94 protein-coding genes, 1 tRNA gene and 1 pseudogene (2 of these 96 cut by a window edge) are annotated in these 115,343 nt (G+C 64.5%); 61 read left to right on the top strand and 35 right to left on the bottom strand.

What is annotated here, in order from left to right; translation table 11 throughout:
- Positions 1-1,374, top strand: the 3' portion of a protein-coding gene (gene cls, locus art_RS08430) for a cardiolipin synthase (protein WP_253901527.1). It extends 132 nt beyond the left edge of the window; only the last 1,374 of its 1,506 coding nucleotides appear in the window; its start codon lies off the left edge, out of view; the stop codon is at positions 1,372-1,374.
- 253 nt (positions 1,375-1,627) lie between these two features.
- Here cls and art_RS08425 read toward each other — a convergent pair whose 3' ends face one another.
- Together art_RS08425 and art_RS08420 are read right to left on the bottom strand one after the other, a co-directional pair.
- Entirely contained in the window at positions 1,628-2,761 is a 1,134-nt protein-coding gene (locus art_RS08425; protein WP_052136142.1) for an AI-2E family transporter, read from the bottom strand.
- Between the two features lie 126 nt (positions 2,762-2,887).
- Positions 2,888-3,505 carry a TetR/AcrR family transcriptional regulator gene (locus art_RS08420; RefSeq protein WP_216699591.1) on the bottom strand — a complete coding sequence of 206 codons (618 nt, stop codon included), beginning with the start codon at positions 3,503-3,505 and terminating at the stop codon, positions 2,888-2,890.
- A 112-nt stretch (positions 3,506-3,617) separates the two neighbouring features.
- Between art_RS08420 and art_RS08415 the strand changes: the two genes are divergently transcribed.
- The 9 genes from art_RS08415 to art_RS08375 all read left to right on the top strand — a co-directional run bounded on the left by art_RS08415 (position 3,618) and on the right by art_RS08375 (position 15,504).
- On the top strand, positions 3,618-4,505 hold the full coding sequence (locus art_RS08415) for a TIGR03084 family metal-binding protein (protein WP_082000192.1): 888 nt from the start codon (positions 3,618-3,620) through the stop codon (positions 4,503-4,505).
- Positions 4,502-6,208 carry an acyclic terpene utilization AtuA family protein gene (locus tag art_RS08410; RefSeq protein ID WP_038463980.1) on the top strand — a complete coding sequence of 569 codons (1,707 nt, stop codon included), beginning with the start codon at positions 4,502-4,504 and terminating at the stop codon, positions 6,206-6,208. The genes art_RS08415 and art_RS08410 overlap by 4 nt, the downstream gene beginning before the upstream one ends.
- Before the next feature lie 59 nt (positions 6,209-6,267).
- Entirely contained in the window at positions 6,268-7,800 is a 1,533-nt protein-coding gene (locus art_RS08405; RefSeq protein WP_157875422.1) for a carboxyl transferase domain-containing protein, read from the top strand.
- Positions 7,801-7,816: 16 nt separating this feature from the next.
- The gene (locus art_RS08400) at positions 7,817-9,844 is read left to right on the top strand and encodes a biotin carboxylase N-terminal domain-containing protein (protein WP_038463974.1); all 2,028 of its coding nucleotides are present in this window, start codon (positions 7,817-7,819) and stop codon (positions 9,842-9,844) included.
- Between the two features lie 34 nt (positions 9,845-9,878).
- Positions 9,879-11,051, top strand: a complete 1,173-nt coding sequence (locus art_RS08395) for an acyl-CoA dehydrogenase family protein (RefSeq protein ID WP_038463971.1) — start codon at positions 9,879-9,881, stop codon at positions 11,049-11,051.
- A gap of 3 nt (positions 11,052-11,054) precedes the next feature.
- A complete protein-coding gene (locus tag art_RS08390) occupies positions 11,055-11,843 on the top strand; it encodes an enoyl-CoA hydratase family protein (protein ID WP_038463968.1) in 789 nt (262 codons plus the stop codon).
- A 130-nt stretch (positions 11,844-11,973) separates the two neighbouring features.
- Positions 11,974-13,599, top strand: coding sequence for an AMP-binding protein (locus tag art_RS08385; protein ID WP_038463966.1), 1,626 nt, complete (start codon positions 11,974-11,976; stop codon positions 13,597-13,599).
- Positions 13,583-14,554, top strand: a complete 972-nt coding sequence (locus art_RS08380) for an NAD(P)-dependent oxidoreductase (RefSeq protein WP_082000191.1) — start codon at positions 13,583-13,585, stop codon at positions 14,552-14,554. Before art_RS08385 ends, art_RS08380 begins: the two co-directional genes overlap by 17 nt.
- A gap of 545 nt (positions 14,555-15,099) precedes the next feature.
- Positions 15,100-15,504: a hypothetical protein gene (locus art_RS08375; RefSeq protein WP_052136010.1), complete on the top strand. Its 405-nt coding sequence runs from the start codon at positions 15,100-15,102 to the stop codon at positions 15,502-15,504.
- Here the strand turns inward: art_RS08375 and art_RS21605 are convergent.
- A complete protein-coding gene (locus art_RS21605) occupies positions 15,489-15,743 on the bottom strand; it encodes a hypothetical protein (RefSeq protein ID WP_157875147.1) in 255 nt (84 codons plus the stop codon). The genes art_RS08375 and art_RS21605 overlap by 16 nt on opposite strands.
- On the opposite strand from art_RS21605, the gene art_RS08370 reads away from it, so the two are divergent.
- The gene (locus art_RS08370; RefSeq protein WP_082000108.1) at positions 15,735-16,532 is read left to right on the top strand and encodes a DDE-type integrase/transposase/recombinase; all 798 of its coding nucleotides are present in this window, start codon (positions 15,735-15,737) and stop codon (positions 16,530-16,532) included. The two genes, art_RS21605 and art_RS08370, sit on opposite strands and share 9 nt — an antisense overlap.
- An 83-nt stretch (positions 16,533-16,615) precedes the next feature.
- On the opposite strand, the gene art_RS08365 is transcribed toward art_RS08370, so the two are convergent.
- A complete protein-coding gene (locus art_RS08365; protein WP_038463963.1) occupies positions 16,616-17,224 on the bottom strand; it encodes a TetR/AcrR family transcriptional regulator in 609 nt (202 codons plus the stop codon).
- Positions 17,221-18,114 carry an enoyl-CoA hydratase-related protein gene (locus art_RS08360; protein ID WP_253901526.1) on the bottom strand — a complete coding sequence of 298 codons (894 nt, stop codon included), beginning with the start codon at positions 18,112-18,114 and terminating at the stop codon, positions 17,221-17,223. Before art_RS08360 ends, art_RS08365 begins: the two co-directional genes overlap by 4 nt.
- Before the next feature lie 65 nt (positions 18,115-18,179).
- Between art_RS08360 and art_RS08355 the strand changes: the two genes are divergently transcribed.
- From art_RS08355 to art_RS08325, 7 genes are all read left to right on the top strand, one after another.
- Positions 18,180-19,337: an acyl-CoA dehydrogenase family protein gene (locus tag art_RS08355; protein ID WP_082000190.1), complete on the top strand. Its 1,158-nt coding sequence runs from the start codon at positions 18,180-18,182 to the stop codon at positions 19,335-19,337.
- Positions 19,338-19,494: 157 nt separating this feature from the next.
- Positions 19,495-20,703 carry an acetyl-CoA C-acetyltransferase gene (locus tag art_RS08350; protein ID WP_038469333.1) on the top strand — a complete coding sequence of 403 codons (1,209 nt, stop codon included), beginning with the start codon at positions 19,495-19,497 and terminating at the stop codon, positions 20,701-20,703.
- 4 nt (positions 20,704-20,707) lie between these two features.
- The gene (locus tag art_RS08345) at positions 20,708-22,888 is read left to right on the top strand and encodes a 3-hydroxyacyl-CoA dehydrogenase NAD-binding domain-containing protein (protein WP_038463960.1); all 2,181 of its coding nucleotides are present in this window, start codon (positions 20,708-20,710) and stop codon (positions 22,886-22,888) included.
- A complete protein-coding gene (locus art_RS08340; RefSeq protein WP_216699590.1) occupies positions 22,888-23,799 on the top strand; it encodes a crotonase/enoyl-CoA hydratase family protein in 912 nt (303 codons plus the stop codon). The genes art_RS08345 and art_RS08340 overlap by 1 nt, the downstream gene beginning before the upstream one ends.
- Before the next feature lie 74 nt (positions 23,800-23,873).
- Positions 23,874-25,406, top strand: a complete 1,533-nt coding sequence (locus art_RS08335) for a long-chain fatty acid--CoA ligase (RefSeq protein ID WP_038463958.1) — start codon at positions 23,874-23,876, stop codon at positions 25,404-25,406.
- Between the two features lie 29 nt (positions 25,407-25,435).
- Positions 25,436-26,521, top strand: a complete 1,086-nt coding sequence (locus art_RS08330) for a CaiB/BaiF CoA-transferase family protein (protein WP_038463955.1) — start codon at positions 25,436-25,438, stop codon at positions 26,519-26,521.
- Positions 26,506-27,591: an MBL fold metallo-hydrolase gene (locus tag art_RS08325; protein WP_216699589.1), complete on the top strand. Its 1,086-nt coding sequence runs from the start codon at positions 26,506-26,508 to the stop codon at positions 27,589-27,591. Before art_RS08330 ends, art_RS08325 begins: the two co-directional genes overlap by 16 nt.
- A gap of 66 nt (positions 27,592-27,657) precedes the next feature.
- Here the strand turns inward: art_RS08325 and art_RS08320 are convergent, their stop codons facing one another.
- Positions 27,658-28,170: a MarR family winged helix-turn-helix transcriptional regulator gene (locus tag art_RS08320; protein ID WP_038463949.1), complete on the bottom strand. Its 513-nt coding sequence runs from the start codon at positions 28,168-28,170 to the stop codon at positions 27,658-27,660.
- A gap of 149 nt (positions 28,171-28,319) precedes the next feature.
- Here art_RS08320 and art_RS08315 point away from each other — a divergent pair, with 149 nt between their 5' ends.
- The 9 genes from art_RS08315 (at position 28,320) to art_RS08275 (ending at position 36,497) form a co-directional block, all read left to right on the top strand.
- Entirely contained in the window at positions 28,320-29,087 is a 768-nt protein-coding gene (locus art_RS08315) for an electron transfer flavoprotein subunit beta/FixA family protein (protein WP_038463946.1), read from the top strand.
- 12 nt (positions 29,088-29,099) lie between these two features.
- Positions 29,100-30,077: an electron transfer flavoprotein subunit alpha/FixB family protein gene (locus art_RS08310; RefSeq protein ID WP_038463943.1), complete on the top strand. Its 978-nt coding sequence runs from the start codon at positions 29,100-29,102 to the stop codon at positions 30,075-30,077.
- A gap of 211 nt (positions 30,078-30,288) precedes the next feature.
- Entirely contained in the window at positions 30,289-31,242 is a 954-nt protein-coding gene (locus art_RS08305) for a cytochrome b/b6 domain-containing protein (RefSeq protein WP_038463940.1), read from the top strand.
- A 102-nt stretch (positions 31,243-31,344) separates the two neighbouring features.
- Positions 31,345-32,481, top strand: a complete 1,137-nt coding sequence (locus art_RS08300; protein WP_038463937.1) for an acyl-CoA dehydrogenase family protein — start codon at positions 31,345-31,347, stop codon at positions 32,479-32,481.
- Between the two features lie 18 nt (positions 32,482-32,499).
- The gene (locus tag art_RS08295; RefSeq protein WP_038463935.1) at positions 32,500-33,558 is read left to right on the top strand and encodes an enoyl-CoA hydratase/isomerase family protein; all 1,059 of its coding nucleotides are present in this window, start codon (positions 32,500-32,502) and stop codon (positions 33,556-33,558) included.
- A 35-nt stretch (positions 33,559-33,593) separates the two neighbouring features.
- Entirely contained in the window at positions 33,594-34,562 is a 969-nt protein-coding gene (gene mmsB / locus art_RS08290) for a 3-hydroxyisobutyrate dehydrogenase (protein ID WP_082000536.1), read from the top strand.
- 97 nt (positions 34,563-34,659) lie between these two features.
- Positions 34,660-35,436 carry an enoyl-CoA hydratase gene (locus tag art_RS08285; protein WP_038463932.1) on the top strand — a complete coding sequence of 259 codons (777 nt, stop codon included), beginning with the start codon at positions 34,660-34,662 and terminating at the stop codon, positions 35,434-35,436.
- A 162-nt stretch (positions 35,437-35,598) separates the two neighbouring features.
- A tRNA-Met gene (locus art_RS08280) sits at positions 35,599-35,675 on the top strand.
- A gap of 243 nt (positions 35,676-35,918) precedes the next feature.
- Positions 35,919-36,497, top strand: coding sequence for a DUF6434 domain-containing protein (locus tag art_RS08275; RefSeq protein WP_253901524.1), 579 nt, complete (start codon positions 35,919-35,921; stop codon positions 36,495-36,497).
- A 126-nt stretch (positions 36,498-36,623) separates the two neighbouring features.
- Here the strand turns inward: art_RS08275 and art_RS08270 are convergent, their stop codons facing one another.
- The 4 genes from art_RS08270 to art_RS08255 all read right to left on the bottom strand — a co-directional run bounded on the left by art_RS08270 (position 36,624) and on the right by art_RS08255 (position 39,898).
- Entirely contained in the window at positions 36,624-37,697 is a 1,074-nt protein-coding gene (locus art_RS08270; RefSeq protein WP_038463926.1) for a sulfate/molybdate ABC transporter ATP-binding protein, read from the bottom strand.
- A complete protein-coding gene (locus art_RS08265) occupies positions 37,694-38,542 on the bottom strand; it encodes an ABC transporter permease (protein WP_052136141.1) in 849 nt (282 codons plus the stop codon). The genes art_RS08270 and art_RS08265 overlap by 4 nt, the downstream gene beginning before the upstream one ends.
- A 103-nt stretch (positions 38,543-38,645) precedes the next feature.
- Complete coding sequence (gene modA / locus art_RS08260) at positions 38,646-39,491, bottom strand: molybdate ABC transporter substrate-binding protein (protein ID WP_082000189.1); 846 nt, start codon at positions 39,489-39,491, stop codon at positions 38,646-38,648.
- Complete coding sequence (locus art_RS08255; RefSeq protein WP_038463923.1) at positions 39,488-39,898, bottom strand: molybdopterin-binding protein; 411 nt, start codon at positions 39,896-39,898, stop codon at positions 39,488-39,490. Before art_RS08255 ends, modA begins: the two co-directional genes overlap by 4 nt.
- Positions 39,899-40,150: 252 nt before the next feature.
- Here art_RS08255 and art_RS08250 point away from each other — a divergent pair, with 252 nt between their 5' ends.
- On the top strand, positions 40,151-41,002 hold the full coding sequence (locus tag art_RS08250) for an aldo/keto reductase (protein WP_038463920.1): 852 nt from the start codon (positions 40,151-40,153) through the stop codon (positions 41,000-41,002).
- 176 nt (positions 41,003-41,178) lie between these two features.
- On the opposite strand, the gene art_RS08245 is transcribed toward art_RS08250, so the two are convergent.
- Both art_RS08245 and art_RS08240 read right to left on the bottom strand, forming a co-directional pair.
- Complete coding sequence (locus tag art_RS08245; RefSeq protein ID WP_038463917.1) at positions 41,179-41,955, bottom strand: PspA/IM30 family protein; 777 nt, start codon at positions 41,953-41,955, stop codon at positions 41,179-41,181.
- A gap of 196 nt (positions 41,956-42,151) precedes the next feature.
- Complete coding sequence (locus tag art_RS08240) at positions 42,152-44,182, bottom strand: TPM domain-containing protein (RefSeq protein ID WP_038463914.1); 2,031 nt, start codon at positions 44,180-44,182, stop codon at positions 42,152-42,154.
- 270 nt (positions 44,183-44,452) lie between these two features.
- On the opposite strand from art_RS08240, the gene art_RS08235 reads away from it, so the two are divergent.
- Positions 44,453-46,243 carry a S1C family serine protease gene (locus art_RS08235; RefSeq protein ID WP_082000535.1) on the top strand — a complete coding sequence of 597 codons (1,791 nt, stop codon included), beginning with the start codon at positions 44,453-44,455 and terminating at the stop codon, positions 46,241-46,243.
- 77 nt (positions 46,244-46,320) lie between these two features.
- Here art_RS08235 and art_RS08230 read toward each other — a convergent pair whose 3' ends face one another.
- The 4 genes from art_RS08230 to art_RS08215 form a co-directional block, all read right to left on the bottom strand.
- The gene (locus tag art_RS08230; protein ID WP_253901523.1) at positions 46,321-47,670 is read right to left on the bottom strand and encodes a permease; all 1,350 of its coding nucleotides are present in this window, start codon (positions 47,668-47,670) and stop codon (positions 46,321-46,323) included.
- Positions 47,667-48,467 carry an ABC transporter ATP-binding protein gene (locus tag art_RS08225; protein ID WP_038463911.1) on the bottom strand — a complete coding sequence of 267 codons (801 nt, stop codon included), beginning with the start codon at positions 48,465-48,467 and terminating at the stop codon, positions 47,667-47,669. The genes art_RS08230 and art_RS08225 overlap by 4 nt, the downstream gene beginning before the upstream one ends.
- A 108-nt stretch (positions 48,468-48,575) precedes the next feature.
- Complete coding sequence (locus art_RS08220) at positions 48,576-49,661, bottom strand: FUSC family protein (protein WP_253901521.1); 1,086 nt, start codon at positions 49,659-49,661, stop codon at positions 48,576-48,578.
- A 182-nt stretch (positions 49,662-49,843) separates the two neighbouring features.
- Positions 49,844-50,761, bottom strand: coding sequence for a LysR family transcriptional regulator (locus art_RS08215; protein WP_038463908.1), 918 nt, complete (start codon positions 50,759-50,761; stop codon positions 49,844-49,846).
- 254 nt (positions 50,762-51,015) lie between these two features.
- On the opposite strand from art_RS08215, the gene art_RS08210 reads away from it, so the two are divergent.
- Positions 51,016-51,840, top strand: a complete 825-nt coding sequence (locus art_RS08210; RefSeq protein ID WP_173425228.1) for an electron transfer flavoprotein subunit beta/FixA family protein — start codon at positions 51,016-51,018, stop codon at positions 51,838-51,840.
- 12 nt (positions 51,841-51,852) lie between these two features.
- The gene (locus art_RS08205; RefSeq protein WP_038463905.1) at positions 51,853-52,821 is read left to right on the top strand and encodes an electron transfer flavoprotein subunit alpha/FixB family protein; all 969 of its coding nucleotides are present in this window, start codon (positions 51,853-51,855) and stop codon (positions 52,819-52,821) included.
- A 127-nt stretch (positions 52,822-52,948) separates the two neighbouring features.
- Here art_RS08205 and art_RS20965 read toward each other — a convergent pair whose 3' ends face one another.
- From art_RS20965 to folE, 8 genes are all read right to left on the bottom strand, one after another.
- On the bottom strand, positions 52,949-53,974 hold the full coding sequence (locus tag art_RS20965; RefSeq protein ID WP_157875214.1) for a hypothetical protein: 1,026 nt from the start codon (positions 53,972-53,974) through the stop codon (positions 52,949-52,951).
- Positions 53,975-54,191: 217 nt separating this feature from the next.
- On the bottom strand, positions 54,192-55,004 hold the full coding sequence (locus tag art_RS08195; protein ID WP_038463902.1) for a class I SAM-dependent methyltransferase: 813 nt from the start codon (positions 55,002-55,004) through the stop codon (positions 54,192-54,194).
- Positions 55,005-55,076: 72 nt separating this feature from the next.
- Positions 55,077-55,550 carry a tRNA (cytidine(34)-2'-O)-methyltransferase gene (locus tag art_RS08190; RefSeq protein WP_038463899.1) on the bottom strand — a complete coding sequence of 158 codons (474 nt, stop codon included), beginning with the start codon at positions 55,548-55,550 and terminating at the stop codon, positions 55,077-55,079.
- Positions 55,551-55,574: 24 nt separating this feature from the next.
- Positions 55,575-56,579 carry a J domain-containing protein gene (locus art_RS08185; RefSeq protein ID WP_038463896.1) on the bottom strand — a complete coding sequence of 335 codons (1,005 nt, stop codon included), beginning with the start codon at positions 56,577-56,579 and terminating at the stop codon, positions 55,575-55,577.
- Positions 56,580-56,756: 177 nt separating this feature from the next.
- Complete coding sequence (locus art_RS08180) at positions 56,757-57,548, bottom strand: pyrimidine reductase family protein (RefSeq protein WP_052136139.1); 792 nt, start codon at positions 57,546-57,548, stop codon at positions 56,757-56,759.
- A 54-nt stretch (positions 57,549-57,602) separates the two neighbouring features.
- Positions 57,603-58,553 (bottom strand): dihydropteroate synthase, encoded by a 951-nt coding sequence (gene folP, locus art_RS08175; protein WP_038463893.1) that lies wholly within the window; start codon positions 58,551-58,553, stop codon positions 57,603-57,605.
- Positions 58,553-59,821 carry an NAD(P)/FAD-dependent oxidoreductase gene (locus art_RS08170; protein ID WP_253901519.1) on the bottom strand — a complete coding sequence of 423 codons (1,269 nt, stop codon included), beginning with the start codon at positions 59,819-59,821 and terminating at the stop codon, positions 58,553-58,555. Before art_RS08170 ends, folP begins: the two co-directional genes overlap by 1 nt.
- Positions 59,822-59,902: 81 nt before the next feature.
- Entirely contained in the window at positions 59,903-60,505 is a 603-nt protein-coding gene (folE, locus tag art_RS08165; RefSeq protein WP_082000188.1) for a GTP cyclohydrolase I, read from the bottom strand.
- Positions 60,506-60,626: 121 nt separating this feature from the next.
- Between folE and art_RS08160 the strand changes: the two genes are divergently transcribed.
- The gene (locus art_RS08160) at positions 60,627-61,415 is read left to right on the top strand and encodes a metalloregulator ArsR/SmtB family transcription factor (protein WP_157875213.1); all 789 of its coding nucleotides are present in this window, start codon (positions 60,627-60,629) and stop codon (positions 61,413-61,415) included.
- Here the strand turns inward: art_RS08160 and art_RS23155 are convergent.
- Positions 61,412-61,534: a hypothetical protein gene (locus art_RS23155; protein WP_301537958.1), complete on the bottom strand. Its 123-nt coding sequence runs from the start codon at positions 61,532-61,534 to the stop codon at positions 61,412-61,414. The genes art_RS08160 and art_RS23155 overlap by 4 nt on opposite strands.
- On the opposite strand from art_RS23155, the gene art_RS08155 reads away from it, so the two are divergent.
- The 11 genes and pseudogenes from art_RS08155 to art_RS08105 all read left to right on the top strand — a co-directional run bounded on the left by art_RS08155 (position 61,533) and on the right by art_RS08105 (position 74,293).
- Entirely contained in the window at positions 61,533-62,312 is a 780-nt protein-coding gene (locus tag art_RS08155; protein ID WP_038463890.1) for a hypothetical protein, read from the top strand. The two genes, art_RS23155 and art_RS08155, sit on opposite strands and share 2 nt — an antisense overlap.
- Positions 62,313-62,321: 9 nt before the next feature.
- Positions 62,322-63,551: a cysteine desulfurase family protein gene (locus art_RS08150; RefSeq protein ID WP_038463887.1), complete on the top strand. Its 1,230-nt coding sequence runs from the start codon at positions 62,322-62,324 to the stop codon at positions 63,549-63,551.
- A 51-nt stretch (positions 63,552-63,602) separates the two neighbouring features.
- On the top strand, positions 63,603-64,751 hold the full coding sequence (mnmA, locus tag art_RS08145; protein ID WP_082000186.1) for a tRNA 2-thiouridine(34) synthase MnmA: 1,149 nt from the start codon (positions 63,603-63,605) through the stop codon (positions 64,749-64,751).
- 280 nt (positions 64,752-65,031) lie between these two features.
- Positions 65,032-65,649 (top strand): TIGR03086 family metal-binding protein, encoded by a 618-nt coding sequence (locus tag art_RS08140; protein ID WP_052136137.1) that lies wholly within the window; start codon positions 65,032-65,034, stop codon positions 65,647-65,649.
- Positions 65,650-65,783: 134 nt separating this feature from the next.
- Positions 65,784-67,455 (top strand): annotated as a pseudogene (locus art_RS08135) (ABC transporter substrate-binding protein).
- A 105-nt stretch (positions 67,456-67,560) separates the two neighbouring features.
- Positions 67,561-68,643 (top strand): ABC transporter permease, encoded by a 1,083-nt coding sequence (locus art_RS08130; protein ID WP_253901583.1) that lies wholly within the window; start codon positions 67,561-67,563, stop codon positions 68,641-68,643.
- Positions 68,644-68,652: 9 nt separating this feature from the next.
- The gene (locus art_RS08125) at positions 68,653-69,582 is read left to right on the top strand and encodes an ABC transporter permease (RefSeq protein ID WP_367643771.1); all 930 of its coding nucleotides are present in this window, start codon (positions 68,653-68,655) and stop codon (positions 69,580-69,582) included.
- A complete protein-coding gene (locus art_RS08120) occupies positions 69,579-71,303 on the top strand; it encodes an ABC transporter ATP-binding protein (RefSeq protein ID WP_038463875.1) in 1,725 nt (574 codons plus the stop codon). Before art_RS08125 ends, art_RS08120 begins: the two co-directional genes overlap by 4 nt.
- A gap of 87 nt (positions 71,304-71,390) precedes the next feature.
- Positions 71,391-71,864 (top strand): chorismate mutase, encoded by a 474-nt coding sequence (locus art_RS08115; RefSeq protein ID WP_082000185.1) that lies wholly within the window; start codon positions 71,391-71,393, stop codon positions 71,862-71,864.
- Between the two features lie 92 nt (positions 71,865-71,956).
- Entirely contained in the window at positions 71,957-73,096 is a 1,140-nt protein-coding gene (locus art_RS08110; protein ID WP_038463872.1) for a hypothetical protein, read from the top strand.
- 315 nt (positions 73,097-73,411) lie between these two features.
- Positions 73,412-74,293, top strand: a complete 882-nt coding sequence (locus art_RS08105; RefSeq protein WP_038463870.1) for an SGNH/GDSL hydrolase family protein — start codon at positions 73,412-73,414, stop codon at positions 74,291-74,293.
- Positions 74,294-74,338: 45 nt separating this feature from the next.
- Here the strand turns inward: art_RS08105 and art_RS08100 are convergent, their stop codons facing one another.
- The 5 genes from art_RS08100 to art_RS08080 all read right to left on the bottom strand — a co-directional run bounded on the left by art_RS08100 (position 74,339) and on the right by art_RS08080 (position 80,077).
- Positions 74,339-75,631 (bottom strand): DUF58 domain-containing protein, encoded by a 1,293-nt coding sequence (locus art_RS08100; RefSeq protein ID WP_038463867.1) that lies wholly within the window; start codon positions 75,629-75,631, stop codon positions 74,339-74,341.
- Between the two features lie 79 nt (positions 75,632-75,710).
- Entirely contained in the window at positions 75,711-76,751 is a 1,041-nt protein-coding gene (locus art_RS08095; protein ID WP_082000184.1) for a MoxR family ATPase, read from the bottom strand.
- On the bottom strand, positions 76,748-77,992 hold the full coding sequence (locus art_RS08090) for a DUF4350 domain-containing protein (protein WP_157875212.1): 1,245 nt from the start codon (positions 77,990-77,992) through the stop codon (positions 76,748-76,750). The genes art_RS08095 and art_RS08090 overlap by 4 nt, the downstream gene beginning before the upstream one ends.
- Positions 77,989-78,663, bottom strand: coding sequence for a DUF4129 domain-containing protein (locus art_RS08085; protein ID WP_052136134.1), 675 nt, complete (start codon positions 78,661-78,663; stop codon positions 77,989-77,991). The genes art_RS08090 and art_RS08085 overlap by 4 nt, the downstream gene beginning before the upstream one ends.
- Positions 78,664-78,673: 10 nt before the next feature.
- Positions 78,674-80,077: a hypothetical protein gene (locus art_RS08080; RefSeq protein WP_052136133.1), complete on the bottom strand. Its 1,404-nt coding sequence runs from the start codon at positions 80,075-80,077 to the stop codon at positions 78,674-78,676.
- A gap of 950 nt (positions 80,078-81,027) precedes the next feature.
- Here art_RS08080 and mtrA point away from each other — a divergent pair.
- The 7 genes from mtrA to secA all read left to right on the top strand — a co-directional run bounded on the left by mtrA (position 81,028) and on the right by secA (position 91,421).
- Positions 81,028-81,702 (top strand): MtrAB system response regulator MtrA, encoded by a 675-nt coding sequence (mtrA, locus tag art_RS08075; RefSeq protein WP_038463865.1) that lies wholly within the window; start codon positions 81,028-81,030, stop codon positions 81,700-81,702.
- A 24-nt stretch (positions 81,703-81,726) separates the two neighbouring features.
- The gene (gene mtrB, locus art_RS08070; RefSeq protein ID WP_052136132.1) at positions 81,727-83,610 is read left to right on the top strand and encodes an MtrAB system histidine kinase MtrB; all 1,884 of its coding nucleotides are present in this window, start codon (positions 81,727-81,729) and stop codon (positions 83,608-83,610) included.
- Positions 83,610-85,355 (top strand): LpqB family beta-propeller domain-containing protein, encoded by a 1,746-nt coding sequence (locus tag art_RS08065; RefSeq protein ID WP_052136131.1) that lies wholly within the window; start codon positions 83,610-83,612, stop codon positions 85,353-85,355. Before mtrB ends, art_RS08065 begins: the two co-directional genes overlap by 1 nt.
- A 178-nt stretch (positions 85,356-85,533) precedes the next feature.
- Positions 85,534-86,427, top strand: coding sequence for a ComF family protein (locus tag art_RS08060; RefSeq protein ID WP_038463862.1), 894 nt, complete (start codon positions 85,534-85,536; stop codon positions 86,425-86,427).
- A gap of 167 nt (positions 86,428-86,594) precedes the next feature.
- The gene (raiA, locus tag art_RS08055) at positions 86,595-87,290 is read left to right on the top strand and encodes a ribosome-associated translation inhibitor RaiA (RefSeq protein ID WP_038463859.1); all 696 of its coding nucleotides are present in this window, start codon (positions 86,595-86,597) and stop codon (positions 87,288-87,290) included.
- A gap of 39 nt (positions 87,291-87,329) precedes the next feature.
- Positions 87,330-88,565: a winged helix-turn-helix domain-containing protein gene (locus art_RS08050; protein ID WP_038463856.1), complete on the top strand. Its 1,236-nt coding sequence runs from the start codon at positions 87,330-87,332 to the stop codon at positions 88,563-88,565.
- Between the two features lie 66 nt (positions 88,566-88,631).
- Positions 88,632-91,421: a preprotein translocase subunit SecA gene (gene secA / locus art_RS08045; protein WP_038463853.1), complete on the top strand. Its 2,790-nt coding sequence runs from the start codon at positions 88,632-88,634 to the stop codon at positions 91,419-91,421.
- A gap of 126 nt (positions 91,422-91,547) precedes the next feature.
- On the opposite strand, the gene art_RS20960 is transcribed toward secA, so the two are convergent.
- Together art_RS20960 and art_RS08035 are read right to left on the bottom strand one after the other, a co-directional pair.
- Complete coding sequence (locus art_RS20960) at positions 91,548-92,171, bottom strand: Rv3235 family protein (protein ID WP_052136130.1); 624 nt, start codon at positions 92,169-92,171, stop codon at positions 91,548-91,550.
- A gap of 72 nt (positions 92,172-92,243) precedes the next feature.
- Positions 92,244-93,095 (bottom strand): LysM peptidoglycan-binding domain-containing protein, encoded by an 852-nt coding sequence (locus tag art_RS08035; RefSeq protein ID WP_157875211.1) that lies wholly within the window; start codon positions 93,093-93,095, stop codon positions 92,244-92,246.
- Between the two features lie 196 nt (positions 93,096-93,291).
- On the opposite strand from art_RS08035, the gene art_RS08030 reads away from it, so the two are divergent.
- Complete coding sequence (locus art_RS08030) at positions 93,292-93,852, top strand: hypothetical protein (protein WP_052136129.1); 561 nt, start codon at positions 93,292-93,294, stop codon at positions 93,850-93,852.
- Here art_RS08030 and art_RS08025 read toward each other — a convergent pair.
- The gene (locus tag art_RS08025) at positions 93,849-94,070 is read right to left on the bottom strand and encodes a helix-turn-helix domain-containing protein (RefSeq protein WP_038463847.1); all 222 of its coding nucleotides are present in this window, start codon (positions 94,068-94,070) and stop codon (positions 93,849-93,851) included. The genes art_RS08030 and art_RS08025 overlap by 4 nt on opposite strands.
- 219 nt (positions 94,071-94,289) lie before the next feature.
- Between art_RS08025 and art_RS08020 the strand changes: the two genes are divergently transcribed.
- The 4 genes from art_RS08020 (at position 94,290) to art_RS08005 (ending at position 103,021) form a co-directional block, all read left to right on the top strand.
- On the top strand, positions 94,290-94,931 hold the full coding sequence (locus art_RS08020) for a hypothetical protein (RefSeq protein WP_038463844.1): 642 nt from the start codon (positions 94,290-94,292) through the stop codon (positions 94,929-94,931).
- Complete coding sequence (locus art_RS08015; protein WP_038463841.1) at positions 94,928-96,502, top strand: hypothetical protein; 1,575 nt, start codon at positions 94,928-94,930, stop codon at positions 96,500-96,502. The genes art_RS08020 and art_RS08015 overlap by 4 nt, the downstream gene beginning before the upstream one ends.
- 68 nt (positions 96,503-96,570) lie before the next feature.
- Entirely contained in the window at positions 96,571-101,445 is a 4,875-nt protein-coding gene (locus art_RS08010; RefSeq protein ID WP_038463838.1) for an NAD-glutamate dehydrogenase, read from the top strand.
- Positions 101,446-101,542: 97 nt separating this feature from the next.
- Positions 101,543-103,021, top strand: coding sequence for a sensor histidine kinase (locus tag art_RS08005; RefSeq protein ID WP_038463834.1), 1,479 nt, complete (start codon positions 101,543-101,545; stop codon positions 103,019-103,021).
- A 97-nt stretch (positions 103,022-103,118) separates the two neighbouring features.
- Here the strand turns inward: art_RS08005 and art_RS08000 are convergent, their stop codons facing one another.
- Positions 103,119-103,367 carry a WhiB family transcriptional regulator gene (locus tag art_RS08000; protein WP_038469266.1) on the bottom strand — a complete coding sequence of 83 codons (249 nt, stop codon included), beginning with the start codon at positions 103,365-103,367 and terminating at the stop codon, positions 103,119-103,121.
- A 234-nt stretch (positions 103,368-103,601) separates the two neighbouring features.
- Here art_RS08000 and art_RS07995 point away from each other — a divergent pair, with 234 nt between their 5' ends.
- A complete protein-coding gene (locus tag art_RS07995; protein ID WP_052136128.1) occupies positions 103,602-104,081 on the top strand; it encodes a hypothetical protein in 480 nt (159 codons plus the stop codon).
- Between the two features lie 31 nt (positions 104,082-104,112).
- On the opposite strand, the gene art_RS07990 is transcribed toward art_RS07995, so the two are convergent.
- A complete protein-coding gene (locus tag art_RS07990; protein WP_038463831.1) occupies positions 104,113-108,519 on the bottom strand; it encodes an FtsK/SpoIIIE domain-containing protein in 4,407 nt (1,468 codons plus the stop codon).
- Between the two features lie 349 nt (positions 108,520-108,868).
- On the opposite strand from art_RS07990, the gene glf reads away from it, so the two are divergent.
- The 5 genes from glf to art_RS07965 form a co-directional block, all read left to right on the top strand.
- Positions 108,869-110,053, top strand: a complete 1,185-nt coding sequence (gene glf / locus art_RS07985; protein WP_038463828.1) for a UDP-galactopyranose mutase — start codon at positions 108,869-108,871, stop codon at positions 110,051-110,053.
- 2 nt (positions 110,054-110,055) lie between these two features.
- Entirely contained in the window at positions 110,056-112,080 is a 2,025-nt protein-coding gene (locus art_RS22215; protein ID WP_157875419.1) for a glycosyltransferase, read from the top strand.
- The gene (locus art_RS22210; RefSeq protein ID WP_038463825.1) at positions 112,081-112,950 is read left to right on the top strand and encodes an ABC transporter permease; all 870 of its coding nucleotides are present in this window, start codon (positions 112,081-112,083) and stop codon (positions 112,948-112,950) included. It begins immediately after the preceding gene.
- 1 nt (position 112,951) lies between these two features.
- The gene (locus tag art_RS07970) at positions 112,952-113,713 is read left to right on the top strand and encodes an ABC transporter ATP-binding protein (protein ID WP_038463822.1); all 762 of its coding nucleotides are present in this window, start codon (positions 112,952-112,954) and stop codon (positions 113,711-113,713) included.
- Between the two features lie 111 nt (positions 113,714-113,824).
- Positions 113,825-115,343 carry the 5' portion of a DUF6541 family protein gene (locus tag art_RS07965; protein WP_038463819.1) on the top strand. 455 nt of this gene lie beyond the right edge of the window, so 1,519 of the gene's 1,974 nt are visible here — the first part of the coding sequence; its start codon is at positions 113,825-113,827; its stop codon lies off the right edge, out of view.

The raw sequence follows: 115,343 nt of genomic DNA, 5'->3' as shown, positions 1-115,343 counted from the left end.
GCCCGACGCCGCCCGGCCACGGCCATCGCCTGGATGCTCACCATCATTTTTATCCCCTACGTTGGCCTGGTCGCGTTCATGCTGGTTGGCTTTTCACGGCTGCCCAAGGCGCGAAGGGACAAGCAAAAACTTGTCAATGAGCTGTTCCTGGAACGCACCGAGGGGTTCGACCAGTTCAGCCACAAGGAAGACTGGCCCAAAGGCCTGCCGGGCATGGTGACCCTCAACAGCGCGCTCGGTGCGCTGCCCATGGTGGGAGGCAACGACGTCGAACTTCTCCCGGACTACCACGGTTCCATCGCGGCGATGGCGGCGGAGATTGACCGGGCCGAGAAATACGTGCACGTGGAGTTTTACATCCTGGTGCACGACGGCGCCACGCGGCCGTTCTTTGACGCGCTGGCCCGGGCTGCGGCCAGGGGAGTGACGGTGCGGGTGATGAGCGACCACCTGGCCTCGCTCATGAACCCGGGGCGCAAGGAAACCCTGTCCCGGCTGGCAGGGATGGGCGCCGAATACCACGCCATGCTGCCGCTGCGCCCGTGGCAGGGGCACTGGCAGCGGATCGACCTGCGCAACCACCGCAAGCTGTTGGTGGTGGACGGGCAGGTGGGGTTCACGGGCTCGCAAAACCTGGTGCACGAGAGCTACAACAAGAAGAAAAACATTGCCCGCGGGCTGCGCTGGCATGAGCTCATGATGCGCATCCATGGGCCCGCCGTGCGGGAACTGGACGCCGTTTTCGTCACCGACTGGTTCAGCGAGACGGATGAACTGCTGGTGCTGGACACCTCGCCCGTGGTGCTGGATCCGGCCCCGCACCGCGTCGATGCGCAGGTTGTGCCGAGCGGGCCCAGCTTTGAAAATGACAACAACCTGAAGTTGTTTGTGGCGATGATCCACCAGGCGACGGAGCGGGTCAGTATTACCAGCCCGTACTTTGTGCCGGAGGACTCGGTGCTCATGGCGATTATCACGGCTGCCGGGCGGGGGCTGTCGGTGGAGCTGTTTGTGTCTGAGATTGGCGACCAGGCCATGGTCTACCACGCCCAACGCTCCTATTACGAGGCGCTGCTGCGGGCGGGCGTGAAGATCTATTTGTACAAGGCGCCAGAGGTGCTGCATGCCAAACACTTCAGCATCGACTCCGATGTGGCAGTGATCGGCTCCTCCAACATGGACGTGCGGTCGTTCTCGCTGAATATGGAGATCTCGGTGCTCATCCACAGCCGGGCCTTTGTGGTGCAGCTGCGGGGGATCGAGGACGGCTACCGGGCCAACAGCCGCGAGCTGGAACTGGCCGACTGGGTCAAGCGTCCCGTCTGGGAGAAGTTCTGGGACAGCGCGGCCAGGCTGACCTCGAACCTCCAATAGCCCCGCATCCCACACCGACGTCCGCCCCCACCTCCGCCCCCACTTCCAAACGCTCCTGCAGATAACGGGGTGTTTTGGCGGACGCTCCTTCACTTATGGGGCATTTTCGGGCAACGCTCGCTCACCTGGTGATGAGCGTTGCCCCGCTGGCGGGCCAGTCGGTGACGACGGTGCGAGGCGGGCGGCCCGTGAAAGGTGACTTCCCGCCGTCGTGCCTGGAATTTTTGCGTGGCTCGTGAAACCGGACCGGATGTCAGGCCTTGGCCCCCTTGGCCGCCTTGGCTTCCGCCCGCTGGGCCACGAGCATTGCCTTGGACTCGCTGACGTCGCCAATGAACGGTTTCAGCCATGCGGATTCCGGGTGTGAGTCAACGAGTATTGCCCTGGCAAGCAGTGAGAGAGGGACGGCCATCAGGGCACCGAGCGGACCCAGCAGGGCGGACCAGAAGATGACTGACAGGAATGTCAGCGTCATGTTCAGATTGACCGAGCCGGAGACAAATTTGGGCTGGATGATCGACTGGATCAGGGAATTGATGACCCCGTAGAACGCCACGACGCCGATGAAGGTGGGCAGTCCGCCGGCCAGCAGGGCCATAATGGCGGCAGGGACCAGGGAGATCCAGAAGCCGATGAACGGGATGAAGCCGCAGACGAAGGCCAGCAGCGCCCACAGTCCGGCGCCCGGAACGCCCAGGATCAGTAGGAGCGCCAGGTTCAGCGCCGCCACGATGGCGCCGAAGATCGTGGTCATGATCATGAAGGAACGGGAGAGTTTTGCGAAGTTGGACAGAGCTTCTACGACGGGCGCACGCTTCTCTTTCACGACGGCCAGAATCGTGGGGAAGTAGGTGGCGTCGATGCTCATGAACATGATCAATAGCAGCAAGAACACCGTTGCGGAACCCATGTTCATGGCGCTGCCGAGCAGGTTGTAGGCGGTGTCGAGCAGGACCCGCAAATCAATGGAATTGACGATGGCGCGGACCTGGTCGTCACCGATCCCCAGGGAGTCGTGCAGGAAGACCCGTAGATCGTCGCGGAGTTCGGCTATTTGGGGTGCAAATTGCGGCAGCAGTTTGGTGAGCTGGACGGCGGAGACCCACAGGGAGGCCACCAGCGCCCCAATCATGGCGTACACAGCCAGAATCGTTGAAATGGTGGCCAGCACCGGCGGGACGCCGCGTGCCATGAGGCGCTGCTTGAGCGGATAGACGCAAATGGTCAGGATCAGCGCCAAAAAGACCGGTCCCACAATGGATGAAATCCTGCCCAGTCCCCAAAGGACAATGACCGCGGCGGCCAGGCTGATCAGGACCTTGGTGCCGGAGGAACCGTTCCCGGAAGACTCAGTTCCTGAAGCTGCGGTGCCGCCTGTTGTGCTCATGTGGTGTCCGTTTCAATTCTGCCATTCCCGATGCCCCAATGGCATTGGAATGATCTTATCGGGCAGCGGCAAAAAGCGGAGGTGCAGGAGCGTTTGTGAAAAGCGCCCTGGAAGTGAGGGAGCGTTTTAGGGGGTGGGGGATTCTGCGGTGATGATTGCCTCAAGCTCCGTGCACCAGGCGTCGAGCACCCAGGTACGGCGGCCAGCGTCGTCCGTCAAAATGTTGGCCAGGCCAAGCCCGCGGCCAAGGTCCAGGGTGGCTGCCACGATGGCGCGCAGCCGCGGATTCTCCCGATCGATGTTCAGCAGCGTTGACGCGAGCCGGAACGCCTCCCTTGCCACGGTCTGCTCCAGCGGGATGATGTGCTCACGTACAACAGGGTCGACGGCGGCTGCCGTCCAGACCTGCAGGGCCGCCTTGAACAGGGGGCCGGTATACAAGCCCACCAGCGAATCCAGCACCTCCCGCACAGGGGCGCGCCCGCCCGAATGGATGGCAAGTGCCGTCCGGACTTCGTGGACCCGGGCCACGGTCATGTGTTCGATGGCAGCTGTGAAGAGGTCGTCCCGCGTGGGGAAGTGATGCTGCGTGGCGCCGCGCGAAACCCCCGCATGGGCGGCCACCGTGGTGACCGTGGTGTTGTTCCAGCCGGTCTCCGAGAGTAGGGTCACGGCACTCTCCAGCAGCCGTTCCCGCGTGGCTCGGCTGCGGTCCTGCTGGGGTGCCATGACTGTTCTGCTCACACGAGGACGGTAGCACGAAATAGAAACAATCAAGCACGCTTGCTTTATTATGAACCAGGTCACATACTTGCAGTACGAGTGTGCAGCGTAGGGACGACGAGGGAGTTGGACTGTGGTGGATGTGGCGGATGTGCTGGCCGATTACGAGGCCGAGGCGCAGGTGCTTGACGGGCTGTTGGCCGAGCTGCCGGCTGGGGACTGGTCCCGTGAAACGCCCGCGCCGGGTTGGTCCATCGCCCACCAGATCGGCCACCTGGCCTGGACGGACGCCGTCGTGATTGATGCCGCGGCCGCCGCCAATGGTGACGCCGCCGCCTTCGCCGCGCTGGGCGCCGGGCTCCAGTCCGGGGCCGTCACAATCGATTCCGCCGCCGCCGGGATGGCTGCCCTTCCGCCCGCTGAGTTGCTGGCGCAGTGGAGGGATGGACGACGCCGGATGGCAGCTTCCCTGCGCAGGGTCGCCCCGGGTGCCAAGCTGCCCTGGTTTGGACCGCCCATGAGCGCCACCTCCATGGCGACGGCGCGCATCATGGAGACGTGGGCGCACGGCCAGGACATTGCCGACGCCCTGGGTGCCGGCCGCCAGCCCTCTGAACGGCTGCGGCACATTGCCCACCTGGCCGTGCGCACCCGGAACTTTGCCTTCAAACTGCACCAACTATCGCCACCTGAAGCGGAATTCCGGGTCGAACTCGAAAGCCCCGCAGGCGGCACGTGGACCTGGGGCCCGGAGGATGCCGCAGAACGCGTCACCGGAATGGCGGAAGAATTTTGCCTGCTGGCCACCCAGCGCCGGCACCGCGACGACCTCGCCCTCACAGCCGTTGGGCCCAACGCGGAGACGTGGCTGGACATTGTGCAGGCGTTCGCCGGGCCTCCCGGCGAGGGACGACAGAGGGAGGGACGACAGAGTGACGGCCTGCAGCCCGAGGAACGGCAGAGCCTGGCCCGGCCCGGGGAGTCCACCACGGCAGCCGTTTCGCAGGAGCCACAAGCATGAGCGTGCTGCGCGTTGCCAACGCTTCCGGCTTTTACGGCGACAGGGCGGGCGCGTTCCAGGAGATGCTGGAGGGCGGCCCCCTTGATGTCATCACCGGCGACTACCTGGCCGAGCTGACCATGCTCATCCTGGCCCGCGACCGCGCCAAGGACCCCAGCACCGGCTACGCAAAAACCTTCCTGGCCGAGATGCGCCAAAGCCTGGCCCTGGCCATGGACAAGGGCGTGAAGATTGTGGTCAACGCCGGCGGACTGAACCCGGCAGGCCTCGCCGCCAAGCTCCAGGAACTCGCGGCCACCCTGGGAGTGAAGGCGAGGATCGCCCACGTCCACGGCGATGACCTCATCGACCGCGCAGAGGAGCTCGGCCTCACCACAAGCACCGGCACGCCGCTGTCCGCCAACGCCTACCTGGGCGGCTGGGGCATCTCCGCGGCCCTCAAAAAAGGCGCGGACATCGTCGTCACCGGACGCGTCACGGACGCCTCGCTCGTGGTGGGCGCCGCCGCACACCATTTCAACTGGAAAGCCACGGACTACGACGAAATCGCCGGGGCCATGGCCGCCGGCCATGTCATCGAATGCGGCACCCAGGCCACCGGCGGCAACTACGCCTTCTTCGATCGCCTAGAGGGCATGCGCCGCCCCGGCTTCCCCATCGCGGAAATCGAAGAAGACGGATCGAGCGTGATCACGAAGCACCCGGGAACCGGCGGCGCCGTCACGAAGGGCACAGTCACGGCCCAGTTGGTCTACGAAATCACCGGCGCCCGCTATGCCGGACCGGACGCCGTCCTGCGCCTGGACTCCATCGCGCTCGACGACGACGGCCCCGACCGGGTGCGCCTCTCCGGCGTCCGCGGGGAGGCCCCGCCGGACACGCTGAAGGTTTCCATCAACGCCCTCGGCGGCTTCCGCAACGAGGTCACCTTTGTCCTCACCGGCCTGGACATCGAGAAGAAGGCGGCCCTCATCCAAAGCCAGATCGGGCACGCAGTTCCAGACGGCACCACCTGGTCCCTGGCCCGCACCGACCACGAAGACGCCGCCACGGAAGAGGAAGCCAGCGCCATGCTGCACTGCGTGGCCCGCGGCCAGGACCCGAAAATCGTGGGCCGCGCCTTCTCCAACGCCGCCGTCCAGATCGGCCTGGCCAGCTACCCCGGCTTCCACCTGACCGCCCCGCCCGGCGACGCCGCTCCCTACGGCGTCTACACACCCGGCTGGGTCCGCGCCACAGCGGTCCCGCACCTCGTCACGCTGCCCGACGGAACCACAGCGGAAGTCCCGCCCCACCCCGGAACTGTGCCATCCGCCGTCGCCCTTGCCACTGTGGAGGAACCAACCCTCCCGCAATTCCGGCAGGGAAGTACGACGGCGCGTGCCCCGCTCGGGCGGGTCGCGGCGGCCCGCAGCGGTGACAAAGGCGGCGACGCCAATGTGGGCGTGTGGGTCGAGCGCGACGATGCCTGGCCCTGGCTGGTACACACCCTCACCGTGGAGCGGCTGAGGGATCTGCTGCCCGAAACAAAAACGCTGGAGATTGAACGGCACGTGCTGCCGAAACTGCACGCCGTGAACTTTGTCATCCGCGGCCTGCTCGGGGAAGGCGTGGCGTCGAACGCCCGCTTTGACGCGCAGGCCAAGGCCCTGGGCGAATGGCTCCGTGCCCGCCACCTCGATATCCCGGAGGAATTTCTGTGACAGCATTGCGCACCACCATTGATCCGCGCAGCGCGGACTTCACAGCCAACACCACTGCCATGGAAGCGAAGCTGGCCGAACTGGACGGCGAATACGCCAAGGTCCTGGCATCGGGCGGCGACAAGTCGGTCGAAAGGCACCGCAGGCGCGGGAAGATGTTGGCCCGGGAACGGGTGGAGATGCTCCTGGATCGGGATTCGCCGTTCCTGGAACTTTCCGCGCTGGCCGCGTGGGGCACCAAGTTCCATGTGGGCGCCAGCGTTGTCAGCGGCATCGGCGTGGTGGAGGGCGTGGAGTGCATGATTATTGCCCACGAACCCACAGTCAAGGGCGGCACCTCCAACCCGTACAGCACCAAGAAGATCTTCCGTGCCCTGGACATCGCCCGGGAAAACCGGCTGCCCGTCATCTCACTGGTGGAATCCGGCGGCGCCGACCTGCCCACGCAGAGCGAAATCTTCATTCCCGGCGGCAAATTGTTCCGTGACCTCACCCGCCTCTCCGCCGCAGGCATCCCCACCATCGCGCTTGTGTTCGGCAATTCCACCGCCGGCGGCGCGTACGTTCCCGGCATGAGCGATCACATCGTCATGATCAAGGAACGCTCCAAGGTGTTTTTGGCCGGCCCGCCGCTGGTCAAGATGGCCACGGGGGAGGACTCCGATGACGAATCCCTGGGCGGCGCGGACATGCACGCCCGAGTCTCCGGCCTGGCCGACTACTACGCCCTGGATGAGATGGATGCGCTGCGGATCGGTCGCCGGATTGTGGCGCGGCTCAACTGGGTTAAAAGGGGTGCCGCGCCGGCGCCGTCGGTGGAACCCCTGATGGATGAAGAGGAACTGCTTGGCATCGTGCCCTCCGACTTGAAGGTGCCGTTCGACCCCCGCGAGGTCATTGCCCGCGTGGTGGACGGCAGCGACTTTGACGAGTTCAAGGCCCTGTACGGCACCTCCCTGGTCACCGGATGGGCCCGCATCCACGGCCACCCCGTGGGCATCCTGGCCAACGCCCGCGGCGTGCTGTTCTCCGCCGAGGCGCAGAAGGCGGCCCAGTTCATCCAGCTCGCCAACGCTGCCAACACGCCCCTGTTGTTCCTGCACAACACCACCGGCTACATGGTGGGCAAGGAATACGAGCAGGCCGGCATCATCAAGCACGGCTCCATGATGATCAACGCCGTCTCCAACTCCACCGTCCCGCACCTGTCCGTGCTCATGGGTGCCTCCTTCGGCGCGGGCCACTACGGCATGTGCGGGCGCGCCTTCGACCCCCGCTTCCTGTTCTCCTGGCCCTCCGCCCGCTCCTCCGTCATGGGGGCCGCACAGCTGGCCGGCGTCATGTCGATCGTGGGCCGGGCCGCCGCGGCAGCCACCGGCCGCGATTTCGACGAGGACGCGGACGCACTGATGCGCGCCGCCGTGGAGGCGCAGATCGAGGCCGAATCCCTGCCCACCTTCCTGTCCGGAAAGCTGTACGACGACGGCATCATCGACCCCCGCGACACCCGCACCGTACTGGGAATGGCGCTCTCCGCCATCGCCACCACCGAAATCAAGGGCGCCGAGGGCTTCGGCGTCTTCCGGATGTGAGCCAAGGATGACCTCCATGAACCAGCCCATCACCCAGGCCATCAATTCCGTGCTCGTCGCCAACCGCGGCGAGATTGCCCGCCGCGTCTTCCACTCCTGCCGGGAGCGCGGCATCTCCACCGTGGCCGTTTTTTCCACGCCCGACGCCGGAGCCCCCTTTGTCCTGGACGCGGACACCGCGGTGCACCTGCCCGGGACGGCCGCTTCCGAGACCTACCTGCGCGGGGATCTGATCATTGCCGCCGCGTTGCAGGCCGGGGCCGACGCCATTCACCCGGGCTACGGTTTTCTTTCGGAGAACGCGGGCTTCGGCCGGGCCGTGCAGGCCGCGGGGCTGATCTGGATCGGGCCGCCTCCTGCCGCCATCGACTCCATGGCGGACAAGATTTCAGCCAAGCTGCTGGTTGCTGCGGGAGGTGTGCCGGTCCTGACGGAGCTGGATCCGGCCACCGTCACGGAGGCCCAGCTGCCCGTGCTCATCAAGGCCTCGGCCGGCGGCGGCGGGCGAGGCATGCGCATCGTCCGTGCGCTGGCCGATCTTCCCGCCGAAATGGCGGCCGCCCGCACGGAGGCTGCGAGCGCCTTCGGCGACGGAACCGTGTTCTGCGAGCCGTACCTGGAAACCGGCCACCACGTGGAGGTTCAGATCATGGCCGATGCGCACGGGACGGTGTGGGCCGTGGGGGAGCGTGAGTGCTCCATCCAGCGCCGCCACCAAAAGGTGGTGGAGGAGGCGCCCTCGCCGCTGGTGGAACGCACACCCGGCATGCGCCAGAAGTTGTTCGAGGCGGCCGTGGCTGCTGCGAAGGCCGTGGACTATGTGGGTGCCGGAACCGTGGAGTTCCTGGCCGATGAGCAGGGCCGCTTTTACTTTCTGGAGATGAACACGCGCCTGCAGGTGGAACACCCCGTGACCGAATGCACCACGGGCCTTGACCTGGTGGCACTGCAGCTTGAGGTGGCCGCGGGCGGAAAGCTGCCGGAGGCGCAGCCGGCCCCACCTGCAGGCATGGTGGGGGGCGCCGCCATCGAGGTGCGGCTCTACGCGGAGGATCCGGCCGCCGGCTGGGCGCCGCAGACCGGCACCGTGCGGCGCTTTGAGGTCGACGGGGTGGCCGCGGATTTTGCGCTCCCTGTCCGCGAGCGGGGGCTGCGGCTGGACTCCTCCATTGAGGCCGGCTCCTCCGTGTCCATCCACTACGACCCCATGCTGGCCAAGCTCATCGCCTGGGCGCCCACCCGCACCGAGGCGGCCCGCACACTCGCCAAGGCTCTCGCCGCGGCCCGCATCCACGGGGTGCGGACCAACCGCGACCTGCTCGTGAACATCCTGCGCCATAATGCGTTTCTGGCGGGGGAGACAGGCACCGCCTTCCTCAACACCCACGGGCTGGAAACCCTGGCCGCACCGGTTGCCGGGTCGGGGGAGGAAAAACTGGCCGCGCTCGCCGCCGCCCTGGCCGGGGTCGCGCTGCGCCGGGTCCAAGCCCGCGGCAACGGGGTGCTGGGAGGCATGCCCAGCGGCTGGCGCAATCTGCCCTCCATGCCGCAGGCAACCACGTTGGCGGGCCCCGCCGGGGAGCACTCCATCAGGTATGCCCTGACCCGGCGCGGATTGGAGGCGGAAGGCTTCGGAGGGACCGGCGTCGTCCATCTCAGTGCAGACAAGGTGAGCCTGGAGGTGGACGGGCTGGTGCGGACCTGGCAGGTGGCGCACTACGCAACGAGCACCGGCACGGTGATTGAGGTGGACGGCGACGGCGGGGCCGTCACCTTTGTCGAGGCGGAGCGCTTCCCGGATCCGAGCCTGGCCGTGGCGGAGGGATCGCTCACCGCGCCCATGCCCGGCGCCGTGGTCAGCGTGCACGTGCAGGCCGGCGATGCGGTGACGGCGGGCCAGCCGCTGCTGGTGCTGGAGGCCATGAAGATGCTGCACACCATCGGGGCGCCCGCCGACGGGGTGGTTGCCGAATTGCCGGTCATGGTGGGCCAGAACGTGGATGTGGGCATGGTGCTCGCGGTGGTTGACGCGGCGGGCGAATAAAACACATGGCAGGATATTTGATGAGGAGACAAGAATGAGCAGCATTCAATCAAGCATTGTGGAAACGGACGAACTGCAGGCGCTGCGCGAGGCAGTGCGTGACATTGTGGGCCGATACGGCCCTGAATACGCCACGAAGCACTCCCGCGCTGGGGAAAGCATGACGGAAATGTGGCAGGAACTGGGCGAGGCCGGGTTCCTTGGCGTCTCGGTGCCGGAGGAATATGGCGGCGGCGGGGCAGGCATCTACGAGCTCGCCGCCGTGCTGGAGGAATCCTCCGCCCTGGGCGCCTCCATGATCATGATGGTGGTGTCCCCGGCCATCTGCGGCACCATCATCGCCAAGTACGGCACGGAGGAGCAAAAGCGGGTTTGGCTGCCTGGGTTTGCGGACGGCTCCATCGTCATGGCGTTCGGCATCACCGAGCCCGACGCCGGCTCCAACTCGCACAACATCTCCACCGTCGCCCGCCGCGACGGGGACGACTGGGTGCTCAACGGCCGCAAGGTCTTCGTCACCGGCGTCAACAACGCCGACTACGTGCTGATCGTGGCCCGCACCGTGGATGAGCGCAGCGGCCGCCTGCGCCCCGCCATGTTCGTGCTGCCCCGCGAGACCCCCGGTTTTGAATATCGGGAAGTGGAAATGGACATCATCGAATCGGAGAAGCAGTACCTGCTTTTCCTGGACGACGTCCGCCTCCCCGCCAGCGCCCTGATCGGCGGCTCAGACGCACCCCTCGAGGCCCTGTTCGCCGGACTCAACCCGGAACGCATCATGGCCTCCGCCATCGCCGTGGGCACGGGCCGCTACGCCATCAACAAGGCCGTGGAGTATGTCAAGGAGCGCGAGGTGTGGGGCCAGCCCATCGGTGCCCACCAGGGCATCGCGCACCCGCTGGCCAAGGCCCACATCGAGGTGGAACTGAGCCGGCTCATGATGCTGCGCGCCGCGGCCCTGTACGACGCCGGCGAAGACAAGGCCGCCGGGGAGGCCGCCAACATGGCCAAATACTCCGGCGCCGAGGCCAGCATCAACGCCCTCGATGTCGCCATCCAGTCCATGGGCGGCAACGGACTGAGCAAAGAGTACGGCCTGGCCCAGATGCTGGGGCTTGCCCGGATCGGCCGGGTGGCGCCCGTCAGCCGCGAAATGGTGCTGAACTTCATCGCCCAGCACTCGCTCGGCCTGCCGAAGAGCTACTGAGTCATGGCTGGAAGTCTAGAAGCAGCCGAACTCGTCCGCTACGCCGTGGACGCCGGCATCGCCACGCTCACCCTGGATTCCCCCGGCAACCGCAATGCCCTGTCCCGCCAGCTGGTGGGCGAGCTCGTGGCCCGGCTGGAACATGCCGCCGCGGCCACGGGCGGGAGCGTCCGCGGGATTCTCCTCACGCACACGGGCAGTGTGTTCTGCGCCGGAGCGGACCTCAAGGAAGCCGGGGCCCATGGTGTCGAGGCAGGTGCCCGGGATCTCGTACAGATCCTGCGCACCATCCTCACCGTGTCGGTGCCCGTCATTGCCAGGGTCGACGGAATGACCCGGGCGGGCGGGCTGGGCATTCTGGGTGCGTGCGACATTGTCGTGGCCAACTCGGCCGCCACCTTCGCCTTCTCCGAGGTGCGGATTGGGCTGGGCCCGGCCATCATTTCGCTGACCACCATGCCGCGGATGAATAGCCGGGCGGTGTCCCGCTACTACCTCACGGGCGAAACCTTCGACGCCGCAGAGGCGCAGGCCGCCGGGCTCATCACGGTTGCGGCGGACGATGTGGACGCGGCGCTGGAACCCATCCTGTTTGGCATCCGGCAGGGCTCCCCGCAGGGCCTGGCCGAAAGCAAGAAGCTGGCCGCCGCCCCCATGCTTACCGCCCTGAACACTGGCGCCGAGGACATGGCTGCGCTGTCCTCGAGGCTGTTCACCACGGACGAGGCAACGGAGGGCATGGCAGCGTTCCTGGAGCGCCGCAAACCCGCCTGGCACCTCCCCGCCTCCTAAACCCCACCCACCGACGCTCGCTCACATACGGGGCACTTTTCGCCAACCCTCGCTCACATAAACCGCAGTCAGTTTCACTCCTCCTTCGAAAGCAGCCGGCAGCGACGCCGGCACCACAGAAAGGCTTGACATGACACTTGACACCCTCGAAGCCCCGGTCTTCTTGCAGGACAGGCTTGACCATTGGGCCCAACAAAAGCCCGACTCCGAGGCCGTGATCTTTGGCAGCACCAGCTGCACCTGGTCCCAATGGCAGGAACGGATCCACCAACTCACCGACGCCTTGCAGAAGGCCGGCATCAAACGCGGGGACAGGATCATGACGTTTGACCTGAACCACCTCGCCATCGTGGAGCTGACCTTTGGTGCGGCAGCCTTGGGCGCCGGAACGGTGGTGGGCAACTTCCGCCTGGCGCCCGGCCAGCTGGCCTACATCCTCGAGGATTCCGCCCCAAAAATCGTCTTCTACGGCGCTGAACTCAAACCGGTCATGGAGGCGGCAGCTGCCGAACAACCTGTGAACCGCACCATCGCCATCGGCGGGGACAACGACGAATACGAGCCGTTTCTTGCCTCGGGCACAGCAAAACCCGCCGAGAATGCGGAAGGAGGGGACGCCGTCGTCCATGGAAAGGGGAGTCGAAGTGGAATGCGCGGGGCGGACGTGGACCCGGATGACACCGTGCTCATCATGTATACCTCGGGCACCACGGGCCGGCCCAAGGGCGTGGAGCTGACGCACAGGAGCGTCAACGTGCACAGCGAGGTGTCCAACGCGGGGTTCCGAATGGTGCCCGGCGATGTGAACATGGTGGGCATGCCCATGTTCCATGTGGGCGGCTCGTGCTACTTCCAGACCGGAATTTACGCCGGCGTCAAGACCATTTACCTGCGCGACCCGGCAGGCCCGTCGATGATGAGGGCCATTGCCGACGGTGCCACGCACGCCTTCCTAGTGCCCGCCGTCATCCAGGCCGTGCTCGCCGCGGGACCCCAGGCCGCGGCCGCCATGGCACCCCTGAAGAAGATTGCGTATGGCTCCTCGCCCATGCCGCTGCCCCTGCTGGAGAAAACTCTCAACGTGTGGCCCAACACGGAGCTGGCGCACGTGTTTGGCATGACGGAGATGTCCGGGATCGGCACCATGATGCAGGACTCCGACCACCGGCATCCGCCTCGGCCCGAGGTGCTGGCGTCCGTGGGGCGTGCCCTGCCGGGCCTGGAGATCAGGATTGCCGATCCCGTCACGCACGAGGTGCTTCCCATCGGCACCAACGGCGAGATCCAGGTCCGCGGGGCGCAAAATATGAAGGGCTACCTCAACCACCCCGACGCCACGGCGGCAGCGTTCACGGCGGACGGGTTCCTCTGCTCGGGCGACATCGGGCACCTGGACGGGGACGGGTACCTGTTCATGGTGGACCGGCTCAAGGACATGATCATCTCCGGCGGCGAGAACATTTACTGCCCCGAGGTGGAGAACGTGCTCATGGCCGCGCCCGGTGTTGCGGAGGGGATCGTCATCGGCGTCCCGGATCCCAAATGGGTGGAGACGGTCAAGGCTGTTGTGGTGCGTGCGCCCGGCAGTACGGTGGAGGAAGCGGCCATCATCGCCTTCTGCCGCGAGCGCCTGGCCCACTACCAGTGCCCCACCTCGGTGGATTTTGTGGCGGAACTGCCGCGCAATGCGACAGGGAAAATCTTGAAGCGCGAGCTGCGCGAACCGTATTGGAGGGGTCATGAGCGAAACATCTAAGGATTTGGGAAGCGCCGGGTTGGGAAGCGCCGGGTTGGGAAGCGCGACGGCGGACGGCGACTTGGGTGCCACCGGCACCTCGGTGCCGTTCCCGGCTGGGGAGACGTCCAGCCAGCCGGGCGCAGGGCCGGACTCGCTGGCGGGCAAGACGATCCTGATGTCCGGTGGTTCGCGCGGCATTGGTTTGGCCATCGCCGAGCGGGCGGCGCGCGACGGTGCCAATGTGGTGATCATCGCCAAAACCGATGCCCCGGATCCGCGTCTCGAGGGCACCATCCACACCGCGGCCGCCGCGATCGAGGCTGCCGGCGGGAAGGTCCTTGCCGTGGTGGGTGACGTCCGTGATGACGAAACGATCGCGTCCGCCGTGGTGCAGGCAGTGGCCATGTTCGGAGGGATCGACATCGTGGTCAACAACGCTTCCGTTATCTCCTTGGACGGCACGCTGAAGGTTTCAGCCAAGCGCTACGACCTCATGCAGGACGTCAACGTGCGCGGCACCTTCATGTTGTCTAAGGCTGCGCTGCCTCATCTGTTGGAGGCGGAGAATCCGCACATCCTCACGCTCAGTCCGCCGTTGAACTTCGACCCGAAGTGGCTCGGTGCCAACCCGGCCTACACGCTGGCCAAGTACGGCATGACACTGACTGCGCTGGGGTTTGCGGCGGAGTTCGCTGCGCAGGGGGTGGCCTCCAATGCGTTGTGGCCGCGCACCACCATCGCCACGGCCGCCGTGGCCAACATCCTGGGCGGCGATGAGATGATCCGGCGTTCGCGCACGCCGGCCATCATGGCTGATGCCGCCCACGCCGTTCTAACCGCCAACAGCCGGGAGCTCACGGGCCAGACCATTATCGACGAGGACCTGCTCCGGTCCCGCGGCATGGAGGACTTCAGCGGCTACGCCGTGGATCCGTCCGCGGAGCTGATGATCGACCTCTACGTTGATCAGTAGCCTCCCGCCACCTCCCCGCGCCTCCTACCCCTTCCGACGCTCGCTCACATACGGGGGTCTTTCCCCGGACGCTCGCTCAGCAGTGGGGGTATTTCGGCGGCCGCTCTCGCACTGATCCTCGGGAAGTGCGAGAGCGGCTGTCCAAGCGGGACGGGCTGCTCCATTGCCTACAGATCTCACCCGCACCAGGTTGCCGACCAATCGAATGTGTCCCTGCCGTATCTGAACACGATTTTGGAGGGTGCCACATCGAATACTGCAACGTGGGGAGTAACCGCCGGGTCGTGCCAGAGTCGCTTGATGTGTTCCTTCGGGCGGACTCATTGGCGCGACGCGGCGCAGCGGATGAACTGGGCCAGCTGGGCCAAGGATTGGGCTGAGGTGAGCGAGCGTCGGCCAAAAGTGCCCCATATGTGAGCGAGCGTCGGCCAAAAGTGCCCCCTATGTGAGCGAGCGTCGGCCAAAAGTGCCCCCTATGTGAGCGAGCCCCTCTGCGTCAAGCTGGTTGTGAGTCACTCATTAACCGTTGATTGAAGGAGCCGACCGTGGCCGTTGATAACAAGGGATTTACCCGTGAAGAGATCCGTGAGTTCGTGCATGAGTACTATTTGCAGCCGCATGGGTCACGGAGGGAGTGGCTTGCCTCGCATTCGATTTCCGAATGGATCTTCCGCAGATGGCGCACGATGGTGGTCCAGGGAGATATCGACCGGGGCCTGATTCCGCGAGAGCATGGAGGTATGGTCCCAACAAATCGTGAACTCTCCGCGTTTGAAAAAGCACGCGCGAAAGAGATAGCCGCCCATCGTGTCGAAGTCGAAAAACTCCAGAAGCGTATTGCTGAGCTAGAAGGGTCAAATTCAGCACTGGGAAAAGCTATAGGGCTCTTGCACGAGTTGAACGTGCCAGAGCCCGATACGCCCCCGACGAGCGCTCAGAAGCGTTCATAGCCGCTGAGAACACTCTCGTCCTGGAGCTGAAAGAGGTCACCGGTTCCCAGCGGACGGCCCTGAAACTTGCGGGTGTATCGCGTGGGACCTGGCACTACAGGTTCAATCCCCGCCCAGGCGTCCAGAACCCCATCCACCAGGGGGACCGGGCCTATGAAAGCCGGATCAGCACCATCCATCAGGACTGGATTCTTGAGTTCATCCTGGCCGGCTGGGAGAAGAACAACTCCGTGGATCATTCCTTCGCCACGGCCTGGGACAACGGGGTAATGATCGCCTCCCGCCGCACCTGGTGGCGGATCGCGGCAGAGTACGAGGACCAGAACGCACGCCCCACAGTCCCGACCAAACGCGGCGGCAAACGCGGCACCGCTGAGAAGCCCGTTCTCAAGGCCACCGGCCCCTGCCAGGTCTGGTCCTGGGACATCACCGACGTCTATTCCAAGTGGCAGGGAACGGTTTTCAAGGTCTACTCCATCATGGATATCTACTCCCGGGAGATCGTCGGCTGGCGGATCGAGGAACGCGAGGCGGACCACCTCGCCGTCAAGATGTTCGAGGCCGCCATCGCCCGGTACGGCGCCCCGCAAGTGGTCCATGCGGATTCGGGCCCTGCCATGAAGTCACACCTGCTTCGTGACGCGCTCACCGCCCACGGCGTGGAACTCACCTTCAACCGGCCCTACGTCTCCAACGACAATCCCTTCAGTGAGTCTGGTTTCCGGACCATGAAATACCGGCCCAACTACCCGCGAATCTTCGAAAGCCTCGAGGCCGCCAGAGAGTACCTCACCGACTACGTGCATTGGTACAGCACCGACCATAAACACTCCGGCATCGCCTTGTTCTCACCAGCACAAGTCCACGACGGATCCTGGAAAGAGCTCTGGAACCAACGTGACAAAACCCATCAGGAATACTACGAACAAAACCCAGGAAGGTTCCGCCAACGACCCACCACACCAGCCCCAGCCCAACACGTAGGGATCAACCTCCCCAAACCCGAAGAACCCCAAAAAATAGCCTAGTGACTCCACACAGCTTGACAATTTTCGAGCGTCGGCCAAAAGTGCCCCATATGTGAGCGAGCGTCGGGGGAGCGCCGGAGGAGCTAGATGGCGGGGACGGCGTCACTGACAATGACCCGCAGAGTGCTGGCCAACAGCGCATGCACCTGCGGGCGGGTCAGCGTCTTGCGCAGCAGCCATTCCCGCCCGCCGCTGCGTGCAAGCTGCGCGTAGACGCGGAACATGGCCCGGATCTGTTCGCGCCCGTCGCGCCGCCCGGACAGCCCGCACGCCTCAATCAGCAGCTCAATGGACTCGTTCTCCGCCGCGATCAGGATCTTCTCCAGGTCCGGATCGCGCCCCATGCTGCCCCCGCCAAAACTCAGCCAAGCCCCGCCGGACTTCTCCAGCGAATCCAGGAACCAGGCCACCGCCAACTCGATCCGCTCATCCAGCGTCCCGTCGGGCAGTGACGCCACCGCAACCTCCGACACCGTGGAACTGACCTTGATGACCTCAAGGTAAAGCTCGCGCTTGTTGCCAAAATAATGGTTGATCAGCCCGCGCGCCACCCCCGCCGAGGCCGCAATGTCGGTCGCGGAGACCTCCTCGTAGGCCCGTTCGGTGAACAGCCGTTGGGCGCACACAAAGATTTGCTGGCGCCGCTCGTCGGGAGCGAGCCGCTGCCGGCGGGATTCGTCGGGAAGAGTCACGGCGTGGTGTCTGTCTCTGTGATGACAGGACTGACCCAGGGGAGCCACTGCGGAATGCCCTCAGGCACCGTGAGTGGGAAGGCAGGCGGGCGCTTCTCGAGGAACGACGTCACGCCTTCCACGGCGTCGCTGTGTGCGGGCAGCCCGGCAATCAACTTCGAGTCCAGGGCGTGGACGGGGATGGGGGAGTCGAGCCCGCTGAGCCGGTTGAGCATTTGCTTGATGACGGCCGTGGACACGGGGGAGGTGTTGGCGATCATGTCCCGGGCCAAGGCGTAAGCGGCCTCCAGGACGGAGTCGGGTTCGTGCACCGAGGTGACAAGTCCGGCGTCGAGCGCTTCATCGGCGCCAAACAGACGGCCCGTTAGCATCCAGTCGGCGGCCTTGGATGCGCCCACCAGGCGCGGCAGGTACCAAACCGAGGCGCCCTCGGGGAAGATGCCGCGGCGGCTGAACGGGAAGGAAAAGCGGGAATCGGTGGAGGCGAGGCGGAAGTCGCAGGAGAGCGTGATGGTCATGCCGCCGCCCACCGAGACACCGCGCAGGGCCGCGATGACGGGCTTGTTCATGCCGAAGATGGTGTTGGAGCAGCGCCCGGCAGGTTCCTGCCAATCGCTCGGGGAATCGGTCATGGACATGTCAAAGCCGCCGCCGCTGAGGTCGGCGCCTACGGAGAAGTCCTTGCCCACGCAGGTGAACACGACAACCTGGACGGCAGGGTCGGCGTCGGCGGCCACAAAGGCGTGCTCGAGCTCGTGCGCCATGGTGAGCGTGTAGCCGTTGCGGGATTCGGGCCGGTTGAGGGAAACCGTGGCGATGCGCTCGGCGACCGAGTACGTGATGGCCGCATAGGGGGCGGGGATTTCAGCTGTCATGGTCATCGCTTTCATGAATGGAAAGTAAAGACTTGCGTCACCTATTGACACGGTGTCAATAGTCTTGCACTATTGGCGGTATGTCAACAACTCAGTTAACTTCGGCCTGGATCGATGAAGATCTGCTCGATGTAAGGTCCCTGTTGCACGATTTTTTCGCCAAGGAGGTCGCCCCGCTTGAGGAGAAGTTCAAGGAGCAGGGCTTTCCCGACAAGGCCCTCTACGCCCGGGCCGGGGAGCTTGGCCTGTGCGGCATGTCCATCCCCGAGGAATACGGTGGCGGCGGCGGCAGCTTCGCCAACCTGGCCCTGCTCCTGCAGGAACAAACCATGGCCGGCGCCGGCAGCCTGGGCTTTGCCGTCAGCGAGGGCATCGTGGCCCATTACCTGCTGGCCTACGCCTCCGAGGAACAGAAGCAGCGCTGGCTGCCGAAGCTGTGCAGCGGGGAATGGGTGGGCGCCATCGCCATGACCGAACCCGGCACCGGATCCGATCTGCAGGCCATCACCACACGCGCCGTGCGCGACGGCGACGACTATCTGGTCAGCGGCTCGAAGATCTTCATCTCCAACGGCCAGCTCGCCGACCTGGTGGTCATCGCCGTCAAGACCGACACCGCCCAGGGTGCCAAGGGCATGTCGCTGCTCGTGGCAGAGGTCGACGGCGGGACGCCCGGTTTCCAGCGTGGCCGGAACCTGGACAAGATCGGCCTCAAGGGCCAGGACACCTCCGAACTGTTCTTTGACAACATGCGCGTCCCGGCGGCCAACATCCTCGGCGGAGAGGAGGGCAAGGGCTTTTACCAGCTCATGAACCAGTTGCCGCAGGAGCGGCTGATCACCGCTATCCTGGCCCAGGCCATGAGCGAGGCCGCCGTGGAGGCAACGCTGGAGTACACCAAGACCCGCGAGGCTTTCGGCAAGCCGCTGTTCGAGCTGCAAAACACCCGCTTCGAGCTGGCCGAATGCGCCACGAATACCCGGGTCAACAGGGTGTTCCTTGACGACTGCATCGCCCGGCACGTTGACGGCGGGCTGGACGCAGCCACAGCGTCGATGGCCAAGTACTGGATCACCGACCGGACAGCGGAGGTGGTGGACCGCTGCCAGCAGCTGTTTGGCGGCTACGGCTACATGATGGAGTACCCCATTGCCGGCATGTATGCCGACAACCGGGTGCTGCGCGTGCTGGCCGGGGCCAATGAGGTCATGAAGGAACTCATCGCCCGCTCCCTCTAATCCCTCACCGCTCCCACCTCTCGCAAGCTCGAGGCGGGGCCCTCGCGGTGTGGGGCCCACCCCGCCAGACATCAACAAACCAGTTCGGCCAACCGTCCGCCCGCGCCGAAGCGGGAGGGATGACAATGGAAGGAAAGCTCACGTGAGCGAACAAGCAATACCGGAAGCATTTGTATACGACGCCATCCGCACCCCGCGCGGCCGCGGCAAAAAGGGGTCGTTGCACGGCACCAAGCCGATTGACCTGGTGGTTGGCCTGATCAACGCATTGCGCGAACGCCACCCGGGACTGGACGAAACACTCATCGACGACCTGATCCTTGGCGTCGTCTCACCGGTGGGCGACCAAGGTGCTGTCATCGCCCGCACCGCCGTCATTGCCGCCGGACTGCCGGACACGGTGGGCGGCGTGCAGCTCAACCGCTTCTGCGCCTCGGGACTGGAAGCCGTCAACGTCGCCGCGCAGAAGGTGCGCTCTGGCTGGGACCAGCTCATCATCGCCGGCGGCGTGGAATCCATGTCCCGCGTGCCCATCGGGTCCGACGGCGGCGCGTGGGCCATGGACCCGGCCACCAACTACGACTCCTACTTCGTCCCCCAGGGTGTCGGCGCCGACCTCATCGCCACGATGGAAGGCTTCAGCCGCGTGGACGTCGACGCCTACGCCGTGCGCTCGCAGCGCCTCGCCGCCAAGGCCTGGCAGGAGGGTCGCTTCGCCAACTCCGTCATTCCCGTGACGGACCAGAACGGCCTCGTCGTCCTGGACCATGACGAGCACATGCGCCCCGAATCCACGCCCGAATCGCAGGCCGGCCTGCGCCCCGCCTTCGCCGTCATGGGCGAGGCCGGCGGTTTTGACGCCGTCGCGCTGCAAAAGTTTCACGCCGTGGAAAAGATTGACCATGTCCATACCGCCGCCAACTCTTCCGGAATTGTCGACGGCGCCGCCCTGGTTTTGGTGGGCAGCGCCGCCGTGGGCGAGCAGCTGGGACTGACGCCGCGGGCCAGGATTGTGGCCACCGCAACGTCAGGCGCCGACCCCACCATCATGCTCACCGGCCCCACCCCGGCCACCCAAAAGCTGTTGAAGACCGCAGGGCTGACGGTGGAAGACATTGACCTGTTTGAAATCAACGAGGCCTTCGCCTCCGTGGTGCTGAAGTACCAGAAGGACCTGGGCATCCCGGACGAGAAGCTGAATGTGAACGGCGGCGCCATCGCCATGGGCCACCCGCTCGGCGCCACCGGGGCCATGATCCTGGGCACCGTGCTGGACGAGCTGGAACGCACAGGCAAGCACAGGGCCGTGGTGACCCTGTGCATTGGTGGCGGCATGGGCGTGGCAACTTTGATTGAGAGGGTCTAAAGCGATGAGCGAGGAAACAGTGAACTACACAAACACCATCCACTGGGAACAGGACACCGACGGCGTCGTCATCCTGACCCTGGATGACCCGAACCAGTCGGCCAACACCATGAACGCGGATTACATCGCTTCCATGCAGGCGGTGGTGGAGCGACTCACGGCAGAGAAGGCGGGCATCTCCGGCGTCGTGCTGACGAGCGCAAAGAAGACCTTCTTCGCCGGCGGCGACCTTAACGACCTCATCAACTCCACGCCGAAAGACGCCCAAAGAGTCTTTGAGCTGGGACAGCAAATCAAGGCCCAGCTGCGCACGCTGGAAACTCTCGGCAAACCCGTGGTCGCAGCCATCAACGGTGCGGCCCTAGGCGGCGGGCTGGAAATTGCCCTCGCCGCGCACCACAGGATCGCCGCCGACACCCGCGGCTCGGTCATCGGCCTGCCCGAGGTGACCCTGGGCCTGCTGCCCGGCGGCGGTGGCATCGTCCGCACCGTGCGCCTGATGGGCATTGCCGACGCCACCATGAAGGTGCTGCTGCAGGGCCAAAAGTACAAGCCGCGCAAGGCCCTGGAAGTTGGCCTGGTCCACGAGGTTGTGGACACGGTGGAGGAGCTCCTCCCCGCGGCCAAGGCCTGGATCAAGTCGAACCGGGACGCCGTGCAGCCGTGGGATGTCCCCAAATACCGGATCCCCGGCGGCACCCCCAGCACCCCCGCACTGGCCGCCAACCTGCCGGCGTTCCCGGCGAATCTGCGCAAGCAGCTCAAGGGCGCCAACTACCCGGCCCCGCGCGCCATTCTGGCCGCCGCCGTGGAGAGCGCCCAGGTGGACTTCGACACGGCGCTGGAGATTGAATCGCGCTACTTTGTGGAGCTCGTGACCGGGCCGGTGTCGACCAACATGATCAAGGCGTTCTTCTTTGACATGGGCCACATCAGTGCCGGCGGCAGCCGCCCGGCAGGATTCGAGAAGTACACGGCCAAGAAGGTTGCCGTCCTCGGCGCCGGCATGATGGGCGCGGGCATCGCCTATGTGTGTGCCCGCGGCGGCATGGACGTTGTGCTCAAGGACGTCTCGCTCGAGGCGGCCGAGCGCGGCAAGAGCTACTCCAAGACCATCACCGACAAGGCAGTGGCGCGGGGCCAGTCCACGCAGGAGGCAGCCGACGCGCTGCTGGCCAAGATCACCCCCACCGCAGACGCGGCGGCTGCGGCCGGTGCGGACCTGGTCATTGAGGCAGTCTTTGAAAACGTGGAGGTGAAGCAGAAGGCGTTCCAGGAAATCCAAGACCTCCTGGGACCGGATGCCGTGCTGGGCTCCAACACCTCCACGCTGCCCATCACCACGCTCGCCGAAGGTGTGCGGCGCCAAGAGAACTTCATCGGCTTGCACTTCTTCTCCCCTGTGGACAAGATGCCGCTGCTGGAAATCATCGCCGGCAAAAACACCTCCGATGAGACCCTGGCCAAGGCCTTCGACATCGCCCAGCAAATCAAAAAGACGCCCATCGTGGTCAATGATTCCCGCGGCTTCTTCACGTCCCGAGTGATCGGCACGTTCATGAACGAGGCCATCGCCATGCTCGGCGAGGGCATCGCCGCCCCGTCCATCGAGCAGGCAGGCCTGCAGGCCGGCTACCCCGCGGCCCCGCTGCAGCTGGCCGACGAGCTGAACCTGATGCTCATGTCCAAGATCCAAAAGGAGACGAAGGCGGGCCTGGAAGCCGAGAACGGCGCGCAAAAGTACCGGGATCACGCCTCCTACCCGATTGTGGACAGGATGATCGAGGAATTTAACCGCAAAGGCAAGCTCGCCGGCGCCGGCTTCTACAACTACGCCGACGGCCACCGCACCGGACTCTGGGAAGGGCTGGCGGAAACCTTCGGCGGGACGGAGGAAATCCCCTTCGAGGACATGAAGGAGCGCATGCTCTTTGCCGAGTCCCTGGAAACCGTCAAATGCCTCGACGAGGGCGTGCTGCGCAGCGTCGAGGACGCCAACATCGGCTCCATCCTGGGCATCGGCTTCCCCGCCTGGACCGGTGGCGTGCTCCAATACATGAACGGGTACGACGGCGGCCTGGCCGGTTTTGTGGCCAGGTCCCGTGAGCTCGCGGCCAGGTATGGCGAACACTTCCTGCCGCCGGCCTCGCTTGTGGCCAAGGCCGAGAAAGGCGAGACGTACTGATGGGCATTGTTGCCGCGGGCGGGACCGCCGCCGGCCCCGCCGAACCAGACATGCCCGCCCAAGCCGGACCCGCCTTCACCCACCCTTGGTCGGCGTTCACTGTGGCGGTGGCACCCAACCCGGGTGTCGCCGTCGTACATCTAACCGGGCCCGGCCGCGGCAACATGCTGGGGCTGGACTTTTGGGCCGAACTGCCCCAGGTTTTCGCTGCCCTCGACGCCGATCCAAGCGTGCGTGCGGTGGTGCTGGCAGGCGCCGGAAACAACTTCAGCACAGGCCTTGACGTGCAGGAGGTGTTGGGGTCCTGGCTGGGAAAGCTGGGCCCCGGCGCCACTGCCCAGGCTTCCCAGCGCACCGAACTGCTCGGGATCATCCGGAGCCTGCAGGACGCCATCAGCTCGGTGGCCGCCTGCCGCAAGCCCGTCATTGCGGCCGTCCACGGCTGGTGCATTGGCGGCGGCGTTGACCTCATCAGCGCCGCCGATGTGCGCCTGGCCAGTGCCGATGCCAAATTCAGCATTCGGGAGGCGCGGCTGGCGATCGTCGCCGACGTTGGAAGTTTGCAAAGGCTGCGTGGCATCATCGGCGAGGGACATCTGCGCGAACTGGCGCTGACGGCCAAGGACATCGGTGCCGAAAGGGCGGAGAAGATCGGCCTGGTCAACGACGTGTACGCCGATGCGGAGGAACTGATGGCTGCGGCGCTGTCGATGGCCGGGGAGATGGCCGCGAATTCACCGCTGGCCGTGGCCGGCGCCAAGGCGGTGCTCAATGAAGGACGCGAGGAGGACATTGCGCGGGGGCTGCGGCACGTGGCGCTGTGGAACACCTCGTTTCTGCACAGCGAAGATTTGCTTGAGGCAGTGCGGGCCATGGGGGAAAACCGTCCGGGAGTGTTTACGGGCAAATAGTTTGAACGCGAGCAGCACGAGCTTGGAATTTCCTGTTTGAAAGTCAACATCGATTTTTTACATTAGGAGTCACCATGTACATGACCCAAGGCCTGCACCGTTCCCTGCAGGCGGATCCCCAAGGCATCGCCACCATTTTCAAGGACCGCGTGCGCACCTATGAAGAGCATGTGGACCGGATTGCCCGCTTCGCCGGCGCCTTGCAAAGCATCGGCGTGAAGGCGGGGGACCGGGTGGGAATCCTGTCCATGAACAGCGACAGATACGCCGAATACCTCCTCGCCGTGCCGTGGGCCGGGGCGGCCGTCAACCCTGTGAACATCAGGTGGAGCCCGGCCGAGGTGGCCTACTCCATGACGGATTCGGACACGCACGTGCTGCTCATTGACGACGCCTTTGTACCCATGGCGCCGCTGCTGCTGGAAAAATCCCCGGCACTGACCACCCTGATCCACTGTGGCGACGGGCCCACACCGGAGGGCATGCTCTCCTACGAAAGCTTGGTGGCGGAGAACGAACCGGTCGAGGACGCCTACCGCGGCGGCGACGACCTGGCCGGGGTGTACTACACCGGCGGCACCACCGGCTTCCCCAAGGGAGTCATGCTCAGCCACACGAACTTCGTCACCTCCGGGCTGGGCACCATTGCCACAGGAGAGCTGCTGAAGGCCGGTTCGCGGCTGCTGCATGCGGCACCCATGTTCCACCTGGCCGACCTCGCCGCCTGGTGCGGGATGACCATCCTGGGCGGCACCCACGTCATGGTGCCGTACTTTGAACCCACCAGCGTGTTCAAAGCCATCGAGGAGCACAAGCCCACCGACGTGCTGCTGGTTCCCACCATGATCCAGATCCTCGTGGACCACCCAGACGCCGGGAACTACGACCTGTCCTCCATGCAGCGCATGCTCTACGGCGGTTCAGTCATTTCCGAGGGCGTGCTGAAACGAGCCAAGGAACGTTTCCCCGGGGTGCGCATGACGCAGGCGTACGGGCAAACCGAGGCATCGCCGGTCATTACCTTGCTGCTGCCGGACGACCACACAGGCGACCGCATGCGATCCGGCGGGCGCGCCGCCCCGCACTGCCAGGTTGCCATCCTGGACCTGGATGGCAAGGAAGCAGCCACGGGCGACGTCGGCGAGATCTGCGCCAAGGGCGCCCACGTCATGCAGGGGTACTGGAACAACCCCGCGGCCAGCGCTGAGGCCCTGCGTGGCGGCTGGCTGCACACCGGCGACCTCGGCTACATCGACGCCGCAGGCTTTGTCTTTGTCGTTGACCGACTCAAGGACATGATCGTGACCGGCAGCGAAAACGTGTACTCCGCAGAGGTGGAGAACGCCCTGAGCAAGCACCCCGCCGTTGCCTCCTCCGCCGTGATTGGCGTGCCGGATGAGAAATATGGGGAGCGCGTGCACGCCGTCGTTGTTCTCTCGCCTGGCCAAAACCCCACGGCCGAGGAACTGCAGGCGCACTGCAAGGAGCACATTGCCGGGTACAAGGTGCCGCGCAGCTTCGAGTTCTTGGAGGCGCTGCCCACGTCCGGTGCCGGCAAGATCCTCAAGCGCGAGCTGCGCGACAGCTACGCCGCGGCGCAGCACTAGATTGCGGCTGACGCTGAAAGGAGCAAGTGGTGGGTGGTCCGTTGCAGGGATTGAAGGTGGTGGAGCTGTCCGCCATGGGGCCAGCCCCGCATGCTGCCATGATGTTGGCGGACATGGGAGCGCAGGTGGTGCGGGTGGTCGGTCCCGCGCCTCCGGTTGGCGGGTACGACGTCGGCACGCACCTGCAGCGTGGCCGCACCACTGTCCGGGCGAACCTGAAGGACGCCGCCGACTTGGCCGGGGTGCGCGGGTTGGTTGCCGCGGCGGATGTTTTCCTTGAGGGTTACCGGCCGGGTACCGCCGAACGGCTGGGCCTGGGCCCGGAGGAATGCCTGGCGGTGAACCCGCGCCTCGTCTACGGCCGCATGACCGGCTGGGGGCAGGAGGGCCCGCTGGCGCAGCGGGCCGGGCACGACATCAACTACATTGCCCTGACCGGCGCGCTGCATGCCATGGGTCCGGCCGCGGCCCCCATGCCGCCCATGAACCTGGTGGGGGACTTTGGCGGCGGCTCCATGTTTGTGCTTACCGGCATCCTGGCTGCGCTCTGGGAGCGGGAGCGTTCGGGCCTAGGCCAGGTGGTGGATGCTGCCATGGTGGACGGCGTCAGCGTGCTCTCACAGATCATCTTGGAACTGCGCTCCGTGGGAATGTGGAACGACACCCGCGAGGCGAACCTGCTGGACGGGGCCGCCCCGTTCTACCGAACGTATGGATGTGCCGGCGGCGGCCATGTTGCTGTGGGCGCCATCGAACCGCAGTTTTACGCGCTGCTCGTTGACGGCCTCGGTTTGGACGGCGCCGGCCTTCCCGATCGTGACGATCCCACCATGTGGGGTGCGCTGGCGGAAGTTCTTGCTGCTGCCTTTGCGGCCCGGACCCGGGATGAATGGGCTGACACGTTCGACGGCGTTGACGCGTGCGTTACGCCGGTGCTCACCTTCGCCGAGGCCGCCGAAAACGCCCATATGGCTGCCCGCGGCGCCCTGACCGGGGCTGGCAAACATGTGGTTGCCGCCCCGGCCCCGCGTTTTTCCCGCACAGCTGCGGTGGCCCGGGAACCCCTGGGTGAGACAGATATTTCAAGCATACTGAGCACTTGGAGGACATCTTGATCACGGTCACGGCAGAGGAACAGTTCCAGGCATGGCAGTCCAAGGTGATGCCCGCCGTTGAGCAGGTACGGCCCGGTGTCTGGTCCATTCCGGTGCCGTTCGTAGGCAACCCGATGCGCTACACGCTGTGCTACGTGCTGGTGGGGGACACGGCTGGCGGAGCAGGGGGCGGAGCCCGTGAGGTGGCGCTCGTGGATCCTGGTTGGGACTCGGACGAGGGCTGGGCGGTGCTGACGGCGGGGCTCTCCACCGCAGGTCTCAGCCCAAAGGACATCACCGGGATTGTGGTGACCCACTTCCACCCCGACCACCTGGGCATGGCGGCGCGCCTGCGCGAGGCTTCTGGGGCGTGGGTGGCGTTGGGCGAGCACGAGCTGCTGCCCACGCATTGGCGTTCCGATCCCGGTCGTTTCGTCACCGAGGACAGGGAGCAGTTTACGGCGTGGGGTGTGCCGGCGGAGTATCTGGACGAGGTCAGTTTTCAGGCTGAGACGTGGGCGCAGATGACCAACGTGGAAGAGCCGCAGCGGCGCCTTGCCGATGGTGAACTCATCCCGGTGGCCGGGCTGAAGGTGCGGGTGCTGTCCACGCCGGGCCATACGCCGGGCAGCATCTGCCTGGTCGATGAGGCAAACCAGCTGATCCTGACGGGTGACCATGTGTTGCCCAAGATCACCCCGCACGTCTCCCTGGAGGCCCAAAACCACGTGGACCCGCTGGGTGACTACTTCACCTCCCTGGACATCATGGGCGTCGGGGCGGACATGGAGGTGCTGCCGGCGCACGAATACCGATTCCGCGGTCTCATGGCACGCGTGGCGCAGCTGCGGGAGCACACGCTGGAGCGCTCTCGGGAGGTCATCGCCGTGCTCGATGCGGGTGAGGCCGGGAGCGTCTGGGATGTGTCGAAGGAGCTGACCTGGTCGCGTGGTTTCGACTCGCTGCGCGGTTTCACGCTGCGCCTGGCGCTCGCCGAAACCGCCAGCCACCTGGTGTATCTGTCGGCACAGGGCCGGGATGTGGCGATCGAGGTCAGCCGCGGCGCCCCCACCCTTTTCGTCGAGGTGTGAGTTCGCGCCCTCTCCTCGTCCCTCGGAGAGGGCGCGAACTCACACCTCGACGATGGGGAAAGAATGCTACAGCGGGTCGGGGTATTGGACCGGGTCGGTGAAGTCGCCGGATTCGCGGCGGAAGCGGGCCAGGATGGCCGTCATTTTGCGCAGGTCCTCGGTCGGAATCCCGGGTTGGGCGAAGACCTCGGCGTTGAGGACGGTGGTGGCCTCCTCCACCAGCTTCCGGCCGCCGCCGGTCAGGACAACCAGGGTAGCGCGGCCGTCGGTGGGATGGGCCTCTCGGCGCACCAGCGCATCGCGCTCCAGCCGGTCAACCACGCTGGTGACGGAGGTGGGATGCACCTGCAGGCGGGCGCTGGCACTTGCCATCGGCAAGGCGCCGTCGCGTGTGAAGGACAGCAGCCGTAATAATTCCAGCCGGGCGTAGGACAAACCCAGCGGCTTGAGCACGGCGTCAACGCGGCTGTACATGAGCTGGTGTGCCCGCATGACGGAGGAATAGGCGGCCATGGCGTCAGCGGCATCGGCCCAGCCGTGGGCAATCCACTGGCGTTTGGCCTCGGCAATCGGGTCCATCGGCAAGGGGGAGGCAGCCACGGCACGACCTTTCTCAACGGGAAGAAAACCAGCTGGAACAACAATTTACTTTGGATCCCTAGTAAATACTAGTACTACCTAGTATTCTGCAGGAAGACACGCAACACCATGACATGGGAGGGCAATCAATGAAGATCGTCGTACTTATCAAGCAGGTGCCTGACACTGCGGAGGAACGCACGCTCGTGCCGGCCACCGGCTGGCTGGACCGCGACGCCGCGGACAACGTGGTGGATGAAATCAATGAGCGAGCGTTGGAAGTGGCGCTGCGTGTGAAGGACGCCGACAAGTCCACCGTAATTGTGGTGCTGTCCCTGGGACCGGATGAAGCCACCAAGGCCATTCGCAAGGCCCTGTCCATGGGTGCCGATTCAGGCATTCACGTGCTCGACGGCGGATTGGCCGGCTCCGATGCCGCCCGCACCGCCGCGGTGCTCGCCGCAGCCCTGCGCGGCACCAACGCCGACGTCATCCTCGCCGGCAATGAATCAACGGACGGCCGCGGCGGCGTGGTTCCGGCCATGGTTGCCGAGCACCTGGGCCTGCCTCTGGTAGGTGGGCTGAACGCCGTCGAACTTGGCGGCGGCAAGGTCAGCGGTGAGCGCTCGGGGGACAGCGGATCGTTGCAGGTCACCGCCGCGCTGCCCGCCGTGGTCACCGTGACCGAGCGGACTGCCGAGGCGCGCTTCCCGAACTTCAAGGGCATTTTGACGGCCAAGCGCAAGCCCGTCGCCACACTCTCGCTCGCCGATCTTGGCGTGGCTGCGACGCCTGCGCACGCCGTCGTGCTCTCGCATAGTGAGCGCCCCGCCCGAGAGGCTGGCCGCAAGATTGCAGACGATGGCACGGCCGCCACGCAGCTGGCCGGCTACCTCATTGAAAACCGCTTGGTCTAGGAAGGCAACACCATGGCAAATATTCTGACTCTTATTGAATTGACCCACGCCGGTGCGGTTGCTGCTTCCGCCAAGGGCTTGCTGGCTGCGGCAGCCTCCCTCGGAACGCCCGTCGCCGTGGTCGCCAGCGATCAGGAACTGAGCCCGGAAACGACAGTGCAGTTGGGGATGGCTGGTGCGGGCGTGATCTACCTCGGACTGGGTGCCCAGGCCGTTTCGGTGCTGACCGGCCCAAGCGTCGAGGCCCTGGAGGCCGCGGTTGCTGCCTACGAACCGTCCGCCGTTCTGGTGGCCAACTCCGTTGACGGCCGCGAGGTTGCGGCCCGGCTTTCAGTCCGCGTGGGTGGTGCCATGCTCAACGACGCCGTCTCCGTGCGGTTGGACGGCGGGCGCGTTGTGGCCGGCCACTCCATCTTCGGCGGTGCCTATGACGTGGAATCCGCTGTGGAGGGCGGCCTGCCCATCATTACCGTGCGCCAGGGGGCCATCGACGGCGCGCCCGCAAACGACGGGGGCGGCGCCGTGGAAATCATCACCGTCCCACTGTCGGGCACGGTCCCCGGCGCACAGGTCACGGCCGTCAATGATGCTCCTGCCACCCACAGCCGTCCGGAACTGCGCACCGCCAAGACAGTTGTCTCCGGCGGACGTGGCCTGGGCTCCAAGGAAAACTTCGTCCTGGTGGAACAGTTGGCGGACGCCCTCGGGGCAGCCATCGGCGCCTCCCGTGCCGCCGTCGATGCCGGATATGTGGACCAGCACGCGCAGGTGGGCCAGACAGGCGTCAGCGTCTCCCCGCAGCTGTACATTGCGCTTGGCATTTCCGGAGCCATCCAGCACCGCGCCGGCATGCAGACCGCCAAGACCATCGTGGCCATCAACAAGGACGGGGATTCGCCCATCTTTGATGTGGCCGACTTCGGCATTGTGGGCGACGTGTTCACGGTGGTGCCGCAGCTCATCGAAGCCCTCGCCGCCCGCGCCCAATAACCAGCCAAGGCGCCTCCCGTGGCAAGCGAGCCAAGGCGGCGCCGCGCACGGCTCCCGGCATGGCGCCTCGCCAAGCGTCCGGTGTGTGGCCCTCAATGACGGACAATGGATGGAAACACACCCAAAGCTGTTACAAATAGAGACTGTTGCAAAGCGGTGGCACCACCGCAAGGCCGCTTCCCACGGAAGTACGCGAAAGAGGTTTTAGACCATGTCGACCCCCAAGACCAAGCAGGCCGCCGGCATCGCCGAGCGTTGGAACGGCCTCGGCCTGTGGGCCAAAATCGGCGTGTCCGCGGGCGCCCTGATCCTACTCCTAGCGGTTGCGGTCCTGGTGGCGCGCTGGTTCACCGGCCTCGCCCCAATACAGGACTTCATGAAAACCTACCCCGGCCAGTCGGAACTGCCCGCCGGCGCCCCCGTGGGGCTGCCCGCCTGGCTGGGCTGGCAGCACTTTTTGAACATGTTCTTCCTCCTCCTGATCATCCGCTCCGGCTGGGCGGTCCGCACCACCAAGCGCCCCGCCGCCCACTGGATCCGCAACAACAAGGGCGTCATCAAGACCAGGAACGCCCCCACCAAGATCAGCCTGGACCTCTGGTTCCACCTCACCCTCGACGCCCTCTGGGTGCTCAACGGCGCCATCTTCATCGTGGTCCTGTTCTTCACGGGCCAGTGGATGCGCATCGTGCCCACCAGCTGGGACGTGTTCCCCAACGCGATCTCCGCCGGCCTGCAATACCTCTCCCTCGACTGGCCCACTGACGACGGCTGGGTCAATTACAACGGCCTGCAGCTGCTGACGTACTTCATCACCGTCTTCATCGCCGCACCCCTGGCCATCGCCACCGGGCTGCGCATGTCCGGCGCCTGGCCCAAAAACGCCACCACGCTGAACAAGATCTACCCCATCACCGCGGCCCGCGCCCTGCACTTCCCCGTCATGCTCTACTTCGTGGGCTTCATCGTCATCCACGTAACCCTGGTGCTGGCCACCGGCGCGTTGCGCAACCTGAACCACATGTACGCCTCCTCCAACGAGGTGAACTGGTGGGGCTTCGGCATCTTCGCCGCATCCCTGGTGGTCATGGCCGGCGCCTGGTTCCTGGCCCAGCCGCTCTTCCTGCGCCCCGTCGCGTCCCTGATGGGCAAGGTCACCAAATAAAGTACGACGGCGGACCCCTCACCCACGTGGGTCCGCTGGCAAAGAGATGGCCACCTGCCATCTCACCACTGACGCCGCAACGACGCGGTAGAAGGAGCCACTATGAACCAGTCATCTCCCGAGCAGGAGGCAATGGTGGAAATGGTGCGCGATTTTGCCGCCACGGCCCTGGCGCCCCATACCGCGGAATGGGACGAGAACAAGCACTTCCCGGTGGACGTGCTGGCCGAGGCCGGTGCCCTGGGCATGGGCGGGATCTATGTGGGGGAGGAGCATGGCGGCTCCGGGTTGAGCCGGGCCGACGCCGTGCTGATCTTCGAGGAATTGGCCGCCGTGGACCCCACCATCGCCGCCTACATCTCGATTCACAACATGGTGGCCTGGATGATCGACGCCTTCGGCAACGACGAACAGCGCAGTAAATGGTTGCCCGGCATCACGGCCATGACGGAGCTGACCAGCTACTGCCTGTCCGAGCCGGGGGTGGGTTCCGACGCCGCCGCCATCACCACCCGCGCCGTCCGCGACGGGGACGACTACATCCTCAACGGCACGAAGCAGTTCATCTCGGGGGCAGGCTCGTCAGCCTGGTATTTAGTGATGGTCCGCACGGCCGACCTGGGCGCTCGGGGGATTACCGCCGTCGTGGTTCCCCATGACGCGGCAGGGCTCAGCTTCGGCGCCAACGAAAAGAAGATGGGCTGGCGCGCCCAGCCCACCCGCCAGGTGGTGATGGAGAACGTGCGGATCCCCGTGGCCAACCGGTTGGGCGAAGAGGGCGACGGTTTCGGCATCGCCATGAAGGGCCTCAACGGCGGGCGCGTGAACATTGGAGCCTGCTCACTGGGCGGTGGCCGGGCGGCGCTGGAACAGTCCATCGCGTACCTGAAGGAACGGCAGGCGTTTGGCGGGCCGCTGATCGACAAGCAGCACCTGCTTTTCGCCATCGCCGAAATGGACACCGACCTCGAGGTCTCCCGAACCATGCTCATGCGCGCCGCCCACGCCCTGGACGCTGGCGCCCCGGACACCGTCAAGCTGTGTGCCATGGCCAAGCTGGTCGCCACGGATGCCGGCTTTGACGTGGCCAACCGGGCCCTGCAACTGCATGGCGGCTACGGCTACCTCAGCGAGTACGGCCTGGAGAAGCTGGTCCGGGACCTGCGCGTGCACCAAATTCTTGAAGGCAGCAATGAAATCATGCGCTTGATCATTGGCCGTCTGGCCGTGGAGCGCTAAGAAGTGGAGGATGGGTCTATGGAAAACAACGACGTTCTCGTGCAGCGCACCGGAGCTTTGGGGCAGCTGATTCTGAACCGGCCCAAGGCCATCAACGCGCTGAACCACGGCATGATCCTGGCCATTGCGGCGGCGCTGGATGAGTGGGAGACGGACGACGCCGTTGCAACAGTTCTCATCTCGGGTTCCGGTGAGCGGGGGCTGTGTGCAGGCGGGGACATCGTCTCCATTTACCACGACGCGCGCACCGGCGGAGATTCCAGCGAGCAATTCTGGCGCGACGAATACCACCTCAACGCCCGCATCGCCCGCTACCCCAAACCCATCGTCACGCTCATGGACGGGGTGGTGCTGGGTGGCGGCGTGGGCATTTCCGCGCACGCCTCGCACCGGATCGTGACCGAACGCTCCCGGATCGGCATGCCCGAAACAGGTATCGGCTTCGTCCCTGACGTGGGTGGCACCTACCTGCTCTCCCGCGCGCCGGGGGAGTTGGGCACCCATGCCGGACTGACCGGGGGCATGGTCAGCGGCGCCGACGCCATTGCCATGGGCCTGGCCAGCCACTATGTCGACTCCGCCAAGCTGCCCACGCTTGTGGCCGAGCTGGCCGTGCGCAACGCAAGCTCCGCCGTCGGACGTTTGGGGCAGGCGGCGCCGGATTCCGAACTGGCCAAGGCGCGCTGGTGGATTGATGAGTGCTACGCCCCGGACGACGCCGGAACCATCCTTGGGCGGCTGGCCCGCGTTGGGGACCCCGCGGCCACGGCGGCTGCGGAGACCATTGCGGCCAAGTCGCCAACGGCGGTGACCGTGACCCTTGCCGCGCTGCGGCGGGCGCGGGCGCTGGGTTCGCTGGAATCCGTGCTGAACCAGGAGCTGCGGGTGTCGCTGCGGGCCCTGGCCTGGCCGGACTTTGCCGAGGGCATCCGGGCGCAGCTCGTCGACAAGGATAGGAACCCTGCGTGGTTGCCTGCGTCTTTGGCGGCTGTTTCGCCGGCGGTGGTTGAGGCTGCGTTTGCGGATTTGGGTGCGCGGGAGCTGGGGCTGTCCGCACCAGTTGAGGAAACGGTTTAAAAGCAGTTTTAGTTCGATGTGAAGGGAAGATGGCCATGAGCAATGAAGCGTCTGAACGCACTGAAACGAAGGCGGCCGAACAGAAGGCTGCTGCAACGAAGGTCGCCTTCATCGGGCTGGGGCACATGGGAGGCCCCATGGCGGCGAACCTGGTCGCCGCAGGGTATCCCGTCACAGGTTTCGACGTGGTGCCAGCGGCGCTGGAGGCGGCAGCTGAGGCCGGTGTGGTGGTGGCGGACTCCGCGGCTGCCGCGGCGGCCGGGGCCGACGTCATCATCACCATGCTGCCGGCCGGCAAACACGTCTTTGCTGCCTTTGAAGGCGAAGGGCCGGGCGGGGGACTGCTGGGGGCAGCCAAGCCGGGGGCCCTGTTCCTGGAATGCTCCACGATCTCCGTGGAGGACGCCCGCACAGCCCACGAGATAGTGGTGGCCGGCGGGCACAGGGGGCTGGACGCTCCCGTGTCCGGTGGAGTCATGGGTGCCGAGGCCGGCACACTGACGTTCATGGTGGGCGGTTCTGAGGACGACTTTGCCACGGCAGGACCCCTCTTCGAAGTCATGGGCAGGCGCATTGTGCTGTGTGGCGGGCCCGGAGCCGGACAGGCTGCCAAGGTCTGCAACAACATGATTCTGGGCGTGTCCATGATCGCCGTCAGCGAGGCTTTTGTCCTGGGCGAAAAGCTTGGACTGACACACCAGGCCCTCTACGACGTTGCAGCCAACGCCTCGGGCCAGTGCTGGTCGCTGACCACCAACTGCCCCGTCCCTGGCCCCGTTCCCACCAGCCCCGCCAACCGCGACTACCAGCCCGGATTTGCCGGGGCGCTGATGGCCAAGGACCTGGGTCTGGCCGTCGAGGCGCTCAACGCAACCGGTGTGGACGCCGTGCTGGGCCGCTCGGCCGAGGAGATCTTCCGCGAGTTCTCCCTGCATGGCGGTTCCGGGACAGACTTCTCCGGCATCATCAACACCATCAGGGCGGCTTCCCAGGGCGGTGCCTGAGCGTTGTGCGCCGGACGGCCCCGTGACGCCTGGACTACCCCACCGCTTTGCCTTCTTGAATTTATCTGAACCGATAGCACCGAACGGAACTTTTTACATGAACCAGTACTCCCAGATCCTGACCGAACAACACGGCCGGGTGGGCCTGATTACGCTCAACCGCCCCGAAGCCTTGAACGCACTGAGCGACGCGATGGGCCGGGAAATTCTTGCCGCGGCCACCGCGTACGACGCCGACCCCTCCGTGGGTGCCATCGTCATCACCGGCACCTCCCGTGCTTTTGCAGCCGGCGCGGACATCAAGGAGATGGCGGCGAAATCCTCGGTGGAGATGTACCAGGCCAACTGGTTCTCCGTATGGGACGAGCTGGCCCGCGTCCGCACGCCCATGATCGCCGCCGTGGCCGGGCACGCCCTGGGCGGCGGCTGCGAGCTGGCCATGATTGCCGACTTCATCATCGCCGCCGACAACGCCAAGTTCGGCCAGCCCGAAATCAAGCTCGGCGTCATCCCCGGCATGGGCGGCTCGCAGCGGCTGACCCGCGCCATCGGCAAGGCCAAGGCCATGGAAATGGTGCTGACCGGCCGGGTCATGGGGGCGGAGGAGGCAGAGCAGGCAGGGCTCGTGGCCCGCGTGGTGCCCGTTGATTCCCTGCTGGAGGAGGCACTTGCCACGGCCGCCACAATCGCGACCATGTCAAAGCCGGTGGCCATGATCGCCAAAGAAGCGGTCAATGCCGCGTTTGAAACCACCTTGGCCGAAGGCGTCCGGGTGGAACGCCGCTCGATCTTCGCCTGCTTCGCCACGGAGGACCAAAAGGAAGGCATGGCGGCATTCATGGAAAAGCGCCCGGCAGTCTTCAACCACCGCTGACGCCGACTCCTCCAGACCCAGACGCGGCAGCACCTTCCGGGCTTTTTCTCCGAACGCGGCAGCACCTTCCGGGCTTTCACCAACGCACACTCACCGGTTGAGGGGGGTGGAGGGCCCTCGAGTTGGTGATTCCGACAAACGCATGTACTGTTGAGGACGCAACGCGGGGTGGAGCAGTTCGGTAGCTCGCCGGGCTCATAACCCGGAGGTCACAGGTTCAAATCCTGTCCCCGCAACCAGATGAGGAAAACCCTCGGCCAGACGGCCGGGGGTTTTTCGTTTCCCAGGCCAAAAACTGGAGCTCAGGCGAGGGTTAGCGATTGGCAGCACGACCCGCCGCGCCGCCGAGTTCTGACACCGTTCCCGCTTTCTGACACCGTTCCTGCTTTCTGATACCGGGATCCGGGCATCAGAAAGCGGGAACGGTGTCATTTGTCGGTCGCGATTGTTCATTGATGGAGAGGAGCGGCCAGAATTGTTCCATGCTTAAGAGACTTCAAGAGATGCCCGCCACCGACCAGCCACAGCGTCCGGCCCTCGCCTCCTCGATGACTGCGGCTGAGTTTTCCCGCTGGTACTGGCTGAAAACCGAACTGGCAGACTTTGCCCGCAGCCAGGGACTCTCTGCAAGTGGCGGCAAAGAGCAGATCACCGAGCGGATCTCAGCGATGCTGGACGGAAGGCTCCAGCCTTCCCTTCCGGCGGAGAAGCGGTCAACGAAGCAGCTTGCCGGACCCCTGACTGTGGACACGACGGTCCCGAAGGGCCAACGCTGCAGCCAGCTCCTGCGGGCCTGGTTCACGGAGCAACTAGGACCGGGTTTCCATTTCGATGCTCACATGCGCGACTTTTTTGCCGCCGGCGACGGTACAGCAACGCTGGCCGACGCCCTGACGCACTGGCATGAAACTCGCAATGCTGCTGTACCTGAAATTGGCCGACAGTTTGAACTCAATCAGTTCACCCGCACCTGGTTTGCCGAGCATCCCGCTGGTACCCGCGAGCAAATGCACGCCGCGTGGCAGGTCCACCGATCCCTGCCGGTGGATCTGCGTCCCTGAATACCCCTATGGCCCAGGTCTGCCTCAGCCGCTGCAGGAGCGTTGCCCAAAATCGCCCCAGATCTGCAGGAGCGTCGGCAAAAACACCCCCGTATCTGCAGGAGCGTCGGTAGGAGGGCCGGAGGATTACGCCGGGTAGAGGGCCACTTCTGCTGCCTTGACCACGAAGAAGACTTCGGTCCCTGGCTCCACCTTGAGCTCTGCCACCGCGGCCGCTGAGACGTCCGCTGCCAGGGCACCGGCCCGGATCCGGATATGCCCGCCCTGCGGTTCCAGCTCGGTCACAGTCACGTTGAAGCAGTTGCGCGGGCTTCCCGCAGGCGGCGCCAAAAACACCGACACGGCCGACGGCGGGAACGCGGCCATGCCTTCCGGCCCACCACTTGCGTCGTCCCCCAGCGAGCCAGCACCCAAGCCGCCGACAGGCTGGCCGGTGACCAATCCGCCGTCGGACATTGAAAGGGTGGAGCCGGAGAGGACACCGGAGATGACGTTCAGACCGGCCAGCGATGCTGCGAAGGCGCTGCGCGGATGGGCGAGCACGGCGGCGGTGGGACCGGATTCCACGATCCGCCCGCCGTCCATGACGATGATGCGGTCGGCGAGCATGAGCGCGTCGAGGACGTCGTGCGTGACGATGATGGCGCGGCGCCCGGCCAACACCCGCTTGAGCAGGCTGCGCAGGAACGGGGTGCTGTTGACATCCAGCGCGGCCATGGGCTCGTCGAGCAGCAGCAGCTCGGGGTCGGTGGCGAGCGCCCGGGCCAGGGCCACCCGCTGTGCCTGCCCGCCGGAGAGTTCTGAGGGCAGCCTGCGGGACAGTTCGACGGCGTCCACCTCACCCAGCCAGCGGCGGGCGACCTCGTGGCTTTCCCGCTTTCCGGCACCCTGGCTGCGCGGTCCGAACGCCACATTGTCCAATACATTCAGGTGGGGGAAGAGCAGCGGTTCCTGCGCCAAAACGCCCACGCCTCGTTCATGCGGGGGCAGCCAGACACTGCCGGGGTTGAACTGGAACAGTAAGCGCCCGTCCAGCGTCGCGCTGCCGGAATCGGGTTTGAGCAGGCCGGCCAGCATCTGGATGACCGACGACTTTCCCGCGCCGTTGGGCCCCATGACGGCCACGGTTTCGGAAGAGCCCACGGTCAGGGCAAGCTCCACATTCCGGGCGGCCAGCACCGCGTTCAAGGAAAGGGTCATGAGGTACGCCCCCGTCCCGCGACTAAAGAACGCAGCGGGGATTTGGGTGCCCGATACGTCACAGCCACGACAATGACCGCCACGGCAATCAGCAGGAAGGAAAGGGCAACGGCGGCGTCGGGATCGGTTTCGCGCTGCAGGTAAATCTCCAGCGGCAGGGTGCGGGTCACGCCCTGCAGGCTGCCGGCAAAGGTCAGGGTTGCGCCAAATTCGCCCAGGCTGCGGGCGAAGGACAGCACCGCCCCGGAGATCAGGCCGGGCAGCACCAGCGGCAGGGTGATCCGCCGCAACACCGTGCCCGGCCGGGCACCGAGCGTGGCGGCCACAGTCTCATATTTTTGTCCGGCGGTGCGCAGTGTTCCCTCCAGGCTGAGGACCAGAAACGGCAGGGCCACAAAGGTCTGCGCCATGATGACGGCAGTGGTGGAAAAGGCAATGCTGATGCCCGCCAGTTGCAGCGAACTGCCAAGCAGTCCCTGCCGCCCAAACGTGTACAGCAGCGCCAGGCCGCCCACCACGGGGGGCACCACCAGCGGCAGCAGGATCAGGGCCCGCAGGATGCGTTGGCCAAAGAACTGGGCACGGGCCAGCACCAGTGCCAGCGGCACACCGAAAATGATGCACAACGCGGTGCTCGCGGCCGCGGTTTTCAGGCTCAACAGCAGCGCCGCAACGGAGGAGTCCGAGGTGATCAGCGGCCAAAAATGTGCCCAATTGACCCGTGCCACCATGCCCGCAAGCGGCAGCAGGATAAACAGCGCACCCAAGGCTGCAACGGCGAAAATCCATGCCGGGACTCCTGTGTACTGCCATGCGCGACGGCGCGTCCCCCCGCCGGCGCGCATCCCTCCCGGGGTGCCGGGAACGGAGGCAGGGGCTCCGGCGGTGCCGGGTTTGCCGGGTGCGGCACCTGGGTGGGCCGGGCCGCCGTCGTGCTTCCCGGGGAGACTAGGGGGTGCCAAAGCCGGCGTCCGAGAGAACCTTTTGGCCCTCGGCCCCTGTCACCAAGTCAATGAACCCCTGGGCCAGCTCCGGCACCTTGGAGGTGTTGACGGCGGCGATGGGGTACAGGTTCACTGTGGGCTTGTCCAGATTGAGCGGGATGCTCTCAACCTTGTCTCCGGCGGTCTTGGCGTCGGTGACATAGACCAGTCCGGCGTCGGCCTCGCCCGCGGTGACCTTGCCCAGAACACTGGTGACGTTCAGTTCCTCGCTGACGGGGGCCAAAGTGAGGCCCGCGGCCTTTGCATCAGACTGGCTGGCGGCCCCGCACGGCACCTGCGCGGCGCAGATCACCAGCTTGACGCCGGACTGGGCCGCATCGGCAAAGGAGGTGATGTTGGCGGGGTTGTCCGGCGGCACCACCAACGTTAAAACGTTGCTGGCAAAATCAACGGGGGAGCCTATGACCAGTTTGGCGTCGCTGAGTTTGCTCATGTTGGCCTGGTCGGCGGAGGCGAAGACGTCGGCGGGGGCGCCCTCCTGGATCTGGGTGACCAGGGTGGAGGAGCCGTCAAAGCTCAACGAGACCTTCGCTTGCGGGTTTGCGGCCTCGAACTGGGAGGCCAGCTCGGTGAAGGTCTGTTTCAAGGACGCCGCCGCGTACACGTTGAGTGTGCCGGACAGTTTTGCAGGTGCGCCGGAGGAGGACGACGGCGTTTGGCCGGCGCCGGGTGCGTTGTCGCCGGCGGGCGCACACGCGGCAAGGCCCAATACCAGCATGGCGCCAACCGTGCCCGTGACGCCTAGGCGCCGGGAGGCCCTGCCAGTGAAGAATTCAATAAGCGTTGTCATGATTGGTTTCCCTTTGCAGGCACTTCGATGATGACATTGGTTGACTTCACCACGGCCGTGGCAACGGATCCCGGCTCCAGGCCCAGGTCGCGGACAGCCTCGCTGCTCATGAGTGAGACCACCCGGAACGGCCCGCATTGCATCTCCACCTGGGCCATGACCTTGTCCATGACAATGTTGGTTACCAGACCCACCATGCGGTTCCGCGCGGAGCTGCCGACGCCGGCGGGATCGTTGGGCAGCTGTGACTGCTTCTTGGCCAGGGCAGCCAGCTCGACGCCGTCCACCACCATGCGGCCCTGCTGGTCCTTTGCGCCGTGGAGCGTGCCGTTCTCCAGCCACCGGCGCACGGTGTCATCGCTGACGCCAAGAAAGCGAGCCGCCTCTGAAACGCGAATCTGTGTCATAACACCGACTATAGACGCAGGTGCGAAACAATATCCAACATTGATCCGCAAATGAGACACTGCTCAGCCGGCCGGAGGTGGTTCCTGCAGCGTCCCTTACTGTGCGGTCAGTCGCTGCGAGAGCGCCAGGTGCTCCGGATTCACCACTGGGCCCGCCGCGATGTCCCAGGCCTGCGATCGGGCCTAGGCTGGTGGCAGCCGCCTGTCGCGGCCCAATGCAATGAGTCCAGGCAATGAAAGGAAAGAATCTTCATGACTGACACAGGTGCTGCATCCGCAGCCGTTCCGGAACTGCAGTTGAACAACGGAGTTACGATTCCGCAGCTCGGCTTCGGCGTCTTCCAGATCCCGCCGGAGGAAACCCGGGTGGCCGTGGGCCAGGCGCTCGAGGCAGGTTATCGGCACATCGACACGGCCGCGGCCTACCGCAACGAGTCAGGCGTGGGAGCTGCGCTGGCCGAATCCGGGCTGTCCCGAGACGATGTTTTCATCACGACCAAGCTGCGCAATGGCGAACAGGGCAGCCCGCGTGCCGCCTTTGAGGCCAGCCGCAAGGCGCTGGGCGTGGAACGGATTGACCTGTACCTGATCCACTGGCCCGTCCCGTCGCAGGGGTTGTTCACGCAGGCGTGGGCGGAACTAGAGGCGTTGTATGCAGAGGGAATGGTGCGTGCCATTGGGGTGTCCAACTTCCTGCCGGACCACCTCGATGAGCTGTTGGGCGGAGCCGCCGTGGTCCCTGCCGTCAACCAGATCGAGCTGCATCCCTCCTTCCAGCAGGGCGGGCTGGCGCAGAAGTGCCGCAGCCACGGCATTGCCGTGCAGGCCTACAGCCCCCTGGGCCAGGGCAGAGACCTGGTCAGCGGTGTCCTGGCCGAGATTGCGCAGGCCCACGGTGCCACACCGGCCCAAGTGGTCCTGGCCTGGCACCTGGGAACGGGGAACATTGTCATCCCCAAGACCGTGACGCCTGCGCGCATGGCCGAAAACCTGGCGGCGGCAAAGATCAGGCTCAGCGACGCCGAGCTTGAACTGATCTCCGGACTGGAAACAGGCGGCCGCATCGGCGCCGACCCCGCCGTGGCGGCGTTCACGCAAATGTAGTGCCCGGAGGGGCACAGTGCCCGGAGGGGCACGGCACCCGGCAGCCCGCCCGGAATCCGGGCTCTACGCAGCCGCACACCATAAAGCAGCCGCACACCATAAACCCGAACGCAAAAAAAGCGGCCCCGGACAAAAATCCGGGGCCGCTCAGCACCAACAAATCGGGTGCCTGCTGTTTACAGCTTGTCGAAGTCGGCTTCATCCACGGTCGTGCCGGCGTTCAGCGCGGCCGGAGCAGCGGAGCCGCCAGCCTTCAGCGCGGCCAGGCGGGCCTCGATCTCGGTCTGCTCGCCGAGGTCCTCAAGGGAGTTGAATTGTGCATCCAGACTGGAGGCGGCAAGTTCGTTCTGGCCGCGAACCTTGGCTTCTTCGCGGCGGATCTTCTCTTCGAAGCGGCTGACCTCGCTGGTGGGGTCCATGATGTCGATGCTCTTGAGTGAGTCGTGAACCTGAGACTGTGCGGCAGCCGTCTTGGAACGCGCGATCAATTCATTGCGCTTGCTCGCGAGCTCGGCGAGCTTGCCGTTCATCTGCTGCAGCCCGGTCTTGAGCTTCTCAACCACCTCGGTCTGCGCCGCAATGTTGGGCTGTGACGAGCTGGCCTCGCTTTCCGCAGACATCTGGCGCTGCAGTGCGACCTTGGCAAGATTGTCGAACTTCTGCGCGTCGGCAGCATTGCCGGCAGCGCGGAACTCATCGGCCTTGCGGCTGGCAGCCAGTGCCTTGTTGCCCCAGTCGGAAGCGGCCTTGACATCCTCGTTGTAGTCATCTTCAAGCATGCGCAGGTTGCCGATTGTCTGGGCGACGGCTGTCTCGGCTTCGGTGATGTTCGCCTTGTAATCACGAACCATCTGGTCGAGCATTTTCTGAGGATCTTCGGCAGAATCCAGCAACGAGTTGATATTTGCCTTCGCCAACTGAGCGATCCGGCCGAAAATTGACTGCTTTGCCATTACTTTTCCCCTTTATTGGATGTATCAAACAAAATTCCAAGTCGGCTGCGCACATACTCCTGCAGCAATTTGAGTCTAAAGGACGTTCTGCCATTCTTGCCGAAAATTACCAGACGGGGCAAGAACTGCAGGCACGACGCCGGACCCCGCCTTGGGTGCCGGCCGTCACCTGGTGCTGTGGTTCGGTGGGAGACGGCTAGAAGTTGCCGCCGCTGCCGCCGAAGCCGCCGCCGCCTCCTCCGCCGCCCCCACCAAAGCCGCCGCCGCCTCCGCCGCCAAAGCCGCCGCCCCCACCAAAGCCGCCGCCGCCTCCGCCGCCGGAGAGCAGCCCGCCAATGATGCCGCCAAGAATGGCGCCGCCCATGCCACCTCCCATGGAACCGCCCCCGCCGCCGTAGCCGCCGCGACCTCCTCCGCCAAAGTTGTTGACATCGTTCTGGGCGTATTGGATGGCCTGCTTGGCCAGTTGCTGGGCCTGTTGAGCGTATGCCAGGGCGTTGACGGGGTCGGATCCGGAGATGGACACGGCGTAGTCAAGATTGCGTTCCGCCTCGGACAGGCGGGTCCTGGCCTCCGATCCCACCCCGCCGCGGCGGGCTGCGATGAAGTCCTTGGCGGTGGAAATGGTTGCCTGTGCCCCTGCAAGTGCCTGCTGCAGGGCGGCCTGGGCGCGCAGTGCCTGCTGCTGCTGGTCCCGGATGCCTGTCAAGAGTTCATCGAGCTGACCGTGCGCGGACTGCACGGCTTGCAGTTGGGCCAGCGGGTCGGATTTTCCCGCGGCATTCATGCGCACGTCATTGAGGATTTGCTCGGCGCCCTGGACGGTGGGGGCGTAGCGGGCAAACTGTTCCGAGGAGACCATGGACTTGGCCTGCTCCAGATCAGCCAACGCGGACGGCAACGCCGTTGTCAGCGTGGTGGCGGCCTCATTCATGGCTGCCTCGGTCTTGGCGATGGCCTCCAGCAGCACGCCGGACTGCAGGAGGCTTTCCTCTGCAGCCTTGACGGCGACAGCACCCGCGGCGGTGTCCCCTGCGGCCAGCTTGGCATCCGCCTCAGCTGCGGCTGTTACAACAAAGTCCAGGCGTTCCCGGGCCTGGGCGGCGTTGTCGCGCACAGGTTCAACAGCCGTGTCGGAGTACTGCTGCGTCAAGGCGGCGAGCTTCGACTCGGCGGCAGCCAGGGACGTTTGTGCCTCTGCATGCTGTGTGCGAATGCTGGCCAGAACCTGCGGGGCGGTGCGCTCCAGTTCACGCAATTCGTCGAAGGAGGCCTTTTCGGCATCCAATGCGGCGTTGGCTTCTTCGCTGCGGGCGATGATGTCACCCAGCCAGGAACGCTGCTCCTCGATGGTGTCCGGAATTTCATCATCCAATTGCTGCTGCAGCTTGAACGACTCGGAGAGGTGCGTCTTGGCGCGCTCCAGTGCGGCCTGGAACGGCTTGACGGCGTCCTCTCCGTACGATGCCAGTGCAAAGCCAATCTCATGCTCGCTGGTCTTGATGGCGTCATCGGCGGCGATTAGCAACGAGCCGGCCTTGGAACGCAGCTCGGGGATGGTCATGCCGGCGTTCGGGTCGAGGGCCTGCCCGTCGCTGCCGTAGCCCTTGGCCGTTGCCTCAGCAGCGTTCTTCCGGCGCTTGTTGCGCAGGTAAAGCGCGGTGCCAGCTCCGCCAACCACGACGGCGCCTCCGACTCCCAGCGCTACGAACCCGCCGGTGGGGTTGGGCACATTGCCCTTGCCGCCGCCAGCCGCATCGCCAATGGCCGCGGCTGCATCGATGGCCGCCTGCGCCCAGTTTTTCTGGGACAGCTGTGGTTTGATGACGTTCGTCTGGATGTATTGGTTTTTGCTGTCAGGGACCTTGTTCCTATCAGCCAGGAGCGCATATTTTCCCTCCTTGACGGCCACCACAAGCAGGGCATCGCCGGTGCCGAGCTGCTTGAGGTTTCCGACCTCGGTGCCCCACTGCTCCCCAGTTTGGCCGTCAAAGGAATCCACATAGACCACGAAGAATGTCATACCGTGTTTTTGGCTCAGCTCGTCGATGGCTTTTTGGACCTCCGCCTTGTTGCCGCCAAGCACATTGGCGTTGTCAACAATGTAGGTGCCCCCGGGAATGGTGACGGGCGGCTCGGCCGTGGCAACGCCAGCCGGGGCGAGCATCAGGGCCAACAAGGCAAGCAACGCCAGGAAAGGGGAAAACAGCTTCAATCGTGCAAACATCGCTCACCTTAGACATTGGGACCATTGTGGAATCCGACCTGCATGCTTCTTACGAATACTCCACACGATACTATGGCCGGGATTTGCCGGGTGCACTGAAGTTTGCGCGCCGCAAAAGTGACGGCCGGGCCGGCCAGCTGCGCCATACTTGAACTTGGGGAACCTTCACAGCTGACTTCCAGTGAACGTTCGCCAATGCTCCAGCTGCAACGGTAAAGATGAATATCAATCAAGCATTCATCACCGAAGTTTTCAATGAAGGGAAAGCTGATGAACGAGAACAACGGAGACCGCCCCATCAACGATGGCGGGAAGCCCGAGGTCACGTCCCATGAAGCAGGGGCAGACGCTGAAACGCAGGACGCCCAAACAACAGCATTGCCCCAGGCACCAGAGGATGCCGGGCAGCCTGCAGCTGAGTCAGCCCCGCGGCCCGCAGTTCCCCCGGAACACCCGGCCGTTCCTTCCTCAGCGGATCACCAGTCCGCCCCCATCGCCCCGGCCACTGCCTCGACGCCAGCCACGTCACCCTACCCGGCCGCTCCGGTCCAGGCTCCGCAGTCGGCACGCGCCGAGGCATTCGCCAGCCCGGCCGCCGACACGCAGCCAGCCGGTGGCCCTGCCCATGCGGCACCCGCACCGACGATGAACCCCACGGAACCCATTCCGGCACCGTACGCCAACGCCACGAACCCCACCGAACCGATTCCCGGCCACTACGGCCAACAGCAACAGGCCCCGTCCCCCTACCAGGCCCCGCCCACGGGGACGGGTCACGCAGGACCCGGCTATCCGGCGTCGAACGCGTATCCCCACACCTTGGCACCCGCGGTGACCGCACGGCCCCGTGAGCGCAAGAAGGTGGGCATGGGCATGTTCACCGGCGGCGTCCTGGCGGCGGCACTCATCGGCGGGCTTGTGGGCGGCGGATCGCTGTACCTGCTCGACCAGCAGGGCAACAACACGGTGGCCGGCTCCAACCAGCAGGCGGCCCCCTTGGTGATCAACAACCCGAACTCGGTCAATGAGGTCTCCGCGGCCGCTGCCAAGGCCATGCCGTCCGTGGTGACCATTTCGGCCACCAGCGGCACCTCCGGCGGCACGGGGTCGGGCATCATCCTGGATACGGAAGGCCACATCCTCACCAACACCCACGTGGTGACCCTTGATGGGGCCGCCGCCCACGCAACCATTGAGGTCCAGACCAGCGACGGTAAGGTGTACCCGGCCACGATCGTGGGCACCGACCCGCTCTCCGACCTGGCCATTGTCAAGATTGACGCACCCAACCTGGTTCCCGCCGAGCTGGGCGAGTCCAGCAAGATCAACGTTGGCGACACCGTCATTGCGATCGGCTCCCCGCTGGGCCTGAACGGCACCGTCACCGACGGGATCGTGTCCACGCTGAACCGGACCATCCAGGTGGCTTCCTCGGCCGTCCCGGAAACCCCCAGCGACTCTTCACAGAACCCGAACGACGGCGGCAACGGCTTCCAGTTCTCCCCTCCAGGCGGCGGCCAGAGCAACACCGCGGCCACGGGCACCGTGAACCTGAACGTCATCCAGACCGACGCGGCCATCAACCCCGGCAACTCCGGCGGAGCCCTGGTCAACACCGAAGGCAAGATTATTGGTGTCAACGTGGCCATCGCGTCCGCCGGCGGCTCCGACAGCAGCAGCCAGAGCGGCAACATTGGTGTGGGCTTCTCGATTCCGATTGACCACGCCAAGCGGGTTGCCCAGGACATCATCGCCACGGGCAAGGCTTCGCACGGCCAGTTGGGTGTCTCGGTGAAGGGCACCTCGGCCACCGGTTCCGACAGCGCGTTTTCGGCCGGTGCCACAGTTGCCGACGTCACCGCCGACAGTGCAGCAGCCAAGGCGGGCCTGAAGGCAGGCGATGTCATCACGAAGCTGGGGGACCGCACCATCAGCGATCCGTCCGACCTGACGGCCGCCGTGCGTGAGCAGGCCGGCGGGGCCACGGTGAAGCTCGACTTCACCCGTGGCGGCAAGGCGCAGTCGGTCGACGTCACACTGGACACCATGCCTGCCAGCTAGTTTTGCCAGCCTGCAAAAATGTTCCCACCCGGGAGTCTTCGGACCGGGTGGGGACTTTTTGTCCTGTTCAGCGCAGACTAGGACGCGGCCAGCACCTTGTCCAGCACGGGCTTCGACGCAGCCAGGCCCAGCCACACCAGTCCGATACCGCTGGCCAGCACCCCGGCAATGACCACCAGGGAGAGCGGGGCAAAGATCATGGCCATCCCGGTCAGCGGAAAGAGCAATACTCCTGCGATGACGGCCGAACCCACCGTCACTATCCGCACGGGCGATAAGACGGCGCGCTTCCGGGCCGCGTCCATGACCGACCGAGGCATGCCGAGGCGGTCCAAGCTGACATACAGCTCCTGCCGGTCCAGGATTGCGGCGGCCTGATTGACCCCGGCGCTGGCGGCCACCAGCAGGAACGAGACCACCACCGTAATTAACACACCTGTGCGCATATCGGTGAAGAGGAGCTCGTCGGCGGTGCTTTGCGCTTCGCCCACGGAATTGAGCAGGGCCAGACCCGTTCCCGCAACAACAGCTATGAAGCTTGTCATCGAGAGGGAACTGACCTGCCGCCACGCAGCCTTGGGCGATTCCAGAATGCTCCGTGCCGCCAGCAGCTTCTCCGGCGTTTGCGCCTTGCGCAGCCCCCGTCCGGCGACCCATTTCAGCACAAAGGGACCCATGAGGTTCAGCAGCGCCAGCCCGGCCGCAAAGACCGCGACGATCACCACGATGATGACCGCTAGCGAACCGCTGGCCGTCAAATTGGACATCAACAGATAAAGTACGACGACGGCCCCGGCCCCGAGTGCCAGTCGGCGCCAATGCACGGTGGGAGCTTGTTGACGGGTGCGCACTCCCAGCGGGGAGAGCACCACCTGGCGCAGGCCCACTGCGGCGCTGACGGCGGCGAGGAGGATCAAGGTGGCGGCTGCCAGCAGCAGTATGCCCGGGGACAGCCACAGATTTGCCAGCCCCAAAGCCTTGCCCTGAAAGTGGATCAAGGCGATGGCCGGGAGGGTGACTGCGTACAGGACGATTCCGGCCAGGACGCCGAGCAACGCCACCAGCGTGGATTCAATAACAGTCAGCACGGCCACCAGTGCGGGAGTGCCGCCGAGCAAGCGCAAGGTGGAAAGTCGTTCGTCGCGGCGGCGGGCGGACAGACGTGCAGCCGATCCGCCCAAGGTCAGCAGAGGCAACACCAGCAGGGCCAAGGCAAAGGCCGCGAGCATCTGGTAGGTTCCGCCCAGGTCCGGGTTTTCATCGATGACAGGGTTGGTGAAAAAGCTCATGGCACCGGCCAGCACGATCAGCAGCAGCGCCGTGACCAGCGCGAATGCTGTGGCTGGTAGGGCCACAACGGCCTTGTTGCCCGGCGCTGGCCGGGACATCAGCCACAGGATTGAAAGCGTTGATTTGAACTTGTTCACGGCCGTTCCGCCCAGTTCTGACCCGCTGCGAACTGGCTGGCCGACGGGTGTGCCGCCATGCCGGGGGACGGCACGGTACCTGGCCGGCCCGCTCCTGGTATGACCTGCGTGGCAACCGGGGGAGCCGACGGCGCAAGGGACAGGACGCCGTCGTGCATGAACAAGGTGCGGGAGCAACGAGAAGCGACGGTGGCGTCGTGCGTGACCAGGACCAGGGTGTTGCCGCGGCCGGCGGTGGCCCCGAGCAGTGCGCCCATGACGTCGGCGGAGGTGTGGGAGTCCAGTGCACCGGTGGGTTCGTCGGCGAAGACGATGCGTGCGCCCGTGACCTGGGCCCGGGCGATGGCGACGCGCTGTGCCTGGCCGCCGGAGAGCTCGCCGATGCGGCGGTTCTCCATACCGGCCAGGCCGAGGTGTGTCAGCCAGCCGGCCGACTGCTGCTCGGCGTCCCGCCTGGAGACGCCGTTGAGCATGAGGGCGAGGGCCACGTTTTCAATGGCGGTGAGTTCGGGGATCAGCAGACCTGACTGAAAGACGAAGCCGAACGCCTCGCGCCGTAGCTTGGAACGCTGGGTTTCATTCAGGCCCGTCACATCGGTGCCGGCGTAGTTGACGCTGCCGGAGTCGGGGGAGGTGATGCCGGCGAGGGTGTGCAGCAGCGTGGTTTTGCCGGAGCCGGAGGCACCCATGATGGCGACGGATTCTCCGGGGCCGATGTCGAGGTCAACGTTGTTCAGGGCAATGCCTGCGCCGTATCGCTTGGAGAGTGAGCGTGCGCTCAAAAGTGGAGTAGTCATGCATTAATACTGGCGGGAACGGCGGTGGCAAACATCGGGCCAGAGGGCGAAAAATGTTGGCCGGGCATCCACCCGCAGGAGGACGGCACGGCCGGCTGCGCCCTGGCGCTACCTAGGCGACACGGTTCGTCGTCGGGGTTCACGGACCACAACGGCAACAAGCATGCCGGCCAAGGCGCCAACAACGGTTTCTGCAGCCCTATCCCGGATCAGCTCAGCAGGATCCCCTGGGACGGCCAGCAAAGTCATGATCAGGATCAGCGGGGTGAAAAAGACCAGCGCCATTCCGTAGTGTCGCTGCATGAACAGCTCGGTGGGATAGATGAGCGCCAGCACGGCCACCGCCAGAATGAGAACCGGCGGTCGGGGCCAGAGTATCAGCGCAGTGACGGCCACGCCGGCGAAGGTCCCGAACATCCTGTGCAGGCCTCGCCGGATCCTGCCGTTCAGTGACTCCGCGGCAAGGGGTACCGCCGCCGCAGCCATGGCCCAATAGGGGTGTCCCATGCCAAGCAGGTGTCCCACGCTGCCTGCAGCGACGACAGCCAGGACATAGCGCAGTGCATGGACCGCCGCAGCCGCAGCTTGTGGAGGGACGACGGCGCGTGCCGCACCCGGGTGCCATAGACGTGTACCGACCCAGCCAGAGAAACCCACCAAGACGGAGAATGCAGCTGCCCCGATGCTGACGGAGGCAGGGGCCCACCAGGCGGCGATGGGCGGCACCGAGGCCAGAGCCCCGAAAGCGAAGATCGTGAAGAACGGGCCCGTTGGCTTTAAACCGAATCTATCAGCGACCAGGGACGCGGCACCCGCCAGCAGCGCCTCGCAACCGATCAAGGCCCACGGTCCTAAAGCAGCGACGGCACAGAAAATGCCTAATAGCGCACCGCCGATCAACAGTGCAGCTGCCTGCCCCTGATGCAGGAGCCGCAGCTGATGTGGTTCGTCCCGGCCATACATGCCCACGAAGGAGCCAAACGCCGCGTAGATGATCAGTTCCGGGCGTCCAACTGCCAGCAGTAGCAGTATGGGCACGGCGAAGCTCAGGGTCATGCGCCGGGCGGCCCGCCGATCGCCCCCGCTCGGGAGCAGAGTGGCGGGGCGCAGCATGGAGGAACGCGGCGAGACAGCAACGGTGGCAGCTAGGGATGCAGAGGCCAAGGTTACAGCTGGCAGGGGTGAGGCAGTCATGAAGGGAAACCCTCGGGTTGGAGCAGAGAGAGCAGTGCAGCCTCAACTGTGGTGCAGATGATTGATAGGCGTCAAAGAGCTACGCCTTATTTGGCAATAGGCACCGCCTATCGAATGGTGGTTCAGCAACGGTGCCCGCCACACGGAAAGTCACAGCAGAGGGCTACCAATATCAGGAAGCCTCACAGCAAGGGGTGGTGTTGCGGCGGTTCTGAAAGGAATGCCAAATCTGCCGCCGCAGCGACGGCCTCCAGAGCGCGAGTCAAAACAGGGGAAGGTTCCTGGTTCAGGGTGACCATCCCCACGGGGACGGAGTGCTCAAGATCATTCAACGGGGTGGCGTGCAGGGACGGCGGCACGCCAAAGGCGTGGAGCCACGCGGCTGGCACTATCGTGGCCCAGGAACCGGTCATGACATGGGCAAAAAGGGAGGCAACTGAATCCGTTTCAAGCCGCGGAACAGGCTGCACCCCGGCCTCGGCAAAAAGCGCGTCGATGCGCTGCCTGCCCTGCATCTTCGGTGACAGCAGGCAAAGTGGCAGGGTCGCCGCCGCCCGCCACGAGGCCGGCGGGACAGCTCCCGTGTTGGTGCTGAGTAGTACATAGGACTCCCGGTATAACGGCACCAAGCGGAAATCGTCAGGGAGGGGCCCCTGGATGTAGGTGAGACCACCGTCAATTTCATGTTCACGCACCTGGCGCAGGACTTCCGAGGAAGCCAGATCGGAAGAAACCTCCACGCGCGCACCGGGATGTGCGGCACAAAAGGGGCCAGTCAGCAATGAAAGGGCATTCGCTGCCGTGGGAATGCAGCCCAGCCGCAACGTTCCTGTGATGCTGCCATGGACGGCACCAACTTCTGCAATGAGCCCCTCCCGTCCGGCCAGAATCTGCCGAGCCCAGACCACAGCCGCCTCACCCTCCGGAGTCAGCCCCTCAAATTTGTTGCCGCGCCGGATGAGTGCAACATTGAGCTCGATCTCCAATTTGCGCAACCCCTCAGAGAGCGCAGGCTGAGAAACCGCGCAGGCATGGGCTGCACGCATGAAATGGCGCTCACGGGACAGGGACACCAAGTACTCAAGTTGACGGAAGAACACACCACCGGTCTACAGGACCGGCAAGCCCGGCGCCAATCGCCGCCGTCGTACATCCCGCCACACCGCGCCAGCAACTGCACGAAGTGCAATGGGCAGAGCAAATAAAAACCAGACGGCCTTGTTCGCCGGGAGTAAAGTTTCGACGCGGGAAATTCCGCACCTGCCCGCCACGAACTAAGCTGGTGGGGTAGGCCAAGGGCGAACCAGCCGCACCCACCCGCCAACGGGTACGGGCGCGGCACAACCATCCGTCCATGACACAAAGGACAGCAGTGGAAAACTCAGCACTGAATATTGTCGTACTGGTCAAATATGTGCCAGACGCGCAATTTGACCGACACCTGACAGGTGATGCTCACCGGCTTGACCGCAACGAGAGCATCCTGTCCGAACTCGATGAATACGCACTTGAAGCGGCATTGGCACTGACCGATGCACGCGGCGGTGCGAAGGGCGGCAACACCGTCACCGCCCTGACACTGGGCCCGGCAGCTGCCGCCGCTGCAGTGAAAAAGTCGCTGCAGATCGGGGCAACCCAGGGGCTGCACGTCAGCGACGACGCGCTCGCAGGTTCCGACGCCTCCGCCACCTCCCTGGCCCTGGCCGCAGCCATCCAGTCCCTCGGACAAGTTGACCTTGTCATCACCGGCATGGCGTCAACGGACGGGGAAACCTCCATCATTCCGGCGCAGCTGGCCGCCCGGCTGGACCTGCCACAGATCACCTTCGCCTCCGCCCTGGATGTCACCGGCACCACTGTTACGGCCCGCCGCGACGGCGATGACTTCTCCGAGGAAATCCAGGCCACCCTGCCTGCCCTCGTCTCCGTGACCGACCAGGCCAACGAGCCGCGCTACCCCAACTTCAAGGGCATCATCGCCGCGAAGAAGAAGAAGGTGACCACCGTGTCCCTGGCCGAGCTCGGGGTGGCGGCAGACGCCGTCGGACATGCCGGTTCCCTGACCCAGGTGACCGCGGCAGCCGAGCGCCCCGCCCGCACCGCCGGCACCATCATCACCGATTCGGGCGATGCCGGCATTCAGCTTGTTGACTTCCTGGCCGCGCAGAAACTGATCTAAGGAACTTCTTTCATGAGTGCAATTGTTGTTTATGTTGATCAGCTGGATGCGCCGGGGAAGCTCTCCACCACCACGGCGCAGCTCCTCACCCTGGCCCGCAGCGCCGGTGATCCCGTAGCCGTTGTGGCCGGTGCGGTGACGCCCGAGCTGCTCGCGGAGTTGGGCGCCCAAGGCGTTTCCCGGGTGCTGGCGTCGGAGCAGGCCGAGCTGGGCCAGTTCCTCGTGGCACCCAAGGCCGACCTCGTGGCCCAGGCCGCGGCCGCCGTGTCCGCCAGCGCCGTGCTGGTTGAGAACAGCGCCGCGGGCAAGGAAATCGCGGCCCGCGTGGGTGTCGCGTTGAACGCCGGCGTGATCACCGATGCCGTTTCGGTGACGCACGACGGCGGGACCCTCCTGGCGCACAAGTCTGTCCTTGCGGGGTCCTGGACTGTGGAGGCGCGGGCTACGTCAGCGGTCGCTGTCATCTCCGTGAAGGCGCACAGTGTCGAGGCTTCCGCAGCAGCACAGGCGAGCTCGCCGGACGTTGAAACCATTGAGGTTGCGTTTGCTCCGGCAAGCCTGGGCGCCCGGGTTGTTTCACGCACCCCGCGTGCCGCCTCCGGCCGTCCGGAACTAGAAGATGCTCGCATTGTTGTGGCCGGTGGCCGCGGCGTCGACGGTGACTTCACACCTATTGAGGAACTGGCTGATGTGCTTGGTGCAGCAGTGGGTGCGTCCCGTGCAGCTACCGACGCGGGCTGGATCTCGCATGCCTCGCAGGTGGGCCAGACGGGCAAGAAGGTGTCCCCGCAGCTCTACATCTCGGTGGGCATTTCCGGAGCCATCCAGCAGAAGGCCGGCATGCAGACGTCCAAGCTGATTGTGGCCGTGAACAAGGACTCGGAGTCACCGATTTTTGAGATCGCCGACTTCGGCATCGTGGGCGACTTGTTCCAGGTGCTGCCCCAGGCCGTGGAAGAAATCAAGAAGCGCCGGGCCTAGTCCCACCCGAAAAATCCACAGTTGTGGGAAATGCCGCCGTTTGCCGGAAATGCCATGGTTTGATCTATGGCATTTCCGGCAAACGGCGGCATTTTTGCTGTTCTCTAAAATAGCTTGTGGCAAACTGTCAGTTCGGACGGCGTCCAAAGCGGTCTTGAGGAACTCCGGCTTGTCTCAAAATGTAAGCCATCCGTTCGCGGTTTTTCATGTCGTTCCAGTCCCACCGGGCAAATCCCACGCCGTGGGCCCTGATCTGGTCCTCACGCTTCTTCTCGGCAATGATCCGCTCCTGCAATGGGAGCCCGCCACCCCAATCAGATCTGAGGTATTTGCCGAGCCCGTCAAACTCACCTGCCACCCGCTGCTTTTTGAACCAGAAATCGACAAAAGCGTCGCTTCCATCAGCGAGCACAAATTTTTCCTGCAGAATCGGCTCCGGAAATCCCATCTCAAACATCTTTGCCCGGCTCAGGGATTCGCCGGCAGATCCAGACAACGCTGACGCGAAATTGACAACAGCAAGTGTTCGCTTTCTGGCGGCCGCGCTGCGCATGGCATCAGCACCTGCGCGCAGGTCAGCGAGCAACAGAGGTTTGCCTTGCGGAGAGTCGGTATCCCACGCGGGGGAATGGAGAAACGGCTCCGGGCCAGGCTCTGCAAACAGGTTGACGCCACCTCTCTTTTCGGGTGGCCGCAGGCTCGAATCACAGACAGCAACAGCGAAAGGGAAAGACAGCGAATTGATCAGCTGCAAGGTGGTGGTCCGCTTGTCAGCGAGCAGATACGGGCCACACCGCACCACATTTTCGGTGAGTGAGCCGATATGCCGGGTGATCCCCTTGGTGTTGCGCCCACTACTTGTCACCTCGGTCATGACGTGCAGCTTTAGCGGGATGCCAACAATCCACAACCCCCAGAGCAATGCCGCAGTTGCGTGACAGAAGACAGGCCCGGCGGTGGCCAGGTTGCTGTGCGCGGTAGCGCGTAAACCATAACGTTCGCGACGCGAGAGCCTATTCCAGTCGGCCGGACTCACATAGTGGCCTCTGTACACGCGCATCAGATTGCCGCTGCGATGAAGCTGCGTTAGCTTTCTCCTGTCGTCGCCGACGTTGTCATAATCCGCCGACCGGATGAGTCTGGGAAGGTCCATGAGACCAGCCTTGCACCTGTTTGCCCGCCCCAACAGGTGCAATTCGCTGCCTGTGGATAACTCCACAGGGCGCGTCAATGGCGAGCGGGCAAAAATGCCGCCGTTTGCCGGTAATGCCATAGATCAAACCATGGCATTACCGGCAAACGGCGGCATTTTTCACAAAGTGCGGCATTTTCCAGCCGCCAGTCGCCGGCTGGCGCCCAGAGAGAACGAATCAGTGGTTGCGGCGGGGGACCGAGGCCGTGGCGATCATGGCATCCGAATTCATTTCGATGAGCGGACCCACGGAGCGGATGAAATCGCGGCGGACCCTGGAAATCGCTTCGGGATCGCGGGGGAGCAGCGTGCGCCACCCGCTTCCCATGACCAGGTTCCAGGCCATGGCGTCGTCGACGGTCAGGGTGAGTGGATGCGTTGACACGCTCACATCTTCCAGACCGCGCTCTTCAAGCCACATGGAAAGCGCCTCGACGGAAGCCACCCGGGCCATGTTCTGATTGACCGCAGGAACAACGCCCGCCAGCCGGGGACGTTCCTTGATGGCGGCCTCGAGGATGCGTCCGGCGAACGGCTCCAGGGCGCCTTCAATCCACGTGCTGGTGACAATTCTTCCGCCCGGCCGGAGCATGGATGCGAGATGTTCCACACCGGCTTCCATGTCGGCGAAGAAGAACATGCTGTAGGAACACAGGACGGCGTCAAAGGTGCGGTGGCCGCGCCATTCCGTGACATCGGCTTCCGTCAGGGTTGTGTTGATGATCCCGCGCTCGGCCAAGTTGGCGGCCGCAATGCGCAGGAGCCCGGTGGAGATGTCGACGCCGTCGACCGTCCCGCTGGGACCTACGGCCAGGGCAGCAGGAATCGTTGCCGCGCCGGTGCCACAGCACGCGTCGAGAACTTTCTCACCTGGTTGCAGGACAGCGGCCGCAACAACATCCCGGCCCATGGGGTCCCAGAGTTTGTCGGACCAAGCCTCAAATTGCAGTGCGCCATCGGTGAACGCCAGGCCAGGATCGCGAGCGGACATGCATACCTCCAGTTGATGATGATTCTTGCCTCAGCCGGCTATCCGGCGGTGGATCAAGGCCGGCCTCAGTATTTAGGCTTGTAGCTGTGCTCCGGCAAAGCCGTTTTGCCGCCAGGCTTCAAAGACCGCAATGGAGGCGGCGTTGGCCAGGTTCAGGGATCGCAATGAGGGGAGCATGGGCAGCCGGACGCGTGCGGTGATGTGCGGGTCGACCTTGACGTCGTCGGGCAGGCCCTCGGATTCGCGGCCGAACAGCAACACGTCGCCGGGTTGGTAGGCCACGTCGGTGTAGCCTTTTTCCCCGTCTGAGGTGAAGGCAAAGACACGGGTGGGTGCCAGTGCCTCCCATGCTGCTTCGAGGGTCTTGTGCACTGTGACCACCGCAAGATCGTGGTAGTCCAGGCCGGCACGGCGCAGCTTGGCATCTGAGAAGTCGAAGCCAAGGGGTTCAACCAGGTGCAGCTCGGCGCCGGTGATGGCGGCCAGCCTGATGGCGTTGCCGGTATTGCCGGGGATCTCTGGGGTCAGGAATAGGATGCGAAACACGAGTTTTATCCTACCGCCTTCGGCTCAGTACATGCCGCCGAGCAGCCGGTCCAGGATGGACAGGTCCACCACATTGGGGGAGGGTCCCGAGGCCAGGAAGTGCTTGACCTCGCGGGTGAAGCGGGCGGCGTTGGCGACGTTGACGGTGTTTGAACCGTCCGGGTCGGTGCCGCGGGCGTAGTCGATGACAGGTTCAAAGAGGTTCCCGGTGTTGCTGTGTACGCACACCCAGGCCGTGACGTTGCATTCGGGAAAGAGGTCCTGGAATTGGCGGGTTGCCGGAATCAACTGGGGCGGGGCCACCGCTTTGCTGCCATGGACCAGGGTGCTGCCGTCCCAGCGGAACGCTCCGTTGGGAACCAGCATCGAGCCGACAATGGCGATGCGGTAGCCCGACACAAGAACGTGGTCCACGTAGCCGCTGTTGAAGGGTGCAGTCACGCCGTTGATCAACCGTGCGGCCGGAATGCCGGGCAGCACCTGCTGCATGATCAGCTGGGCCGTTCGCGCCTCGCGGGCCAGCCGCGACGTGGCACCAAATAGTCCGCGTTTGCGCGGCGCGCCGTGGACGGGCTGGGCGGCGGTGGGACGGGGCAGCAGGGGCACTTCGCCCTCTGCCAGTCCCTCGTACGAAGGAAAATACACAGCGGGATCCCCTGCTGTGCGTCGCTCTTCAGGTGCGCGGCGGGTGTTGAAACCCCCGAAGCCGGTGTCTCCGGCGCTGCCGGCACGGGACGAGGAACCGTAGGTGCCACGGTAGCCCTCACGTGCATGGGCATGAGCGCTGCCGGTGGATGCTGACGAGGCGGACCTGCCGGTGGCCCCATACGATTTGTCGTAGGCGTTGCGCTTGACCGGGTCGACGAGTGTCTCGTACGCCTGCGTGATTTGCCGAAACAACGCAGGGTCCCCGCCCCGGTCCGGGTGGGCAATCTTGGCGGCTTTTCGGTACGCGATCTTCACATCACGCTCGGTGGCAGTGCGCGCCAGCCCCAACACTTGGTAATGCGTGAGGAACTTCTCGCCCACTGGAGACCTTTCGATAGCTGACGTGCCAAGAATTCAGTCTAGCGGCCCCGGCTCCGACCCTTGACGCAGCACATGCAGTGGATTGCCTCTCCGGAGCTGGTTTTGTGCAACGACAGCGTCACCGAGGAACGTCACCGAGGAACGGGGGAGGAGCTGCGGGAGGGATCCGGGCCTGGCTTACATATCGGGTCGGACGTAGCGCAGGAACAGCATCGAATCGGCTTTGAGTATCCGCGCCAGGTTCATGGAACGCGCCAGCTCCCCGGCCGCACCGGCCGCACTTGCGGCGCCACCGTGATGGCCCCCCATCGCAATCCGGCCGGCCGCACCGCCCACCAGTAGCGGCGACACCGTCAGGTTGAGCTCGTCCACCCTGCCCTCCGCGGCAAAGCTGCCCAGCAGTGTGGGTCCGCCTTCGGAATGGATGTTCTGGTAGCCACGCCCCGACAGTTCCGCGATGAGCCGTGCCACGTCCAGTGAAGCTTCGCCAACATTGACGACGTCGGACACCTCCGACAGCGACTCACGCCGCTCCTGCGGTGCCGAAGCCAGGGTCAAAACCAGCGGCCGGACGGGCGCCTGGGTGAAAACCTCAAGCCCCGGGTCCAGATTGAGGGAGCCGGAGACGATGGCCAGCGGCGGATGTGGGGACAACCAGTTGTCCGAACGCCACTGCTGGGCGGCATGGCTCAGCAGTTCCCCGCCATAGCCTTCGGCACGGATGGTTTGGGCGCCGACCAGGATGACGTCCGAGGTTTGGCGCAACAAGGAAAACACGCGTTGGTCCCAGGCATTGCCCAGTTGTCCGGACAGTCCGTCCAGCGAGGCGGCCCCGTCAATGCTGGCAATGAAGTTAAAGCTGACCCACGGCCTGGTGCTGCGCCGGTTCTCCGGCGGCGCGGCCAGCACCTCGTGTTCCAGGGCGGCTCCGGAGAGTACGGCCGGGTCGGGAAAGATGCGCTCGATCATGGGTGGCTCCTTGTCAAGCGGGCCGTGGCAGGGGTGGCGCCCGTGCACAAAATCCTACACATCTGCCGGCTGCGCGGGGTGGGCCGGCTCGTTGAGCTGGCCCATATTGTGCAACAGGTACGCCGGCTCCCGCCACCCGAGGACGGCCTCCGTCATTCGGATGGCGGAACTGGCCGCGGCCACATTGTGCATGCGCAACACCCGGGCTCCGCCCAGAATACAGATCACCCCGGACGCGATGGAGCCTTCCAGCCGTTCATCCTTGGACTGGCCAAGGGTTTCACCGATAAAGTCCTTGTTCGACACCGCGGCCAGGGCGGGGAAGCCCAGGGCGGCAATCTCGTTGAAGCGGCGCGTGATTTCCAGGGTGTGCAGCGTGTTCTTGTTCAAGTCGTGGCCGGGGTCGATGATGATCTTCTCGGCCGGGACCCCCAACGACAGCGCCAGCTCAACCCGGGATGACAAGAAGGCCGCCACCTCGGTGACGACGTCGTCGTACTGCGGCCGGGGGTATACGGTGCGGGGCGCGGCCAAGGAGTGGGTGATGACAAGGTGGGCGCCCGATTCGGCCACCACCGAGGCGATCTCCGGGTTGGACAGCCCCGTGGTGTCGTTGATGACGTTGGCACCGGCCGCAATGCTGCGCGCCGCCACCTCCGGCAAAAACGTGTCAACGGAGATGATCACATCACTGGCGGCGGCCACCGCTGCAATGACGGGAACCACCCGCTCACTTTCCTCGTCCGCGCTCAGGGCCGGCCCCGGCGCAAAGGGGACCCCGCCAATGTCAACCCAGTCGGCGCCGTCGTTCACGGCAGCCAGTGAAGCGGCCACCGCAGCCTCGAGCGCAAAGGTGGCTCCGCCGTCGTAAAAGGAATCTGGGGTGCGGTTGATGATCGCCATGAGCGCCACCTGGCGGTTGAAGTCAATGGTGCGCGGGCCAAAGTGGTGGACGGGGTGGAGCAGCGGCGGGGTATGGAACGGGGCGGTGGTCATACCCTCCATCAAATCTCCTCGAGCGGGGTTTGCGGGTCAGCCAGCTTCACCGTGTCGACCATGCGGCGGGAGGAGATGAGTGCCTTGATGGTGTCCTGGACGTCCCAAATGTTCACGTTCATGCCTGCCACGACGCGGCCCTCCAGGACCCAGAACGCAATGAATTCGCGCTTGGCGAGGTCGCCGCGGACCACGAGTTCGGCGTCCTTCGTCAGTGCGCCGAAGCCGGAGTACTCCATGCCGAGATCGAATTGGTCGGTGTAGAAGTAGGGGATGTCATCGAGTGTGGCGTCCTGGCCCAGCATGGATTTCGCCGCGACCTTGCCGCTGGCAATCGCGTTGGCCCAGTGTTCGGAGCGCGCAAACGTCCCGGTCACCGGGTGCATGGCGTTGGCCACGTCGCCGGCCGCGTACACGTCCTCGGCAGAGGTCGCCAGCGCCGCCGAGACCTCGATGCCGTTGTTGATGGTGAGCCCGGCGTCCTGGGCGAGCGCAATGTTGGGGACCACACCCACGGCCACGATGACAATGTCAGCCGGCAGGGTGACGCCGGTGGTGGTCAGCACGGACGTGACAACACCGTCGGTGCCCTGGATCTCGGCGGCACTGGCCGGCAGCACGAACTTCACGCCAGCCTCCTGGTGGCGGTTGAGGAACACACCGCCCAGCTCCGCACCGATGGCCACGGACAGCGGCACGTCCTCCAAACCCAGCAGCGTGACATTGTTGCCCAGCTCGCGGGCGGTGGCGGCAATTTCCATGCCAATCCAGCCGGAACCGATCATGACCAGGTTGTGGCCCCCGGTGGAGAGCCGTTCCTTCATGGCAACGCTGTCGGCCTTGGTCCGGAAGGTGTAAACGCCGGCAAGTTCGACGCCGGGAAACGGGATCCGGCGCGGGGCGGCACCTGTTGCTAAAAGCACGGTGGCATACGGGAGTACGGAGCCGTCAGCAAGTGTGACGGTGTGGGTGCCGGGGTCAAGGGCCGTGGCCGCCGTGCCGGTCAGGACGGTGACGTTGTGCTCCGGGTACCAGCTTGCAGGCAGGGGGAGGAGGGCGTCCTCGCCTTCCTTGCCGGCCAGGAAGCCCTTGGACAGGGGAGGGCGCTGGTATGGAATCTCGGCTTCGTTGGCCACGATCGTCAGGGGGCCTTGGTACCCTTCCTTGCGGAGGGTTTCAGCGGCCGTGGCCGCCGTGAGGCCGCCTCCGATGATCACCATGCCCGGGGTCTTGGCGTCTGCTGTGCCGGGGGCTGAGGTGCTGGATGACTGGCTCATGATCGAAACTCTTTCCGCTGGAAAATGACTGTTTCTGGTATGAAGGCGTTCGCTGGGGCGTCTCTCAGGCGAGGGAGAGTGTCAGTGCGGGAACTGCTCACGGAGGGGGCCGGCGTCGGACAGTAAACCGGTGAAGACCGAGGTGCGGGTCAGCGTGCCGGAGGTCTGGACGCCACGCAGGGACATGCACATGTGCTCGGCCTCCATGACTACGCCAACTCCGCGGGGCGCCAGGGTGTCCTCCAGCCAGTCCGCCACCTGCTGGGTGAGGCGTTCCTGGACCTGCAGGTCGCGGGAGAACAGCTCCACGCCGCGGGCCAGCTTGGACAGGCCGAAGAGTCGGTCGCCGGGTAGGTAGCCCACATGCGCCACGCCGCGGAACGGCAAAAGGTGGTGCTGGCACAGTGAATGGAAGGGGATGTCCTTGACCAGCACCAGGCCCTGGTAGCCGTCCTCGTTGGGAAACGTGGTCCATGAGGTCTCGCGCGGGGTCAACATTTCGGCATAGGCGGCGGCAACCCGGCGCGGTGTGTCGAGGAGGTGGGGGTCGGTTTCATCCCGGCCCAGGGCACGCAGGAATTCGGCAATGGCTGCCTGGGCGCGGGGCAGGTCAATTTCCGGCGCCAGGGTTTCGGGATCGTCAAATGCGAGGAGGTCCGGCAGGGACGCGCTGGTGATGGTCATATCCAACCCTTTCTAAAGCTTGTAATATTGACTTTAGAAGTGCAGACTCAAAGCGTCAAGTAGGCGCGAAACAAACCGCAAACTGCCCAACATGTGGCATGAGAGCAAAAGGCCAGTGGTCATGAATCAACCGGTGCAGCACCAGCCCACCCGTCCCTCAACGAAGGAATCGCTCATGATCACCACCAGGGAGCAGGCTGCCATGGCCGCGGCGATGCACGCCGGGCTGAATTCCGGGCTCGACGACGGCCAGCGCCTCAGTGCCGTCGCCTCCCTGGGTGATCCCGTGCGCAAGGACCTCTTTGACTTGGTGCGCGGTGCAGGGCGGGCACTGAGCCGGGACGAATGCGCGCAGGCGCTGGGGCTGCCCAAGAGCACCGTGCGGGTCCACCTGGACAAGCTGGTGGAGGAACAGTTGCTGCTGGTGGAGTACCGCAAGCTCGGCGAGAAGACCGGGCCCGGATCCGGCCGGCCCAGCAAGCTGTACGCCGTGGCCCAGGCCGAGATCAGCGTTTCCGTTCCGCCGCGCCACTACGACCTTGCCGCCGCACTGCTCGCCGCCGCGGTGCAGCGATCCATCGACACCGGCGAAAACGTGGAGCAGTCCATGGCCCGGGTCGCCCATGACGAGGGCCGTCGCCTGGGTGCAGAGGCCGGGAGCATCCACCAGCTGCTGCGCACCACCGGCTACAGCCCCGAGCCGGACGGCGAGGGCGGGACCATCATGGCCAACTGCCCGTTCCACCGCCTCTCCCAGGACCACACGGGCGTGGTCTGTTCACTTAATGGATCGCTGCTCAGCGGCGCCCTTGAGGGGTGTGCGGATGAGCGCCACGACCTGGCGCCCGACACCCAGATCTCCCACTGCTGCGCCCGCCTCGTGCCGCGCGAGGCTTCCTCACAGCTTTAACCCGCCCTGAAGTACGACGGCGTGCTGCCGCCGGCCGCCGCTGCCGGCCCGCCTGGCACTGCCGGGCCGGTTCCCGCGGCGACCATGAACAATCCGCCGTGCGCTAGGCTGCGGTTCATGGACGATGCCAGCGGTGCCGAAGGCCAGTGGATAGCTGTTGCGCTGGAGCGCTACCTCACCAAGGAACTCTGGGATCAGTGGATTGGCACGGTCGCCACAACGGTGCCCGATACGTTCGAGGCGTACGCCCGCATCTTCCACCCGCTCGGAGGCCATGGCGAACCCGAGCTCCGTTGGGCGGATGTGGCCCGGGCCAAAGGAACCCGGATGCACCCGGAAGCCCAGTTCCACCGGCTGGCGCGGACGGAACTGTACGCCCATCTCGACATCGACGGTGTGAGTCAAACGCGGCCAACCAACGGAGAGCTGGACCAGAGGCAGCTGGTTGCGCTCTCGGACGTACTGGGCGCACACACGGCCGAACACCAAGACATCTTCCAAGCGGTATGGGTTGGTTGGGGTGGTTTCGAGCCCGGAGCCGGCAGCATTCCAACAGGTCCCGGCGGGCCACTGACAGTTGCCAAAGGCCTGCGTGAATACTGGGTCTTCCGTGGCACCATCGCAGAACTCGCCCGGCCGCCGTGGTGCGAGGAAGGCAGTGACGAGGACGGCCCCGGCGCCAACACCCAATCCGCCAACCTGGCCTGGCCCGCGGACCGCAGCTGGTGCATGGCCACCGAGATCGACTTTGACTCCACCCTGGTGGGCGGGACGGCGGAACTGATCGCCGCCGTCGTACATTCAAAGGAGCTGGAAGCAATGGAGGTGACCCCGGCCAGCAACCTCAGCTCCGAGGGTGACCAGCTCAACACCCCGCCGCGTCCGTCCGTGCCGTAGAATTGACCGGTGCCCGTGTATCTAGATCACGCGGCGACCACGCCAATTTCGGCCCCGGCCCTCGCCGCACTCACTTCCGTTATCACCCGTAGCGGCAATCCGTCCTCGCTCCACGGATCGGGCCGCCGCGCCCGCGCCACGGTCGAGGCGGCCCGCGAAACCATCGCCGCCGCAGCCGGCGCCCACCCCACCGAGGTCATTTTCACCTCCGGCGGCACCGAGGCGGACAACCTCGCCGTGAAGGGCCTGTTCTGGTCCCGGCGCGCTGCCGACCCCGCCCGCAAGCGCATCCTCGTCTCCAGCATTGAGCACGCCGCCGTGGCGGACACCGTTGAATGGCTCGTGCAGCACGAGGGCGCCGAAGCGATCTGGCTGCCCGTCGATGCTGCCGGTGTCCTGGACCTGGCTGCCCTGGAAAAAGAATTGTCCGACGGCGGAGCCTCCTCCGTGGCGCTCGTCACCTGCATGTGGGCCAACAATGAGGTCGGCAGCATTCAGCCCATCGCCGAGGTCGTGGCGCTCGCCGACAAGTACGGCATTCCGGTCCATTCCGACGCCGTCCAGGCCTTTGGCTCCATCCCCGTTAACTTCCGCTCCTCGGGGCTGGCTGCCATGTCTGTCAGCGCCCACAAGATCGGCGGCACCGTGGGCGTCGGCGCACTGCTGCTGGGCCGCGCCGTGACGCTGACACCCGTGCTGCACGGAGGCGGGCAGGAACGTTCCGTCCGCTCTGGCACGCTCGACACCGCCGGCATCGCCGCGTTCGCCGCAGCCGCGCAGGACGTCACCGCCAATCTTGCCGCCGAGGGCGCCCGGATTGCCGGACTGCGGGATGCCATCATCGCTGCCGTCCGTACCGCGGTCCCGGACGCCGTGCTGCGCGGAGTGGACCCGGCGGAAAACCCCGTGGGAAGGCTCCCCGGCAACACGCACTTCACGTTCCCCGGCTGCGAGGGCGATTCGCTTTTGTTCCTCCTGGACATGGCCGGCGTCGAATCCTCCACAGGCTCCGCCTGCACCGCCGGTGTGCCCCGCCCTTCCCATGTCCTGCTGGCCATGGGCCTGGACGAGGACATGGCACGTGGCGCACAACGCTTCAGCCTCGGGCATACATCGAACCAAGCGGACGTTGACGCCTTTGTGGCCGCGCTGCCGCACGCACACGCACGCGCAAAACAGGCCGGCATGGCCGGGCATAAATCGAGTATTGAAACGGCAAGCACGCGGGCCGCTGGCTGAACAGCCGAAACCGGGCACCAGCACCACCAAACATGAAGTGAAAGGCAAGTAATGCGAGTATTGGCCGCCATGAGCGGCGGGGTTGACTCCGCCGTAGCCGCAGCACGGGCAGTGGATGCCGGGCACGACGTCGTCGGCGTCCACCTGGCGCTCTCCCGCATGCCCGGAACCCTGCGCACCGGCAGCCGCGGCTGTTGCACCGTGGAGGACTCCAACGACGCCTGGCGCGCCTGCGACCTGCTCGGCATCCCGTATTACGTCTGGGACTTCTCGGAACGGTTCAAGGAGGACGTGGTCCAGGACTTCATCGACGAATACGCGGCCGGCCGCACCCCCAACCCGTGCATGCGCTGCAACGAGCGCATCAAGTTTGCCGCGCTGCTGGAAAAGGCCATCGCGCTGGGCTTCGACGCCGTCTGCACAGGCCACTACGCCAAGGTCATCACCGATGCCGACGGCAACCCTGAACTCCACCGCGCCGCCGACTGGGCCAAGGACCAGAGTTACGTGCTCGGCGTGCTCACCCACGAACAGCTCAAGCACTCCATGTTCCCCCTTGCCGACACCCCGTCCAAGGCCGAGGTCCGTGCCGAGGCCGAAGCCCGCGGCCTGTCTGTCGCCAAAAAGCCGGACAGTCACGACATCTGCTTCATCCCCGACGGGGACACCGCCGGCTGGCTCGCCGAAAAGATCGAGATGACCGATGGCGAGATCGTCGACGAAACCGGTGCAACGGTGGGCGGGCACACCGGCTCCAACCAGTTCACCGTGGGCCAGCGCCGCGGACTGAAGCTCGGCACCCCCGCGGCCGACGGCAAGCCGCGCTTCGTCCTGGAAATCCGGCCCAAGGAAAACAAGGTCATCGTCGGCCCGCACGCCCTGCTGGCCATCGACGCCATCCAGGGCATCAAGGTCTCCTGGGCCGGGCTGCCCATCGCCGAGGTCGCCACCGGCGCCGAGTTTGATTGCTATGCGCAGGTCCGCGCCCACGGGGACCCCGTCCCGGCCCGCGCCTTTGTCACCGAAGAAACGGACGACGGCGGCACCCGCCAGCAGCTGCACGTCACCTTGGTTGAGCCGCTGCGCGGCGTGGCGCCCGGGCAGACCATCGTCCTGTACCAGGGCTCCCGCGTGCTGGGCCAGGCCACCATCGACACCGCCCGTTCGATGGCCCGCCCCGACCTTGCCGATCTCCCCTAGCCGCCACCAACCCCAGACGCTCCTGCACATACGGGGCATTTTTCAACGACGCTCCTGCACATACGGGGTACTTTTCAACGACGCTCCTGCGCTTATAGTGCTGGGGTGGATTCATCGTCGAAGCAACTGCCGGAGCGTTGCCCAAAGCACCCCCGTATGTGAGCGAGGATCGCCCGAAAGTGCCCCATATGTGAGCGAGCGTTGGGGTGGGAAAGCGGGGCCTTGTGCCGCTGGCGTAAACTTCCTATAAAGGTGACTTGGTTCACGGAAGGTTGACGCAATGCCCCCGCATACAATTCCCAACCCACTGCAGTTCCTCGAAAATACACTCAATCAGTGCGCCGAAGTGATCGGTGCCATCTCGGCCAATCAAGCGGATTGGCCCACGCCGTGCGAGGACTGGAATGTTCAGGACCTCCTGCACCACCTGGTGGTGCAGGACCTGCATAAGTACACCATCATGGCCCGCGGCAACAATGTGGATCCGCTGGCGGCAACGGCAACTGTTGGCGCCGACTGGTCGACCCGGTTCAGTGACGGCGCGGTCATGCTGATGAGGGCTTGGGCCGCGGCCGACCTGAACGCGCAAGTGGCGCTGCCCGGCGGTGGTGAGGCTCCCTTGCGCAGCCGCATCGGCCTGCAAATCACCGAATTTACCGTGCACTCCTGGGACCTGCTCAAGGCCACCGGAGTCCCCATCATTTTGGATCCGGCACTGGCCGACCAGTCGCTGGCGTGGGCGCAACGGATGCTCAAGCCCGAGTATCGAGGCGTGGAAAGAGGCATTGGTCCGGAGGTGCGGGTCCCCGTCAGTTCGGATTCATACACCCGGCTTGCCGGCTGGTTTGGCCGCAGCCCCTACTTTCGCTCCGGCCCCAGAGTCCAGTCCCTTAGATAACCATCTGGTTGCAACTTGGCCTTTGCGGCACTTGCCTCCGATAAAGATGATACTGATTGACTATCAAGAACGTGGTCCAGGTCACACGACGAAGTGTGGCCTGTTCCATGCAAACGACAAAAGAAAGTTTGCTGATGGTTAAGAACAAGCTTGGGCTGAAAACAATGATCGCCGTTGCCGGCGTATCCGCACTGGCACTGACAGCCTGCACCGGCCCTGCCGGCGGCGGTGACGAAACCTCCGGGGCTCCGGGGACTGCGGGAGGCCCCATCGTGGTGGGCACCACCGACAAGACCACCTTTCTGGATCCGGCTGGATCCTATGACAACGGCTCGTTCATGGTGATGAACCAGATCTACCCCTTCGTGTTGAACTCGGCGGCGGGCATACCCCTTCGTGTTGAACTCGGCGGCGGGCAGTGCGGACCCCAAGCCTGATATTGCGGAGTCGGCTGATTTTACGTCCCCCACCGAGTACACGGTGAAGTTGAAGGCGGGCCTGAAGTGGGCCAACGGTTCCGAACTGGATTCCAAGGATGTGAAGTTCTCCTTCGACCGCCAGCTCAAGATCAATGACGTCAACGGTCCGGCAACGCTGCTGGCAAACCTTGACAGTGTTGAGGCTCCGGATGCCACCACAGTGGTGTTCAAGCTGAAGTTGGGAAACGATCAAACATTCCCACAGGTGTTGACCAGCCCCGTAGGACCCATCGTCGACGACTCGGTGTTCAGCGCAGACGCCATCACCACCGATGAAGACATCATCAAGGGCAAGGCGTTCGGCGGACAGTTCACGATTGACTCGTTCAAGAAGAATGAACTGATCGCCTTCAACAAGAACCCCGAATACAAGGGCCTGCTGGGCCCTGCAAAGTCCGATTCGGTGACCATGAAGTACTACGCCGACTCCAACAACATGAAGCTGGACGTGCAAAAGGGCAACATTGACGTTGCCTGGCGCAGCCTCACCGCCACCGACATTGAAAGCCTGAAATCGGACAAGAACGTCAAGGTGGACATTGGTCCCGGCGGCGAAATCCGCTACATCGTCTTCAACTTCGATACCATGCCGTTCGGCGCCAAGACGGCCGACGCCGATGCGGCCAAGTCCCTTGCCGTCCGCCAGGCCATGGCCGACTCCATTGACCGGGCAAAGATTGCCGACCAGGTTTACAAGGGCACCTACCTGCCGCTGTACTCCTATGTCCCCGCCGGCTTCACAGGTGCCATCGAACCCCTGAAGGCTGACTACGGTGACGGCAACGGCGGACCGGATGTTGCCAAGGCAACCAAGGCCTTGGCGGACGCCGGAGTGCAGACCCCTGTGACGCTGGACCTGCAGTACAACCCGGACCACTACGGTTCTTCCTCGGGCGACGAATATGCAGCCATCAAGGCCCAGCTGGAGGCGACCAAGTTGTTCACGGTCAACCTGCAGTCAACGGAATGGGTTTCCTACTCCAAGCAGCGCACGGCGGATGCCTACCCGATGTACCAGCTGGGCTGGTTCCCTGACTACTCCGATGCTGACAACTACCTGACACCGTTCTTCAGCACGGACAACTTCTTGAAGAACCACTACAGCAACACGGCCGTGCAGGACATGATCACGGAGCAGTTGACCATGAACGATCCCGCCAAGCGCACCCAGCTGATCGAGGACATCCAGACGGCGGAAGCCAAGGACCTCTCCACCCTTCCGCTGCTGCAGGGCGCCCAGGTTGCCGTGTCCAACGTCAAGGTCAACGGCACCAAGGACACCTTGGATGCGTCGTTCAAGTTCCGTCTGGGTGTTTTGTCCAAGTAGTGCCCACAACGCACCTCTAGGACAAGAACTCAGTGGCAAAAGGCGGGGCATCGAACATAGGAGCCCCGCCTTTTGCATCACCAGAAATAGGCGCACATGACCGCAATGATTGACCTGCCGGTGGAGGAACCCGCCGTGCCGGCACCGCACAAGAAGAACAGGGCCGGTGGCGGCCTCGGCAAGTACCTTGCCGTCCGTTTTGTCTTGATTTTCCCCACCATTTTCATCCTCGTCACCATGGTGTTTTTCCTGATGCGGCTGACAGGGGATCCCATAACAGCAGCACTGGGTGGGCGGCTGCCACCGGATCAGCTGGCGGAACGCATCCATGAAGCCGGCTACGACAGACCCATTTTCATCCAATACTTTGAATATCTGGGACAGATCGCCACAGGCAACTTTGGCCGCACCATCTCAGATAACCAGCTCATCTCCGACATGCTGGCCACTTATGGCACGGCGACCCTCGAACTGGCCATCAACTCGCTGTTGGTGGCGTTGGCCATCGGCATCCCTTTCGGCATGCTGGCCGCGTACAAGCGCGACAAGTACCAGGACGCGATCTTGCGTGTCCTGGCCATCTCCTTCTACGCCACCCCGGTGTTCTTCGCAGGCCTGCTCCTGAAACTGGTCTTCTCGGTTTGGCTGGGCTGGTTCCCCGTGGCCGGACGGGCCAGCATCAGCACGGAAATTGCCATGACCCAACTCGAGGCGCCCACCGGCATCTACTGGTTGGATGCGCTGCGCAGCGGCAACATGGAAGCCTTTTGGGACGTTGCCCAGCACTCGGTGCTCCCGGCCATCGCCCTCGGCCTGCTGACAGCCGGCATCTTCCTGCGCCTGGTGCGCACCAACGTCATCGGCACTCTCAGCAAGGACTACGTCGAGGCCGGGCGGTCCCGCGGTGTCAGCGAGTACCGGCTGGTCACCAAACACGCCTTCAAACCGGCACTCATCCCCATCATCACGGTCATGGGCCTGCAAATTGCGCTCCTGCTGGGTGGTGCCGTGCTGACCGAAACCACCTTCGAATGGAAAGGGCTCGGCTTCCAGCTGGCCCATTACCTCACCGCGCGTGACTTTGTTGCCGTCCAAGGCATCGTGGCCCTGCTGGCAGTGATCGTGGCCCTCACCAACTTCATCGTCGACGTCATCGCCGCGCTGATCGACCCGAGGGTGAGGTATTAAACCATGGCGATGAAACGTTCACTCCTGGGCCGCCTGCCCATCTTTGCCCAACTAAAGAAGAGTGTGGGACTGCAACGCGGCATGCTGGTTGCCGGCATTGCCATGACCTGCATCTTCCTGCTGACGGCCGCCCTTGCGCCGTTGCTCGCCCCCTACGGCGCAACCCAGCGCTTCAATGAAACTCAGGCACCGCCGTCGTCCGTTCATCTTTGGGGCACGACGGCGGGAGGTTATGATGTCTTGTCCCGCACCATTTGGGGTTCCCAGACAGCCTTCCTTGTGATTGTGGTTGCGGTTGCGCTGTCGATCTTCCTGGGCGTGATCCTGGGCCTGGTTTCGGGCTATATTGGCGGCTGGCTGGACCGGATCCTGGTGGTTGTGGCGGATGCGATCTATGCCTTCCCGACGCTGCTGCTGGCCATGGTCATGTCGATTGCGCTGAACCAGGGGCGCTCCTCCATGTGGACCGGCATTTTCTCGGCCGCCATTTCCATCACCGTCGTGTTCATTCCGCAGTATTACCGAGTGATCCGGGCTGAAACGATCCGGCTCAAGGCGGAACCTTTTGTGGAGTCGGCCATTGTGGTGGGGGCCTCCAGTGTGCGCATCATGGCCCGGCACATTTACAAGAACGCCACCCGCACGCTGCCGCTGATCTTCACCCTGAACGCCTCGGAGGCGATCCTGACCTTGGCCGGTCTCGGCTTCCTGGGCTTCGGCATTGAACCCTCCACGGCGGCGGAATGGGGTTACGACCTCAACCACGCCCAGTCCGATGCCACGGCCGGAATCTGGTGGACAGGTGTGTACCCGGGTGCGGCCATTGTGCTGACTGTGCTGGGGCTGACTCTGCTGGGCGAGTCCATGAATGACCTCAATGACCCGCGCCTGCGGGGCCGGAAACGGGCCAAAAAGAAGAAGGAATTGGTGGACGCATGAGCCGGCACGCAAGCAACAGCCCCGCGGGCCACAGCCCCGTAGGGGAAGCCGAGCCGCGGCCCGTCCTGGACATCGCAGATTTAAAGGTCACCTTTACCACCGACCAGGGTGATGTGAAGGCGGTGAAGGAAGTGTCCCTTAGCGTGGCGCCCGGTGAAATTGTGGCGATCGTGGGTGAATCAGGGTCGGGTAAGACAGTCACGGCGAAGGCCATTCTGGGGTTGCTGCCGGAGACAGCGGAGAGCAGTGGCGCCGTGGTCATTAGCGGCAATGATGTTATCACCGTCAGTGCGAAACAGCTGCGTCAGCTTCGCGGCCGTGACGTGGCCATGGTGTTCCAGGAACCCTCCACGGCGTTGAACCCGGTGCGCACAGTGGGCTGGCAGATTGCCGAAGGGCTGCGTGCCCACCGTCCGGACGGGAAGCGGGTGGGGAAGAAGGAAGCTCGTCATCTTGCCATTGAGGCGCTGTCCAAGGTAGGCATTCCCGAGCCGGAAAAACGTGTTGACTACTACCCTCACCAATTCTCCGGTGGCCAGAAGCAACGCGTCGTCATTGCTGCTGCGCTTGCCCTGAACCCCGGCCTGATTGTGGCGGATGAACCAACCACCGCACTCGATGTCACGGTCCAGGCTGAAATCCTGGAGCTGCTGCGGGACCTGCGCGACCGTTACGGCACCTCCATTGTGCTGATCACCCACAACATGGGCGTCGTGGCGGATTTGGCAGACCGTGTGGTTGTCATGTTTGAAGGCGACGTCGTGGAGGAAGCCAGTGCGGAGGTGTTGTTTGCCGCCCCGAAGGAGGCGTACACGCAAAAACTGCTGGCGGCTGTGCCCCACCTGGGCCACAATTCGGCCTCCGAAGGGTTCACCGCGCGCGCCTTCCAGGACAAGGAAGTGTTGGTGCGAGCCACGGACCTGGAGATTGAATATCCCGGACGTTTGGGCAGCCCGGCGTTCCGGGCCGTGGACAAGGTGTCCTTCACCATCAGCGCCGGTGAAGTGTTTGGCCTGGTGGGGGAGTCCGGTTCGGGCAAGACCACCATTGGGCGTGCCATTGCCGGGCTGAACCGCACAACCGGCGGCTCACTGGAGGTTCTGGGCTACGAAATGCTCAATTACAAGGAACGCTCCTTCCGGCCGCTGCGTAAGGACATCGGTTTCGTGTTCCAGGATCCTGCGGCGTCATTCAACCCGCACCTGACCATTGGCGAGTGCGTGGCCGAACCGTTGCTCATCCACACCGAGCTCTCCGCCCCGGCCGTGAGCAAAAAGGTGGCGGAACTCCTTGAGTCGGTCCAGCTGCCAAGCGCATACGCCAAGCGGTTTCCTCATGAGCTGTCAGGCGGGCAGCGCCAGCGTGCCTCCCTGGCGCGCGGCCTGGCCCTTAAGCCCAAGCTGCTGATCGCCGATGAACCCACGTCGGCGCTGGATGTTTCGGTTCAGGCGAAGGTGCTGGAACTGTTCCGGGAGATTCAAACGGAGCTAGGTTTTGCGGCCTTGTTTATCAGCCACGATTTGGCCGTCGTGGACATCCTGGCCGAGTGGGTGGGGGTGCTGTACAAGGGATCCCTGGTGGAACAGGGCATCGGCAACCAGATCATGGGCAACCCGCAGCACGACTATACGAAACGGTTGATCGCCTCCCTGCCTGTGCCGAACCCGGCCGAACAAGCGCAGCGGCGCGCCATTCACCAGGCGTTGCTGGCCGCGAATTAGCCCGCCCGCCGGGACCAGGCCAAGGGCAGGCGGTGCGCCGGGTGGACAGGAGTTTTGTCCACCCGGCGCACCGCCTAAACTGTCCCTATGACCGAATCGAGCCACCCGCAGCACCTGTCCGTTGAAGATTTTGACCCGGCCGCCAGTTCCCTCACGGGTGCCGTTGACCCGGCCGTCATGGCCGAGCTGCTCTCCATCCGCTCGAGCATCGACAACTTTGACGCCACCCTCGTGTACCTGCTCGCCGAACGGTTCAAGGCCACCCAGCGAGTTGGCATTCTCAAGGCCGCCCACCAGCTTCCCGCAGCCGATCCCAACCGTGAAAAGGCCCAGATTCACCGCCTGCGAGCCCTCGCCGAGTCGGCCAACCTGGACCCCGCTTTCGCCGAAAAATTCCTGAACTTCATCATCAGCGAGGTCATTCACCACCACCAGGCCATCTCCCAGAGCCACTCCGCCGTGGCCGCCACGGGCGTTGTTCCCGTGGTCAGCCTCGATGGCCAGGGCTTTGTCGCCCATGCGGACACTGACACGGACGACGGCGGCACGGCGCTTAAGTGAGCCCCTCAGCAGATACCGGCTCACCTTCCGCCCACCCGCGGAGTGCCTCCGAACACCGCGGTGCTGGCGAGGCGGCGACCCGTACCGCACCGGTGGCCGAACCCGTTGCCACCGCCACATCCCTGGGCCCGTGGCCGGGCGCCGACCCGGTGGAGGCGGCCAAGGTTGGCCTCGGGGTGCTGCTTGAACCACATCTGCCCGGGCTGGCCAGCCTGCCCGCACGGGGTGTGGGTTCGGACGCTGTGGGGCGCACGGCAGCGATGCTCGTTGAGATGCCTGTTGACGTCCAGCCCTACGGCTGGCGCATCGTTGACCGCCCGGGCCAGGACCAGCGCCGGGCAACATCCGCGCTGTCCACGGACATCAACGTCCTGGCCGACGTTGTGGGAGCTGGCGAATTGGCGCCGGCTGAATACAAGGTCCACGTCTTGGGCCCCGTGTCGCTGGCTGCGGCGCTCCACCTCCACTATGGTGAGCGGGCCCTGCGCGACCACGGGGCACGGCGTGACATCGCCGAATCGCTGGGCGACGGCCTGCTCGCCCACGCCCAACAGCTGCGGTCTGCGGTTCCTGGTGCGGCGCTGACCTTGCAAATTGATGAGCCGGGCGTGGCCGGTGCACTGGCCGGAACCATCCCCACGGCATCCGGCTACAGGACTCTGCGCTCCATTCCTGCCTCCGAGCTGCGCCAGGCCTGGACGGACTTTGTGGCAGCCGCCCGTCGGGCCGGTTTCAACCAGGTGTCCATGAACCTCGCGCCGGAAAGCGGTGCCGCGCAGGCGGTGGCTGCCCGGACCGGCACCGCCCAAGCCGGCGCAGACCAGTCCTTCTCAGTTCGGGGTGCAGGGGATGACACGGCTGCGGCCGAGGCTACTGCTTGGCGAACTGCACTGGGTATTGCCCTGGGCAGCGGCATCGATGCCGTCGCCGTGCCGCTGCACAACTTGGACACCGGGCATTGGGAACAGCTGGCCGAAGCGCTGGAATCCGGCACGGGTGTGTGGGCCGGAACTGTCCCTGCCCGCCCGGGTGTGGCGCTGCCGTCGTACGCAGCCCTGGTGGAACGGATCATGGTGCCGTGGCGCAGCCTGGGCTTGGAAATGGCACTGCTCCCGCAGTTGCGGATCACCCCGTCCGGCAGCCTCGCGGCACTCTCCCCGCAGGAGGCGCGACAGGTGTTGGAACGGTCGCTGGAAGTTGCCGAGGAATTGAGTGCAATTCGCTACCGCTAGACCGCCCGTCATCCCTCGCCCTCCTCGCCACCACCACCCACCACCCGCCACCCGCCACTGCTCACCCCGCCACCGCTCACGCCGCCACCGCTTCGTCGAGATATGAGATGACGCCCTGCTCGCCACCCAACGATGGATCAGCATCGACGGGGACTGCAGTCCGCCCTGCAACGCGTTACGGCATTCCCAAGAAGGGCCGACTAATGGTGATGCCGCGGCAGGCAGAATTGACGGCAATTCGTTACCCCCAGTTCCTCAGCAATTCACCATCGGCTATTAGCATTGTTTCCCTAACTACGTATTTTCGGGGGCGTCATGGAAGCAAGAAAGCTGGCCTTGAGGGGTGGGGCGGGCCTTGCCCTAGCCATTTCCACGGCCCTGCTGGGGCCCGTGGTGGTGCCGACATACCCCGTGCCCCGGGTTGTGGCGCCGCCGGCCGTCGCAGTTGAGCCGGCCCCCGCAGCGGCGGACCGGAACGCGCTTCCCGACGGCGGCCGGGCGGTGGACTCCGGCAGTCCGGACGAGGCCGTGTCGGTGTGGGACCTACCAGCCGGCACGATTGTGTTAAATCCTGTCTCGGGCCGCCGCGAAATCCTAGACCCCGCGGTGGCGCGAACGGCCGTGCTCATGGGGGATTCCCAGTCAGCGGGCGCCGCAGGAACCGACGGCGCCCATACATGGGTGGCCGCGGGGCTTGCCGCACGCGGCTACAAGGTGGACTTTGTGGGTGCCCCCGGCACCGGTTTTGTGGCCGGAACAACCTTCCACGCCAACTATCCGGATGCCGTGGAGAGCGGCGCGGTCATGCTCCCGTATGGCAATCCGGCATTGGTAGTGGTCCAGGGCGGCGGCAACGACGCCGCTCAGGGTGCCTCGGATGCCCAGATCATGGACAATGCCGAGCGGCTGCTGCGGGACCTGAAGGCCAGCTATCCGAGATCCGATTTCCTGTTCATCGGCACCTTGTCCAGCGGAGCCGCTGCCGGCGGCCGCAGGGTCCAGGTCGATGCGCTATTGGCCGGAATTGCCCAGCGCAATGGGATACGGTTTATCAGTGCCGGTGACTGGATCACCCGCTACGGCCTGGCCGACAAAATGGCCGACGGCGTCCACCTGAACGCCAGCGGGCATGAGGTGCTCACCAAGGTCCTGACCGCAAAGCTGGGGGACCTGAAGCTCGTGGCACCCCGGCCCTGAGGGACTGACGCTGAGGGCTGCCACAGCTGATCCGGAGCCGAGGATCTAGAGCCGTCCTGCAGCCTTGAGCCTGATGTAGGCATCGGCCAAGGCTGGCGGGAGTTCCTGCGGGGGAGCATCCACCACATCCACGCCCGATTGCTGGAGCACGGCCGTAATGGCGGCCCGCCGGTTGAGGGTGTGCTCGGCAGCGGCAGCCCGGTAGACCGCCGTCGTGCTTGATCGGTCCAGACGGGCCTCATCCATGGCGGGGTCGCGCACGGTGGCAACCACCACAACATGTTGGCGGGCCAAGGAGGTGGCCAGCGGAATCAGTCCCTCTTCGGCGGAGCCGGCGTCGAGGGAGGTCACCAGCACAATCAACGCCCTGTGTGCCGTGACGGAGCGGACGGCGCCGGCCACGGCCGAGGTGTTCAGTTCAATAAGTTCCGGCTCCAGGGGTGCCAAGGCCTGCACCATGGCGTTGAGCAGATTGCCCTTGCCGGTGGAAGAGACTTTGGCACGCACCCGGCGGTCGTAGGCGAGCAGGCTGACGCGGTCGCCGCCGCGCTCGGCCAAAACGGCAAGGAGCAGGGACGCCTCGATGCCCGTGTCAAGGGCCGTCTCATCGGCGATGCGGCTGGCCGAGGTGCGGGAGGTGTCCAGGACAATGACCACCCGCCGGTCCCGTTCGGGCCGCCAGGTGCGCACCACCACGTCCTGGCGCCGGGCCGTGGCCCGCCAATCGATGGAACGCACATCGTCGCCGCGCACATAGTCACGCAGCGAATCAAACTCTGTGCCGGCACCGCGGATCTGCACGGCCGCCCTGCCATCAAGTTCGCGCAGTTTGCGCAATTTTGAGGGCAGGTGGCGCTTGGCGTGAAACGGCGGCAGCACGCGCAGGGTTCCGGGTGCCGGGATGGTGCGTTGCCGGGCGGCCATGCCCAGCGGGCCAAAAGAGCGCACGCTGACGTGGTGGGTGAACAGGTCCCCGCGCCGGGACGGGGTGAGCGACACGGTGAGCACCGCCCGTTCCCCGGGCCGAATGCGCACGCTTTGCAAGGCATTGACCGCCCCGGCCGAGGGCTGCCAGCCATCCTTTATGCCGGCTCGCAGCAGCCTCGGGGATTCATTGGCCAGGCGCAGCACGGCAGTACAGGGTTCGCCCAACCGCACACCCTGGGGGATGCTGCGCTGCAGGGCCACTTTTTGGGGTGAGGCGGCCAGAGCTAGGTCAACTGTGAGCACCACGGCCAAAACAGCCAGCGACAACAGCCAGGTGGCGAACCCAGGCATGGCAATGATGGGCACCAGCGCCGCTAGTGCCAAGAAGAAGAATCTGCCCGATATGGCCATGGTGTCCTTGATCCGTTCTCAGGAGTGGGAAGGCGGCTCAGTCGGGGGAGAGTTTCCCGGAGCCGGAGCCGGAGCCGGTTTAGCGGGGGACCGGCACGGTGGCCAGGATGGAGCGCAGGATGTCGTCGACGGCGACCCCGTCCATCTCGGCCTCGGGACGCAGTGCCACCCTGTGGCGCAGTGTGGGCAGGGCGAGAGCCTTGATGTCATCGGGGGTGACAAAGCTGCGTCCAGACAGCCACGCATAGGCGCGTGCCGACTTCAGGATGGCGGTTGCGCCGCGCGGGGAAACACCCAACTGGAACGATGGTGCGGTGCGGGTGGCCCTGACCAGATCAACAACATAGGCCAGGATTTCATCGGCCACGCCAACCTGCGACACCTCTTGTTGGGCCTGGGCCAGTTCGGCTGCGCCGGCCACGGCGCGCACCCCGGCACCGTGGAGGTCCTGAGGGTCAAAGCCGCGGCTATGCCTGCGAATCACCTCGATCTCATCGTCCCGGCCCGGCAGGTCCATGGTGAGTTTGAGCAGGAAACGGTCCAGTTGGGCCTCGGGCAGCGGGTAGGTGCCCTCGTACTCGACCGGGTTTTGGGTGGCCGCAACCATGAACGGCGACGGCAGGCGGCGTGAGACACCGTCAACCGACACCTGGTGTTCCTCCATGGCTTCAAGCAATGAGGCCTGCGTCTTGGGCGGCGTGCGGTTGATTTCATCGGCTAGCAAAATGTTCGTGAATACCGGTCCCGCACGGAACGTGAAGGCCGAGGTGGCGGCGTCATAGATCAAGGAGCCCGTCACGTCGCCGGGCATCAGATCGGGGGTGAACTGGACCCGCTTGGTGTCAAGGCTCAGTGCCGTGGACAGGGCCCGCACCAGCAGGGTTTTGGCAACACCGGGCACACCCTCCAACAACACATGGCCTCCCGCCAGGAGCGCAATGAGCAGGCCCGTCACTGTGGCCTCCTGGCCAACAACTGCCTTTGCCACTTCGCTGCGCACGGCCAGCAAAGCCTGCGCCGAGGCGCTGGGCGCTGGTTGGTGTGCGGGGGACTGGTGTGCCGGGGCGGAGGCAGGCACGCCAGCGGGCGCAGGTGCGGAGTTCGGGTAAGGGGTAGTCATCGACGTGCCACTTCTTCCTCTAGGGCCGCAAGTTCCACGGCCATGGACAACAATAGTTTTTCAGTCAAGGGCGGCTCGCCCAACAACAAGGCATGCAATTGTTGTTGCGGCCGCCCGGTGGCGGACGCAACAGCGTGGACCACGGCGTCGGGTTCGGCAGAAATGCCCAGCCGCAAGGTGCGTGCCAAACGGGTCAACGATGCCTGCCGCAATGACGCGGCAGCGGTGTCGAGGGCCCGGGCATCCTGGTACAGCCGAGCCCGGCCCGCCAGCGTTTCAGAGGCCTTGACGTGCACCGGCAGCGGTTCGCTGACCAGCGGCCCGTGCCGCCGCCCGCGCCACACCATGCCCAACATGGCTACCAGCAACAGCCACAACGATGCGGGGAAGATCCATTGGGGGGTCAGCTCAGCCAGCGTCGGGGGATGCTGCGCAACGGGAATGTCCTTGATAGTTGCGGTATACCAGATGAGCTTGGGTGTGCTCCCCAGCAGCCTCATGGTCAGCGCAGCATTGCCCCGGCTGGCCAGGTTTTGGTTAATGACGACGCCGGGATTTCCCAAGGCGGTGATGTCACCGGCGCTGTTGCTGGCCAGGAATCCTCCGCCACCCGCCGGCGAACCTGCGGGGATGAAGCAGGTTTGCGCACCTTTGAACAGCAGCAGTGGAGTGGTGACTGTCGTTGCGTCGGTGCCGGGCAGGGGGGTGCCGCCGTCGATCGTGCCGGCTGCCACGGCAGCGGGACTGCCGCAGCCGGGCGCCACGGTGGCCGTGTCGCCCGCAGTGCCCACGCTGGACAGCTCGGGGCTGAGGGCCTGGGTGGCCAGGGGGCCGGGTGCAACGGCCACCAGCTTGCCGCCGGCGTCCGACACGCTGTCCGTCAACTCGCCCACCCTGGCAGGGGACAGGAAGTTATTGGGGTCATAGAACAGCACGGTGCTGGCACCGGGGCCTTCGCCCTGAAGCAAAGCTTGGGTTGCTGACAGTGAGTCACTGGCCGTGACACTCACGCCCTGGTCCGCAAGGATGGCGGCCGCGGCCTGCGCTCCTGCCGGGGCAGGGTTGGTGATGGACAGTGTGCCGGAGCTGCGCCCGCCGCTGTTGCTCAAGAGATAGCCCAGGACGGACAGCAGGACAAAGACGGTTCCACAAACAATCCAGAAGCCGTGCTTCCTCCACCCCTGCCGGAGCCGGGTGCTCGTGCTGGCGGCCTCGGGTCGAAACACCATTTGATCGCTCACGAGTGCACCGCCGGGAACTCGTCAGCATAGTGCGGGGTGGTGGCGGCAAGTGAACGCTCTGTTGCCTGTAGTTCCTCATACATGGCAGCCGTGGGCGGCACCATGCCGTAGCGCACGGCGTTGAACAGCTCGGCACTGTGGAGCAACGCTTCCCGGTGGGAGGGGAAGGCGCGTTCAAGCACGCCCACAATTTCCGCAGCGGTTAGGCCAAGGGCCGGGACACTGACTGCCCGTTCCTCGGCGGCACGGACCATGGCCCTGAACGATTCGCTCACGGCCGTGTGGAAGTCACCGGAGCGTGCTGCCGTGCGGGCCATGGTGCGGTGCTGCTCCGAGGAGAGTATTTTTTCCCCATCAAAGACTGCGTCGGTGGCGGCCTTCCTGCGATTCAGCCGCGGCCTGATGATCAATACGATGGCGATCGCGGCGAGCAAAACCAGCCCCACCACCACGGCCAGGCCAATGTTGGCGTCGGCTACCCCCAGCTTTCCCAACAGTTCGGCAAACGCCTTTTTTAGCATGGCAAAAAGCTGTTCCGCCCACCCCGGCTTGGCGTCCTGGTACACCTTTTTGGCCAGCTCCTCCTGCGCCCATCGGCGGGCCTCATCGGCGCCCGGCACAACAGGGATGTCGGCGGGGCGCAGAACGGCAAGGAAGGCGGAAAAGACCATGGGCAGCGCCCTAGTTTCCGTACGGCCCGGGCTGCTGCCCCGGCTGGGCGCCCGTTGCCCCGGCTCCCGCAGCAAGGGCGGACGAGACAAGGGACCCGGGGATCCCGCCGTCGTCCTTTCCATGCTCGGCTTCCTTCAACAAGGTGATGTCAAAGCCGTCGCGGCGCATGCGCAGATCAACGTAGATCAAGCCCATGACACCGGTTTGGAAGGCAAGGGTGATGGCGCCGACCAGGGCACCAACAATCATGGCGATGCCCTGGGTGGCGAAAAAGATGCCGACGGTCTGCCCGGCTGTGGGCTCACCGCCAACCAGCACGGGGGTCAGCAAACCTGCCAGGAAAGCAACCGGGGTGGTGATGACGCTGCCGATGACGCCGGCGATGATGGCGGCCAGGATTGAGATGCCGAAGGTGCGCCACCAGTTGCTGCGGGTCAGCTGCCAGGAACGCTTGATGGCTGCGACGGCGCCGATGTTTTCCACGACGATGGCGGCCGGGGCCACGAGCACCTTGGTGCTGATCCAGACGGAGAGCGCAACGAAAGGCAGGCTGAGCAGAAGGGAGAGGCCGATGACGCCGAGGATGGCGGAGTCGGACGTGGTGGCACCCATGGCGAAGATCAGCCCGACGACGATGCCCGTGAAGATCAGGATTGCCGCCAATACTGCGACGGCATAGAGCAGTGCAAGGATGATCAGCGATCCCACGCGGGGCTTGGTCAGGCGCCACATCTGGGTGAAGGTGGTCTTGCGGTTCAGGACGGCGCGCAGCACCGGGACCACCAAGGCGCCCTGCAACACCATCTGGATCAGCACGGACAGGAACGCTGTGACCAGCATCGACAGCGAATAGCTGATGAGTTGGCCGCCAAGGGCCTCAAAGGCGGCGGGGTCTGATTCGTCGATGGTGGAGCTCATCGAGAACAGATCGGTCATGAGGTTGCCGAAGGCGAAGAACATCACCAACAGGGTCACGGCGGCCGTGGCGAGCTGGAAGATCAGTGCCGAGCCGAACATGGCCTTGCCGTTGCGGCGGGCCGTTTGAAAGGCGCCGTCCAGAATTTCGCCCAGTCCCAGGGGGCGCAGCGGGATGACGCCGGGCTTGGGCGGGGCAACATAGCCGCCGTAGCCGGGCTGGCCGTATGGCGGCTGAGGGGCCTGGCCGTACGGGGGTTGCTGGGGTTGCCCGTACTGCCCCCACTGGGGCTGCTGGGGTTGCTGGGGTTGCTGGGGCTGCTGCGGTTGCTGGGGTTGCCCGTACTGCCCCCACTGGGGTTGCTGCGGCTGCCCATACTGCCCCCACTGGGGTTGCTGGGGCTGGCCGTGGGTTTGCTGCGGCGCAGCCGGCGTCACGGGAGCCTGCCCGCCTTCACCCTGTGGATCAAGTGGTGGCTGCTGTGGTTCCTGCGTCATTTTGCTCCCTGTACTGCGGTGTCCATACTGCAAACCCTATCGGCTCAAACCATATCGGGAGGTGCCCACGGAATACCTAATTTGGGTTGGCACACGTCACGCAGCTTCTCTGAGTCCGCCAACTGGCAGTTAATGTCCTCAGAATAAATTTGGAGGACATTAACGGCTCTTGCTCTTTCGGGGGTGCTTCAGCCTGGGACCCACCATCCCGGCTGGCAGCATTCAAGCCGCTGTCGCCCTGGAAGTTTTCGCCTTGGCCGTCTTCGCCTTGGCTGTTTTCGGCAGGGGCGCAGAGCACCCCGTCCAGGTCTTGCCGACAGTGTGTGACAGGCCAGATCATTCGATCCCCGAGGCTCCGCCGAGGTTGAGCTGGAAACACATGCCGAGAATGGGCCACACTCGCAGCATTCTGACCGTGTTTCGCCGAAAATGGTTCAGGCTCGCGAGAATGGCGCAACTTCGACGGCATCTCACGTGTTCGGGCCATTCTCGGCGAAACAAGAAGCCACACGCTACGGCCCAGGGTCATTCTCGACGAAGCACACACCCTCCCGTACGAGTTTCCCGCACCCCGCACAAGGAAACAGGGCCGATGTCCGGTACCTGAGCGATGGATCGCCACAACAGCCCGCCAGCTGAGCGAAAAGGTTTGAAGACGTGACGGTCCGAAGACGTGACGGCGCGACGGTGAACCCACCCACGGAAAAGTCACAAGAGCCACATTAACTGCCAGTTCGCCGGAGGTGGGCGAGCAGTGCTGGCGGACCTTGACATGGAGGGAAGTCGGCAGGCGCGGGTGCCATGCCCTCTCCCGATCCGCGGCCTTCCGACGGGCCCCAAGCAGTATTCATGCTCCGCCGGTAGCGAATTTCGGCGCAAATTCGGCCATGTTGCGCCTCCCGTGGAGCGTCGATGGGGACATTGTGCGGGTAATAGGCAAATATAGAGGTATGAAGGCACGCATTTTAGTGGTTGACGATGACGAGGCACTATCCGAGATGATCGGCATTGTGCTGCGCAATGACGGCTTTGAGCCGGTTTTTTGCGCTGACGGGGCCAAAGCGCTTGAGGTCTTCCAGGACAACAAGCCGGATCTTGTCCTCCTGGACCTGATGCTGCCGGGCATGGACGGCATTGAAGTGTGCCGCCTGATCCGTGCCGAGTCCGACGTTCCCATCGTGATGCTGACCGCCAAGTCGGACACCTCCGATGTGGTGCGCGGCCTGGAATCCGGTGCCGATGACTATGTCGCCAAGCCCTTCAAACCGGCCGAACTCGTTGCGCGGGTGCGTGCCCGGCTGCGTCCCGGCGACGTCAAGGCCCCCGAAACGCTTGTCATCGGTGAGATCAGCATCGACGTGGCCGGCCACTCGGTTCGCCGTGCCGGTGAGAAAATTTCCCTGACGCCGCTGGAGTTTGACCTCCTGGTGGCACTGGCCCGCAAGCCGTGGCAGGTCTTCTCCCGCGAGCTGCTGCTGGAGCAGGTGTGGGGTTACCGCCACGCCGCTGACACCCGCCTGGTCAATGTCCACGTCCAGCGCCTGCGTTCGAAGATTGAGCGAGACCCCGAGGCCCCGGAAGTGGTCCTCACCGTTCGCGGTGTCGGCTACAAGGCCGGGAGCTAAGCCCCGCTTGGCAGTGAACAAGCCATGAGTGCTGAGCAGACCAAGCACGACGCCGTTCCGCACCTTCCCGCTGCCACCCCCGGTCCCGATGGGGTGGGGCAGGAGGGCTCCGCCGTCTCGGTGTTGGCGGGCAAGGTGGCGGCTTCCTTCCGTGTTGGATGGCTGAGAGTTTTGCATGCAGCGCGCTGGGTTCGCAACTCCTTTGCCCGGCGCTGGCGCACCTCGCTGCAGTTCCGCACTGTTGTCACCACCTTGCTGATCGCCTCGATCGCCGTGGTGGGTGTGGGCGGTTATTTGGCCGGACAGATTTCCAACGGCCTGTTCAAGGAACGCCTGGCCCAGGCGCAGCAGGAATCTGCGCGGGGTGCCACACAGGTGCAGGGGGAATTCTCCAACGCCAGCCTGAGCGATCAGCCGCGCGTATCGACGTATGTGCGCGACACCCTGCAGTTGCTCAAAGTGGGTGGTGGCGATGACGACCGCAAATACCTGATGGTGAAGATTCCGGGCCAAAACAGCAAGCTCAACGTGAGCTCCTCCGATTCCGGCGGCGTCACGGCAGCCATCATTCCGGATGAATTGCGGGCGGCTGTCCAAGGAGACGCCGAGTCCCAGTATTGGCAGTCAATCGATCTGCCCACCGGCAGTGCCGGCGCCCACCCGGCGGTGGTTCTTGGCAGCCAGGTGGAGCTCCTGAACACCCGCTATGAGCTGTACATGATCTATGACCTCAACACGGCCCAGGAAACGCTGAACTACATTCAATCGGTGCTGTGGCTGGCTGGCGGCATCCTGCTGCTGCTCATTGGTGCCATCGTCTGGTACGTGACGCGCACCGTGGTGAACCCCGTCAGCCAGGCCGCCGCCGTGTCGGAAAAACTGGCTGCCGGCGGCTTGGAAGAGCGCATGGTGGTCCGCGGCGAGGACGAGATGGCCAGGCTCGCCACGTCATTCAACAAGATGGCCACCTCCCTGCAGGACCAGATCAACGCCTTAGCCAACCTCTCGGAGATGCAACAACGCTTTGTTTCGGACGTCTCGCATGAGCTGCGCACCCCGTTGACGACGGTGCGGATGGCCGCTGAGGTCCTCTACGATGCGCGGGAAGACTTCGACCCCATCAACAAACGTTCCTCCGAATTGCTCTTCCACCAGGTGGAACGCTTTGAACTGCTCCTGGCGGATCTCCTTGAAATCTCACGCTTTGATGCCGGGGTGGCCGATCTTGACGCGGAGTCCCTGGATATTTTCTCCGTGATCCATTCCGTGATCGACGGCGCGTCCCCGGTCGCCGATGCCAACAACTGTGAGCTTTCGGTTGTGACACGGCTGCGCAACCACCAATGCATTGTTGAGATGGACTCGCGCAGGATTGACAGGATTCTGCGGAACCTGATCCTGAACGCCATTGAGCACAGTGAGGGCAAGCCTGTGAAGGTGTTTGTTACAGCTGATGAGTACGCGGTTGCGGTTGCTGTGCGCGACTACGGAATAGGCATGTCACCGTCCGCCCTCGAGCACGTTTTTGACAGGTTCTGGCGTGCGGACGTGGCACGAGCACGCACCACCGGCGGCAGCGGACTGGGCCTGTCCATCGCCATGGAAGACGCGCGGCTGCACGACGGCTGGTTGGACGCCTGGGGCGTGCCAGGAGAGGGGTCCTGCTTCCGCCTGACCCTGCCCCGCAAACAAGGCACCGTGATTTCGCATTCCCCCGTCCCGCTGCCCCCTGACGGTGGCGGACATGCGGCCGGCGCCGGCTCGTTATCCACGGCGCCGGTGCTCACGCATACCGGATCCATCGGTGTGGTGGGTGCCCTGGGCTCCTTGAAGGCACCCGTCGTCCACGAACCCGGCAACAACGCCGCAGGCAATCCCGGCAGTAGCAATGACAAGGCGGGGCAGTGATGGGTGAAGTAAAGCGGAACCAATCGTCCAAGGAGGGGCAGCGGAACTGGCCGCTCATTGCCTGGGCGATGGCCGCCGTCGTACTTTTTGTGCTGAGCGGTTGCGCAACCATTCCCACCAGCGGACCGGTGGGCAAGAGCGACCCCCTGCCACCGCGCAGCAACTCGATCAACGTCAACTTCCAGCAATTTTCGCCCGTGGACGGCGCCTCACCGGAGAGCATCATTCGAGGGTTCGTTGAATCCGGCACCGGCGTCAACGACGATTTTCAGGTGGCACGGCAGTACCTGACGCCTGGCCTGGCGCAATCGTGGGCCCCGGACAAGCGAACGTTGGTGTACACGGATACCTTTTCGGTGGAGCCGGGCGCGGAAAAGGACTCCTACAATCTCACCTTTGAGGTGGTGTCCACGGTGGACGGCACGGGTGTGCTGACGCCGGCGAAACAGGGCACCACGGAGCGTCTGGCTATAGTTTTGGTGCAGGTTGAGGGGCAGTGGCGCATCTCCAAGGCGCCGGACGGGCTGGTGCTTTCGGAGGCAACCTTCCAAACACTTTTCAGCCCGTTCTCGCTGTATTTTTACGATCCCACCTTCACCTACGGCGTTCCGGATGTCAGATGGCTGGCGGGGCGTTCCACGCGCACGTCAACCAGTATTGTCAAGGCCATGCTGGGCGGCCCTGCACCGTACCTGAAGGGCGCCGTGGTCAGCGCCTTCCCCAACGGGATCGCGCTGGAACGCGACTCGGTGCCCGTCGCCGACGGTGTGGCCAGGATCGGTTTGACGCCCGGCCCCCTGCTGGAAACGAGCGTCAAGCAACGCCAGCAGATGCGCGCGCAGATGCTCACCACGTTGCAAAAAAGCCTCAACACCGTCACCGAGGTGAAGTTCCTGGCCGATGAGCGGGAAATTGACATGGGCGGCCCCGGCGACACTGCCAGCCCCATGATTGTTGAGAATGCGGTCCCGCCCACCCAGGTTGCCCTGGCCAAAAATGAGCTTGTCACCTTTGATGGGACGAAGATCGCGCCCATCCCCGACATGGTCTCAGTGCAGGAACTGGCCCCTGCCGTCCCCGCCGTGTCTTATTCGGGCGGCAACTTTGCGTTCCGGGCGGGTGCCGGCAACCAGATTTACTCTGTTGTGCCCGGCCAGCAGCCCGTCCTGGCCATTGCCGGTGTGGCGCTGACCCCGCCGTCGTTTGCCCCGAACGGCTGGCTGTGGTCCGCGGCCGGGGACGGCTCCGGGACGGTGATCGCCATCAAACCGGGCGACGGCGGTGCCCTCGGCAATCCTGTTGTCATCACGGTTCCGTGGCTGGTTGGCCAGCAGGTCAGTACGCTGCGGGTCTCCCGCGACGGCACCCGGGCTCTGGTCATTTCGGAGGCCAACGGGGTGAACAGGGTCAGCATCACAGGACTGTTCAAGACGGGGGACGTGCCGAAGGAACTCACCGAACCGCTCAGCCTGGTGCACACCGGTGCGCCCACACTGGGGGTGTGGGCGGGTGAGTCGAGCGTGGCCGTCATGGCACCGTCGTCCACCGAGCCGGTGACCATCCAGATCCTGGACCTGGCCAGGGGGCCCGTGGAGATGGATGAGCTGGCGGGCGTTGAATGGATCAGCGCCGGGTCGGGCGTGCGCAACGTGCACGCCCAAACCGCGTCCGAATTCTATTCAAATGTTGGCAACAGCTGGGCTGTGGCGGCCAAGGAGCTGCGGCAGGCCTCGTTCGCTGGCTAGCGGCCATCCCCATTCCAGACGCCGCAGCACCTTACGGGCTCCTTTTGCGAACGCCGCAGCGATGTGTCCCTAGAGTTGGGGCTGCGGCGGTTCCTCCACAGGCAGGGCAGGGCCGCCTGCAACCCACAATCGTCGCTGTGCCCCGCCATGGAGTCCATGGCAGCGCCATGCTTGAACCATGAACACGGAAGACACGACGGGCGGGCCAGGCACTCTGGTGCCCCATTTTCCGTCGCACAGGGCACGTGCCAGCTCCCCGTGGCTGAGAGCATGGCTCTGGGGTGAACGCGCATGGCAGGATTTCCTCCACCTGGTGATGCCAGCCGACTGCGTTGTGTGTGGTGCCGAGGACCACACCTTGTGCCCTGCCTGTTCGGCCGCTCTGCGCCGCCAAACAGCACAGCCCTTCCGGGCTGAACGGTTTGCAGATGCACTCGTAGGCGTGTTGGGTGAACCGTACCTGCCGGTGCTTGCGGCAGGACACTATCGGGATGCGTTTGCAGCCACCATTTTGGGCTTCAAAAACCACGGCCGCACCGAATTATCGGCGCCCTTGGGCCGCTGCCTGGCCCGGGCCCTCGACCAGGTGCCTGAGCAACTGAAACAAAGGCCCTCGGCGAGTGAACCGCCGCAGGCGCCAGCCCTGTGGCTGGTTCCGATTCCCAGCACGGGAAGCGGCTGGCGGCGGCGCGGCTACGACCCGGTGGCCTTGCTCTTGGAGTCTCTCGTGAAGGAAGGGAGGCTCCCGTCCGGGGTGGTCATTGCCCCCATTTTGGGCAGCAAGGTGAAAGCGCCGTGGCGCCGCCACCACCAGAAGGGGCTGGGCAGGGCTGCACGCCGGCGCAACGTCCGTAACACAATGAAAATCAAGCGCCGCAGGGGCCGCAGATTTCGGCTCCTGGCGAACCCTAATGGCCAAGCCGTGCTGTTGCTCGATGACGTCCTCACCACCGGGTCAACCCTGCGAGAAGCCGCCAGAACACTGGAGAAGGCGGGGTTTCTGGTCCGTGGTGCAGTGGTCCTGGCAGCCGCCCGGGCACCGGAAAAAGGCATCGTCAACGAGCCCCGATGAGGACTCGCCAAAAATAGTTTTCTGCAAAAGATGAATAAAAGCATGCGGTGAACTAACGTGAGTAAACGGGTACCTCTAGCAAAGGGGAAACCGCCCGTCGGCGGTCAGGATTGCAACGCCATTTGCGTGTTTGGCCGCCGTGTCACCGAAGATATTTGGAGGGCACCATGGAGTTCATGATCACCGGTCGCAACTTGAGCGTTTCGGACCGATTCCGCGAATATGCTGGCGAGAAACTCACAAAAATCGAGCAATTGGCCAACAAGGTCCAGCGTGTCGATGTGAAGGTTTCCAAGGAGACCAAAGCCCGCACAGCAGAAACCCCACTCACCGTCGAGCTGACGGTTCTGGGCCGGGGTCCGGTGATCCGTGCGGAAGCTGCCGCATCGGACAAGTTTGCTGCTTTTGATCTGGCTTACGGAAAGCTGTTGGAGCGGCTCCGCAGGGCCAAGGACAAGAAGAAAGTCCACCATGGCAGGCACGCCCCCGTGGCCGTCAACGAAGCCACAGGTTCCCTGCCGCCCGTGAGCAGTTCTGAGCCGATCTACGCCCAGACCGCTCCCGAAGCGGCTGAAGCGAAGCTGCCGTACGAGATTGAAAACGACATCCCGGCCGGAGATTCACCAGTGCTCATCCGTCGCAAGGTTTTCCCTGCAACGGCGCTGACCCTGGATGACGCCGTGGACAACATGGAAATGGTGGGCCACGACTTCTACCTCTTCATCGATTCCTCCACAGGGGTCCCTTCAGTGGTGTACCGCCGCAAGGGCTGGACGTACGGAGTCATCTCCCTCGATGACAACCCGGACTCTGCCGAGGAAATCTCCGCCTACCGTTCACCGGATGAGCCGGCCCGCGTGTAGGCACCGTCCGCAACAAAGTAAAAGTCAAGGAGTAAATGCATGGGTGCAACGCTGAGCCTCCCGCAGGCACGGCGCATTGCACTCAAAGCTCAAGGACTTGCAGGAATCCGGCCCGTCCAACCCGTCACAGCACGGGAGGTGGGCCGGATTTTTGCCCAAATCCAGCTGGTCCAGATCGACTCGGTCAACGTACTTTCACGAAGCCACTACCTGCCGTTCTTTTCCAGGCTCGGCAACTACGACACCTCAATAGTCAATGCCTTGGCCGGCAGCGCACCCCGGAAAATGATGGAATATTGGGCCCACGAGGCAAGCCTGATCCGGCCCTCGCACTTCCATGACCTGAGGCAATGGCAGAACCGCCGCTGGGTGGGCTCCGCATCAATGGAGACAGGGCTGCGGGACGCGCTGGAACGAGACATCGTAGCTGTCCTGGCCCACAGCAAACCGCTCACCGCCCGGGAGATCAAAGCCAGAATTGGCCACCAGGAAACCGTCGTCAAAGACGAATGGGGATGGAACTGGAGCGCCGTCAAGCGCACGGTGGAAGGCCTGTTTGAGCGGGGTATCGTGGGGGCTGCCTCACGCAATGACCAATTTGAGCGCAGATACGCCCTGATCGACAAGGTCCTGCCGGTGCAGGAACGCCTGTTGTGGGAGCCCGGTCAAAAGATGGACGACGACGGCCGGCAGGAAGCGCTGGTCAGGCTGGTCGCCGCTGCGGCAAAGGCCCACGGTGTTGGTACTGCGCGCTGCTTCGGGGACTACTTCAGGCTGCCGCTGAAGGAAACTGCCACGGCGGTCGCACAGCTCGTGGACACGGGGGAACTGCAACCGGTCTGTGTGACCGGCTGGCCGGAGCCCACCTATCTCCACGCATCAGCCAGCCTGCCGAGAAAATCTGCGGCGCGGGCGCTGCTGAGTCCCTTCGACTCCCTCGTGTTTGAACGCCGCAGGCTTCAAGCACTGTTCAATTTTCATTACCGGTTGGAGATCTACACGCCGGAAGAGAAGCGAAAGTTCGGATATTACGTGCTGCCGTTTCTGCTGGGCGAGAACATCGTAGCCCGCGTGGATCTCAAAGCGGACAGGCGCAACGGCATCTTGTTGGTCCGCGGTGCCTTTGCCGAAGCCGATGCGCCACCGGAGACCGCCCATCACCTGGCCAGCGAGCTGGGATTGATGGCCCGTTGGCTGGGACTTGGTGACGTCGTCGTACTTGAACATGGCGACCTGTCCGCGAAACTGGCGGGCGAAGCAAAAAACTGGCAGTGATCTGTGCAGCTTCTCACGTAGACTGAACACGCCACTTTTAGGCAGCAATAGATTGGGAGCAATTTCGTGCCATCACTTCTTGAGCGGGTCCTTCGCACAGGCGATCGCAAGACGCTTAAACGACTCAACGTCCTTGCCGACGCCATTGATTCGCTGGAAGATTCATTCCAGACGTTCACCGACGCCGAGCTGCGCGAGGAAACAGACAAGCTCAAGGGCCGCCATGAAGACGGCGAGTCGCTGGATGATCTGCTCCCCGAAGCCTTTGCCGCCGTGCGTGAAGCATCATCGCGTACCCTGGGCCTGCGCCATTTCCGTGTGCAGCTCATGGGCGGCGCGGCCCTGCACCTGGGCAACATTGCCGAAATGAAAACCGGTGAAGGAAAGACCCTGGTGGCCACGGCCCCCGCCTACCTGAACGCACTCAGCGGCAAGGGTGTCCACGTGGTCACGGTCAACGACTATCTGGCCCAGTACCAGTCGGACCTGATGGGGCGCGTGTTCCGGTTCCTTGGCCAGAGCACCGGCTGCATTGTGTCCAACCAGGACCCGGCACACCGCCGCGCCCAGTACGCTGCCGACATCACCTACGGCACCAACAACGAGTTTGGGTTCGATTACCTGCGTGACAACATGGCCTGGAGCAAGGACGAACTGGTCCAGCGCGGGCACAACTTTGCCATTGTCGATGAAGTTGACTCGATCCTCATCGACGAAGCCCGTACACCGCTGATCATTTCCGGCCCGGCCTCCGGAGACGCCAACCGCTGGTACGGCGAATTTGCCAAGGTTGTGCTGCGCCTGAACATTGACGAGGATTACGAAGTCGACGAGAAGAAGCGCACCGTGGGCGTGCTCGAGGACGGCATTGAAAAGGTTGAGGACTACCTCGGCATCACCAACCTTTACGAGTCCGCCAACACCCCGCTGATCGGCTTCCTGAACAACGCCATCAAGGCCAAGGAACTGTTCAAGCGCGACAAGGACTACGTCATCATGGACGGCGAAGTCTTGATCGTTGACGAGCACACCGGCCGCATCCTGGCCGGGCGCCGCTACAACGAGGGCATGCACCAGGCCATCGAAGCGAAGGAAGGTGTGGAGATCAAGGCTGAGAACCAGACCTTGGCCACCGTGACCTTGCAGAACTACTTCCGCCTGTACGGCAAGCTTTCCGGCATGACGGGCACGGCCGAGACTGAGGCGTCCGAATTCATGGGCACCTACTCCCTCGGTGTTGTCCCGATCCCGACGAACAAGCCCATGCAGCGCGCGGACCAATCGGACCTTGTCTACAAGAACGAGGTCGTGAAGTTCGATGCCGTTGTGGCGGACATCGCCGAACGTCACGAAACCGGGCAGCCGGTCCTGGTGGGCACAACCAGTGTTGAGAAGAGCGAGTACCTCTCCAAGAAGCTGTCCGAAGCCGGCGTTAAGCATGAGGTTTTGAACGCCAAGAATCACGCACGTGAAGCCGCCATCGTGGCACAGGCGGGCCGTCGCGGCTCCGTCACGGTTGCCACGAACATGGCCGGCCGAGGCACGGACATCATGCTCGGCGGCAACGCCGAGTTCAACGCCGTTGCCGAGCTCGCCGCCCGCGGACTGGACCCGGAGGAGAACGCGGAAGAATACGAGGCCGCCTGGGACGAGGCATTCGCGGAAGCCAAACTGGCCGTCAAGGACGAGCACGAGGCCGTGCTGCAGGCCGGTGGGCTCTATGTCCTGGGCACCGAGCGGCACGAATCCCGCCGCATCGACAACCAGCTCCGCGGCCGTTCCGGACGTCAGGGCGACCCCGGCGAGTCCCGGTTCTACCTCTCACTGACCGACGACCTGATGCGCCTGTTCAACTCGGGTGCTGCCGAGCGCCTCATGTCACGCTCCTCCATGCCGGACGATGTGGCCCTGGAATCCAAGCTCGTATCCAAGGCCATCGCGTCGGCACAGGGCCAGGTAGAGGGCCGCAACGCCGAGCAGCGCAAGAACGTCCTCAAGTACGACGACGTCCTGAACCGCCAGCGCGAAGCCATCTACAGTGACCGTCGCCGCATCCTCGAAGGTGGAGACCTGCACGAAAAGGTCCAGCACTTCCTGGAAGACACCGTCAACGAGATCATTGACGCCTCGCTGAGCTCCGGACACGCAGGCGAATACGATTTCACCACCCTGTGGGGCAACCTGCGCACCATCTACCCGGTGACCGTGACAGTGGATGAAATCGCCGAAGAGGTGGGCGGCGAAGGCCGGATCACCGCCGAACATCTCAAGACCGAGCTGCTCTCAGACGCCCGCGTCGCCTACCAGGAACGTGAAGCCGCACTTGGTTCTGAGACCATGCGCGAGCTGGAACGCCGCGTGGTGCTCTCCGTGGTGGGCCGCAAATGGCAGGAACACCTCTACGAGATGGATTACCTGAAGGAAGGCATCGGCCTGCGGGCCATGGCACAGCGTGATCCCCTGGTGGAATACCAGCGTGAAGGCTATGAAATGTTCCAGTCCATGATGGCCGGCATCCGCGAGGAAAGCGTTGGATTCCTGTTCAACCTTGAAGTTGAAGTTGAGAACGCACCTGCAGCCACCGTGGGTGTCGTGGCCGAACAGCCCTCGGCCCTGATGGACCGCGTAGCAGGAGCAGGAGCCGGAGCCCCAGCCGGATCAGAGCATGTGCACGCGGCCCCACGGATCTCGGCCCCCGGCCTGGAGGCCCCAGCCAAGCCGGCCCAGCTTCAGTTCACCGCGCCCGACGCCCAGGGTGACGCGGAGACGCATGTTGAGCGCCGCAGCACCGACGGCATGCCGCCATCGGCCAAGCGCCCGGCAAACAAGGGTGCCAAGAAGAAGAAAAAGCGCTAGTCCACACAAACGTGTACCGAGCGGCTTAACGATGCCGCCGTTTGGTGCCTGGTCCGGAGTCTAACTCCGGCACAGGCACCAAACGGCGGCATTGTCGTCTGGCAGTGGATAAGCCAACCACCAGCCCTAGCCGATGTTCAGGGCGGTGACCTTCCAGAGTCCCCGGTTCACCTCGAAGCGCATGGCCACGGCGCGAAAACGGGTGGCATCGGCCATGACCACCGAGGTTTCATAAATGCCCGGCGCAACATTGCTGCAGTGGACCGAATGCACCATGGGCTGGTGGTGCAGGGTGCTCACATTCTCGGCATCGCCGTCGTGGCTTTGGCGTCGTGAAGCGGCTTTGTAGGCCTCAGCGTGGAGCCGGGCGCGGGTGGTCAGGGCACTCAGGCACCTGGTGTCCAGCCACCTCACCAATTGTTGGATCGACCGGGCTCCGGTGATCACTTCCAGGACGGCTTGTGCAACCCTGGAGGACATGAGCTCCACAATTTCCTGGTCGACTGCCCCAGGATCAAGGGCGGCAACCTTGCCGGCCGTCCGCCGCACCGTCCCCGTGGTCCTCCGCCCGCTGCCTGCCTTCCCTTGGCGGGCTGGGCTGGTGCCGCCCTGCAGGCGCTGCACGCGCTCAGCGGCTTGGGGCAGTCTCACCAGATTTCCCTCAGGAGCAGATTCGATATCCGGTGGGGTGACAGGCTTGATCACCAACAATGTGGACAGGCCCCCTTCGGAGGTGGCTGCGGTGCTCATGACGTTCTCCCTCATGCTGATGGATAATGCTGATGGCTTGCATTGAAACTGCGTGGTGCTGATAGAAACTGGCTAGGGGCCCGCCGGTGCGTGCAGGATCTGACCCGGCAGAATCACGTTGGGATCGGCGCCTATGGTGTCTCGGTTGGTCCTGTACCAACTTGGCCAGTTCATGGCAACGTCAACGTCGCTGGCGTAGGGACCCAGCGCAGCGGCGACGATGCTCCATAAACTGTCACCGTTTTTCACCACCACATCGAGCTCGCTGCTGATGACTGGCTGTGGTTGGAATGGGATGTTCGACGCCGAATCCTCCCTCCCGCGCTCAATCTCACCGACACTTTGCGCACCACGGCGGCCGGGGCTAATGAGGAAGTCGGGTGCGGTTTCGGCAGTTGTGGGAACCCATTGGGGAGCCACAGCATCAGTGTCGACCGACGGAAGGACGTCGCCGCTGCCGCCACCCGCCGGTGCCCCAACTCCATCACCCGCCGACGCCCCAACCTCGGGGCTGGCTGGCGCGGTGGCTACGGTGTCGGCGTGCCACAACGGATCAACGGCGGGGGTTTCGGCGGCGTTGGCCAGTGGGGCGGCGAGCAGGTTCAGGCCGAGCACCGTGATGACCACCCTGCGCATGAAAGCCGGGGCGCAGGCCCCACTGGCGCTGGCAAGTTTGACGGCTCCCAGCTGCTGGGCAACGGCGGACAGGAACGCACAGAACCAGGCCAGCAGCCACCACGCCAACAATGCGATGCCGCTCCCGACAGCTGCTACTGCGAGCAATTCGGGCAGATCCAGTGGTGCTGCCGCGCCGGAGCTGCTCCACCGCAGGTGAAGGAGCGAATAGCCGCTGAAGACCAGCGAGGCGCCAAGCACAAGAATGGCCACGCTCATGGCCAGGTCCGCCCACATTTGCCGTCTCATCAAACTCTCCTTTGAGCTTGTTTGACATTATTTGACATTGATTGACTGTCTTCATCCCATTTTGAACCCTTCTGGTTCGGTATGTCCAGAGGCTGCGCGAAGATTGTGGATAAGTCGGCTCCGGCGCACACCATGTTCGAGGGCGGCGCGAACGAAAGGTGTTGACGGCCGTGCGCTCTGCGCCTAGCGTGACGCCATGCGATGGGAACTGCTTTTTGCCGACTTGGAAGCGCAATTACACGCAGCCACGCAACAAGACCTGGAGCAGCGCGTCAACGAATTGGCGCGGATTGAGACCGCACAATTGACGCTGTCAGAGGCCCTGCGGGGTTCCTTGGACGGCAAGGTGGCCATCGTGATGTGCACCGGCACGGCATTTCATGGCATCCTGCACAAGGTTGAGCCGCAGTGGGTGCTGCTGCATGAGGGTGCGCGCTCGGTCATCCTGCCACTGGCGAAGATGCAGCGCGTGCAGGGCCTGGGCGCCCGGCGGGCCAAGACGGCGTCGCACATCCCGTTCACGCTGGCCGCGGCCCTGCGCATCCTGGCTAGGAACCGGGCGATGGTGGTCCTGGAGCTGGACAGCTCCCGCAACGCGGCCATGCGCGGCGTGCTGGACCAGGTGGGTGCGGATTTTGTGCAGATCATGCAATTGGCCGACGGCGTGGGCCGGGACGGCGAAAACCGCCAGGGCAGCGCTGTGGTGCCGATCGCGGCGCTCGTTGCGATCGCTTCATCGCCGGACAACGAGTTCTAAGGCTTGGCGGCCGGCGTTGGATGATCGGCCAGCATGGCACGTGCTGCGGCATGGCGGTCGTCAATGAACTGCTCAAATTTTGCTGCGTCCACGCGCCACTGTCCGCGGCCGCCAATCTGGAAGGCGGGCAATTCGCCGCTGTGGACCAAGGCGTAGCAGGCAGCCGCAGAAATTTGCAGCTGCTCGGCAACGTCGGCCAATGTCAGGAATCGAGGCATGCTTCCATTATCCACCCTTTGACCTCATTTGAGCGGCTTGGGTGGCGATATCCACAGCCTGAGTTGTCCACAGATTCGGCCCAATTCGCGGTGAGGGGTTACAACCGCGGCGGATCGGCGGTACAAATGATAGACGGCAGTACCGCTGCCACACACGCAACCGAACGAGGCTGCGCCGGGATGCCAGCTACGGTGGCAAGGCCCCCTAGGGGAGGAACCATGGCGATGGAGGTGCAGGGGCCGGCCCCGCGGTTGGCCAAGCCGTCGTGGAAGGATCCTCGGCTGCTGATCGGCATCCTCATGGTCCTGGCCTCGGTGGCAGGGGTGGTGGCACTGGTGGGGAACGCCGGCAGGACCGTGCCCGTGTATGCGGCCAAGGATGTCCTGGTGGTGGGGCAAAAGATCACCGCCGACTCCTTCAAGATTGTGCAGGTCCAGCTGGGCGAGGTCGATGGGAAGTACCTTGACCCCGGCAGCGGCTTCGAGGGGAACGCGGTGGCCGTGCGCATGGTTCCCAAAGATGAACTTGTCCCGCGTTCCAGCATCGGGCACACAGACGCCCTTGACCGAAAACCTGCCTCGGTGCAGGTCGAGGAGCCGCTGCCCAAGGAAGTGGTCGTTGGCTCCCACGTGGACGTGTGGGTGTCGCTGCCTGATGAACGCAACGGTTTTCAGGCCCCCGTCTTGATGCTCCCCGGGGCCGAGGTGGCGGCGCTCAACGTTGCCTCCTCGTCGCTGGGTTCGGGGCGGAACATGCAATTGATGGTCCTTGTCACCGACGCGCAGATGCCCCAGTTCCTCGGCGCCGTCGCCAACAAGGCCAAGGTCTCAGTGGTGTGGAACCCCGGAGCCTCCCGATGAGTCCTGTCACGGTGGTGTCCGTTGGTGACACCGCATCCTTTGTCATCGCGGCGCTTGCCAAGCAGGAGGACGCCGTGCAGATTGTGCGCCAGTGCCCGGCTCTGGATCAACTGCTGGCTGCGTGCCAAAGCGGCCTGGCCCAGGTCGCCGTCGTTGCTGAATTTGCGCCGGACCTCACCGCGACCCTCATCGACAGGCTGGCCGCCGTGGGCGTCAGTGTCGTGGCGGTTGCCGAATCTGCCCAGGAATTCAGCCGACTCAAGGGCATTGGCGCCCACCCCGTCAACGCCCAGGCCACTCCCGAGGTGCTGGCGGATGTGCTTCGGGCCGCCGTCGAAGGCCGCAGGCACGCAGGTTCCGCGGGCTTTGCCGTCCCCGCGCCGCAGGAGCACCGAAACGTTCCCCTCCAGAAGCACGACGCTGGGACGGCCACTTCATCTGCCAGCGGCGCTCCCGCTGGGGTTGCGGAGGGTGACGCCGCCGGCTGGAAAACGCGGTTGCATTGGAAAGACCGGGTGGGCGCCAAACGCGCCACGGCAGGACAGCCCCCGCCCGAGGAAGATGGTGCTGAAAAGCCCGCGCCGCTCGGCGGTGCGTCGCTTCAAGCGCCGGGCGGGACGTCTGCTGGAACATCAGGCGGGACGTCTGCCGGGGCTGCGGGTGGGGCCACCGAAGGTCGCGTTGGCAGCAGTCCGAAGCAGAAGACGGCCGGCACGGGTCACCAGCCCGGCACGCTTGTGGCCGTGTGGGGTCCCATTGGTTCTCCCGGGCGAACCACGCTGGCCATGAACCTGGCGGGCGAACAGGCAGCTGCGGGGTGCAAGGTCATGCTGATCGATGCGGACAGTTATGGGGCGAGCATCGCCGCGTCGCTGGGGCTCTTGGACGAAGCGGCCTCTTTCGCCCAGGCCTGCAGGTTTGCGGACCAGGGCGGGCTCACGCCCGCACGGCTGGCAAAGACGGCCACACAGTTGGTTTTTAAGGGCGGCACGTTTTCGTTGCTGACCGGACTCACACGGGCCGACCGCTGGCCGGAATTGCGCGCGGCCGCCGTCGAACGCGTCCTGAAAGCAGCCCAGGACGTGGCGGAGTTGGTGATTGTTGACTGTGGTTTTGCGCTGGAGAATGATGAGGAGCTCAGCTATGACACGGTGGCGCCGCGGCGCAATGCGGCCACGTTGCAAGTGCTGGCGCAGGCGGACCTGGTGTTTGCCGTGGGCAGCGGGGATCCCATTGGCATTCCGCGCCTCATCCGAGGGCTCGATGAACTGGCGCAGCTGTTCCCGGCCGCAGAGGTGGCTGTGGTGGTGAACAAGGTGCGGCGCAAGGCGGTGGGTGCGGCGCCGGAGAAGTCGCTGGCCCAGGCCTGGGAACGGTTTGGTCCGCTGCGGGCCATCAGCCATTTTCTGCCGTGGGAGCCGGAGCTGACGGACAAGGCGCTCCTGGAAGGCAGGCTGCTGTTGGAGCTGGCCCCGGATGCGCCACTGCGCCGGGCCATCAGCGGCATCAGTTGTGCAGCTGACCAACAGAAGCTGAAAATTGCTGTATCAAGCGCCACAGCGCAGCTGTAATTTCAGGGCTAGGCTCAGTGTGGGATCGCAAGGAAGCGGTCTCATCTCTTTCACGGAGGCGTTAATTCATGTCATCGCACACATCCAGCCACGAGCCTGAGCAGGACGAAGCCCGGTACGGCGGCCAGTCATTCTTGGCTGACTATTTTGTGCAATTGTCCGAAGAGGACGCAGCAATCTACGATCCCGAGCTGCTCAAGTCCCGGGCGTTTGCGCACCAGGCCCTTGCCGAACACCGCACGCCCGGCCAGGCCCGCATGGAAATCCGGGACGAGCCCGACGCCAGCGTCGTGTTCATCATCACCGATGACATGCCTTTCCTTGTCGACTCGGTCAGCGCCGAACTCGTGAAGCAGAATCTTGCCATTCATTTGGTGACACACCCCGTTTTTGTGGTTGGCCGTGACAAGTCAAGCAATGCCCTGACCTCCGTGACGAAGGTGCCCTCGCATGCCGGTATTGCCAGCGGCGACACCTCAGCCATGCCCAACATTTCTCACCTGCTTGGCGACGGGGACAACACCTCGTTCCTTGAATCCTGGATCGCCATTGAGATTCCACGAACCGGCGCCGGCGAGAAGGAAGAGCTGCTTGCCGGCCTGACCAAGGTCCTTGCCAACGTCCGTGCTGCCGTTGAAGACTGGCCGGCCATGCGCGAGAAGGCACTCAGCCGTGCCGAGATTCTGGCAACGGTTCTGGCGGGGGAGTCGCTCGTTGACCTGCGTGAAGCCGAAGACCTCCTGCACTGGATGGAAGCTGACAACTTCACGTTCCTCGGTTACCGGGAATACGACCTTGACAAGCGCGACGGCGAGGACGTGCTCGTCAACCGCGAGGGCAGCGGCCTGGGCCTGCTCCGTGACGGTTCAAGCCACCCCACGGTCCAGCACCTGACCACGACAGGCCGGCGCAAGGCCCGCGAAAAGCGTGTCTTGGTCATCACCAAGGCCAACTCCCGCTCCACCGTCCACCGCGGCGCCTACCTCGACTACATCGGCATCAAGTCCTTTGACTCCCAAGGCAACGTCAACGGCGAGCAGCGCTTCATCGGCTTGTTCTCCTCCGCCGTGTACACCGGATCGGTGCGCAACATCCCGGTGGTGCGTGAAAAGGTTGAGGCGGTGCTGCGCCACTTTGGTTTCCCGCCCAACTCACACTCCGGCAAGGACCTGTTCGCCGTCCTTGAAACGTACCCCCGCGACGAACTGTTCCAGATTGAGGTTGCGGACCTCATCGAAACCGCCAGCGGCATCCTCAGGCTGGCCGAACGCCGTCGCACACGGTTGTTCCTACGTCCGGACATCTACGGCCGCTTCATGTCCGCCCTCGTGTATGTCCCGCGCGACCGCTACACCACGGCGGTGCGGCACCGCATTGAGGAAGAGCTGACCCGCACCTTCAGCGGCGTCTCCATCGACTTTGAGGCGCGCATGAGCGAATCTGCGCTGGCCAGGCTGTTCTTCCGGATTCGCCTGCCCAAGGACTTCATCGTCCCAGCCGACCTGCAGGTGGCCGAGCTGCAGCAGCGGCTGGTCCGCGCGGCACGGTCGTGGCCGGAAGGAATCGGGCAGGTACTGCGCGATTCAGCACCCCGGGACGAGGCCGAACGGCTCGTGGCCAAATGGTCCGAGGCGTTCCCGGCAGGTTACCGGGTCGACTTTGAAGTTGAGGACGCGCTGGGCGACATTGGCCGTTTTGAGGACTTTGACGCCGCGTACAAGGAAACCCTGGCGGCCGGGCTCGGCGCCGAGCGGTGCGCCCCCGGCATGCACGTCTACCTGCCCACGGGCGTGGGGGATCAGCTGGAGGAGGACGCCCGCGTCAAGCTCTACATGGCCCATCCGGAAAGCCTCAGCAAGATCCTGCCGTTCTTCCACAACCTGGGACTTGAGGTGCTGGACGAGCGACCCTTTGAAATTGAAACGGCGGACAAGCGCGACTTCTTCCTCTACGATTTGGGCCTGAGGTACCCTGCAGGCGTTGACCCGCTTGCGACGGCAGAGCTGCTCACTGATGCGTTTGGCGCAGCCATTACGGGCCTGAGCGAATCGGACCACTTTGACCACCTGGTGCTCAGCGAAGGCATGCATGCACGCCAGATTGTGATCCTGCGGGCCTACGCCAAGTACATGCGCCAGATGGGCAACACCAACTCCTTCGGCTTCATCGCGGACACGCTGCTGCACAATGTGGCGGTGACGCGCGGACTCGTGGAACTGTTCGAAGCCCGCTTCGACCCGGCCGTTGCCGATGCCGACCGCTCGGCTCTGCAGCAGCAGGTGCATGAGCGGCTGAATGCGGCGCTGGAAAGCGTGCCCACCCTGGATGCCGACAGGGTGCTGCGCACGTTCACGAACCTGGTCGATGCCACCCTGCGCACCAACTACTACCAAGGCCATGACTACCTGAGCTTCAAGCTTGACCCCACCACCATCAGCGGGCTGCCCGCGCCGCTGCCCATGTATGAAATTTGGGTGTACTCCCCACGCGTTGAAGGCACACACCTGCGCTTTGGCAAGGTGGCCCGTGGCGGGCTGCGCTGGTCCGACCGGCGTGAGGACTTCCGCACCGAGGTGCTTGGCCTGGTCAAGGCACAGACTGTCAAGAACGCCGTCATTGTCCCCACCGGTGCCAAGGGCGGCTTCTTCGCCAAGGCGCTCCCCAACCCTGCCGTCGACCGCGGTGCCTGGATGGAGGAGGGCCGCGAAAGTTACAAGACGTTCATCCGGGGCCTGCTGGATGTCACCGACAACCTGGTGGCCACGGCGGAGGGCGAAATCGTGGTTCCGCCGCAGAACGTGGTCCGCCACGACGGCGACGACAGCTACCTGGTGGTCGCCGCCGACAAGGGCACCGCGTCATTCTCCGACACCGCCAACGCCATCTCCGCCGAATACGGTTTCTGGCTGGGCGACGCGTTCGCCTCGGGTGGTTCCGTCGGCTACGACCACAAAGCCATGGGCATCACCGCCCGCGGTGCGTGGGAGTCGGTCAAGCGGCACTTCAGCGAGTTCGACCTCGACACCCAGACCCAGGAGTTCACGGCTGTTGGGGTGGGCGACATGTCGGGCGACGTGTTTGGCAACGGCCTGCTGCGCACCCGCACCGTGCGCCTGGTTGCGGCCTTCGACCACCGCGACATTTTCCTTGACCCTAACCCGGTGCCCGGGGTCGCGTTTGACGAGCGCCAGCGCCTGTACGACCTGCCCCGTTCCTCATGGGCCGACTACAACAAGGACCTCATCAGCGAAGGCGGCGGCGTTTATTCACGTTCGCTGAAGTCCATCCCGATCACCCCCGAGGTGTGCGCCATCTTGGGCCTGCCCGAGGGGACCGTGAAGCTCAGCCCGCCGGAACTGCTGCGCGCGGTGCTGCTGGCACCCACCGATCTGCTGTACAACGGCGGCATCGGTACGTACATCAAGGCCAGCACCGAAAGCAACGCCTCGGTGGGCGACAAGGCCAACGACAACATCCGCGTTGACGGTGCCGACCTGCGTGTGAAGGTCATCGGTGAGGGCGGGAACCTGGGCATGACCCAGCGCGGCCGCGTTGAGGCCGCCCTGCATGGGGTCATCCTGAACACCGATGCCATCGACAACTCTGCCGGCGTCGACTGCTCCGACCATGAGGTGAACATCAAGATCTTCGTGGACAGGATGGTGGTGGCCGGCAAGCTGGATCCCGCCGAGCGCACCGACTTCCTGATGTCCATGACGGATGAAATCGGCCAGCTGGTGTTGGAAGACAACATTGAGCAGAACATTCTGTTGCTGAACGACCGTCAGCGCGTGGTTGAGTGGAGCCCCAGCTATGAGCGTTTCATGGACTGGTTGGAAGTGAACGCGGACCTGAACCGCGAGCTTGAAGCGCTGCCCAGCAACGAAGTGCTGGCCGAACGGCTGGCCGCCGGGCAGGGCCTGACCTCCCCGGAACTGGCCGTGCTGCTGGCCTACGCCAAGATGGAACTGGCCAAGTCCCTGAGCAACAGCGACCTGGCCGACGACCCCTGGTTCAAGTCAACGCTGCGCCGATACTTCCCCACGGAACTGGCCGAACGCTTTGATACGGAACTGGACACCCACCCGCTGCGCCGGGAAATCATTGCGACAGTCGTGGCCAACGACATGGTCAACCTGGGCGGCATCACGTTCGCCTTCCGCGCCATGGAGGAATCCTCCGCCAGCGAAGTGGTCGTTGCCAAGGCCTTCGTCGCACTGCATGAAATCTTTGATTTCGGGTCCATGAGCGCAGCCTTGCGGGAACTGCCGCCCAGCTTCTCCACGGAGCAATGGTGCACCGTGCATCTGGACATGCGCCGCCTCCTGGACCGGGCAGTCCGCTGGCTCATCAACGACGGCATGGGCCAGCAGGGCATCGAAGCGGTGGTCAACCGTTTCAAGCCGCTGGTTGCGTCGCTGGGCACCCGCATGGGCGACTTCTTCCAGGGCCAGGACGTGCAGCGGGTTGCCGCCTGGTACGACCGCGCAAATTCCTTCCAGATGCCCCCAACACTGGGTCGGCGCTGGGCGGAGCTCTTTGAAACCTTCCCACTCCTTGATGTGGCGAAGGTCATCGAGTCCCTGCAGGAACCGCAAGAGGACGTTGCCAGCGTGTACTACGCGCTGTACAACCGCTACGGTGTTGACGCCCTGCTCGAACGCATCACCGCCCTGCCACGCAACGACAGGTGGCAGGCCCTCGCCCGGGCAGCGCTGCGCGATGACCTGTATGCCACCACGGCAGACATGACACGCAACGTCATGGACAGCACGGAAGCAGGAGCCCCCAGCATGGACCGGATCGAGTCATGGGAAGGCCAAAACCAGGAACAGCTGGCCCGTGCGGTGCGCATGTTTGCCGAGGTCAACGAGCTTGAACAAGACGACATGGCCTCGTTGTCGGTAGCATTGAGGCTCTTGCGTTCAATCGTGCGGCGTTAATCGCGCAGCCTTTTGTGCCGTTGCAACTGCACGGTTGCAACAGTTTGTGCGGCACCCGCCGTGGGGCGGGTGCCGCCACCTCTTCTAAGGAGCCCGCATGGCAATTTTTGCCGACATGATCAGGGAAAATTCCGGGCTCGGCCCCGGCGACGCCGAATGGCTGCACCTTCTGGTGGGGGACTGGCAGATGATTGCCGACCTGTCCTTCGCCGATCTGGTCCTGTGGTTCCCTGCCGAGGATGACCGCGGCTATGTGGCGCTGGCCCATGTCCGGCCCTCCACCTCCCACACCATGTTCCACGCCGATTTTGTGGGTGACGCCATCGAGCCGGAGCTGGCCCCGCTGGTGCGTTCCGCTTGGGCGAGCCAAAACATTGAACGCTCGCATGAGACGAAAATTTGGAACTCCGATGTGGCCATGAGGGTTGAGGCGATCCCCATGGTGCGCAACGGGCGCACCCTGGCGGTCATCACCACCCACATGGACCTCTCCAGCTCGAGAATGCCCTCGCGGTTGGAGCTGACGTACCGCCAATGCGCCTACGACCTGCTGAAAATGGGCACCCTGGGCCTGTGGCCCGACTTCGCCTCGCCCACCGGATCCCGCCGTGGTGCTCCCCGCGTCGGCGACGGGCTGCTGCGCCTGGACGTTGACGGCATTGTGCAATACGCCAGCCCCAACGGGGTGTCGGCATTCCGCCGGCTCGGTGACGGGGAGTCCCTCGAGGGACGCTCACTGGCCGAGGTCACCACGGGCCTGCTTAAGGACCGGCGCATGGTGGATGAATCACTGCCGCTGGTTGTCACCGGCCGTATGCCGTGGCGCACCGAGATTGAGTCCCGCGGCGTCAGCTTGTCACTGCGTGCCATACCCCTGCGCGACGGCGCCGAACGGTTTGGTGCCCTGGTGCTGTGTCGCGATGTGTCAGAGCTGCGGCGCCGGGAACAGGAACTGGTGACCAAGGATGCCACCATCCGCGAGATTCACCACCGGGTCAAAAACAACCTACAGACCGTGGCGGCACTGCTGCGCATGCAGTCGCGGCGCATGCACAGTGAGGAAGGCAAACAGGGTCTGGAACAGGCCATGCGCCGTGTGGCCACGATCGCCTTGGTGCACGAAACCCTGTCTCAGGGCCTGGCACAAAATGTCGACTTTGATGAACTGATCGACCGCCAGTTCAGGCTGTCCGCCGAGGTCGCCTCTCCGTCCCAGCGAGTGCGCACCGAACGCGAGGGCGCGTTTGAGGAACTGCCCAGCGACTTCGCTACCCCGCTGGCACTGGTGATCAATGAATTGGTGACAAACGCCGTCGAACATGGGCTGCAGGACCGTGAGGGGACGGTCTGGCTCAAGGCACACCGCTACAAAAATGATTCCGGCGACGATGCGTTGACCGTGTCGATCGCGGACGACGGCGTGGGGCTGCCGGAGGGGAACATTGCCGAAGGCCTGGGGCTGCAAATTGTGCGCACCCTTGTCACAAGCGAGTTGGGCGGCACCATCGAATGGTCCCCGCGCGAGGGCGGCGGCACCGTGGTGACCCTGCATATGGCCCTGATCTCCCGCCACTGAGACTCTTTAAAAACATCTGACCCGCAGAAAACGGCGAAAACACGTGAAAACCGTGTATTTTCGCCTTTTTCTGCGGGTCAGCTGGAAAAGAGGGGAGCTAGCTGGCTCGGCGGGCGCGGGCTGCGCGGCGCTTCATGGCCCGGCGCTCGTCCTCGCTCAAGCCACCCCATACGCCTGCGTCCTGTCCGGATTCAATGGCCCACTTCAAGCAGGTGTCGATCACGGGACAGCGACGGCATACGCTCTTTGCTTCCTCGATTTGCAGCAGGGCCGGACCGGTGTTTCCCACAGGGAAAAACAATTCCGGGTCCTTGTCGAGGCAGGCTGCGCGACTACGCCAGTCCATGCTGATCACTCACTCCTTTTAGAACGGGAGGCAACTTGTGAAAAAATTCACGTTAGGCCACATAAGAAAAGGCCCGTGTTTCGGGCCTGAAAGGTCATTGCGTTAAGCGTGTCATGTTAACCCTGCGTAAACAAGAGGTTGGGGCGGAAATATTGGCGTATAACCATGAGCGATGCATCACAGTGACGCGGCAGCCCACGGCCCGCTCACGGCAAACTCCGATAAGGTGCTGTTGTGCAAAACGATCCCGCTCTCCCTGATGAAGTGCCCGCATCACCTGACCCTAATAAGGCTGATATTGACGCCCCGGCCGGTGAACTGACCCGACCCATCGGGGTTGTTGTGGTGGCCATTGTGGTGGGCCTTGAGGCATCGGCCCTCGCCGTCCTGGGGGTGTACTCGATCTATGCAGCGTTCACGCAGCCCATGTTCTCTGTGGCCAGCGGCGTCTTTTTGATCGTGCTGCTGCTGGGCCTGGCCGCGGGACTGGCTGCAGTGTCCGTGAATGCGTTCAAAGGCATGCGGTGGACCCGTTCTGCGGCTTTTGTGTGGCAGCTGCTGATGGTTGCCATTGCCGTTCCGGCCCTGCTTGAGGGCAACGTCCTGCTGGGTCTGATTCTGATGCTGCCGCCGCTGGCTGCCGCGTACTTCCTTTTCACCCCCAAGGTTGTGGCCTTCTCGCAGCGCACCGCTGCGGAAAACTCCGTCCTCTAAGCTGTTCTGCCGGCTCTCATTCCTGCGCTACTCATGGCCGGTCTGGTTCCAGCGGGAATTGAAACCAACGCCGCCGGCCCCGCTCCAGCAATACCGCTCGCCCGGGTGGCTCCGCGCCCATGGTGTCCAGCCGCACCCCGAAGAGTTCGGCGTCGCCCACCCGCTGCGGCATCAGCACTATCCCCTGTTGGGCCGTGCGCAGCCCCCATTCCAAGGGCAGCATGGACAATGCGGGGCCCGGATAGGGGAACGCCGCCACTATCGCGGCCCCCGCTGCCAATTTGCGGGTGGCCCCGGCCAACTCCTGCGGCGACAGTGAAGCCGCATCATCGAGCCAGTAAATGGTGCCTGGACCGCCGTCCGAATCCGTGTTGTCCGCACCGTCAACTCCAGCTGGCGTACCGTCAACGCCACCTGCCCTGTCGCCAACGTCCGGGCGACCAGCCCCAGCGCCGCCCCATCGCTGATGCAGCCCTTCCATCACCCGGATAAAGCTTGATTTTCCCGAGCCTGGTCCGCCAATAACAGGCAGTACACTGCCCGGGGCAAGAGTGGTGGTCACCGGGTCACAGCCGTCGCCGCCCAGCCCAAGCAGCACTTCCGCCGAGGAGCCGCTGCCAGCAACCGGTGAGGAACGCCCGCCGGCAACTGTGAGCAGCTGTGCCAGCGTCAACAACCGCGGAATCTCACGAACCGCGAGCGTCTGGGCTGCACAACTCCCGGCCTCAGTGCTCGGGGATAGCTGCGGGCTGGGCTCCGGTGGAACCCCCAGTTGGGCGACATGCAGCGACGCGTCACCGTCGAGGCCGGGAAAGACATTGATGGGCCCGGCGATGGCAGCCCGCCCAGGCAACGGTTTGAAGGCCGGCAGCCGTGGCCACAGTGCGGTTGACTCCGGGTTGCTGCCGTGGCCCAAGAATATCCGGTTGGGAATAGCGGCAAGAAAGGTGGCGGTGAGCAGTTCCCGGCCACCGCCCACCGCCACCACCATGTTGGAGGGACTGAAGCGGACCAGCTCGGCCAAACCATCCTCGGCGCCATGCCACGGACTGTTGCGCAGCGCCGCCACCCAGCGGCCCCAATCGCTGATGCACAAGATCAAGGTGCCGGTGCAACTGCGCGCCGTGTGGCCTAAACGCTCAATCAGCTGGCTTGCGGTCCGCAATTGTTCCGGCGTCACATGGGCGCCAACCCAAGGGCTCAAAGCCCGCGCGGCCAACGAGCCGTCCCCATCCATCAAGTACAGCACCGGTCTCGCACCGGCTTGCGGCCTGGTGTGCCCGGACTTCGCCAACACTTGATGCGCCACCAGGGCAAGGGCACGGGAGGTTTCCTGCTCAGTGCCAAAGCAGGCAAGGTGGGATTGCGTCTCCGGCTGCCTCCGCAACGGTTCCAGCGACTGCTTCTGTGGCACGTCCACCAGTCCCAGCCAATATGAGGGCCCGGCAGCGGCCGCCGCAATATCGCTGCCGCTCCCCGTCGCCCCGGGATCGGCCGCCGCCGGCACCTCGAGAACTTCCGGTAGCTCCGGAGCCACCACCACTGGAGCCACCACCGCCGGGGCCCCACCGGCCGTCGATGTCCCCGCCGTCGCCGCGGAGTGGTCTCCCCGCCGGACGATCTCAGGAGGAGCAAGTTCTTGCCACGCCCGGGATAGCAGTGCGGCCACGGCTGCAACGTCGCTGCTCTGGAGGTCGGGAAAGGCTGTAAGGTGCGCAGCTGCGCCCAGCCGTTCAACCGCCAGCTCAAGCGATGGCAGCCGCGCATCCGCCACGGCAGGCAGCCGTAGCGTGGCGCTTTGAAACTCCCGGGGAGGCCCGCCTGCCCTGCTGAGGTAGGCGCGGCCGGGGGTGGCGACGCTGATGGACGCTGCAGCGCCGGTGCCGATGACGTCCACTGAATCAAACGCCGACTGTACCCTCAGACAGATGGAGCTGGTCACGTTGGCCCGGATGTCAGCGTTCAGGGCGCCTTGCGGGCGCTGGGTCGCCATGACCAGATGAATGCCCAACGACCTGCCCACGGCTGCAATCCGCATGAGTTCCGCCATGGTGTCGGGAAATTGATCAACCAGCACCCTGAACTCGTCAATGACAATAACCAGATGCGCCATGGCAGGGCGGGAGGAACCGAGCGTCAGGGCACGGTATTCATCGTTGTCGGCCGCCTCCACTGCGGCCAGGGAGGCTTCACGCCGGTGCAGCTCGGCACGGAGCGAAGCCAAGGTGCGTTCCATTCCATGCCCGCCCAGATCGGTGATGAGCGAGGTGGTGTGAGGCAGCTTTCCCAGAACGCCCAGCCCGGCACCACCCTTGAAGTCAATGAACATGAATTGCACGTCGGCAGGGGAATGCGCAACAGCCACACTGCCCACGAGGGCTCGCAGAAACTCGGACTTCCCCGAACCCGTGGTGCCGCCGAGCAGCAGGTGGGGCCCGTCGCGCCCGAAATCAAACATGACGGCTCCCGCCGCGGACCGCCCAATCGGAACCGGCTGCAACGGCGCCCCGGCAGTCCGCTCCCATTGCTGTTGCACGGCGATGCTACTGCGCAGTTCGGCCGGCGGCACGGAATTGGGGGCAAGGCCCTTCCTCCCCTCAGCAGGGAGGTTGTTGCCGGACCCGCCCTGCCCCAGGCCACCGGCACTGCTCAATGCACGACGCCGGGCCTGCGCGCCAAAGCTGCTGGCCGGCACGCCATCGGGGACAAAAGCCGTTCCGGCCATGGTGCCGGCAACACTGCTTCCCACCGTTCGCAGCTCAACGGTGGCGGCAGGATCGGGAGTTTCGGAGAAGAGGAGGATCTGCACCCCGGGAACTGCCTGCAGTTGCGGGTCCAGAGGCGCGTTGACAACTATCAGGACCGCAGCCGCGCCGGCTGATTCTGCAGAGCACGGTGACCGGGCGGACTCCAGCGCCGACAACGCCGATTGTGCCGACAGTGGCCCCAACGCCGATTGTGCCGACAGTGCCCCCAATGCTGACAGTGCCATCGGAACCGATGCGGCCAGGGTCGTCAGCGGCAACAGCCTGGCCGGCAACGGCAGCTCATCACCAGCCCCGAGCACCACCACCGGGACGGCACCGGCATCGAGCTGCATCAGGACGTAATTCAGGAGTGCCTTGAGCGCCGATGAGGGACCGCACACCCGCTGCGGGACGGCACCTAGCCGCAGACACACCGGACGAAAATGCACGAGTGGCGGCGAAAAGGCCGGATCCACGGGAGTCATGGTGACAGCGGAGGGTTCTGTAGCCGTGCCAACTCGCACGGCCAGTGCCAACCCCGGCGGCCGTGCCCTTGGCCGCATGCCGGCATGGACAGCCATCGAAAGAGTTGCGGCGTCGGGGAACACAGACGAAAGTCTGGCAGCATCCTGGCGGACGGCATCGTTCACGGCGAACCGCAGCGCCCTCCTCCGGGCAGATCCGCCAAAAACCGGGATCAGGACCGTCACCGCCCCTATTGCGGCAAAGGACAGGAACATCCATGAGCCGGTCGTCACGGCCAAGACGATGCCCAGGACAAGGGGCAGGGTTCCCGCAACCACCATGGCGCCCCGGTTGCGTGGGGATCCGCCCGCATTGGACACCTCAATGGGGTTGAGGGCGCCAGGATCAAGGGGCCACAGGGGCTGATGTGCCCCGTCGGGAAGGCAGGAATTGGAAGACGTGCCGGCAGGATCCTGAAAGCGCAGCTCCAGGGTGCTGTCACCACAAACAAGCAGCTGCCCCACTTCCACTGTCACCGTGCGCTTGACCGGAACGGCATCGATCTGAACAACGCTGACAGGAACGGCATTGCCAGGAACGGCTCCGACCGCCCTTCTCCTGCGTGGCACAGCGCTCGCAGCCCTGCCCGTCGCTGCCGTGGTGTCTGCGCGCCTCAGCAGGAATCCGCTGGAGCCGGGTGTCGCGGACAGGGTGATGCCGTGGGAACCAACCAGCAGGGTGCCGTGGTGCCTGGACAGGGAAGGGTCTGCGATGCGCAGGCGGCACTGACCTCGGCCAAGCGTGTAGCGGCCGCGCTGGAGGGCAAAGACGGCACCGGCTCCCGGCCCTGAACAAACGGCAAGGACGAGTGCCGGGCCCTCCGCCGGCCTGGCGGTGCCAGCAATGTCAGGTAATCCGGCGGAAGCAGGCACTGAGCCGTCCGGCCACGCCACAACCACCGCACCGTCCACGAGCGGCGGCGTGCCCGGAAGCAGCGAGTCGAGGCGCTCGCCGGCCACGGTAAAGGAATTGCCTGACCAACGCTGGGTCAACGCAAGGTGCAGTGAGTGTCCCGACGGTGTTGCCCCGGCCGGCCACGTGACACTAAGTTCGGTGGGCAGCAGGGGTCCGGCAGCTCCGGCACCGTTCCCAGCCCTTTGAGCCCAGCCGGTCCCGCCATGGTCAGGTGCCCGCGGTCCGGCCACCACTGTGACTTCCAGCAACACGGCAACTCCTTCCCCACCCAACAATCGACCGGCCGCATCCCTGAACCGCACCCCACCCAACAATCGACCGGCCGCATCCCTGAACCGCGCTCCTCACCACCACGCACCCGGCCGCCCCCAGACACCAGCTTAGGCACGCCAACCGCGGGGCTGGGGGCCGCCGTCGTGCATTGTGAATGAAGCCAAAGCCAGCCCCTCCTGTGGAGGAATGAATCTGGCAAGTTCCCCGCAATTCCCTGTGAGGAATGCCACCCGGTCACAGCCAATGGATAACGGTCGGGTAACCTATGAAGATAGTCCGTGGCTCTGCTGTGCCCGGAAATCGTCACCAAGCATTACGGGAGAGTTTGTGAACGCTGACCTGGTCGTCGTCGGTTCGGGTTTCTTTGGCCTGACCATCGCAGAACGCGCAGCCACCGAGTTGGGATTGAAGGTGGCTGTCCTTGACCGCCGCCACCACATCGGCGGCAATGCCTACAGCGAGAACGAGGCGCAGACAGGCATTGAGGTGCACCGCTACGGCGCGCACCTGTTCCACACCTCCAACGAGCGTGTGTGGGAGTACGTCAACCGCTTCACGCAGTTCACCAACTACCAGCACAAGGTGTACACCTCCCACAACGGCGAGGTGTACCAGATGCCCATCAACCTGGGCACCATCAACCAGTTCTTCCGTTCCTCCATGGGCCCGGGTGAGGCGCGTGCGCTGATCCAGGAGCAGGCCGGCGAGCTGGCGGGCACGGACCCCACCAACTTGAATGACAAGGGCATCCAGCTGATCGGCCGCCCGCTGTACGAGGCGTTCATCAAGCACTACACGGGCAAGCAGTGGCAGACGGACCCGAAGGACCTGCCGGCGTCGATCATTTCCCGGCTGCCCGTGCGCTACAACTATGACAACCGCTACTTCTCCGACACCCATGAGGGCCTGCCGGTTGACGGATACACCGCGTGGATTGAGCGCATGGCGGACCACCCGAACATTGAAGTGGTGCTGAATACCGACTTCTTTGACGACGGCGATTACGGCCGCAAGGCTGTCACCGGCCAAGTACCCGTTATCTATACCGGCCCCGTTGACCGCTACTTTGACTACGCGGAGGGCGACCTCTCCTGGCGCACCATCGACCTGGAGCAAGAAGTGCTGCCCATCGAGGACTTCCAGGGCTGTGCCGTCATGAACTACCCGGACGAGGCGCAGAAATACACGCGCATCCACGAGTTCCGCCACTTCCACCCGGAGCGCACCTATACCAAGGACGCCACGGTCATCATGCGTGAGTTCAGCCGTTTCGCCGAGAAGGGCGACGAGCCGTACTACCCCGTGAACACCAGCGATGACCGCAGCAAGCTGCTCGCCTACCGCGACCTTGCCCGCGGCGAATCGGACGTGCTGTTCGGCGGCCGCCTGGGCACCTACAAGTACCTTGACATGCACATGGCCATCGGTTCGGCCCTGAACATGTTCGACAACAAGATCAAGCCGCACTTCACCGGCGGGGCAAAGCTGCAAAGCGGAGGAGTTGACGCGTGAGCGTGGCTGAATCATTGGAAAGCACGACGGCGGCACAAGAGTCCGCGCCTTGGCGCACGCTCCAGCGGGTCATCCTGCCCACCGACTCCCAGGTCGACACCCTGCCGCTCTACGTCGACGCGGGCTCGCCCAGCGGCATCCGGCTGCGCGAAAACGACGAGCTGGCGCGCTCCCCGAAACTGCCCGAGGACAAGCTGCAACTGTTCAGCTCCGGCGGCCCGAATGTGCACTTTGACGACATTCTCTCCCGCCGCGCCATGAATGTCCGTGCCGGCGAGCAGGTCTCCTTCGGCACCTACTTCAACGCCTTCCCCGCCAGCTATTGGCGGCGCTGGACTGATGTGCGCACCGTCCGCCTGGAAGTCACCACCCAGGGCGGCGGCACCGTCACCGTCAGCAAGTCCAACGCCCGCGGCTCCATCCAGCACGTGGACAGTGCGGCCGTTAACGGCACCGCCACCACTGTCTTTGACCTGTCGCTCATGCCCTTTGGCGACGGCGGCTGGTACTGGTTTGACCTGGCGGCAGGCCACGACGGGCTCACTCTTGACGAAGCCCGGTGGACCGTCCAGGACGCCCCGGGCCAAGCCCCAAGGCCTCACGGCCAGGTGACCCTGGAAATCACCACCATGAACAAGCCGGACTACTGCCTGAACAACGCCCGGATCCTGGCCGCGAACCCGGACGCGCTGGAAAACGTCAAGGAAATCCTGATCGTGGACCAGGGCACCAAGAAGGTTCGTGACGAGGCAGGCTTCGCCGAGGTCAGCGCCTCGCTGGACGGAAAGCTGCGCATCATCGACCAGGGCAACCTGGGCGGCTCGGGCGGTTTCGCGCGCGGCATGTATGAGGCCGTGGAAAACGGCAGCGACTATGCGCTCCTGCTCGATGACGACGTCGTTGTTGAGCCCGAGAGCATCCTGCGCATGCTCGCATTCGCCGACCACTGCAAGAAGCCGACCATCGTGGGCGGGCACATGTTTGACCTGCATAACCGCAGCGTCCTGCACACCTTCGGCGAGGTCGTCGACCCGCACCGCATCGTCCCTGCCACCCCGCACGCCGACATGGACATGCGCCACGACTTCAGCGTCGCCAACCTGCGCCAGACCTCGTGGCTGCACCGCCGCGTCGATGTTGACTACAACGGCTGGTGGATGTGCATGATCCCCACCGCCGTCATCAAGGACATTGGCCTGTCCCTTCCCTTGTTCATTAAATGGGACGACGCCGAATATGGTTTGCGTGCGCGGGCGGCGGGCTATGCCACGGTGTCCCTTCCCGGGGCCGCCGTCTGGCATGTCTCCTGGCTCGACAAGGACGACATGGTTGGTTGGCAGTCCTACTTCCACGAGCGCAACCGCCTCATCACCACCTTGATCTACAGCCCCTACCCCAAGGGCGGGCGCGTGCTGCGCGAATCGGTGCAGGCCGACGTCAAACACCTGGTCTCCATGCAGTACTTCACCGAGCACGGCCGGCTGGAAGCGCTCAAGGACATTTTCAAGGGCCCCGAACAGCTCCACAGCGTGCTTGCCACGAAGCTGCCCGAGATCAATGCGTTGCGTGCCCAGTACGCTGATGCGCAGCTGCAGGAAAATGTTGACGACTTCCCCGCCCCCATGCTGGGCCGTGGCCCCATGGGCGGCGCCTTGGTGGGCATGCCGCTGAAGAAGGACCTGGTTTCCTGGGGCCTGAAAACTGTCACCCGTCAGCTCGTCAAGACACCTGACGCCGATGCGGCGGTGCGCCCCCAGGGCGTCCTGGCGCATCGGGACAGCCGTTGGTTCAGGCTGGCACACTACGACTCCGTCGTGGTGACCAACGCCGAAGGCACCGGCATGTCCTGGTACCGCAGGGACCCGAAGCTGCTGCGCTCCATGCTGGCCGAATCCGCACGCCTGCACCTGCGCCTTGCCAAGGAGTGGAACGAGCTGGCCGAGCGTTATCGGAATTCCGTCGCTGAGATCACGTCCATGGAGGCATGGAAGAAGACCTTTGACGCACATTCCGTGGATGGCGAGTAGATGACAGCGGCTAAAAATGAGCTGACCACACCCGGCAACGGGCGCGGTTTGCTGGACCTCTATTCCAACTGGTTCCTGCTGAAGCTGCTGGTACGCAAGGAAATCAAGGTCCGTTACAGGGGATCCGTGCTGGGCCTGCTCTGGTCCTACGTGAAGCCCTTGATGCAGTTCATGATTTATTTTGTGGCGCTCGGCATCTTCCTGAACCTGCAAAAAGCAACCCCCAACTACGCCATCTACCTGTTTTCCGGCATCGTCCTGGTCAACTTCTTCACCGAAACCCTCGGCAACTCCACCCGCTCCATCGTGGAAAACAGGGACCTGATTCGCAAGATTTTCCTGCCGCGGGAACTCTTCCCCGTGGCCACCGTGTTGGTCTCGGCGGCGCATTTCCTGCCACAGGTGGTGATCCTGTTGGGGGCCGCGCTGCTGGTGGGCTGGACGCCGTCGTTCTTCCAACTCATGGCAGCGATCGCGGCCTTCATCGTGGTGGGCATCCTGGCGATGGGACTGGGCCTGCTCTTTGGTGCCGTCAACGTGTACTTCCGCGACTCGGAAAACATTGTCGACATGATCCTCATGGTGGTCACGTGGGCCTCGCCTGTGCTGTACCTGTGGACCATGGCCCGGGACGCGCTGGGGCAATGGTTCTTCCTGTACCAAATGAACCCCATGACAGTTGCCGTGGAGATCTTCCACTGGGCGTTCTGGTACCCAACGCTCGGTGAGGACCAGAGGGCCATGGTGGAGCTGCCGCCGCACCTGCTCAGCCTGTGGCTGCCGGTCTCGCTGCTGATCTCGCTGGTGGTGCTGTTCCTTGGCCAGTACGTCTTCCGCCGCCTCGCCGTCCACTTTGCCCAGGAGCTCTAAGATGACCGCCGAGACCGTTGCCGACAACATCGCCATCACCTGCCGCAACCTGCGCAAGGTATTTGTGCTGCGCAATACACGCTCCATGAAGGAGTCGATCGTCTGGCTCGTGAAGGGGCGCAAGGGTGATTTGTCCAAGCGTTTTGACGCGCTGCAGGACATCTCCCTCGACGTGGCCCAGGGGGAGACCGTGGCGCTGCTCGGGCTCAACGGCTCCGGCAAGTCCACCTTGTTGAAGCTGATCTCGGGTGTTTTACAGCCCGACGGCGGAACCGTCCAGACCCGTGGCAGGGTGGCCGGGCTCATCGAGGTGGGCGCCGGTTTCCACCATGACCTGAGCGGACGCGACAACGTCTACCTCAACGGTGCCATCCTCGGCATGACCGAGAAACAGATCGACACCATGTTTGATTCGATCGTGGAGTTCTCCGAGATCGGCGAGTTCATTGACACCGAGGTGAAGTTTTACTCCTCCGGCATGTACTTGAAACTCGCGTTTTCCATTGCCGTCCACACGGACCCGGAAGTCTTTTTGATCGACGAGATCCTGGCTGTGGGTGATGAACCGTTCCAGCGCAAGTGCATCAAGAAGATCAAGGAACTTGCCGCAGCCGGCAAGACCCTCTTTGTGGTCAGCCACGACCTGGACCTGGTGTCGACGGTCTGCGAACGCGGGATCCTGCTGGAACACGGCAAGGTCATTATGGACGACGAAGTCCACGTGGTGGTCAAGGAATTGCGTCAGCGCTCGGCAGCGGCTTAGGCCCACTGCCCGGCACAGCAGCCCAGCCGCCCTGCGTGGCAGCAACAAATTTTCAAGAAGCCGTACCCACCGGTCCGGCAGTAGAAGTAGCAGTAAGGAAGCGGTGCTTTAGTGACTTGGTGGGAAGCTCTACCTTTGATTGTGGTGGCAGGGGCGATCCTTGTTGTGCCTGGTTTCGTATTTTCCCTGGCCGTCCGGGTTCGTGGCCTGGCAGCGGTGCTGCTGGCTCCGTTGTTCAGCGTTGCCATGGCCAGCGTGCTCTCGCTCGTGCTGCCCATCATCGGCATCGCCTGGTCGCCGCTGTCGTATGGCATCGGGGCACTGGTGATCGCCGCCGCCGCCTTTGGCATCAAGGTGCTGCTCGCGCGCAAGTGGCAGGACCCGCTCTGGGTGCCGGAACGGACATCGGTGCTGGTGGCTTCCGCCGTCGGACTGCTGGGTGCCGGCGTGCTCATCGCCTTGCAGATGGGGACGGCGTTCCAGACCCCGGAGAGCATTTCCCAAACCTATGACAACGTCTTCCACCTCAATGCCGTCCGCTGGGCTATTGACTCAGGGGACGCCTCACCGCTGAACCTGGGTGCCTTCACGGGCATCAGCGCCTACCCGTCGGCTTGGCACGCCATGGCCAGCCTGGTTGCCATGGCAACGGGTGCCAGCATCCCCGTGGCTGTCAGCGTGACGAACCTTGCCATCGGCGCCATTGTCTGGCCGTTGGGTGCCCTGTACCTGGTCCGGCAGATCGTCGGAAGCCGCCTGGTCTCCACGATTGTGGCCTTGATCTTCATCCCCGCCTTCACCGGCTTCCCGCTGATGATGATCGACTGGGGCGTCCTCTACCCGAACCTGCTCTCGATCGCGCTGCTGCCGGCAGGCATGGGCCTGGTCTTCAGCGCCATGGGCCTGGGCAAGGGCCATCGTCCGGCCACGCCCGTGGCTTGGTTGTTGGTGCTCGTCGCGGTTCCCGCCATCGCCGTGGCACACCCCAGCACGCTCATGGCGCTCCTGGCCTTCGTGCTTCCCGCCGTGCTGCTGTGGGCCTGCGGACTCGTCAAGAACTTGCTGCCGGTCAACACCCCCGAACGCCGCCGCCAGCTGTGGATCATCATTGGTGCGGCCGTTGTCTCCGCCCTGGTCCTGGCTATTGTGTGGCGCAAGTTCCGCCCGCCGCCCGGCGCTGCCGGCTGGGGTGCTGTGGAAAGCTCGCCGCAGGCCATCGGCGAGATCTTCCTGGGCGGGGCCATGGGCCGCCCGGCAGCAGCCATCATTGCTGTCTGTATGGTTGTTGGGCTGATCCGCATCTTCGTCATGCGCAGGCAATTGTGGCTGCTGGGCACCTTCCTTGTGGCCGGCCTCTTGTTCTTCTACGCGGCAGGCCTGGACTTCAGCCCCCGCTGGTTCCTGACGGGCGTCTGGTACTACGACAGCTACCGCCTTGCCGCACTGCTACCGGTGGCCATGGTTGGGCCCGCCGTGATCGGTGCAACATATCTGTGGGATGAGGCGCACCGCCGGATTGCTGCCGTCCGCCAGCGCCCTGCCGGCCGGCAGGAGGACCCCGGATCCCGGACGCCGTTGCGCATCACAACGTACGCGGCCGGTGTTGTTGTGCTCGTTTTTGCCACGCAGT

It is taken from the genome of Arthrobacter sp. PAMC 25486, from assembly GCF_000785535.1.
In the GTDB taxonomy this organism is placed as follows: domain Bacteria; phylum Actinomycetota; class Actinomycetes; order Actinomycetales; family Micrococcaceae; genus Specibacter.
The sequence above is the reverse complement of the archived record's forward strand: the minus strand, read 5'-3'. Positions and strand labels throughout refer to the sequence as shown.

Coding starts and splice junctions, on each gene's coding strand:
- art_RS08425 (WP_052136142.1), bottom strand. CDS start 2,761: ATGAGCACAACAGGCGGCACCGCAGCTTCAGGAACTGAGTCTTCCGGG.
- art_RS08410 (WP_038463980.1), top strand. CDS start 4,502: ATGAGCGTGCTGCGCGTTGCCAACGCTTCCGGCTTTTACGGCGACAGG.
- art_RS08405 (WP_157875422.1), top strand. CDS start 6,268: ATGGAAGCGAAGCTGGCCGAACTGGACGGCGAATACGCCAAGGTCCTG.
- art_RS08400 (WP_038463974.1), top strand. CDS start 7,817: ATGAACCAGCCCATCACCCAGGCCATCAATTCCGTGCTCGTCGCCAAC.
- art_RS08395 (WP_038463971.1), top strand. CDS start 9,879: ATGAGCAGCATTCAATCAAGCATTGTGGAAACGGACGAACTGCAGGCG.
- art_RS08390 (WP_038463968.1), top strand. CDS start 11,055: ATGGCTGGAAGTCTAGAAGCAGCCGAACTCGTCCGCTACGCCGTGGAC.
- art_RS08385 (WP_038463966.1), top strand. CDS start 11,974: ATGACACTTGACACCCTCGAAGCCCCGGTCTTCTTGCAGGACAGGCTT.
- art_RS08380 (WP_082000191.1), top strand. CDS start 13,583: ATGAGCGAAACATCTAAGGATTTGGGAAGCGCCGGGTTGGGAAGCGCC.
- art_RS21605 (WP_157875147.1), bottom strand. CDS start 15,743: ATGATCCACGGAGTTGTTCTTCTCCCAGCCGGCCAGGATGAACTCAAG.
- art_RS08360 (WP_253901526.1), bottom strand. CDS start 18,114: ATGAAAGCGATGACCATGACAGCTGAAATCCCCGCCCCCTATGCGGCC.
- art_RS08355 (WP_082000190.1), top strand. CDS start 18,180: ATGTCAACAACTCAGTTAACTTCGGCCTGGATCGATGAAGATCTGCTC.
- art_RS08345 (WP_038463960.1), top strand. CDS start 20,708: ATGAGCGAGGAAACAGTGAACTACACAAACACCATCCACTGGGAACAG.
- art_RS08340 (WP_216699590.1), top strand. CDS start 22,888: ATGGGCATTGTTGCCGCGGGCGGGACCGCCGCCGGCCCCGCCGAACCA.
- art_RS08335 (WP_038463958.1), top strand. CDS start 23,874: ATGTACATGACCCAAGGCCTGCACCGTTCCCTGCAGGCGGATCCCCAA.
- art_RS08320 (WP_038463949.1), bottom strand. CDS start 28,170: ATGGACCCGATTGCCGAGGCCAAACGCCAGTGGATTGCCCACGGCTGG.
- art_RS08315 (WP_038463946.1), top strand. CDS start 28,320: ATGAAGATCGTCGTACTTATCAAGCAGGTGCCTGACACTGCGGAGGAA.
- art_RS08310 (WP_038463943.1), top strand. CDS start 29,100: ATGGCAAATATTCTGACTCTTATTGAATTGACCCACGCCGGTGCGGTT.
- art_RS08305 (WP_038463940.1), top strand. CDS start 30,289: ATGTCGACCCCCAAGACCAAGCAGGCCGCCGGCATCGCCGAGCGTTGG.
- art_RS08300 (WP_038463937.1), top strand. CDS start 31,345: ATGAACCAGTCATCTCCCGAGCAGGAGGCAATGGTGGAAATGGTGCGC.
- art_RS08295 (WP_038463935.1), top strand. CDS start 32,500: ATGGAAAACAACGACGTTCTCGTGCAGCGCACCGGAGCTTTGGGGCAG.
- mmsB (WP_082000536.1), top strand. CDS start 33,594: ATGAGCAATGAAGCGTCTGAACGCACTGAAACGAAGGCGGCCGAACAG.
- art_RS08285 (WP_038463932.1), top strand. CDS start 34,660: ATGAACCAGTACTCCCAGATCCTGACCGAACAACACGGCCGGGTGGGC.
- art_RS08275 (WP_253901524.1), top strand. CDS start 35,919: ATGCTTAAGAGACTTCAAGAGATGCCCGCCACCGACCAGCCACAGCGT.
- art_RS08270 (WP_038463926.1), bottom strand. CDS start 37,697: ATGACCCTTTCCTTGAACGCGGTGCTGGCCGCCCGGAATGTGGAGCTT.
- art_RS08265 (WP_052136141.1), bottom strand. CDS start 38,542: ATGCGCGCCGGCGGGGGGACGCGCCGTCGCGCATGGCAGTACACAGGA.
- modA (WP_082000189.1), bottom strand. CDS start 39,491: ATGACAACGCTTATTGAATTCTTCACTGGCAGGGCCTCCCGGCGCCTA.
- art_RS08255 (WP_038463923.1), bottom strand. CDS start 39,898: ATGACACAGATTCGCGTTTCAGAGGCGGCTCGCTTTCTTGGCGTCAGC.
- art_RS08250 (WP_038463920.1), top strand. CDS start 40,151: ATGACTGACACAGGTGCTGCATCCGCAGCCGTTCCGGAACTGCAGTTG.
- art_RS08245 (WP_038463917.1), bottom strand. CDS start 41,955: ATGGCAAAGCAGTCAATTTTCGGCCGGATCGCTCAGTTGGCGAAGGCA.
- art_RS08240 (WP_038463914.1), bottom strand. CDS start 44,182: ATGTTTGCACGATTGAAGCTGTTTTCCCCTTTCCTGGCGTTGCTTGCC.
- art_RS08235 (WP_082000535.1), top strand. CDS start 44,453: ATGAACGAGAACAACGGAGACCGCCCCATCAACGATGGCGGGAAGCCC.
- art_RS08225 (WP_038463911.1), bottom strand. CDS start 48,467: ATGACTACTCCACTTTTGAGCGCACGCTCACTCTCCAAGCGATACGGC.
- art_RS08220 (WP_253901521.1), bottom strand. CDS start 49,661: ATGACTGCCTCACCCCTGCCAGCTGTAACCTTGGCCTCTGCATCCCTA.
- art_RS08210 (WP_173425228.1), top strand. CDS start 51,016: ATGACACAAAGGACAGCAGTGGAAAACTCAGCACTGAATATTGTCGTA.
- art_RS08205 (WP_038463905.1), top strand. CDS start 51,853: ATGAGTGCAATTGTTGTTTATGTTGATCAGCTGGATGCGCCGGGGAAG.
- art_RS20965 (WP_157875214.1), bottom strand. CDS start 53,974: ATGGACCTTCCCAGACTCATCCGGTCGGCGGATTATGACAACGTCGGC.
- art_RS08195 (WP_038463902.1), bottom strand. CDS start 55,004: ATGTCCGCTCGCGATCCTGGCCTGGCGTTCACCGATGGCGCACTGCAA.
- art_RS08180 (WP_052136139.1), bottom strand. CDS start 57,548: ATGATCGAGCGCATCTTTCCCGACCCGGCCGTACTCTCCGGAGCCGCC.
- folP (WP_038463893.1), bottom strand. CDS start 58,553: ATGGAGGGTATGACCACCGCCCCGTTCCATACCCCGCCGCTGCTCCAC.
- art_RS08170 (WP_253901519.1), bottom strand. CDS start 59,821: ATGAGCCAGTCATCCAGCACCTCAGCCCCCGGCACAGCAGACGCCAAG.
- folE (WP_082000188.1), bottom strand. CDS start 60,505: ATGACCATCACCAGCGCGTCCCTGCCGGACCTCCTCGCATTTGACGAT.
- art_RS08160 (WP_157875213.1), top strand. CDS start 60,627: ATGAATCAACCGGTGCAGCACCAGCCCACCCGTCCCTCAACGAAGGAA.
- art_RS08155 (WP_038463890.1), top strand. CDS start 61,533: ATGGACGATGCCAGCGGTGCCGAAGGCCAGTGGATAGCTGTTGCGCTG.
- art_RS23155 (WP_301537958.1), bottom strand. CDS start 61,534: ATGAACCGCAGCCTAGCGCACGGCGGATTGTTCATGGTCGCCGCGGGA.
- mnmA (WP_082000186.1), top strand. CDS start 63,603: ATGCGAGTATTGGCCGCCATGAGCGGCGGGGTTGACTCCGCCGTAGCC.
- art_RS08140 (WP_052136137.1), top strand. CDS start 65,032: ATGCCCCCGCATACAATTCCCAACCCACTGCAGTTCCTCGAAAATACA.
- art_RS08130 (WP_253901583.1), top strand. CDS start 67,561: ATGATTGACCTGCCGGTGGAGGAACCCGCCGTGCCGGCACCGCACAAG.
- art_RS08125 (WP_367643771.1), top strand. CDS start 68,653: ATGAAACGTTCACTCCTGGGCCGCCTGCCCATCTTTGCCCAACTAAAG.
- art_RS08120 (WP_038463875.1), top strand. CDS start 69,579: ATGAGCCGGCACGCAAGCAACAGCCCCGCGGGCCACAGCCCCGTAGGG.
- art_RS08115 (WP_082000185.1), top strand. CDS start 71,391: ATGACCGAATCGAGCCACCCGCAGCACCTGTCCGTTGAAGATTTTGAC.
- art_RS08105 (WP_038463870.1), top strand. CDS start 73,412: ATGGAAGCAAGAAAGCTGGCCTTGAGGGGTGGGGCGGGCCTTGCCCTA.
- art_RS08100 (WP_038463867.1), bottom strand. CDS start 75,631: ATGGCCATATCGGGCAGATTCTTCTTCTTGGCACTAGCGGCGCTGGTG.
- art_RS08095 (WP_082000184.1), bottom strand. CDS start 76,751: ATGACTACCCCTTACCCGAACTCCGCACCTGCGCCCGCTGGCGTGCCT.
- art_RS08085 (WP_052136134.1), bottom strand. CDS start 78,663: ATGGTCTTTTCCGCCTTCCTTGCCGTTCTGCGCCCCGCCGACATCCCT.
- art_RS08080 (WP_052136133.1), bottom strand. CDS start 80,077: ATGACGCAGGAACCACAGCAGCCACCACTTGATCCACAGGGTGAAGGC.
- mtrA (WP_038463865.1), top strand. CDS start 81,028: ATGAAGGCACGCATTTTAGTGGTTGACGATGACGAGGCACTATCCGAG.
- mtrB (WP_052136132.1), top strand. CDS start 81,727: ATGAGTGCTGAGCAGACCAAGCACGACGCCGTTCCGCACCTTCCCGCT.
- art_RS08065 (WP_052136131.1), top strand. CDS start 83,610: ATGGGTGAAGTAAAGCGGAACCAATCGTCCAAGGAGGGGCAGCGGAAC.
- art_RS08060 (WP_038463862.1), top strand. CDS start 85,534: ATGAACACGGAAGACACGACGGGCGGGCCAGGCACTCTGGTGCCCCAT.
- raiA (WP_038463859.1), top strand. CDS start 86,595: ATGGAGTTCATGATCACCGGTCGCAACTTGAGCGTTTCGGACCGATTC.
- art_RS08050 (WP_038463856.1), top strand. CDS start 87,330: ATGGGTGCAACGCTGAGCCTCCCGCAGGCACGGCGCATTGCACTCAAA.
- art_RS20960 (WP_052136130.1), bottom strand. CDS start 92,171: ATGAGCACCGCAGCCACCTCCGAAGGGGGCCTGTCCACATTGTTGGTG.
- art_RS08035 (WP_157875211.1), bottom strand. CDS start 93,095: ATGAGACGGCAAATGTGGGCGGACCTGGCCATGAGCGTGGCCATTCTT.
- art_RS08030 (WP_052136129.1), top strand. CDS start 93,292: ATGCGATGGGAACTGCTTTTTGCCGACTTGGAAGCGCAATTACACGCA.
- art_RS08025 (WP_038463847.1), bottom strand. CDS start 94,070: ATGCCTCGATTCCTGACATTGGCCGACGTTGCCGAGCAGCTGCAAATT.
- art_RS08020 (WP_038463844.1), top strand. CDS start 94,290: ATGGCGATGGAGGTGCAGGGGCCGGCCCCGCGGTTGGCCAAGCCGTCG.
- art_RS08015 (WP_038463841.1), top strand. CDS start 94,928: ATGAGTCCTGTCACGGTGGTGTCCGTTGGTGACACCGCATCCTTTGTC.
- art_RS08010 (WP_038463838.1), top strand. CDS start 96,571: ATGTCATCGCACACATCCAGCCACGAGCCTGAGCAGGACGAAGCCCGG.
- art_RS08005 (WP_038463834.1), top strand. CDS start 101,543: ATGGCAATTTTTGCCGACATGATCAGGGAAAATTCCGGGCTCGGCCCC.
- art_RS08000 (WP_038469266.1), bottom strand. CDS start 103,367: ATGGACTGGCGTAGTCGCGCAGCCTGCCTCGACAAGGACCCGGAATTG.
- art_RS22210 (WP_038463825.1), top strand. CDS start 112,081: ATGACAGCGGCTAAAAATGAGCTGACCACACCCGGCAACGGGCGCGGT.
- art_RS07970 (WP_038463822.1), top strand. CDS start 112,952: ATGACCGCCGAGACCGTTGCCGACAACATCGCCATCACCTGCCGCAAC.